Below are 115343 nucleotides of genomic sequence, written 5' to 3'. Positions count from 1 at the left end.
GACACCACTCCAGTGGCAGTCAAGATCAAGCTCAAGCGCCTCGGCAAGATTCGCCAGCCGCACTACCGCATCGTCGTCGCCGACGCCCGCACCCGCCGGGACGGTCGCGCGATCGAAGAGATCGGTATCTACCACCCGACCTACAACCCGTCGCGCATCGAGGTCAACGCCGAGCGTGCGCAGTACTGGCTGTCCGTCGGCGCCCAGCCCACCGAGGCTGTGCTCGCCATCCTGAAGCTGACCGGTGACTGGCAGGCCCACAAGGGTCTCCCCGCCCCGGCGCCGCTCCTGCAGCCGGAGACGAAGGAGAGCAAGCGTCGCTCCTTCGACGAGTTCGCCAAGGCCCTCGAGGGCATCGGCGAGGGCAAGGGCGAGGCCATCACGCAGAAGGCGAAGAAGGCCGACAAGAAGGCGGACGAGGCTGAGGCCGCCGCCGAGTCGACCGAGGCCTGAGCATGCTCGAGGAGGCTCTTGAGCACCTCGTAAAGGGCATCGTGGACAACCCCGACGAAGTGCAGGTCGCCTCGCGCAACCTGCGCCGCGGGCAGGTGCTCGAGGTCCGGGTTCACCCCGATGACCTCGGCAAGGTGATCGGTCGCAACGGCCGCACCGCACGTGCTCTGCGTACCGTCGTGGGCGCCATCGGCGGCCGGGGGATCCGCGTCGACCTCGTCGACGTGGACCAGGTTCGCTGAGCAGTTGAATCACCGGCACGGGCCGGGGAGGGCGTAGGTCGCCCGCCCCGGCCCGAGTCGTTTCTGCCCCCGGGCAGGAGCGACCATTGATCTGAGCAACCACGCCGCAGTAAGGGAAGAGCACAGTGGAGTTGGTAGTCGCGCGGATCGGCCGCGCCCACGGCATCAAGGGTGAGGTCACCGTCGAGGTGCGCACGGACGAGCCGGAGCTGCGGCTCAGCCCCGGCGCCGTGCTCAAGACGGAGCCCGCGACCGTGGGACCGCTGACGATCGAGACCGGACGCGTGCACAGCGGGCGGCTCCTGCTCCGCTTCGCGGGCGTCAAGGACCGCACCGGCGCCGAGTCGCTGCGCAACACCCTCCTGATCGCCGAGGTGGACCCCTCCGAGCTGCCGGAGGAGGACGACGAGTACTACGACCACCAGCTGATGGACCTGGACGTGGTGCTGGCGGACGGCACCGAGATCGGCCGGATCACCGAGATCTCCCACCTGCCCTCGCAGGACCTCTTCATCGTCGAGCGGCCCGACGGCTCCGAAGTGATGATCCCCTTCGTGGAGGAGATCGTCGCCGAGATCGACCTGGAGGAGCAGCGCTGTGTCATCACCCCGCCGCCCGGGCTGATCGACGAGCGCGAGGCGATCGTCGTCTCGACCCGTGACGAGGAAGCGGCGGACGCCGGGGAGGCCGTGGACGCGGCCGACTCCACCGAGTCCACCGACGCCGCGGACTCCGGGGACAGGGCCTGATGCGACTCGACGTCGTCACGATCTTCCCCGAGTACCTGGAGCCGCTGAACGTCTCCCTCGTCGGCAAGGCCCGGGCCCGCGGGCAGCTCGACGTGCACGTCCACGACCTGCGGGACTGGACGTACGACCGGCACAACACGGTGGACGACACCCCGTACGGCGGCGGTCCCGGCATGGTGATGAAGACCGAGCCGTGGGGCGAGGCCCTGGACTCCGCGCTGGCCGACGGCTACGAGGCCGGCGCGCACGGACCGGTCGTCGTCGTACCCACCCCCAGCGGCCGGCCCTTCACCCAGGAGCTGGCCGTCGAGCTGTCCGAGCGGCCCTGGCTGATCTTCACGCCGGCCCGGTACGAGGGCATCGACCGCCGGGTCATGGACGAGTACGCCACGCGCATGCCGGTGTACGAGGTCTCCATCGGCGACTACGTGCTGGCGGGCGGCGAGGCCGCCGTACTGGTGGTCACCGAGGCCGTGGCGCGGCTGCTGCCCGGGGTGCTCGGCAACGCCGAATCGCACCGGGACGACTCCTTCGCGCCGGGCGAGATGGCGAACCTGCTGGAGGGGCCCGTCTACACCAAGCCCCCCGTGTGGCGCGGCCGGGACATCCCCGAGGTGCTGCTCAGCGGCCACCACGGGAAGATCGCCCGGTGGCGCCGGGACGAGGCCTTCCGCCGGACCGCGCAGAACCGCCCGGACCTGATCGAGCGCTGCGAGGCGGCCGGCTTCGACAAGAAGGACCGGGAGATCCTCTCCGTCCTGGGCTGGCAGCCGTCCGCCGACGGCCGATTTTGGCGCAGGGCGCAGGCCGTGGAAGAATAGGCGGCTGTTGTGTGCTCGCGGCCGCCCCTGCCACAGGGGGACCGTCGTCCGCCGAGTCCCACAGCTCCCGAATTCTCTACGGAAACCCGCACTGGCGACCTGTGGCGTCATGCGAAGAAAGCAGACGAAGAACATGTCTCACCTGCTCGATGGCGTCAACGCCGCCGCGCTCCGCTCGGACGTCCCGGCCTTCCGCCCGGGTGACACGATCAACGTGCACGTCCGCGTGATCGAGGGCAACCGCTCCCGTATCCAGCAGTTCAAGGGCGTAGTCATCCGCCGCCAGGGCGCCGGTGTCTCCGAGACCTTCACCGTGCGCAAGGTCTCCTTCAGCGTCGGTGTGGAGCGTACCTTCCCGGTCCACTCCCCGATCTTCGAGAAGATCGAGCTCGTCACCCGCGGTGACGTTCGCCGTGCCAAGCTGTACTACCTCCGTGAGCTCCGCGGCAAGGCCGCGAAGATCAAGGAGAAGCGCGACCGCTGAGGCCGACTCCGGAGTCCGGGGGCGGCCGGATAGGCTCGCCCCCGATGGACACCGAAGCACCTCACACGCAGCGCGGCCACTCTTCCCCCGTCGAGGGGGAGGAGCGGCCGCGTTTTGCGTTCTCCCGGACCGGTCGGACCGCCGGCGGGCGAACCCTGACGTGGCGCCGAGCGGGACTGCTCGGTGTGGTCTGCACCGTGTTCCTGCTGCTGCTGAGCAATTTCGTCGTCCAGCCCTTCCTGATCCCGAGCCGCTCGATGGAGCCGACGCTCCGGGTCGGGGACCGGGTGCTGGTCAACAAGCTGGCGTACCGGTTCGGCGAGCAGCCCCGTCGCGGGGACCTGGTGGTCTTCGACGGCACGGGCTCCTTCGTACGGGAACGCCCCGCGGGCAATCCGGTCGGCACCCTGCTGCACGGGGCGGCCTCGGCGCTCGGGCTGGCGGAGCCGTCCGACACCGACTTCGTGAAGCGGGTCGTGGGTGTCGGCGGGGACGACGTGGTGTGCTGCGACGCGGGCGGTCGGGTGGCGGTCAACGGCGTGGCGCTGGACGAGCCGTACCTGTACCCCGGTGACGCCCCCTCGGTGGTGCCCTTCCGGATCGTCGTACCGCTTGGGACCCTGTGGGTCATGGGCGATCATCGTTCCCAGTCCCGCGACTCGCGGGACCACCTGGGGGAGCCGGGCGGGGGGATGGTGCCGGTGGAGAAGGTGATCGGGCGGGCCGACTGGATCGGCTGGCCGTTCTCGCGCTGGGATTCCGTAGGCGGTGGTCATGGGTAGCCGCGGTCGGCCGAAGGGCGGACGGGACTGGGACTTCGAACCGGAGCCCGAGCCGGAGCCCGAACCCGCCCCGGCCCCGCTGGTGGCGGGCGGCCGGGTGGAGGGCGGCCGGGCCGAACGGCGCCGGACGGCCCGCAAGGTGCGGCGGCGCCGCCGCACGCGGCGGGCCGGTGAACTGCCGCTGCTGGTGGTCGTGGCCCTGTGCATCGCGCTGCTCCTCAAGACCTTCCTGGTGCAGGCCTTCTTCATCCCGTCGGGCTCGATGGAGCAGACCATCCGGATCGGCGACCGCGTCCTCGTGGACAAGCTGACCCCGTGGTTCGGCTCCACGATCGAGCGCGGGGACATCGTCGTGTTCAAGGACCCCGGAGGCTGGCTGCGGGGCGAGGCGGCCCGCCCGGCCAAGGACCCGGTCGTGGTCAAGCAGGTCAAGCAGGCGCTGACCTTCATCGGCCTGCTCCCCTCGGCCGACGAGCAGGACCTGATCAAGCGGGTCATCGGCGTCGGCGGGGACACCGTCAAGTGCTGTGACAGCAGGGGCCGCGTCACCGTCAACGGCTCGCCGCTCGATGAGCCGTACGTGAATCCGGGCAACACCCCCTCGGACATCCCGTTCGAGGTACAGGTTCCGGAGGGCCGGCTCTTCGTGATGGGCGACCACCGCGCGAACTCGGCCGATTCCCGATTCCACCTCGACGAGGGGTTTCAGGGCACCATCGCCGAGAGCGGGGTCGTGGGAGAGGCCGTAGTGATCGCCTGGCCGTTCGGGCACTGGACGAAGCTGGAACAGCCGGCGACCTTCCGGATGGTGCCCGATCAGGCCCGGCGCGAAGGACGCGGCCGTCGGCGGCGCCGTCGGGGCACGCCGTTCGCATAGTGTGTCCTCGGTCTCCCGCGCCTTAGGGAACTCCCGCTCGTTAAGGGAGGGGAGGGCCCGTGCCGGCTTCGGCGCGGGCGGCAATCGCGAGTGAGGAGTGGATGTGGGGGACGTGGCGGTAGGCGCACGATCCGGACGCGACGAGGGCGAGGAGCGTCCTGACGACGCCGCCCCGCGCGAGGCCGGGGCCGAGGAGGACGGCGCTGCCAAGGAGCACTCGCACCGTTCCTTCTGGAAGGAGCTTCCGCTCCTCATCGGCATCGCGCTGCTGCTGGCCCTGCTGATCAAGACCTTCCTGGTCCAGGCGTTCTCGATCCCGTCCGACTCGATGCAGAACACGCTGCAGCGGGGGGACCGGGTGCTGGTGGACAAGCTGACCCCGTGGTTCGGTTCCGAGCCGGAGCGCGGCGAGGTCGTCGTCTTCCACGACCCCGCGAACTGGCTGTCCGGGGAGCCCACCCCCGAGCCGAACATCTTCCAGCAGGTGCTGAGCAAGATCGGCCTGATGCCGGACGCCGCCGAGAAGGACCTGATCAAGCGGACCATCGCGATCGGCGGGGACACGGTCGAGTGCAAGAAGGGGGGACCGGTCGTCGTCAACGGCAAGGAGCTGGACGAGCCGTACATCTACCCCGGCAACACTCCGTGCGACGACGCCCCGTTCGGCCCGATCACCGTGCCCAAGGGCAAGATCTGGGTCATGGGCGACCACCGGCAGAACTCCCAGGACTCCCGCTACCACATGCAGGACTCCACCGGGGGCTTCGTACCGGTCGACAAGGTCGTCGGGCGGGCCGTCGTGGTCGCGTGGCCGCTGACCCGCTGGTCCACCCTGCCCGTCCCGGAGACCTTCGACCAGCCGGGCATCGGCAACCAGGCCGCGGCGACCGCGCTCGGCCTCGGGGCCTCCGGGCTGGCGCCGGTCGGGCTCGGCCCGGCCGCGCTGGGGCTCGTCGGAGCCGTCCCGCTCGTCATGTGGCGCCGACGGAAGCTGACCAGCGGCCGTACCGACGGGTAGGGTGCCGCCCAGGTCGACGATCCCGAAGTGTGTGGGGGCGCTGGAATGGGCGGAACACAAGCAATACGCAGTGGCAGCGATGGCCGCGGCGGTCTCGGCAACGTGTTGTCGGGCATCGCCGTGGCCATCGGCTTTGCGCTCTTCCTCGGTGGCTTCGTGTGGGGGGCGGTCGTCTACCGGCCCTACACGGTGCCCACCGACTCGATGATGCCCACGGTGCGGCCCGGGGACCGGCTGCTGGCGCAGCGCATCGACGGCGATGAGGTGCGCCGCGGTGACGTCGTCATCTTCACCGATTCGCTGTGGAGCGATTCGCCCATGGTCAAGCGGGTCGTCGGCATCGGCGGCGACACCGTGAAGTGCTGCGGAGCGGGCGGCGGGCTGACGGTCAACGGCACGGCGCTGGACGAGCCGTACGCGGACACCACCCGGCCCGATACGGGCCTGGCCATGCCGCCCGGACAGACGGCGCCCACCGGGACCCCCTTCGAGGTGACGGTCCCCGAGGGCAACCTCTTCCTGATGGGCGACCGGCGGGCCGCCTCCCTGGATTCCCGGGCCCACCTGCAGGAGGCCGGGCAGGGCACCGTGCCCCGGTCCGCGGTCAGCGCCCGCGTCGACGCCCTGGCCTGGCCCTCCATGACGATGGTGGAGCGGCCGGCGACGTACGCGGCCCTGCCCGGCGGGATCTCGCGGCCCGGCCCGCTGCGCCTCCAGGTGGTGGCGGTACTGGCCGGGGCCGCCCTGGTGGTGCTGGGAGCCGCGTACGGGCCCGTCGCACGGGTCCTGGGGCGCGGGCGGCGGAAGGAGCCCGCCGGTGCCCGCTGACCCGCCCGGGGAGCACGGCGGCCGCAAGGTGTCACGGGTCATCCTGCTGGACCCGGCCGACCGGATCCTGCTGCTGCACGGCTTCGAGCCGGCCGACCCCTCGGACGACTGGTGGTTCACCCCCGGCGGCGGGCTGGAGGGGACGGAGAGCCGGGAGCAGGCCGCACTGCGCGAGCTGGCCGAGGAGACCGGGATCACGGACGTGGAGCTGGGCCCGGTGCTGTGGCACCGCTACTGCTCCTTCCCCTTCGACGGCCGGCGCTGGGAGCAGGACGAGTGGTACTTCCTGGCCCGTACCACCCAGACGGCCACCGAGATGGGCGGCCTCACCGAGCTGGAGCGGCGCAGCGTCACCGGAGCGCGGTGGTGGACCTCCGAGGAACTTCTCGCAGCACATGAGACGGTGTACCCGACCAGACTCGCCGAGCTGCTCCGTACGCTGCTCGACGACGGTCCTCCGGGTGAGCCGGTGGTCCTGGCCCCGGAAATCGTTTAGGGGCACATGGGCCTGGCGCACAATAGGGGGACGCACGGCTGAAGGGGAACATGCCATGAGTGCCGAGGACCTCGAAAAGTACGAGACCGAGATGGAGCTGAAGCTCTATCGGGAGTACCGCGACGTCGTCGGGCTGTTCAAGTATGTGATCGAGACGGAACGCCGTTTCTACCTCACGAACGACTACGAGATGCAGGTGCACTCCGTTCAGGGGGAGGTGTTCTTCGAGGTCTCGATGGCCGACGCGTGGGTGTGGGACATGTACCGCCCGGCCCGCTTCGTGAAGCAGGTACGGGTGCTGACCTTCAAGGACGTGAACATCGAGGAGCTCAACAAGAGCGATCTCGAACTGCCCGGCAGCTGAGCGGCCTCACCCGCAGGGGTGAGGCCGTTCTCCACAACGGCCGGGTTGTCCACCAAGATCCACAAGGTGGGCGGGGGCGCGGGACATTCGGTGCCGGAGGTGGTGCCGGATGAACGCGAAGGGCGTGGCACAGCAGGCATTGGGGCGGTACGGCGAGGACCTCGCGGCGCGACGGCTGACCGAAACCGGGATGACCGTGATCGCGCGCAACTGGCGGTGCCCCGGCGGGGAGATCGACATCGTCGCCCGGGACGGGGACGCCCTCGTCGTGTGCGAGGTCAAGACCCGCCGGGCGAGTGGGTTCGAGCATCCGATGGCCGCCGTGCGGCCCGGCAAGGCCGAGCGGCTGCGCGGGCTCGCCGGGCGCTGGCTCGCCGACCACGGCGGGCCACCCCCGGGCGGGGTGCGCATCGACCTCGTCGGGGTGCTGCTCCCGCGGCGCGGCGCTCCCCTGGTGGAACACGTCAGGGGGGTGGCCTGATGGGCTTCGCGCGCGCCTGCTCGGTGGCCCTGATCGGCGTCGACGGCGTGGTGGTCGAGGTCCAGGCCGACCTGGAACCGGGGGTGGCCGCCTTCACCCTGGTGGGGCTGCCGGACAAGACCCTGGTCGAGAGCCGGGACCGGGTCCGGGCAGCGGTGGTCAACTCAGGTGCTGCCTGGCCGCAGAAGAAGCTCACGGTCGGGCTGAGCCCGGCCTCGGTCCCGAAGTCCGGTGCGGGTTTCGACCTGGCCGTCGCGGCGGCCGTGCTCGGGGCCGCCGAGGTGGTGGACCCGGGCGCGATCGCCGACCTCGTCCTGATCGGGGAGCTGGGGCTGGACGGCCGGGTGCGCCCGGTCCGGGGGATCCTGCCCGCCGTACTCGCCGCCGCGGAGGCCGGCTACCGGCAGGTGGTGGTCCCGCAGCAGTGCGCGGCCGAGGCCGCCCTCGTCCCGGACGTCTCGGTGCTCGGGGTACGCAGCCTGCGCCAACTGATCGCGGTCCTCACCGGCGGCGAGATCCCCGAGGAGGAGCCCGGCGACCCGCCGGGCCGGCCCGACCCGATGCTCGCCGGGCTGCTCGTCCCGGGGGCGGGACTGGGCACGGGGCTGGCCCGCGCCCGTCCCGGGCGGGAGGACGGCGGCTTCCCCGACCTCGCCGACGTGGCCGGACAGCACACGGCGCGCCGCGCCCTGGAGGTCGCGGCCGCCGGAGGACACCACCTCTTCCTCAGCGGACCGCCCGGAGCGGGCAAGACCATGCTGGCCGAGCGGCTGCCCTGGCTGCTGCCGCCGCTCACCCGTCAGGACTCCGTGGAGGTCACGGCCGTCCACTCGGTCGCGGGAATCCTGCCGCCCGGCGAACCACTGGTCGCCAGGCCTCCGTACTGCGCGCCGCACCATTCGGCGACCATGCAGTCCCTGGTGGGAGGCGGCACCGGAATCCCGAGGCCCGGGGCGGTCTCGCTGGCACACCGGGGGGTGCTCTTCCTCGACGAGGCCGCCGAGTTCCACAGCCGGGCTCTGGACGCGCTGCGCCAGCCCCTCGAATCGGGGCACGTGGTCATCGCCCGCGCCGCCGGGGTGGTAAGGCTGCCCGCCAGGTTCCTGATGGTGCTCGCCGCGAACCCGTGCCCGTGCGGGCGGCACACCCTGCACGGAGCCGGCTGCGAGTGCCCGCCCTCGGTGATCCGGCGTTACCAGGCGCGCTTGTCCGGGCCGTTGCTCGACCGGGTGGACCTGAGGGTGGAGGTCGAGCCCGTGACCCGCGGCGACCTGCTGGGGCAGGGCGGCCGCGGAGAATCCACCGCCGTGGTCGCCGGCCGGGTGCGCGAGGCCCGGGAGCGCGCCGCAACCAGGCTCGCCGACACGCCCTGGCGGCTCAACTCCGAAGTGCCCGGGCAGCAACTGCGCACGCGGTGGCAGGCGGGACCGGGAGCGCTGGCCCCCGCCGAGCGAGATCTGGAACGGGGGCTGCTCACGGCGCGCGGGCTGGACCGGGTGCTGCGGGTCGCCTGGACCGTGGCCGACCTGCGCGGGCGGGACCGGCCCGAGGCGCTGGACGTGGCCGTGGCCCTGGAGCTGCGGACCGGTATCGCCCGTGGGGCGATGCCGCTACCGGGGGCCGGGACATGACCGGAACCGGAGACGCAGAGCTGCTGGCGCGGGCCGCGCTCACCCGGGTGCTGGAGCCCGGCGACGCGCACGGCGGGCGGTGGCTTCGGGAGTTCGGCGCGGTGGGGCTGATACGGCTGCTCACCGACCCCGGGGCGGAGCCGGGCACACCGTCGGGCGTGGGCCCGGAGCGGCTCGCCGGGTACCGCAGACGGGCGGCGCTGGCCGACCCCGAGCGGGACCTCCGGCTGGCCGCCGGGGCGGGGGGCCGGTTCGTGTTCCCGGGATCGGCCGAGTGGCCGACCCAGCTCGACGACCTCGGCGACGAACGGCCCGTCGGACTGTGGCTCCGGGGCCGGCCGAACCTCCGTACCTGGGCCCTGCGTTCGGTTTCCGTGGTCGGGGCCCGGGCCTGCACCCCGTACGGCGCGCACATGGCGCAGACCCTGGCCGCGGGGCTCGCCGAACGGGGCTGGGTCGTCGTCTCCGGCGCCGCCTTCGGGATCGACGGAGCCGCCCACCGCGGCGCCCTCGCCACGGGCGGCGCGACCGCGGCGGTGCTCGCCTGCGGGGTGGACGTCGCCTACCCGCGCGGACACGCCCGGCTGCTCGGCCGGATCGCCGGGCAGGGTCTGATCCTGGGGGAGTTGCCACCGGGCAGCCACCCGACCCCCAGCCGGTTCGTCCTGCGCAACCGGGTCATCGCCGCCCTCACCCGGGGCACGGTCGTCGTCGAGGCCGCGCACCGCAGCGGTTCCCTGGTCACGGCCCGGCGGGCGCAGCGGCTCGGGCGGTTCACCATGGGCGTCCCCGGGTCCGCCACCAGCGGACTCTCCGCCGGGGTGCACGAGCTGCTGCGGGGCGAGGCCGTGCTGGTCACCGACGCGGCCGAGGTGGTCGAGCTGGTCGGGGCCATGGGCGAGCTGGCTCCCGAGCGGCGCGGCCCGGTGTTCACCCGGGACCTGCTGGACCGGGAGACCGCCCGCGTGCTGGAAGCGCTGCCGGCCGGCCGCCCGGCGTGCGTGGACGAGTTGGCACTTGCCTCCGGCACCGGCGCCGATGAAGTCATCGGCAGACTGTACGAACTTCACTCTCTGGGGTTCGTCGAACGGCAGGGCGACGGCTGGCAGTTGAGCAGACAAACGGCTGGAGGAGGCACACAAACCGGAGGTGCCCGGCGAGGCGGTCGTTGACCTGGGGTGTTCCGGTGAAAGAGTGAAAGCGATGAGTGACGCGGACCTTCCGGTGGCGGTCACCGGGACCGAGCGCCAGGCGCCGGTCCCGGGTCGTCCGTGCGAGTCGGGACGCCCCTCGGCCCCCGCGCCATCCCGTACTCTTCGCGCACCGCGACACTCTCGTCACGCTACGCTCCCAAGGAATCCGGCTCCGGCAAAGGCGAAGCATGCCCCAGCACACCTCAGGGTCCGACCGCGCTGCGGTGCCCCCCGCTGCCCGCGGCGGCGTGCGGTCCACCGCGCCCTCGTCCCTGGAGGTGCTGTGGCGCTCGTACAAGGAATCGGGTGACGAGCGGCTGCGGGAGCAGCTGATCCTGCACTACTCGCCCCTGGTCAAGTACGTCGCCGGCCGTGTCAGCGTCGGCCTTCCGCCCAACGTGGAGCAGGCGGACTTCGTCTCCTCCGGGGTCTTCGGGCTGATCGACGCCATCGAGAAGTTCGACATCGACCGGTCGATCAAGTTCGAGACGTACGCGATCACCCGGATCCGCGGCGCGATGATCGACGAGCTGCGGGCACTGGACTGGATCCCCCGCTCGGTCCGGCAGAAGGCGCGCGCCGTGGAGCGGGCCTACGCCACGCTGGAGGCCCAGCTGCGGCGCACCCCGACGGAGAGCGAGGTCGCCGGGGAGATGGGGATCGGGGTGGAGGACCTCCACACCGTCTTCAGCCAGCTGTCGCTGGCCAACGTGGTCGCCCTGGAGGAACTGCTGCACGTCGGCGGGGAGGGCGGCGACCGCCTCTCGCTGATGGACACCCTGGAGGACACCGCGGCCGACAACCCGGTCGCGGTGGCCGAGGACCGCGAACTGCGGCGGCTGCTGGCACGGGCCATCAACACGCTGCCCGAGCGGGAGAAGACCGTGGTGACCCTCTACTACTACGAGGGCCTCACGCTCGCCGAGATCGGCAATGTCCTGGGCGTCACCGAGAGCCGGGTCAGCCAGATCCACACCAAGTCCGTGCTGCAACTGCGCGCGAAGTTGGCGGATGTGGGGAGGTGAGCTTGCGGTACCTCCGTAGAGTGGATGCGTGCCCAGGATTCGAGCGGCCTCCGTGGCCGAGCACCGGTCGATGCAGCGCGGCGCCCTCTTGGACGCTGCGCGTTCTCTGTTGTCCGAAGGCGGGACGGAGGCGCTGACCTTCCCCGCCCTCGCGGAGCGGACCGGGCTGGCCCGGTCCTCCGTGTACGAGTACTTCCGCTCCCGCGCCGCCGTGGTCGAAGAGCTCTGCGCCGTGGACTTCCCCGTGTGGGCCGCCGAGATCGAGGCGGCGATGGAGCAGGCGCAGGCGCCGGAGGAGAAGATCGAGGCCTACGTGCGCAGCCAGTTGGGGCTGGTGGGGGACCGGCGCCACCGTGCGGTGGTGGCCATCTCGGCCAGCGAGCTGGATGCCGGCGCGCGGGAGAAGATCCGTGCGGCCCACGGCGGGCTGGTGGCGATGATCGTCGAGGCGCTGAGCGGCCTGGGGCAGGCGGAGCCGAGGCTGGCCGCGATGCTGCTGCAGGGGGTCGTGGACGCGGCTGTGCGGCGGATCGAGCTCGGCGCGGCGGAGGATCCCGCCGTCGTGACGGAGGCCGCGGTCGCCATGGCCCTGCGGGGCGTCCGGGGCTGAGCTCCGGCCGAGGTCCCCGGGGGCTCCGCGCCGGACCCCGTGCCTCACACGCCGGCGGGGCTGGATTCGGCCGGGTGCTCCGCCGGTAGGAGGCGGGGTGTCGGGCGGGGGAGGAGGGGCAGGGGGTTGAGGTAGGTCTCGCCCGCCAGCAGGCCCCAGTGCAGACACGGCGCCGGGCAGTGCGAGCCCTCTGTCAGGACCGCCACCACCTGGCCCGCCCTGACCTGCTCGCCCTCCGTGACCAGGGGCCGGACCGGCTCGTACGTCGTGCGCAGGCCGTTCGGCAGGGCCAGCGAGAGGACCCCGCGGCCGGCTACGGGGCCCGCGTGGTGGACCCGGCCGGCCGCGACCGCCCGGATCTCCGCGCCCACCGGGGCCGACAGGTCCACGCCGCGGTGGCCGGCCGCGTACGGGGTCGGCGGCGGGTCCCACCAGCGGGCCACCGACAGCGGCGCGGGCAGTGGGCGGACTCCCGGAACGGCCGACTGGGCCAGGGCCAGGAGCAGGCTGAGCAGCAAGGTCGTCATGGGCCACAGCGTCCCGCGCCCGACCCGGCCGTGCCCGGGCCTGTGGACGACCGGGCCGCTGTGGACAACGGCGTCACCCGGCATACCGCCGGGTCCCGTACACTTCTTGTGGCGATCCGGGTCACCGGGTCGACTTCGCACGCCCCAACACCAGCCCGAAACGGCCAGGTGGCAGCGTCTCTCGGTCCCCTCATGGGGGCAGGGCGCGGTGGGGCGTCAGGAACCAAACCGAGAAACCAAGGAGATGGCCATGGCCGTCGTCACGATGCGGGAGCTGCTGGAAAGCGGCGTCCACTTCGGTCACCAGACCCGTCGTTGGAACCCGAAGATGAAGCGCTTCATCTTCACGGAGCGCAACGGCATCTACATCATCGACCTGCTGCAGTCGCTGTCGTACATCGACCGCGCCTACGAGTTCGTGAAGGAGACCGTCGCGCACGGTGGCTCCATCATGTTCGTCGGTACCAAGAAGCAGGCCCAGGAGGCCATCGCCGAGCAGGCGACGCGCGTTGGTATGCCGTACGTCAACCAGCGGTGGCTGGGTGGCATGCTCACCAACTTCTCCACCGTCTACAAGCGCCTTCAGCGTCTGAAGGAGCTTGAGGCGATCGACTTCGAGGACGTCGCCGCCTCGGGTCTCACCAAGAAGGAGCTCCTGGTCCTCTCCCGCGAGAAGACCAAGCTGGAGAAGACCCTCGGTGGTATCCGCGAGATGTCGAAGGTTCCCAGCGCCGTCTGGATCGTCGACACCAAGAAGGAGCACATCGCCGTCGGTGAGGCGCGCAAGCTCCACATCCCGGTCGTCGCGATCCTCGACACCAACTGCGACCCCGACGAGGTCGACTACAAGATCCCGGGCAACGACGACGCGATCCGTTCCGTCACCCTGCTCACCCGCGTGATCGCCGACGCCGTCGCCGAGGGCCTCATCGCCCGCTCCGGCGCTGCGACCGGCGACTCGAAGCCGGGCGAGAAGGCCGCCGCCGAGCCGCTCGCCGAGTGGGAGCGCGACCTGCTCGAGGGTGACAAGAAGGCCGACGAGACCGAGGCCGCCCCGGCTGCCGAGGCTGTCGCCGAGGCCCCGGCCGCCGAGGCTGTCGAGGCTCCGGCCGCCGAGGCTCCGGCCGCTGAGGCTGTCGAGGCTCCGGCCGCCGACGCCGAGCAGGCCTGACCCACTGAGAGCGCCCGGCGTTCATCCGCCGGGCACTCGCAGCACGGACGATGACGGCGGGGGAGCCGCGCCAAAAGCGCGGCGCCTCCGCCGTTCACCCGTAGATCTACGACTTCGAGAGAGAATCCCAGACTCATGGCGAACTACACCGCCGCTGACGTCAAGAAGCTCCGCGAGCTCACCGGCGTCGGCATGATGGACTGCAAGAACGCGCTGGTCGAGTCCGACGGCGACGTCGACAAGGCCATCGAGGCCCTCCGCATCAAGGGTCAGAAGGGCGTCGCCAAGCGCGAGGGCCGTTCTGCCGAGAACGGTGCCGTTGCCTCCCTGATCGCCGACGACAACACCTCCGGTGTCCTCGTCGAGCTGAAGTGCGAGACGGACTTCGTCGCCAAGGGCGACAAGTTCCAGGCGGTCACCAACGAGATCGCCGCGCACATCGCCGCGACCTCCCCGGCCGACATCGAGGCGCTGCTCGCGTCCGAGATCGAGCCCGGCAAGACCGTCCAGGCGTTCGTGGACGAGGCCAACGCCAACCTCGGCGAGAAGATCGTCCTGGACCGCTTCGCGCAGTTCACCGGCGGCTACGTCTCGGCGTACATGCACCGCACCATGCCCGACCTGCCGTTCCAGATCGGCGTCCTGGTCGAGCTGGACAAGGAGAACGCCGAGGTCGCCCGCGGCATCGCGCAGCACATCGCCGCGTTCTCCCCGCAGTGGCTGTCCGCCGAGGACGTTCCGGCCGAGAAGGTCGAGTCCGAGCGTCGCGTGGCCGAAGAGGTCACCCGCGCCGAGGGCAAGCCCGAGGCTGCCATCGCGAAGATCGTCGAAGGCCGCGTCAACGGCTTCTTCAAGGAGAACACCCTCCTTGGCCAGGCGTACGCCCTGGACAACAAGAAGTCGGTCCAGAAGGTCCTGGACGAGGCCGGTGTCACCCTGGTGCGCTTCTCGCGCATCAAGGTCGGCATCTGAGTCCGTCCGTACGCGACGGACACCGGACCCCGGTAGGGTCTGAGGCAGTCGTCCGCGCTCGCGCGAGGCGACCGCAGATCTGACGAGGAGGCCATTGCCGTAGAGGGAACCGCAAGGACCCACCGGCAATGGCCTTCTTCGTATGTGCACGAGGAGATCTCCATGAATCAGGGCGTGGACCCCCACACCGCATCCGACGACAAGAGCGACCAGGACAAGAAGGGCCGCCGCTTCATGCTGAAGCTGTCGGGCGAGGCCTTCTCCGGTGGCGGAGGACTGGGCGTCGACCCCGACGTCGTCCACGCCATCGCGCGTGAGATCGCCGCGGTGGTCCGCGACGGCGCGGAGATCGCCGTCGTGATCGGCGGCGGCAACTTCTTCCGCGGCGCCGAACTCCAGCAGCGCGGCATGGACCGGGCCCGGTCCGACTACATGGGCATGCTCGGAACCGTCATGAACTGCCTCGCACTCCAGGACTTCCTGGAGAAGGAGGGCATCGACTCCCGCGTGCAGACCGCCATCACCATGGGCCAGGTCGCGGAGCCGTACATCCCACTGCGCGCCGTGCGGCACCTGGAGAAGGGCCGGGTCGTCATCTTCGGCGCCGGCATGGGCATGCCCTACTTCTCCACCGACACCACGGCCGCCCAGCGCGCCCTGGAGATCGACGCCGAGGCCCTGCTCATGGGCAAGAACGGTGTCGACGGGGTCTACGACTCCGACCCCAAGAAGAACCCGGACGCGGTGAAGTTCGACGCGCTGGAATACAGCGAGGTCCTCTCCCGCGACCTCAAGGTCGCCGACGCCACCGCCATCACGCTCTGCCGTGACAACAAGCTGCCGATCCTCGTGTTCGAGCTGCTTGCCGAGGGCAATATCGCCCGCGCCGTCAAGGGTGAGAAGATCGGGACGCTCGTGAGCGACCAGGAAACCCGGGCCTGAGCAGTCCGCTTCCGGACCGAGCGGGCCCGCACCGGCCCGCCAGACCCGCCCGCCCGCCTGAACCATCCATTTCTGACATGCAGGAGCACGTGGTGACCGAAGAGATCCTCCTCGAGGCCGAGGAGAAGATGGAAAAGGCCGTCGTCGTCGCCAAGGAAGACTTCGCCGCGATTCGCACCGGCCGTGCGCACCCGGCGATGTTCAACAAGATCGTGGCGGAGTACTACGGCGCCATCACGCCCATCAACCAGCTCGCCTCCTTCTCGGTGCCCGAGCCGCGCATGGCGATCGTGACCCCGTTCGACAAGAGCGCCCTGCGCAACATCGAGCAGGCCATCCGCGACTCCGACCTCGGTGTCAACCCGAGCAACGACGGCAGCATCATCCGGGTGACCTTCCCCGAGCTGACGCAGGACCGCCGCAAGGAGTACATCAAGGTCGCGCGCACCAAGGCCGAGGACTCGAAGATCTCGCTCCGCGCCGTCCGCCGCAAGGCGAAGGACGCCCTTGACAAGCTGGTCAAGGACAAGGAGGCCGGCGAGGACGAGGTGCGCCGCGCCGAGAAGGAGCTCGACGACACCACCGCGAAGTACGTCGCGCAGGTGGACGAGCTCCTGAAGCACAAGGAAGCCGAGCTCCTCGAAGTCTGATGAACGACTCTTCCTGGCAGCCGGAGCCGGTTCCGGCGGGTCCCGCATACGATGCGCAGGTGGGCCCGCACACTCGGCCCATGCCCATCGTGCCCGATGCCGCCGGCCGTGACTTCGACGACCGGGAAGCACGCGATCGGGGGGTCGCCGCCGACAGCGACCCCCTCTTCCGCGCCGATACGCCGCCGCAGGAGCCCATGCCCAGCCCCCCGCCTCCGCATGCCCAGCAGCCGCAGGACGCCTCGCCCCCGCCGCCGAAGAAGCGCGCGGGCCGGGATCTGCGTGCGGCCATAGGGGTCGGCGTGGGCCTCGGCGCGGTGATCTTCGCCTCGCTGTTGATCGTCAAGGCCGTCTTCGTCGGCGTCATCGTCGTCGCGGTCGTGGTCGGCCTGTGGGAGCTGACCTCCCGGCTGCAGGAGCAGAAGGGCATCAAGGCCCCGCTGGTCCCGCTGGCGGTCGGCGGCGCCGCCATGGTCATCGCCGGATACGTCCGGGGGGCCGAGGGTGCCTGGGTCGCCATGGCCCTGACCGTGCTGGCCGTCCTGGTGTGGCGGATGACCGAGCCGCCCGAGGACTACCTCAAGGACGTCACGGCGGGCGCCTTCGCGGCGTTCTACGTGCCCTTCCTGGCCACCTTCGTCGCGATGCTGCTCACCGCCGACGACGGCCCCCAGCGCGTGATCACCTTCCTGCTGCTGACCGTGGTCAGCGACACCGGGGCCTACGCGGTCGGCTGGCGCTTCGGCAAGACCAAGCTCGCTCCGCGCATCAGCCCCGGCAAGACCCGCGAGGGACTGTTCGGCGCGGTGGCCTTCGCGATGGCGGCAGGCGCGCTGTGCATGGAGTTCCTGATCGACGGCGGCTCCTGGTGGCAGGGTCTGCTGCTCGGCCTCGCGGTCGCGGTCAGCGCCACCCTGGGAGACCTGGGCGAGTCGATGATCAAGAGGGACCTCGGCATCAAGGACATGGGCACGCTGCTGCCGGGACACGGCGGCATCATGGACCGGCTGGACTCCCTGCTTCCGACGGCCCCGGTGGTGTGGCTGCTGCTCGCCGCCTTCGTAGGCACCGGCTGACCCGTCCGGGTTATCCTGGAAAGCGCGCCACTCATCAGTGGTGCGCTTTCCCGTTTCTACGGGATGGACCCGTGAGCTCTCCGGGCACCGGGCGTGCCATCACGTCGACTCCGCTTGAGTGCGGAGATCGCCCGCCCAGGGTTCGTCAGATTTGAGGAGTACCACTCATGGCCCCCCGTCCTGTCCCGGGTGAGCTCACTTTCGTCGCCCCTCGCGGGGCCAAGAAGCCGCCCCGGCACCTCGCCGACATGACCCCGGCCGAGCGCCGCGAGGCGGTCGCCGCGATCGGCGAGAAGCCGTTCCGGGCCAAGCAGCTCTCCCAGCACTACTTCGCGCGGTACGCGCACGACCCGGCCGAGTGGACCGACATCCCGGCAGGCTCGCGGGAGAAGCTCCAGCAGGAGCTGCTGCCGGACCTGATGAACGTCATCCGGCACATCTCGTGCGACGACGACACCACCCGCAAGACCCTGTGGAAGCTGCACGACGGCACGCTCGTCGAGTCCGTGCTGATGCGCTACCCCGACCGGGTCACCATGTGCATTTCCTCGCAGGCCGGCTGCGGCATGAACTGCCCGTTCTGCGCCACGGGCCAGGCGGGCCTCGACCGCAACCTCTCCACCGCCGAGATCGTGCACCAGATCGTCGACGGCATGCGGGCCCTGCGCGACGGCGAGGTCCCCGGCGGCCCGGCGCGGCTGTCGAACATCGTCTTCATGGGCATGGGCGAGCCGCTGGCCAACTACAACCGCGTGGTCGGCGCCATCCGCCGGCTCACCGACCCGGAGCCCGACGGCCTGGGCCTGTCGCAGCGCGGCATCACCGTCTCCACCGTCGGCCTGGTCCCGGCCATGCTGCGCTTCGCCGACGAGGGCTTCAAGTGCCGTCTGGCCGTCTCGCTGCACGCCCCCGACGACGAGCTGCGCGACACCCTGGTCCCGGTCAACACTCGCTGGAACGTCCGCGAGGTGCTCGGTGCGGCCTGGGAGTACGCCGAGAAGTCCGGCCGCCGGATCTCGATCGAGTACGCGCTGATCCGCGACATCAACGACCAGGCCTGGCGCGGCGACCTCCTGGGCAAGCTGCTCAAGGGCAAGCGCGTACACGTCAACCTGATCCCGCTGAACCCGACGCCGGGCTCCAAGTGGACCGCCTCGCGACCCGAGGACGAGAAGGCCTTCGTGGAGGCCATCGCCCGCCACGGTGTGCCCGTGACCGTCCGTGACACCAGGGGCCAGGAGATCGATGGCGCCTGCGGCCAGCTGGCCGCCTCGGAGCGCTAGATTCCGCTTCTGTTCGACGTGATTCGGCCACGGGGTACCCTGTGGCCGAACCAATTTCATATTCCGACAGGGGAGCGCCACAGCGCTGAGAGTGCGGTATCCGTCATCCGCAGACCCTCTGAACCTCGCCCCGGTCATTCGGGGTAGGAAGTTCGGTCACCACTCTTGCTGTTGCGCCCTGCCCGGCGTCCGCTCCTGCAGAGCGCCGGGCAGGGCCGCGTCTTCTCCTGGACATCCCAGGAGGAATTCACCAATGAGCACCACCAAGAAGATCGCGGGCGCCGCGCTCGCGGCCGCGCTGGGCGTCACCACGCTCAGCGCCTGTGGCGGCGGCGACGCACAGGACAAGACCGGCGCGAGCGACGCCCCGAAGTCCAAGACCGTCACGCTCGTCTCCCACGACTCCTTCAACGTGACCGACACGGTCCTCAAGGAGTTCGAGCAGCAGAGCGGCTACACCGTCAAGGTGCTGAAGTCCGGGGACGCGGGCGCGGCGCTGAACCAGGAGATCCTCACCAAGGGCTCCCCCCGCGGCGACGTCTTCTTCGGCGTGGACAACACGCTCCTCTCGCGCGCCCTCGACAACGGCATCTTCACGCCGTACGAGGCCAAGGGCCTCGGCGAGGTGAAGCCCGAGTACGTGCTCGACAAGGAACACCGGGTCACCCCGATCGACTCCGGTGACATCTGCGTCAACTACGACAAGGCCTACTTCACCGAGAAGAAGCTCGCCCCGCCGCAGACGCTGGACGACCTGATCAAGCCGGAGTACAAGAACCTGCTGGTCACCGAGAACGCCGCGACCTCCTCGCCCGGCCTCGGCTTCCTGCTCGCCTCCGTCGGCAAGTACGGCGACGAGGGCTGGAAGGACTACTGGAGCAAGCTGAAGGCCAACGGCGTCGAGGTCGTCGACGGCTGGGAGCAGGCCTACAACGAGCGCTTCTCCGGCTCCGCGGGCGGCAAGAAGGCCAAGGGCGACCGCCCGCTGGTCGTCTCCTACGCCTCCAGCCCGCCGGTCGAGGTCCTGTACGGCGAGCCGCAGCCGGCCGAGGCCCCCACGGGCGTGTCCACCGGCACCTGCTTCCGCCAGATCGAGTTCGCGGGTCTGCTGAAGGGCGCCAAGAACGAGGAGGGCGGCAAGGCCCTCGTGGACTTCCTGGTCAGCAAGAAGTTCCAGGAGGACATGCCGCTCCAGATGTTCGTGAACCCGGTGACGAAGGACGCCGTCCTGCCGGAGCTGTTCACCAAGCACGGCGTGGTCGTCGAGAAGCCGGAGAACGTGGCTCCGGAGACCATCGCCAAGAACCGTGAGCAGTGGGTCAAGGCATGGACCTCGCTCGTCGTGAAGTAGGCGGCACCAAGGAGCCGGGCGCGGCGTCGGGGGGCGCCGCGCCCGGCCCCGGCCCCCGCGAGGGGGCGCGGGCGACCGCCGTGCGGCTCGCCCTGATGGCCCTCCCCCTCGCCTTCTTCGGGCTGTTCTTCGCCTACCCCGTCGCCGCGATCGTGGGGCGCGGCCTCAAGACCGACGAGGGGTGGCAGTTCGGCCGGTTCGCGGAGGTGCTGACCCGGCCCGACATCGCCGACGTGCTGTGGTTCACCACCTGGCAGGCGCTCGCCTCCACCCTGCTCACGCTGGTGATCGCCCTCCCCGGCGCCTACGTCTTCGCCCGCTTCGAGTTCCCCGGCAAGCAACTGCTGCGGGCCTTGGTGACCGTTCCCTTCGTCCTGCCCACCGTGGTGGTCGGCACCGCCTTCCTCGCGCTGCTGGGGCGGGGCGGACTGACCGACGAGCTGCTGGGCGTCCGGCTCGACACCACCGTCTGGGCGATCCTGCTCGCGCACGTCTTCTTCAACTACGCCGTCGTCGTCCGCACGGTCGGCGGGCTGTGGGCCCAGCTGGATCCGCGCCAGGAGGAGGCCGCCCGGGTGCTGGGCGCCGGGCGGTTCACCGCCTGGCGGCGGGTGACGCTGCCCGCACTGGTCCCGGCGGTGGCCGCCGCCTCGCTGATGGTGTTCCTGTTCACCTTCAGCTCCTTCGGCGTCGTACTGATCCTGGGCGGGCCCGCGTACTCCACCCTGGAGGTGGAGGTCTACCGGCAGACCGCGCAACTCCTGGACCTGTCGACGGCCGCCGTACTGACGATGGTGCAGTTCGCCGCGATCGGCGGGATCCTCGCCGTGCACGCCTGGACCGTGCGCAGGCGCGAGACCGCGCTGCGGCTGGTGGACCCGGGCCGCACCACGCACCCGCCGCGCGGCTGGGCCCAGCGCACCCTGCTGTGCGGCGTGCTCCTGACCGTCGCGCTGCTGATCGTGCTGCCGCTGGGCGTCCTGGTCGAACGGTCCTTCGACACCCCCGGTGGCTACGGTCTCGGCTACTACCGGGCGCTGCAGGACGCGGGCGCCGGTGGCGGGACCTTCCTGGTGGCGCCCCTGGAGGCGATCTGGAACTCCCTGCAGTACGCGCTGGCCGCCACCGCGATCGCCCTGTTCGTCGGGGGACTCGCTGCCGCGGCACTCACCCGGCGCGGTGGCCGCTTCGTACGGGGCTTCGACGCGATGCTGATGCTCCCGCTCGGGGTGTCCGCGGTGACGGTGGGCTTCGGTTTCCTGATCACCCTCGACGAGCCGCCGCTGGACCTGCGGACCTCATGGATCCTCGTGCCGCTGGCCCAGGCGCTGGTGGGCGTGCCCTTCGTCGTACGGACCATGCTGCCGGTACTGCGCGCGGTGGACGGGCGGCTGCGGGAGGCCGCCGCGGTACTCGGCGCCTCGCCCTTGCGGGCCTGGCGGGAGGTGGACCTTCCACTGGTGCGGCGGGCGCTGCTGATCGCGGCCGGGTTCGCCTTCGCGGTGTCGCTGGGGGAGTTCGGCGCGACCGTGTTCATCGCGCGGGCGGACCGGCCGACGCTGCCGGTGGCCGTGGCGCGGCTGCTGGGGCGGGCCGGCGAGCTGAACTACGGGCAGGCGATGGCCCTGAGCACGATTCTGATGCTGGTGTGCGCGGCGTCCCTGCTGGTGCTGGAGCGGCTGCGCCCCGACAAGACCTCCGGAGAGTTCTGATGACGCTGCTTCAGCTGGAAGGGGTCTCGGTCCGCTTCGGTGAGCGCGCGGCCGTGGACGCCGTGGACCTCGCGGTCGCCGAGCACGAGGTCGTGTGCGTGCTGGGGCCGAGCGGGAGCGGCAAGTCGACTCTGCTGCGGGTCGTCGCCGGGCTCCAGCAGGTCTCCGGCGGCCGGGTCCTGCTGGGCGGAGCCGACCAGGCCGGCGTACCGGTGCACCGGCGCGGCGTGGGCCTGATGTTCCAGGACCACCAGCTCTTCCCGCACCGCGATGTCGGGTCGAACGTCTCCTTCGGGCTGCGGATGCGGCGGGCCGGGCGGTCCTCGTACGCGGCCGAGGTCGCTCAGCTGCTGGAACTGGTCGGGCTCCCCGGAGCCCAGGGCCGGGCGGTGGCCTCCCTGTCGGGCGGCGAGCAGCAGCGGGTGGCGCTGGCCCGGGCGCTGGCTCCGTCGCCGCGGCTGCTGATGCTGGACGAACCGCTGGGCCAGTTGGACCGGGGGCTTCGGGAGCGGCTCGTCGTGGAGCTGCGCGGGCTGTTCTCCCGGCTGGGCACGACCGTACTTGCCGTCACCCACGACCAGGGCGAGGCCTTCGCCCTGGCCGACCGGGTGGTGGTGATGCGGGACGGCCGGATCGCGCAGGCCGGCACCCCGCTGGAGGTGTGGCAGCGGCCCGCGTCGGAGTTCGTGGCGCGGTTCCTCGGCTTCGAGAACGTGGTCCCGGCCGTGGTCTCGGGTACCGGCGCCGCCACGGTGTGGGGCAGGGTGCCGGTGCCGGCCGGATCGCCCGAGGGGGAGCAGCGGCTGCTGATCCGCCCTGCGGGGGTCGCGCTCTGCGCGGCGGGGCTGCGGTGCGAGGTGGTGTCCCGCACCTTCCGCGGCACGCACGTCGCGCTGCTGCTGCGGCCGGAGGCGGGTCCGGTGCTGGAGGCGGAGTGCGGGCTGGCGGGGGCGCCGGCCGTGGGGGACCGGGTCGCGGTGACCTTCACCCCCGCCGAGGTGGTCGTCCTTCCGCCGCCGACTCCCTAGGCGACGGAGCGGGGACTGTCTAGGGGCGGATGCCGTCGCAGGCGATCGGCAGGTGGCGCGGGCCGCGCAGGACAGCGTTCTGGCGGTACTGCGGCGGGTCCTCCAGCAGCCGCGGGTTCTCCAGCCGGCGGGCCAGTTCGCTCAGCGCCAGCTGGGCCTCCTGCCGGGCCAGTGGGGCGCCGAAGCAGCTGTGGATGCCGCTGCCGAGGCCGAGGTGCTGGATGTCCTTGCGGTCCGGGTCGAAGCGGTCCGGATCCTCGAACCGCTTCGGGTCACGATTCCCGGAGGCCAGCATCAGCCAGACGGACGCGCCCTTGGGGATGGTGACACCGGCGACCTCGACGTCGGAGAGGGTGGTGCGCTGGGGCAGCAGCTGCACGGGCGGCTCGTAGCGCAGCAGTTCCTCGACGATCGGGACCGCCAGGTCCGGGTCGTCGCGCAGCCGTTGGAGGACGTCCGGGTGGCGCAGCAGGGTCAGCATGCCGTTGGTGATGAGGTTGACCGTGGTCTCGTGGCCGGCGATCAGCAGCAGGGCGGAGGTGCTGAGAGCCTCCATGGTGGTCATCGCGCCGTCCGGGCCGTCCGCCGTCGCCAGCTGGGACAGCATGTCGTCGCCGGGCTTCTTGCGGCGTTCCTCGATCAGCCCGGCCAGGTACATGCCCAGCTCCATCCGGGCGTCCATCGAACCCTTGCCGTGCTGCGTGGGATCGGCGTCCGGGTCGGGGTCCAGGCTGGCGGCCAGGGTCTCCGCCCACACGTGGAAGCGCGGCTCGTCCTCGCGGGGCACACCGAGGAGCCGGCAGATGACCGTGACCGGGAAGGGGTACGCGAACTGGTCGACCAGGTCGATCCGGTCCAGCTGCCCGGTCTCCACGATGCCGTCGATCAGCCCGGTGACGAGGCCGCCCAGTTCGTCGCGCATGTCGTGCACCCGGTGGGGGGCGTGCGGGGGGCCGAAAGGCCGGTTCGTCATCCGCCGCAGACGGTCGTGGTCGGGCGGGTCGAGCTTGAGGAACGACGGGGGCAGGGTCGTCCCCTCCTCGTCGGACTGACTCCCCAGCGGATCGTCGCCGGTCGCCTTCAGGTTCTTGGCGTCGGAGCTGATTCGCGGGTCGTGCAGGAGGCTGTGGATCTCGTAGTACGTGCTGACGACGTACGGGCCGTCCCCGTCCTGGGACACCGGCGTCTTGCGGAGCTCCTCGTACAGCGGGTACGGATTCGCGCGGTTCGCGTAGGCGATGATCTCCCGCAGGATGGCTTGTGTCATGACAGGTCCTCGTGATCCTCGGGGGAGGGCGCGGTGCGGTCGCGGCGCGGCCGGTGGTGCGCGGGGACGAAGGTCATCGGCCGGGGGTGAAGGTCATCTTCCGGTCGGCCGGCGAGTAGCCGCTCAGCGTGATGGTCGGCCCGTGGGTCGGGACCGAGGGGTCGGGGAAGTCGGCCGGCAGCGGCTTGATTCCGTCGGACCTGCGGTCCACCGTGGAGAACGGCGGCGGGAACGGCGCGGTGGACTCGATCTGCTGCTCGTAGAACGGCAGCCAGCGGCAGTTGTCGAAGGTGACGGCGGCGATCATGCGCCCCTGGTACCCGTACACGGCCGCGAACCGGCGCTCGGCGAGCGAGCCCTGCGTGATCATGATCTCGGTGCCCATCGGCGGTACCCCGACCGACTTGATGTTCACGCCGAACTGCGAGGACCAGAACGCCGGAACCCACAGGTGGGGACGCCGGTCGGTGCTCTCGCTCAGCATGTTGTGCGCGGCGGTGTCGGCCTGTGCGACGGCATTGCCCCAGTGCTCCAGCGACAGGAACTGGTAACCGAACAGGGCGTGCGGGGAACGTGCCACGTCACCCGCCACGTAGATGTCGTCGGTGACGATGCCGCGGACGTCGAAGGCTCGGCAGCCCGCGTCGCAGGCGATGCCCCGCGGACCGGCGCCCAGCCCGGAGCCGGCCAGCCACTCGGTGTTGCGCTGCGCCCCCAGCGAGACGACCACCACCTCCGCCTCCACGGTGGACCCGTCGGAGAGGTGAGCGGCGCGCACCCGCCCGGAGGGATCGCTTTCCAGCGAGGTCACCATGACCCCGGTGCGCAGGTCGACGCCGTTCTCCCGGTGCATCCCGGCCGCCACCTCGCCGATGACCCCGCCCAGCGCACCGACCAGCGGTGCCTCGCCCCGTTCGGCGACGGTGACGTCCAGGCCGCGCTCGCGGCAGGCGGAGGCGATCTCGGATCCGGTGAACCCGGCGCCGATGACCAGCACCCGGCGGGGGCCGGCGGCGAGGGCCCGTTGCAGCCCTTCGCCGTCGTCGCGGGTGCGCAGCACGAAGACGCCCTGCAGGGCGCCCTCCTCGGCGTTGGGCCAGGGCCTGGCGCGCACACCGGTGGCGATCAGCAGCCGGTCGTACTCGACCTCGTCGCCGTTGCCGAGCCGGACCCGGCGGGCGGCCATGTCCAGGCCCGTGGCCGGGACACCGAGGCGCCAGTCGGCATCGATCGCCCGGCGGCGGGGGAGCGCCGTGTGATCGGCGACCGCGTTGCCGAGCAGGACCTGCTTGGACAGTGGAGGCCGGTCGTACGGCTCGTACGGTTCGTCGCCGATCATCGTCAGCGAACCGGCGAAGCCCTTCTCGCGCATGGTCTCGGCGGCTCGCAGCCCGGCCAGTGAAGCGCCGACGACGACGATGCGGCCCTCGCGCTTGAGGTGCTCCAGGGATCCGTCGCGCATTCCTGCTCCGGTCACCGCGCGCCTCCGGAAGCGGATCCGGCTCCGGCCACGGCCTGCGGGGCAGCCATCTTCGCCATGTCCTCGTCCGTGATCTCCAGCAGGATGGCCTGGACCGGACAGGCCGCCACGGCGCGCAGGACGTCCTCGCGCTGCTCGGGGTCGGCGTTCGGGTTGTAGAGCAGCGACTCGTCCCCGTGCATGGCAAAGACATCGGGCGCGAGGAATGCGCACTGGGCGTATCCCTGGCAGCGGTTGAGGTCGACGACAAGCCTCATGACGGTTCTGCCTTTCCCTCGGCCGTTCCTCCCCGTCACCCCCCGGTTCCTCTCCATCACCCAGCATGCACGCGGCACCCGGAGGGCGCCTGCCGGAGCAGGAATCCGCAGGTCAGGGCGGATCGGTGGGGTTCGGGGCACCCGTTTTGGCGGTGCCCCGCCGGACGCGCAGGATGTACAGGCTGAGGACCAGCGCCCAGGCCGGGAACACCAGCTCGGCCCAGGGCACACCGGAGGCGACCACGAGCAGGACCAGACCGACGACGGTGCCCAGCATCGCCAGCGGCTTGGGGAAGACGCCGAGCATCCGCCCGATGGTCGAGGTCGCGAGCACGAAGACGGCCGCCATCCGCATGGCGTACGTCGCGAGCATTGTGTAGGCGTAGTGGCGGCCGAAGTCGGAGGGCGTGCCCTCGGAGAGCACCGTGCCCGCCGCCGCGGCGGAGCCGAACAGGGTGGCCACGAAGACGAATCCGCTGCCGAGGAACACGGTGGCGACGAACCGGTCCTCGGCCGCGCCCGTGTGCGCACGCAGGGCGCCCATGAACCAGAGGAAGAAGATGCCCGCGAAGGGCACGATCTCCAGCGCCACTTGGATCGCCCAGCGCTTGTCCGGGTCGATGGGCGCGTCGGCGACGTCGCCCGAAGGCACGGCGATCCGCATCAGGACGATGGCCGCCGCGAGCAGCAGGGCGAAGGCGATTCCCGCCATCCCGGCCGCGCGCGGCGTGTCGAGCCGATCGGTCGTGGCGTTCACGAGCCCTCACTCTCTCCCCCGCTCCAGCAAGCGGCAGCCACCGCTGCGCCACCACCGGGGGCGGCCGACCGGGTGAGGGGCCCGGTCGGCCGGGGGGTCAGCCGACCGGCTCCGGTACCGGCTCGGTGGCCGCTGCGTCGGCCCCCTCGTCGGAGCCCTCGTGCTTGCCGTACCAGGCGACCGCGACCGCGCCGGCGACGGCCATGACGAATCCGAGCACTGCCAGCCAGCCCAGACCCTGACGGGAGGCGTCGCCGAGCCACAGGACGCCGATCGCGCCAGGGAGGACCGTCTCGCCGACGACCAGGGCGGCCGTGGCGCCGTTGACCGAGCCGATCTGGAGGGCGACCGTGTGCAGGTACATGCCGCCGATGCCCGCCACCAGGATGGCGTAGAGGGCCGGGTCGGTGAGGAGGGCCGAGAGGTCGAACGGGTCGACACCGTTCAGGATCCGGACGCCGACGCCGAGCGCGCCGAAGCCCAGGCCCGACAGCAGGCCCGCCAGGATCGCTGCCCCGCCGCCGAGGAGGCGTACGGCCACCGTGCCGCCCACCATCAGCACCAGGGTGATCCCCAACAGCCACCAGTGCGTGGACATCGGCGCGTGGTGGCCGCCCTCATGGCCCGCGGCCGTCGCCAGCAGCACCAGCGCGGTGCAGACGACCCCGATCGAGGTCCACTCCTTCCGGCTCAGCCGGATGCCCAGCATCTTCACGCTCAGCACGGCCGTGATCACCAGGTTGGCGCTGATCACGGTCTGGGAGAGGAAGAGGGGAAGGAGGCGCGCTGCCAGTGCCCCGAGCCCGAAGCCCACGAAGTCGAGGATGGTGCCGACGATGAATTCCCAGGTCATCGCCGCTTTCGCGGTGGACGACAGGTTGGGGCCGCCGTGGGCGGTCGTCCCGGCGGCGGTCGGGGACATCCGTGCGGCGCGGCGCGAACCGACAGCTTGCAGCACGGATCCTGTGCCGTAGCAGATGGACGCCGCGATGGCGGTCAGCAGGCCTATGAGCACGAAGGGCTCCGTTCACGTCTGGCAGGGTTTGCGGTACCTCTCCTGAGACGTGAGAACCGACCGGTAAGTTGCTTCCGGAGGTCAGCTTATTGACGCGAGGACGTCCGGGACCTCGTCCACCGAGTCGACGAGCGCGATCCGGGACTCCATCGCACGGCCGCGGGCCAGCGCCCGGAGCAGGGGCCACGCCGGGAGGTGCTCGGTCCAGTGGGTGCGGCCGACCAGGACCATCGGCGCCGGTTCGCCCCGCGACCCGTAGTAGTTCGGTGTCGCGCTGTCGAATATCTCCTGGACCGTTCCCGCCGCGCCGGGCAGGAAGACCACGCCCGCGGTGGAACGGGCCAGCAGCCCGTCCTCACGGGTGGCGTTCGCGAAGTACTTCGCGATGTGTCCCGCGAAGGCGTTCGGCGGCTCGTGCCCGTAGAACCAGGTGGGGATGCCCACCGAGTCACCGCCGGCCGGGAAGCGCTCGCGTACGTCGAAGGCCGCGCGCGCCCAGTCGGAAACCGACGGAGTGAAGGAGGGGGCCTTGGCCAGCAGCTCCAGGGCCTCGGCGAGGGCCTCGTCCGGGGCCGGGGCCAGGTAGGCGCCCAGATTGGCGGCTTCCATCGCGCCCGGGCCGCCGCCGGTGGCGACCGTCAGCCCGGCCCGGGTCAGCGCCCGGCCCAGCTCCGCCGCACCGCGGTAGTCCGTACCGCCGCGCGCCATGGCGTGGCCGCCCATCACACCGACGACCCGGGCGCCGGCGAGGTGCTCGTCCAGGGCGTCGGAGATGGCGTCGTCGTGGACGGAGCGGAGCATCGAGGAGAAGACGTCGCCGTCGGCCTTCGTTTCCTGGAACCAGGCGTACGCCTCGGCGTCCGGGGTGGCCTCGTACCCGTCGGGCAGCCCGGTGAAGAGCTCCTCGGGCGTGTAGAGCAGGCCCCGGTACGGGTTGAACGGCAGGTCCGGCACGGGCGGGAAGACCAGCGCACCGTCGGCGCGGACCTTCACCGCCGCGTCGGGCTCCATCGGGCAGCCCAGGAACACCGCCGCCGAGGTGTCGGCCGAGAGCAGCGCGAAGGTCCGCTCCAGCAGGTTCACCGACTGGATCCGGTAGCCGCTGAGCGAGCCGCGTGCCACGACCTGGTCGAATTCGGCGAGCGTCTCGATCTCGATGTCTGGGGTGACCATTCGGCCCACCCTAAGGGCTGCTCGTCTCAGCGGGTCAATGCCAGCGACGTCAGTTGCGCCACACCCCAGCTGAGCGGTAGGCACACGGCCAGGAGTGCGGTGGCCCGCAGACTCGCGGCGCTGCGCAGGACGTTGGAGGGGGCGCCGAGGTCGAGCAGGGCGGTGCGTCCGGATTCCCGGCCCCGGCGGGCCTCCACCACCGAGGTGAGGAGGGTCGCGGCGGCGCACAGGGTCACCAGGAGAGCGGTCGGCCAGGTCAGCGGGCCCAGCGGCACGGGCAGTCCGCCCCGGTCGCGCAGGGCGAGGGCGGTCAGGGCGCCGGCGGCCACCGAGCACAGCACTCCCAGCGGCGGCCCGATGCGGGGGGCCTCCTGCTGGAGGACCCGGCCGGCCAGCAGCCGGAGCGCGCCCGGGCGTACGGCCTGCACCAGGCTGCCGCAGGCGTAGGCGAGACCCGGTCCGGCGAGGGCGAGCCCGACCGCGGTCAGCGACCAGCCGGCGAGTACCCCGCCGCCGGTCCGGCCCGCGTAGGCGAGGACGGCGAGCCCGCAGGCGGTCAGGGCGATGCCCCAGGGCAGTCCGGTCTGCGGGGCCAGCGGCGGGTGCGGGCGCAGCGCGAGGGCGGTGGCGGCCGAGGCGGTCACCGGGATCAGGCCCAGCAGGGTGAGGGCGCCCGCCACGGGCAGCGGCTGGTCGGCGTGGAGCAGCTCGGCCCCGGTCCCGTCGAAGGGCAGCCCGGCCACGTCCCCGCGTAGGTGGAGGAAGACGGCCAGGGCCAGGGCGGCGCCCAGGGCGCAGGCGACGGCGGTGGAGATCGCGGCGACCAGCGTGAGCCGGAGGGGGCCCAGTCCGGCGGCGTCCAGTCCCTCGCGGGGCTGGGTGGCGGGGTCGGCCCGGGCCACGACGATCGCGAGGTGGACGGTGACGGCCAGCGGGATCAGCGCCCACAGCAGGCGAGGGAACGATCCGGCGGGCTGGGCCACGGCCCCGGCGAGTACGTAGAGCAGCAGGAAGCCGGTCCCGGCCGAGGCGGCGGCGACGAGGAGCCGCCGCAGCTGGACGAGGGGCCGGGAACCGCGGGCTAGGCGGAGAGCGAGCACGCGGTCTGGTCCTCCGTGGTGTCGGCGACGGGGGAGGCGGCGATCGCGGCCCCCGCGAGGCGGCCGTCGAGCAGGTCGATCCGGCGGTCCGCGACGGCCGCGGTGGCCTCGTCGTGGGTGGCCAGCAGAACGGTGACGTCGTGGGAGCGGGCCGCGGTGGTCAGCGCGCGGAGCAGCAGGGCCCGCTCGGTGCGGTGCAGCGGGGCCGTGGGCTCGTCGGCGAAGATCACCGCGGGCTCGTTGACCAGGGCCCGGGCGAGGGCGACGCGCTGGCACTCGGCACGGCTCAGGGCGCCGGGGCGCTTGCGGGCGAAGCCGCCGATGTCGAGGCGGTCCAGCCATTCGCAGGCGGCGCTGCGGGCGCTGCGGTGGGAGGCGCCGGCGAGCAGCAGGGGCAGGGCCGCGTTCTCCCAGACCTTCAGCTCGGGCAACAGCTGGGGCTCGTGGCCGATCCAGCCGAACCGGTCGCGGCGCAGCCGTTCGCGGACGACCGCGCCCATGGTGTGCACGGGGACGCTGTTGAACCAGACCTCGCCCTGCTGGGGGCGCAGCTGTCCGGACAGACAGCGGAGCAGGGTGGTTTTTCCGCTGCCGCGGGGGCCGGTCAGGGCGAGGATCTCGCCCTGGCGGACTGCGACGGAGACCTCGACGAGGGCCGGGGAACCGTCGTGGGAGTAGTGAAGGGACCGAGCCCACAGGACGTCATTGTCAGGCGGGGCATTGTCCGGTGGAGCCACCATGGCGTACACCTCCGTTCGGGGGAACGAAGCGGAACCGGCTGAAGTCACTGGCGCCGCACTGAGATGTAAAGAGATGAACGTCTTGGATGGTGACAGCACACGGCCCGGACCCCCGCGTTCTCACTCGAACGGAGGATCCGGGCCGTGTGGTTGGGCTACTGCGGCTCGGACGGGCGGTGGCCCGGGGCTACAGCTTGGTCCACGCCTCGGTGAGCACGGAGCGCAGGATGGCCTCGATCTCGTCGAAGGTGCCCTGGTCCGCGATCAGCGGCGGCGCGAGCTGGATGACCGGGTCACCGCGGTCGTCGGCCCGGCAGTACAGGCCGTTCTCGAAGAGGGCCTTGGAGAGGAAGCCGTAGAGCACGCGCTCCGTCTCCTCGTCCGTGAAGGACTCCTTGGTGACCTTGTCCTTGACGAGCTCGATGCCGTAGAAGTAGCCGTTGCCGCGGACGTCGCCGACGATCGGCAGGTCGTGCAGCTTCTCCAGCGTGGCGCGGAAGGCGTCCTCGTGCTTCAGCACGTGCTGATTGAGGCCTTCCTTGTCGAAGATGTCGAGGTTGGCGATGGCAACCGCCGAGGACACGGGGTGTCCGCCGAAGGTGTAGCCGTGCAGGAAGGTGTTCTCGCCCTTGTAGAACGGCTCCGCGAGGCGGTCCGAGATGATGCAGGCACCGATCGGGGAGTAGCCCGAGGTCATGCCCTTGGCGCAGGTGATCATGTCCGGCACGTAGTCGAACTTGTCGCAGGCGAACATCGTGCCGAGGCGGCCGAACGCACAGATCGTCTCGTCGGAGACGAGCAGTACGTCGTACTCGTCGCAGATCTCGCGGACCCGCTGGAAGTATCCGGGCGGCGGCGGGAAGCAGCCGCCGGCGTTCTGCACCGGCTCCAGGAAGACGGCGGCGACCGTGTCGGCGCCCTCGAACAGGATCTCCTGCTCGATCTGGTCGGCGCACCAGCGGCCGAAGGCCTCCGGGTCGTCTCCGTAGATCGGGGCGCGGTAGATGTTGGTGTTCGGCACCTTGTGCGCGCCGGGGACCAGCGGCTCGAAGGGGGCCTTCAGGGCCGGCAGACCCGTGATGGACAGGGCGCCCTGCGGGGTGCCGTGGTAGGCGACCGCACGCGAGATGACCTTGTACTTCGTGTGCTTGCCCTGAAGCTTGAAGTACTGCTTGGCGAGCTTCCAGGCGGTCTCGACGGCCTCGCCGCCACCGGTGGTGAAGAAGACCTTGTTCAGGTCGCCGGGGGCGTAGTGGGCGAGGCGCTCGGCGAGCTCCACGGCCTTGGGGTGCGCGTACGACCAGATGGGGAAGAACGCGAGTTCCTGGGCCTGCTTGTAGGCGACCTCGGCCAGTTCCTTGCGGCCGTGACCGGCGTTGACCACGAACAGGCCGGCGAGGCCGTCCAGGTAGCGCTTGCCCTTGTCGTCCCAGATGTAGGTGCCCTCGCCCCGGACGATGGTGGGGACGGGGGAGTTCTCGTAGGACGACATGCGGGTGAAGTGCATCCACAGGTGGTCGTACGCGGTCTTGGAGAGGTCCTGGCTCACGGTTATCGGGTTCCCCACATGTAGGTCTGCTTCTTCAGCTTCAGGTAAACGAAGCTTTCGGTTGATCGCACGCCGGGGAGCGTGCGGATCTTCTTGTTGATCGTTTCGAGCAGGTGGTCGTCGTCCTCGCAGACGATTTCCACCATCAGGTCGAAGGACCCTGCGGTCATGACCACGTACTCGCACTCGGCCATGGCGGTCAGCGCATCGGCCACCGGGTCGAGGTCTCCCTCGACGTTGATGCCGACCATGGCCTGGCGTCGCAGGCCCACGGTGAGCGGGTCGGTGACGGCGACGATCTGCATGACGCCCTGGTCGAGCAGCTTCTGCACCCGCTGGCGCACCGCGGCTTCGGAAAGGCCCACGGCCTTGCCGATCGATGCATAGGGACGGCGACCGTCCTCCTGCAGTTGCTCGATGATCGCCAGGGACACAGCATCGACCGAAGGGGACGGTTGTCTGTTCCTGGAATCTGCGCTTCGACTGACCACGACCTCACTGTGCACGAGGGTCGTCTGTTCCGCAAGACGGAATCGATGAAATCCGTTGTTTGAAGACTTAGATCTCACTGATTTCGTAGTTGGTGGCCTCTGGGTCTGTCGAAAGCCTCCGCCGAGAGGCTAGGCTTGGCTTTTGTCTCAATCGTTGGACATGTGATCAGGAGTGTGGCTGTAGTGACCACCGAACTGCGTCGTCTGCGCAACTACATCGGCGGGGAGTTCAAGGACGCCGCCGACGGGCGGACCACCGAGGTGGTCAACCCGGCCACCGGCGAGGTGTACGCCACCGCCCCCCTCTCGGGCCAGGCCGATGTCGACGCCGCCATGGCCGCCGCCGCGGCGGCCTTCCCGGGCTGGCGCGACACCACGCCGGCGGAGCGCCAGAAGGCGCTGCTGAAGATCGCGGACGCCTTCGAGGCGCGCGCGGACGAGCTCGTCGCCGCCGAGTCGGAGAACACCGGCAAGCCGCTGGCCCTGACGGCCAGCGAGGAGCTGCCGCCGATGGTGGACCAGATCCGCTTCTTCGCCGGTGCCGCACGCCTGCTGGAGGGCCGCTCGGCCGGCGAGTACATGGAGGGGATGACCTCGATCATCCGCCGTGAGCCGGTCGGTGTCTGCGCCCAGGTCGCGCCGTGGAACTACCCGATGATGATGGCCGTGTGGAAGTTCGCCCCGGCCATCGCCGCGGGCAACACCGTGGTGCTCAAGCCCTCGGACACCACCCCGGCCTCCACCGTGCTGATGGCGGAGATCATCGACTCGGTGCTGCCCAAGGGCGTCTTCAACGTCATCTGCGGTGACCGTGAGACCGGCAAGGCCATGGTCGAGCACTCCACCCCGGCGATGGCCTCCATCACCGGCTCGGTGCGTGCGGGCATGCAGGTGGCCGAGAGTGCCTCCAAGGACGTCAAGCGCGTCCACCTGGAGCTCGGCGGCAAGGCCCCGGTCGTGGTCTTCGAGGACGCCGACATCCCCAAGGCCGTCGAGGACATCGCGGTCGCCGGTTACTTCAACGCCGGCCAGGACTGCACCGCCGCCACTCGCGTGCTCGTGCACGAGTCGATCCACGACGAGTTCGTGGCCGCGCTCGCCAAGGCCGCCGCCGACACCAAGACCGGCCAGCCGGACGACGAGGACGTGCTGTACGGCCCGCTGAACAACCCGAACCAGCTCAAGCAGGTCGCGGGCTTCATCGAGCGCCTCCCCGCCCACGCCAAGGTCGAGGCGGGCGGCCACCAGGTCGGCGAGAAGGGCTACTTCTACGCCCCGACCGTGGTCTCCGGCCTCAAGCAGGACGACGAGATCATCCAGAACGAGGTCTTCGGCCCCGTCATCACCGTCCAGTCCTTCACCGACGAGGGCCAGGCCCTGGAGTACGCGAACGGCGTCGAGTTCGCCCTCGCCTCCTCCGTGTGGACCAAGGACCACGGCCGCGCGATGCGGATGTCCAAGAACCTCGACTTCGGCTGCGTGTGGATCAACACCCACATCCCGCTCGTCGCCGAGATGCCGCACGGCGGCTTCAAGAAGTCCGGCTACGGCAAGGACCTCTCCGCCTACGGCTTCGAGGACTACACCCGCATCAAGCACGTGATGACCTCGCTCGACGGCTGATCGGCCGCATCGATCACAGCACAGCGTTGACGGGGCGGGCAGTAGACAACATGTCTATTGCCCGCCCTTCCGCGTTCCCCGAGGCTGTGCCCATGCCTGAACTCGCCTTCTCCCGCCGTTCTGCGCTGTACGGCCTCGGTGCCGCGGGCCTCGCCGCCGCCCTCGCCGGCTGCGGCGTGCCCGCCGCCTACGTTCCCGAGGAGGGGCGCGAGGGCCCGGACCGCTCGGAGCGGGACCGCAGTGTCGCCTTCTCCAACTGGCCCCTCTACATCGACACCGATGAGGAGGACGAGGAGCGCCGTCCCACCCTGGAGGCGTTCTCGGAGCAGACGGGCATCGAGGTCCGGTACGCCGAGGAGATCAACGACAACGACGAGTTCTTCGGCAAGGTCAGCCCGGCCCTGATGAACCGCCAGGAGACCGGTCACGACCTGATCGTGGTCAGCGACTGGATGGCCGCCCGCTTCGTCCACCTGGGCTGGGCCCAGAAGCTGGACCGGTCGGCCCAGCCCAACGTCGCCCGGCACCTCGACCCGCAGCTGCGGTCCCCCGCCTTCGACGACGGCAGGCTGCACACCGTCCCCTGGCAGTCCGGGATCACCGGCATCGCCTACAACCGCAAGGCCCTGGGCCGGGAGATCAAGTCGGTCAAGGACCTGTGGCAGCCGGACCTGGCGGGCAAGGTGACCCTCTTCTCCGGCCTCGACGAGTCCTTCGCCCTGCTGATGCAGGGCAACGGCGTGGACGTCACGCGCTGGACCGAGTCCGACTTCCACCGGATGTGCGACCAGGTCGAGAGCATGGTGAGGAAGAAGCACATCCGCCGCTTCACCGGCAACGACTACACCTCCGACCTGAGCAAGGGCGATGTCCTCGCCTGCCAGGCCTACTCCGGTGATGCCATCCAGCTCCAGGCCGACAACCCGGACATCGAGTTCGTCGTCCCCGAGGAGGGGGCCGAGCTCTGGGCGGAGAGCCTGCTCGTCCCCAACCTGGCCCGGCACAAGGCCAATGCCGAAGCCCTCATGGACTACTACTACTCCCCGGAGGTGGCCGCCGAGCTCGCCGCCTCCGTCAACTACGTCTGTCCCGTCCCGGCCGCCCGGGAGGTCCTGGCCGCCTCCGACGACAAGGAGATCGCCGAACTGGCCGAGAACCCACTGATCTTCCCGGACGAGGACATGCGCGAGAGGTTGGTCGTGGCGCGGGACATCTCCTCGGCCGAGCGCCGTTCCCTCGCCAGGCGCTGGAACGCGATCGTCGGCCTCTGACCGGCGGCGATCGGCTCCGAGTCGCTATTTCTGAACATGTTCATCATATTGGCTGAACGTGTTCAGAAATGGGCGTACGCTTCCTTCCATGAGCGAGAGAAGCGCCCTTCAGCGGCGGATCCGTGTCTGGTTGGCCCTGTTCGTCGTCTGCCTGGTGCTCAGTGGCCTCACGGCCTTCCCCCTGGTCAGTGAGCTCCGCTGGGCCAACGCCCTGATCGCCAACGAGTGGCTGCGACATGTGGGCGACGGCCTGGACCAGGCCGATGCCGACCACCCCTTCCTCCTCTACGGGACCGACTGGCTCGCCTTCGCCCACCTCGTCATCGCCGTCTTCTTCTACGGCGTGTACCGCGACCCCGTCCGCAACATCTGGATCGTCGAAGCCGGCGTGATCGCCTGCGCCGGAGTGATCCCCCTGGCCCTGATCTGCGGCCCGATCCGCGGCATCCCCTTCTGGTGGAGCGTCATCGACATGTCGTTCGGCGTCTTCGGGGTGATCCCCCTCCTGATCCTGCGCCGCATGATCAAACGCCTGGAGGCCGCGGCTACTTCGTGAAGGCCGCCATGATGACGCCGAGGGCCACCGGGTTCATGTCCTGGCCCTTGGCGTCCGTGGCGTTCACCGAGTAGACCAGCGTGCGGGAGAGGTCCCTGGTCGCGCCGATCGCGGTGTTGTAGCCGTGCCGCCCGCCCGACTTGCCCCAGGCCACGGTGCCGTCCGGCAGGACGATCCTGGACAGGCCGGCCGTCATGACCGCCGGCTTGCCGCTCGCGAAGTCCTTCACGTCCGGCACCGTGAACATCTCCTCCAGCCGGTTCTTCGGTACCACTCGCCCGCTGAACAGCGCCACGGTGAACCGCTCCAGGTCCGCCGTCGTCGAGATGATGTCGCCCGCCGCCCACCGGTCCGAGGAGTTCCACTCGGTCACGTCGCGCAGCTCGCGCGAGCCGTCCGCCTTCGGTATCGCCTGGTACCCCCGGTTGTGCGGGCCTTGGATCCTCGTCTCGGTCCGCCCCGGGAACGATGTCCGGTGCAGACCCAGCGGCTTCAGGATCCGGGCGCCGACGGCGTCCTCGTACCGCATGCCCGTCACCTTCTCGATCAGCACACCGAGCACCGTGTAGTTGATGTTCAGGTAGTGCTGTGCCGTGCCGGGCGCGAACTCCCGGTCCTTGGCCACCGCGTTGGCCACCTGCGTCCGCGGATCGGTCACGTCGAACCGGTGCTCCCACTGCGCCTCGAAGGAGTCGCCCGGCCCGTCGGCCGCCGGAATGCCGCTCGTGTGGTTGAGCAACTGCCTTACCGTGACGGCCCCGTAGCGGTCGGGGACGGTCCCGGGCAGGTGGTGCCGTACCGGCCCGTCGAGGTCCACCCGGCCCTCCGCCGCCAGCTGGAGGACGACCGCCGCCGTGAACGCCTTGGTCACCGACCCGGCCCGGAACCGGCCCTGCTCGACGGCATCGCGCCCCGTACGGATGTCCGCCACGCCCGAACTGCCCTGCCAGCGGCCGGCCGTGCCGCCCACCCGGACCAGTGCGGCCGTCGCGTCCTCGTGCTGCGGACCGAGCCCGGCGATCGCCGCCTCCAGCGCGGCCGCGTTCGGCGGTGCCGAAACCAGCGGCGCGATCCGCTCCGAGGGGGCCGACGCCGGCGCCGGAGCGGCGTGTGCGACGGCCGGACCGGACGCGATCCCCAGGACCAGAGCGGCAGCGATCAGCGTGCGCGTACGTGCGTTCATGGTGGTGTGCTCCCCCTGTGAGGTCATCGGGGCCGTCCGCCCCGATGACCTCAATGCTCCAGGCCACAGGGGTAAGTGCGGATCACCGACGAGAGGGATCTTCCCCGGTACGACAACTCACCGGCGCGGGGGAGGCGACACGCCGTCCCCTCACTCCCCGGAGGGAGTACCCGCCGCGATCAGGCCCGTCTCGTACGCGCAGATCACCGCCTGGATCCGGTCCCGCAGCCCCAGCTTCGCCAGCACGTTCCCCACATGCGACTTCACCGTGTGCTCGCTCACCACCAGGGACGCCGCGATCTCCGCATTGGACAGGCCCCGCCCCAGGTGCAGCAGCGTCTCCCGTTCCCGCGCCGTCAGCACCTCCAGCCGGTCCGCCGGAAGAGAAGGCCGCACTGTCGCCGTCGTGTACTCCTCGATCAGCCGCCGCGCCACCGACGGCGCCAGCAGTGACTCGCCCGCCGCCACCACCCGTACGGCGTGCACCAGGTCGTCCCGCCGCACGTCCTTCAGCAGGAACCCGCTCGCCCCCGCGTGCAGCGCCTCGTACACGTACTCGTCCGAGTCGAAGGTCGTGAGCATCACCGTGCGGCACGCGCTCCCGGCCGAAATCGTCCGGCACGCCTCTATCCCGTCCAGCACCGGCATTCGGATGTCCAGCAGCGCCACGTCCGGCGCGAGCCGGGCCACCGCCTCCACCGCCGCCGCGCCGTCCCCCACCTCCGCCACGACCTCGATGTCCTGCTGAACGTCCAGGATCATCGTGAAGCCGCTGCGCACCAGCTCCTGGTCGTCGGCCACCACCACACGGATCGTCAATTCCCCACCTCCAGCGGCGAGGTTACAAGCTCGACCCGCAGCGAAAACCCCTGCCCGCCCGGCCCCGGACCGGTCCACGCCGTGCCACCGTGCGCCGCCGCCCGCTCATGGACGCCGATCAGCCCGTGCCCGCCCGAGGCGTCCCCGGGTCCGCGGCCGTCGTCCGTGACCGTCACCGTGAGCGTCCCGGGTCCGTACGCGAGGGTCACGTCCGCCGCCGCAGCCCCGGCATGCTTGACCACGTTGGTCAGGGCTTCCTGCACCACCCGGTGCACGGTCGCCTCCAGCGCGGCCGGCAGCTCGCGCACCACGCCGGTCCGTTCGTACGTCACCCGCAGCCCGCTGGCCCGTACCCGGTCCACCAGCTCCGTCAACCCGGCGATCCCCGGTTGCGGGCTCCGGGGCGCGGCTTCGTCGGTGCGCAGCACGCCCAGCATCACGCGCAGCTGCGCCATCGCGTCCCGCCCCGTCTCCGCGATCGCCTCGAAGGCCGCCTCGGCCCGCTCCGGGGCCCTGCGAACGGCCACCGGTCCGGCCTCCGCCTGCACGATCATGATGCTGACGGCGTGCGAGAGGATGTCGTGCATCTCCCGGGCGATCCTGGCCCGTTCGCGTGCGGCAGCCTGCTCCGCCTCGATCCGGTTGGCGCGCTCCAGCTCGGCGGCGCGGGCCAGGGCGGCCTCGGTGTAGGCCTGCCGCGTGTGCTGGAGCCGTCCCAGCGCGTAGGCCGCCGCCGAGACGAAGAGCGTGAACAGCAGCTCCCGCGCCGTTCCCGTCTCCCAGCCCACCGACAGGGACACCAGCACCACGGTGGCCAGTCCCACGGCCGCGCGGACCCGCAGGGCGCACTGCAGGGCGACCGTGTAGAAGGCGATGAGGCCCGCGTACGGCAGTGGCTGGCCCGGCCCGTCGACCGCGACCTTGTAGATCCCCCCGAGAACCAGAACCGCCGTCAGTACGCCCACCGGTGCCCTGCGCCGCCAGATCAGGGGCAACACGGCGGCCGTGGTCATCGCGTACGAGGTCCAGGTCGTGGGCGGGAGCTCGGGCGATCGGGGCACGACGAACGGCATCGTGACGGCCACCTGCACCAGCAGGGTCAGGCCCAGGTCCTGCCACCGCGGATCGGCGCCGCGGACGGCCTCCGGGAAGGCCCGTATCACCGCCCGAGCCCGGCCCGTACGGACGCCAGCGCGTCCAGCCGGTTCGTGGTGATCGAGTCGACCCCTGCCGCGACGAGGGCCTTCATCGTCCGCTTGGTGTCCGCGGTCCAGGCCGACACCAGCAGGCCGTCCCCGTGGAGCGCGTCGACCAGCTCCCGGCTCACCAGCCCGAAACGGTAGTTGAGCCAGCGCGGCGCCACGGCGTCGACCAGGCTCCGCCGCGGCGGCGACAGCGAGGTCCAGGTCAGCGAGATCTCCGCGCCCGGATCCGCGGCGCGGACCGCCAGCATGGTGTTCGGGCCCGCGCAGTAGTACGTGCGCTCGCGCGCCCCGCACTCGCGGACCTCGCCCACGACGATCCGTACCGCTTCGGGAGTGGCGCCCGGGAGGTCGAGCATCAGCCGGCCCGGACCGGCGGCCAGCAGGGCATCGCGCAGTGTGGGTACGCCGCCCAGCGTCAGCTCCTTCAGCTGCGGGGCCGTGACGTCGTCGAGGCGTACGTCGTGGCCCCACAGCCGCTGGAGCGTCTCATCATGGAGCAGGACCGGCACTCCGTCCCGGGTCAGCCGTACGTCGATCTCGACGTCGTCCGCCCCGCGCGCGAAGGCGGAGCGGATCGAGGCCAGGGTGTTCTCACGGACACGGTAGGGATCGCCGCGGTGGCCGACGGCAGTCAGAGTGCTCATGTCCCCATTCTCGGGGGCGCGGTTGCCGGAAGGGCGTCAGCGCGCGAGCCATTGCGAGGTGTACGTGTCGATCTCCGCGTTGAGCTTCGCCTTGCCGGCCGGGTCCAGGAAGGAGGCCTCCACGGCGTTCTTCGCGAGCTGCGCGAGCCCGCGCTCGTCGAGTTCGAGGAGGCGCGCGGCCACCGCGTACTCGTTGTTGAGGTCGGAGCCGAACATCGGCGGGTCGTCGCTGTTGATGGTGACGAGCACGCCCGCTGCCACCATCTCCTTGACGGGGTGCAGGTCGAGGTCGGTCACCGCGCGCGTGGCGATGTTGGAGGTCGGGCAGACCTCCAGGGCGATCCGGTGCTCCGCGAGGTACGCGAGCAGCTCGGGGTCCTGGGTGGCGCTGGTGCCGTGCCCGATGCGCTCGGCGCCGAGCTCGCGGATGGCGTCCCAGATCGTCTCCGGGCCGGTGGTCTCACCGGCGTGCGGGACGCTGCGCAGGCCGACGGCGCGGGCCTGGTCGAAGTACGGCTTGAACTGCGGCCGCGGGACGCCGATCTCGGGGCCGCCGAGGCCGAACGAGACCAGGCCCTCGGGGCGGTGCTCGACGGCGAGCCGCGCGGTCTCGGCGGCGGCCTCCAGGCCGGCCTCGCCCGGAATGTCGAAGCACCAGCGCAGGATGACGCCGAGTTCGGTCTCGGCGGCCTTGCGGGCGTCCTCGATGGCCTCCATGAAGGCCTTCTCGTCGATGCCGCGGCGGGTGGAGGAGTACGGGGTGATGGTCAGCTCGGCGTAGCGGATGTTCTGCCGGGCCATGTCGCGGGCGACCTCGAAGGTGAGGGTCCGCACGTCGTCCGGGGTGCGGACCAGGTCGACCACCGACAGGTAGACCTCGATGAAGTGGGCGAAGTCGGTGAAGGTGAAGTAGTCGGCGAGGGCCTCGGGATCGGTGGGGACCTTCGAGTCGGGGTGCCGGGAGGCGAGCTCGGCCACGATGCGCGGGGATGCCGAGCCGACGTGGTGGACGTGGAGTTCGGCCTTGGGCAGCCCCGCGATGAAGGGGTGCAGGTCGGTCATGGGGTTGCCTCCGGGAGGACGCGGGTGCGGTCGGGTCGGGATTCATCGTAGGCACGCCGGTGACTGTCGGTGGCAGCGCTTAGCATGGCTGTACGAGAGGGGGGCGCCGTATGACCGACAGCAGTCCCGAGCCGCGAGACCCGTGGGCGCCGCCGGAGCGGCCGGCGGTCGAGCTGGGCAAGACGCAGGCCGCCCGGGCCGCGCAGGGTGAACCGGGCGTGTCGGGCCCGCCGTCCGTGCACGACCGGCCGACGCTCGCCGGGATGCCGGGCGACACCTTCCCCCCGTCCGGGCCGACCCAGCCCTATCCGGCGACACCGACACCGACACCGACACCGACACCGACTCCGGCCCCGATGCCGATGACCGGGCCGCCCGCGTCCGCGGCGTACGGGTACCCGGCCCAGCCCGGTTACGGGTTCCCCGGCGACGCCGGATACCCGGGGTCCGCCGGCTACCCGGGCTATCCGGGGTACCAGGGATACCCGGGCCAGGGTGCCTACCCGCCCTACGGGGCCCCGCGCAGCAATGGCTTCGGCATCGCCGGGCTCGTCCTCGGGATCCTCTCGGTCGTCGGCTGCATCACCAGCTTCTTCGCGATAGCCCTCGGCATAGCCGCAGTCGTCTTCGGCACCCTGGGCCGCGGCAAGGCGAGCCGCGGCGAGGCCGACAACGGCGGGATGGCACTCGCCGGCATCATCCTCGGCGCGATCGGCATCGTGCTCGGCGCCCTGATGATCGCGGTCATATTCGCCGGTTTCATGGACCGGGGGCCGGTCGACGACTCGCCCTACGACAGCCCGTACGACAACTCCCAGCTGCGCGAGAAGGTCTGACCGGAGGCCTCAGGAGGCCCACGGCCAGTCGGCGTCGCGGCCGGCCTCGATCAGGGACACCATCCGGAAGGCCCCGTCGGTGAGCCCGCCGAAGGCGTGCCGGTTCGCGGCGCCGGAGGGCGCGTGCCCGGCGCGGTAGCCGGCCAGGTTCCAGGTGTAGACGGGAACCGCGGACGGTACCTCGGCCGTCGGATCGCCCCCGTGCCCGTATACGGCGGCCTGCTCGTCGGTGACGATCAACACCCGGTCGTGGTCCCGGTAGTGCTGCTTCACCGCCTCGGCCGTGTAGGTCCCGCCGAGGTCCCCGAACCGCTCCAGCACCTTCAGTACGGACTCGCCCCGGCGGCAGGGAACCACCTGGCTGGTCGTGCCGAACTGCACCAGGTCGGCCTGCTCCGCCCGCAGCGCCAGCGCCGCACCGAACACGGCGGCGGCGTCCGCCCGGTTGAGCCGGGACCGGTCCGAGAGCGGGGACCACATCGACCCCGAGCGGTCGACGAGGACCAGCGTCCGCCCGGGCAGCGCCGGTACGTTGGCCAGCGAGTGACCGAGCGCCTGCTCCAGCGGGTACGCCCAGCGCAGCGAGGGCGCGTGCTGATGAGCGGCCAGGTAGCGGAAGGGGAACTGCCGGGACCGGGCGACGACCTCGGGGTCGGAGATCCTCGCCGCGACCTGCGCGGCCACCGCGTCCGAGACCCCGGCCTGGTCGAAGTTGCGCAGGTTGCGCAGCAGCGCCATCGGGCCCATCGACGGGATGACCGCCTCCCAGGCGGCCGCGTCCATCGGCCCCTGGAGCCAGCCGGCCAGCGCCTCCCAGGTCATGCCCGCCTCCGCGAGCCGCTCGGCGGCATCCGGGGCGGTGACCCGGGCCCGACGCTCCTCCACCGGAAGGTCCATCAGCGCCCGGTGGGCGGCGAGGGTGCGGTTGCCGGCCGGGACCTCCGCGCTCTCCGGGTGGTGCCTGCGGTCGAGGGCGTGCCGGAACAGCTCGCCCTGCCACGGCTTGGCCGGGTCGGGGGAGGCGTGCACCAGGTTGAGGACGTCACCGAAGCGGTAGGCCCTGGAGTCGGTGTCGTACTTCAGCAGCGAGTTGCCGGAGTAGAGCCGGCGGACGGCGTCGGCGATGCCGCGCTTGACCGGCTTGGGCACGCTCCGCCCGTACGTCGCCGTCCAGTAGGCCAGCAGCTCACCGGGCTCGTCCGCGCGCTGGAGTACGCGGTCCACGACCTGACGGTTCGAGGGCCCGTCGGTGGCGCCCGCGTCGAGCCGTGCCTTCACGTACTCGGCGGCGCCGACGAGGGAGGCGGTCCGCATGTTCGCGTCGCCCCGGAGCCAGCCCAGCAGGCCGGCGGTCCAGGCGGGGTCCTCGACGGCGAGGGTGCGCACGAGCGCCGCGAAGCGGTCGTCGCGCGCCTCGCCGCTCTCGTAGGCGGTCCGCTGCGTCACGAAGTTGGCGACGGCGAGCAGGAACAGCTCCGAGCGCGGGTCGCGCAGGTGGCCCGGGCCGCCCTGGTGGGTGCGGGCGGGTCCGGCGGAGCGGACGGGCGAGGTGGGCGGGGTGGGCGAGGTGGGCGAGGCGGGCGCAGACGTGCGCGCCCGCAGGTTGAAGCGGGCCATGTGAATTCCCCCGAATCCAGTGAGACATGGGGGAGGCGGGTCGTGCGGGATGCCCGAGATCAGAGGTCGGCGACGGACTGCGTCAGGTGCTCGATCCAGCTGAGCTACCGGCCCGGGGCCGGGCGGGATTCGAACCCGCCTCCTCCTGATCCCTGGAAGTAACCGTCGCCTGCGCACCGGGCATCCCGCACGCGTGCCTCCCGAGATCGAGGTGGCGGCGGCCTGATTCTCTGCAAGGAAGGAGCCGCAGCCCGCGCACCGGGAGATGCGTGACGTGAGTGAGGTGTCCAGAGAACAACAACGTCGGCGAAACCACACGGTGCTCTACCCGCTGAGCTACACCGGCCGGAGCCGATGACGGGATTCGAACCCGCGACACTCGAAGCAGGTCTCACCTGCGCACCTGGACGAGCACCACGTTAGGGCACCGCCCGCGCCGCCCGCCACGCAATAGTTACCGGTCGGAGCGGCGCCGGGGAGTCCCGTCGCGGATCGCCGCGCCTCGGATCTCCGCCCAGGATCTCCGCCCAGGATCTCCGCCTCAGACCTCGGCCGTGGACAGCAGGGTCGCCACCATGACCTCGCCCTCGGCGGCGCCCCGCGACAGCGGGACCCAGATGAGCCCGACCATCCGCGGGCAGTCGCACGTGAGGTCCGCGTCGACGCCGAGGACCGGCTCGCCGGGCTGGACCTCCACCCGGAAGCAGGAGGTCCAGCCCGAGGGGTAGGGCGCGTCATACGCGAACCGCACGTCCAGCGCGCGCAGGCCGACCTCCTCCGCCACCTCCCGCCGGACCGCGTCCTCGGGCTCCTCGCCCGCCTCCAGACCGCCGCCCGGCAGCGTCCAGTACTCCGGCCCGTCATGCCGCCCCGTCGGCCCCAGGCCCCGCTCGCGCACCATCAGTACGCAGCCGTCCCGGATGATCACGGCGGCGACGCGGCGCCGTTCCGTCACGCGTCGCCCTCGCGCAGCCGCTTCCGGGCCTCCATGAGGGCGAAGCCCAGCAGGTTCAGCCCGCGCCAGCGTGCCGGGTCCAGGGCGCGCTCGTCGTCCGCCGCGAGCCCGATGCCCCAGATCCGGTCCATCGGGCTCGCCTCCACCAGCACCCGGTCACCGGTGTTCAGCAGGTACCCGCGCAGCGCAGGGTCGGAGCCGAACTTGTGCACGCTGCCCTCCACCACCAGGGCGAAGCGCTCCCGCTCCCATATCGCGTTGTCGAAGCCGCGCACGAGCCGACCGACCTTCTTCGCCGCCGCCGGGCTCTTCGCCTCCAGCGCGGCACGCTCCGCCTCGGCGTCACCGAACAGCCGGGCCTTGCCGGCCATCATCCAGTGCTCCGCGGTCGCATAACGGACGTCACCGACAGTGAAGGCAGAGGGCCACCACTGGCTCATACAGCTCGGTCCGAGCCGGCCGTCCGGCTGTGGCCGGTGCCCCCAGAACGGCAGGTACTTCACCCGCTCACCACGGCTGACCTGCTTGATCAGTTCATCGATCATCTCCATGCACGCGAGTCTGGCAGTCGCCACTGACACTTCGTACGGGATTTTCGGTGTGCCTCGACACATGGTCGACTGATTCCGTCGCGTAATCAAAAGGCAACAACGGAATCACTTGGCCGAGGGCGTCACCTCTGCCAGGATCGGCACTCAATTCGAGCTGTAGCTCGAACTGTAGCTACGGAGAGCGTGAGAGCGTTATGGGCAACCGCTTCCAGGTCAAAGACCGCTTCGCAGACGGCGCGCAGTACATCGACGGGCAGCTGAGGTCCGGCACGTCCGGACAGTCACACACCGTGGTCGATCCTGCGACCGGCGACGAGGTCCTCACCTACGAGCTCGCGAGCACCACGGACGTCGACGAGGCCGTCGCCGCCGCCAAGAGGGCCTTCCCGGGCTGGTCCGGCGCGACCCCGGGCGAGCGGTCGGACGCCCTGCACCGGCTGGCCGCCGTACTGGCGGAGCAGGCCGAGGACTTCGCGTACGCCGAGTCCCTCCAGTGCGGCAAGCCGATCAAGCTGTCCACGGAGTTCGACGTACCGGGGACCATCGACAACACCGCCTTCTTCGCGGGCGCTGCCCGGCACCTCCAGGGACAGGCGGCCGCCGAGTACTCCGGAGACCACACCTCCTACGTACGCCGTGAGGCCATCGGGGTCGTCGGCTCGATCGCGCCCTGGAACTACCCGCTCCAGATGGCCGCCTGGAAGATCCTTCCGGCGATCGCCGCGGGCAACACCGTCGTCCTCAAGCCCGCCGAGCTCACCCCGCTGACCTCCCTGATGTTGGCGCAGGCGGCCAAGGACGCGGGCCTGCCCGACGGCGTGATCAACATCGTCACCGGCGCCGGCCGCGAAGCCGGAGAACACCTGGTGGGCCACCCCGACGTGGTCATGACCTCCTTCACCGGCTCCACCGCCGTCGGCAAGCGGGTCGCCGAGATCGCGACCGCCACCGTCAAGCGGCTCCACCTGGAGCTCGGCGGCAAGGCCCCCTTCCTCGTCTTCGACGACGCGGACCTGGAGGCCGCCGCGCACGGTGCCGTCGCCGCCTCCCTGATCAACACGGGCCAGGACTGCACGGCCGCCACCCGTGCCTACGTCCAGCGCCCCCTGCACGACGCCTTCGTCGCCCGGGTGGCCGAGCTGATGGAGGGCGTCCGCCTCGGCGACCCCTTCGCGCCCACCACCGACCTGGGCCCGCTGGTCTCGCACGCCCAGCGCGACCGGGTCGCGGGATTCGTCGATCGGGCCCGCGCCTACGCCACCGTCGTCACCGGCGGTGAGATCCCGGCGGGGGACCTGGCCGAGGGCGCGTACTACCGTCCCACCCTCATCGCCGGCGCCGCCCAGGACAGCGAGGTGGTCCAGTCCGAGATCTTCGGTCCCGTCCTGGTCGTCCTGCCCTTCGACAGCGACGACGAGGGCATCGCGCTGGCCAACGACACCCCGTACGGACTCGCGGCCTCCGCCTGGAGCCGCGACCTCTACCGGGCGAACCGGGCCACCCGCGAGATCAAGGCGGGCTGCGTCTGGGTCAACGACCACATTCCGATCATCAGCGAGATGCCCCACGGGGGCTACAAGGCCAGCGGCTTCGGAAAGGACATGTCGACCTACTCCTTCGAGGAGTACACGCAGGTCAAGCACGTGATGTACGACAACACCGCGGTGGCCGAGAAGGACTGGCACCGCACGATCTTCGGGGACCGTCCGTAACCATCTGCGGCTCATCGCCGCGTGGGCCCACCGCCTGACCAGCGGTACACCTCCCGAAAGGGCACAGCGCATGGAGCAGTTCGAGCCCGACCGCCTCTCGGCGGCGCAACTCGCCGCGATGCGGCGCAGCCTCACCAGCGGGCGCGGCGCCCTCACCCGCCGCTCGCTGCTGCGCGCCTCCGGAGTCGGAGCGCTCACCCTCGGCGGGCTGTCCACCCTCGCCGGGTGCGGGATCCCGCCCGCCAAACGCGAGGGCGACGCGGCCGTGGCCTCCGACGACCACTCGGCCGGGGAGAAGGAGATCAACTTCTCCAACTGGACCGAGTACATGGACACCAGCGAGGACGAGAAGTCCCGTCCCACGCTGGAGGAATTCACCAAGCGGACCGGGATCAAGGTCAAGTACACGGAGGACATCAACGACAACGTCGAGTTCTTCGGCAAGGTCCGCCCCCAGCTCGCGGCCGGCCAGGACACCGGCCGCGACCTGATCGTGGTGACCGACTGGCTGGCCGCCCGCATCATCCGCCTCGGCTGGGCGCAGAAGCTGGACCCCGCGCACCTCCCGCACGCGTACGCCAACCTGATCCCGCAGTTCCGCACCCCCGACTGGGACCCGGGGCGCTCGTACAGCTACCCCTGGACCGGCATCGACACGGTCATCGCCTACAACGAGAAGGCGACCGGCGGCAAGAAGGTCGACTCCGTCACCCAGATGCTCGACGACCCCTCCCTCAAGGGCCGCGTCGGTTTCCTCACCGAGATGCGCGACTCCGTCGGCATGACCCTGCTCGACCAGGGCAAGGACCCGGCGACCTTCACCACCGCCGACTTCGACGAGGCCGTCGGGCGGCTCCAGAAGGGCGTGGACAAGAACCAGATCCGCCGCTTCACCGGCAACGACTACACCTCCGATCTCGACAAGGGCGACCTCGCCGCCTGCCTCGCCTGGGCCGGCGACATCATCCAGCTCCAGGCCGGCAACCCGGACATCAAGTACGCCATCCCCGCCCCCGGATACATCACCTCCAGCGACAACCTCCTGGTTCCCGCCAAGGCCCGGCACAAGGCCAACGCGGAGAAGCTCATCGACTTCTACTACGAGCCTCAGATCGCCGCCCAGCTGGCCGCGTACATCAGCTACGTCTGCCCGGTCGAGGGAGTCAAGGACGAGCTGGCCAAGATCGATCCCGCGCTCGCGGACAACCCCCTGATCGTCCCGGACAAGGCGATGGCCGCCAAGGCCCACGCCTTCCGCTCCCTCACCAGCGAGGAAGAGACGGCGTACGAGGAGAAGTTCGCCAAGCTCATCGGCGCCTGACGCACGCCTTGCGGCGAGCCCCGCCGGGCGCGGCGCCGACCGCCGGAGGACTCCGGCGCCGGCGCGGCCCGGACGGCCCCGCCGAGCCTTCGACCCCTTGCCCCACCCAACCCCGGGACCATCCATGACTGACAAGACCGCGGGCGGCGACGTCCGCCTATCCGGGATCAGCAAGCACTACGGCACCTTCACCGCCGTGCACCCGCTGGATCTCACCATCCCCCAGGGCTCCTTCTTCGCCCTGCTCGGCGCCTCCGGCTGCGGGAAGACCACCACCCTGCGCATGATCGCCGGCCTGGAGGAGCCCTCCACCGGCACGGTCCACCTCGGCGACCGGGAGGTCACCGACCTGCAGCCGTACAAGCGCCCGGTCAACACGGTCTTCCAGAGCTACGCCCTCTTCCCGCACCTGAGCATCTTCGAGAACGTCGCCTTCGGACTGCGCCGCCGCGGTATCAAGTCCGTCAAGAAGCAGGTGGACGACATGCTGGAGCTGGTCCAGCTCGGCCAGTTCGCCCAGCGCAAGCCGCACCAGCTCTCGGGCGGCCAGCAGCAGCGCGTCGCCGTCGCCCGCGCCCTGATCAACCACCCGCAGGTGCTGCTCCTCGACGAGCCGCTCGGCGCCCTCGACCTCAAGCTGCGCCGCCAGATGCAGCTGGAGCTCAAGCGGATCCAGACCGAGGTCGGCATCACCTTCGTGCACGTCACGCACGACCAGGAGGAGGCCATGACCATGGCCGACACGGTCGCCGTGATGAACGGCGGCCGGGTCGAGCAGCTGGGCGCCCCCGCCGAGCTGTACGAGAACCCGGGCACCACCTTCGTCGCCAACTTCCTCGGCACCTCGAACCTCATCGAGGCCACCGTGGAGACCGCCGGCACCGGGGCGGCCGCCGGCTCGGGCTCCGAGATCGTCGTATCCGCCTCCGGCGCCGTGCTCCGGCTGCCCGCCTCCCGCTGCGCGACCACTCCCCGTACGGGCGGAAAGCTCCTGGTCGGGGTACGCCCCGAGAAGATCTCCCTGGTCCACGCGGACGAGGAGGACACCATCGCGACGGGCCGCAACAAGATCACCGGGCGGATAGCCGACTCCTCCTTCATCGGCGTCTCCACGCAGTACGTCATCGACAGCCAGGTCTGTCCGGAGCTGGAGGTGTACGCCCAGAACATCGAGCGGGACAGCCGCCTGGTGCCGGGCGCCGAGGTGATCCTGCACTGGAACCCGGAGCACACCTTCGGCCTCGACGCGGCCCAGTCCATGCTTGCAGGGACGATGGGCGACGCGGGCATCGAGACGGTGGAGGAGAGCGCATGACGACCACCGCGGCGCCGCCAGAGGCGCCCGCCTCCACCGAACCCCCGGTGCACAGGGCGTCCCTGCGCAAGCGGCTGATCCCGTACTGGCTGCTGCTCCCCGGCATCCTGTGGCTGCTGGTGTTCTTCGTGCTGCCGATGGTCTACCAGGCCTCGACCTCGGTGCAGACCGGCTCCCTCGAAGAGGGCTTCAAGGTCACCTGGCACTTCGGGACCTACTGGGACGCCTTCACCGAGTACTACCCGCAGTTCCTGCGCTCCCTGCTCTACGCGGGCACCGCGACCGCCCTGTGCCTGCTGCTCGGGTACCCGCTGGCCTACCTGATCGCCTTCAAGGCGGGCCGCTGGCGCAACCTGCTCCTCGTCCTGGTGATCGCCCCGTTCTTCACCAGCTTCCTGATCCGCACCCTGGCCTGGAAGACGATCCTGGCCGACGGCGGCCCCGTGGTCGCCGTCCTCAACAACATCGGCTTCCTCGACGTCACCAGCTGGCTCGGGATGACCGAGGGGGACCGGGTGCTGGCCACGCCGCTCGCGGTGGTCTGCGGTCTGACGTACAACTTCCTCCCCTTCATGATCCTGCCGCTGTACTCCTCGCTGGAGCGCATCGACACCCGCCTCCACGAGGCGGCCGGGGACCTGTACGCCCGCCCCGCCACGGTCTTCCGGAAGGTGACCTTCCCGCTCTCCATGCCGGGCGTGGTCTCCGGGACGCTGCTCACCTTCATCCCGGCGAGCGGCGACTACGTGAACGCCGAGCTGCTCGGGTCCACGGACACCCGGATGATCGGCAACGTCATCCAGTCGCAGTACCTGCGGATCCTCGACTACCCGACGGCGGCCGCGCTGTCCTTCATTCTCATGGCCATCGTGCTGATCATGGTCACCATCTACATCCGCCGAGCGGGGACGGAGGACCTGGTCTGATGCGCAATCCCCTCACCTGGCTCCGGCGCAACGTGGTCGTCATCGCGGGGCTCGGCACGCTCGCGTACATGATCCTGCCGAACGTCGTCGTCACCGTCTTCTCCTTCAACAACCCCACCGGGCGGTTCAACTACGCCTGGCAGGAGTTCTCCCTCGACGCGTGGAAGGACCCCTGCGGGGTCGCCGACATGTGCGGGTCGCTGTCCCTGTCGCTCCAGATCGCCCTCTGGTCCACGCTCGTCGCGACCGCGCTGGGCACCGCGATCGCCTTCGCGCTCGTGCGCTACCGCTTCCGGGCGCGCGGGGCGGTCAACTCGCTGATCTTCCTGCCCATGGCCATGCCCGAGATCGTGATGGCGGCCTCGCTGCTCGCGCTCTTCCTCAACATGGGCATCCAGCTGGGCTTCTGGACGATCCTGATCGCCCACATCATGTTCTGCCTCAGCTTCGTCGTCGCCGCCGTCAAGGCGCGCGTCCTGTCCATGGACCCGCGGCTGGAGGAGGCCGCCCGCGACCTCTACGCAGGCCCGGTGCAGACCTTCGTACGGGTCACGCTCCCGATCGCGGCACCCGGTATCGCGGCGGGCGCGCTGCTCTCCTTCGCGCTCTCCTTCGACGACTTCATCATCACCAACTTCAACTCGGGCAACACCGTCACCTTCCCCATGTTCGTGTGGGGATCGGCCCAGCGCGGTACGCCCGTGCAGATCAACGTCATCGGTACGGCGATGTTCGTCATCGCGGTGCTGGTGGTCCTCGCCGGCCAGATGGTCGGCAACCGCCGCAAGAAGGCACAACCGAAGTAATTCGGATAGCACGTCATCAGTTCCGTAGGGAGTTGGAAGCCATGGCCCCAGTCGCCATGCGTAGTGTTGCGAAATCCCTTTCCGAAGCGAAGCCGGTCTCGTACTGGCTGGACGACCCCGGCAAGCCCGCCCCCGAGCCGGCGCTGACCTCCGACGAGCGGTGCGACCTGCTGGTCGTCGGCGGCGGCTACAGCGGGCTGTGGACCGCGCTGATCGCAAAGGAGCGCGACCCCGACCGGGACGTCGTACTGATCGAGAGCAAGGAGGCGGGCTGGGCCGCCTCCGGCCGCAACGGCGGATTCTGCGCCGCCTCGCTCACCCACGGACTCAGCAACGGGCTGGCCCGCTGGCCCGGTGAGCTGGCCAGGCTGGAGGAGCTGGGCGCCCGCAACCTCGACGCCATCGAGGAGGCCGTCGCCCGCTACGGCATCGACTGCGACTTCGAGCGGACCGGCGAGATCGACGTCGCCACCGAACCGCACCAGGTCGAGGAACTGCGCGAACTGCACGAGGAGGCGCTGCGCCAGGGCCTCGCCGACGGCTCCGAATGGCTGGACGGCGAGGCGGTGCGCGCCGAGGTCGACTCGCCGACCTTCCTCGCGGGCCTCTGGGACCGCGACGGAGTCGCCATGCTCAACCCGGCGAAGCTGGCCTGGGGCCTCAAGCGGGCCTGCCTGGAGCTCGGGGTACGGATCTACGAGAACACCCGCGGCCTCAAGCTGGCCGCGGCCGGCTCCGGGATGACCGTGACCACCCCCTACGGCACGATCCTCGCCCGCCGGGTCGCCCTGGGCACCAACATCTTCCCCTCGCTGGTCCGCCGGGTCCGCCCGTTCACCGTCCCGGTCTACGACTACGCACTGATGAGCGAGCCGCTCGACGAGGCCCAGCTCGCGTCCATCGGCTGGAAGAGGCGGCAGGGGCTCGGCGACAGCGCCAACCAGTTCCACTACTTCCGGATCACCCGCGACAACCGGATCCTGTGGGGCGGCTACGACGCGATCTACCCCTACCGGGGGAAGCTCGACTCCGAGTACGACCACCGCCCCGAGACCTACCTCAAGCTCGCGGAGCACTTCTTCACCGCCTTCCCGCAGCTGGAGGGGCTGAAGTTCAGCCACGCCTGGGGCGGCGCGATCGACACCTGCTCGCGCTTCTCCGCCTTCTTCGGCACCGCCCACAGGGGGAAGGTGGCGTACGCGGCCGGCTACACCGGCCTCGGGGTGGGGGCCACCCGGTTCGGCGCGGACGTGATGCTGGACCTGCTCGACGGGCTCTCCACCGAGCGCACGCAGCTGGAGATGGTGAAGTCCAAGCCGATGCCGTTCCCGCCCGAGCCCTTCGCATGGACCGGGATCGCGCTCACCAAGTGGTCGCTGGCCCGCGCGGACGCCCGCGGCGGACACCGGAACCTGTGGCTCAAGACGCTGGACCGCTTCGGCCTCGGCTTCGACAGCTAGGCCCTTGCCGCCGCGGACCGCTCGGCGCGCGCTTCCCGCCCCACGCCTCCCGCCCCACGTGTTCCGCCGCGTGCCACCACCGTGCGCCCGGCGCGGACCGCCGGTCACCGTGTGACCCGATTCACTACCATGGAGTAACGAAACCCGCGTCATAATCACGCCCGGCCCCGCTCTCTCCCGGTGAGAACCCCTCACCTACAGGGAACGGAGGCCGGGCGATGACGATTCCGGGGGCCAAGACGGCAGTGGACTGGCTGGTATCGGTGGCGCCGGATCCGGAGGGCTGTCGGTGGGAGTGGGAGCGCAACCCCCTCGGGGTCGCCCTGCTGCCCGCCGGCCGGCGCTGGGACGTGCTGATCCTGCCCGGGAAGCTGGGGCGGCCCACCCTCGACGTGCTCCGCCTGCTCCTCGGCCGGCCCGGCCCGGTGCTCGCCGACTTCGGCGACTCCCGGCTGGGCTTCTTCGTGCCCGCCGGCACGGCGTCCCGGTGGCTCGGCACGGGCGTACGGGGTGCCGGGCGCGGGACCTGGATCGTGGTCCCGTACCCGGGGCGGGCGACCGGCGGGGTGCGCTGGCTGGAACTTCCGGACGGCGAGGGGACGCTCACCGACCCGGCCGTGCTGGAGCTCGCGATGCACGAAGCGGCCGCGTGCGTGCTCGCGAAGGAGGGCCGAAAGCCTTGACAAGGGTATTGGTCTGGACCATCTTGGGCGCCGCTGACCCCCTCCATCCCCCCATGCACCGGAGGCAGTTGTGCGCAGAGCCCTACCCTTCCTCACGGCCGCCGCCCTCGCGGTGGCCGGCTTCCTCGCCGCGGGCCCGCCCGCCGCGGCGGCCGACGCCGACCTCGTACGCAACGGCGGCTTCGAGGCCGGACTCGACGGCTGGAGCTGCTCGGGCGGAAGCGGAGCCGCCGTCACCGCACCCGTCCACGGCGGAGGTTCCGCCCTGCGGGCCACCCCGGCCGGCCAGGACAACGCCCGCTGCGCCCAGGCCGTCACCGTCAAGCCCGACTCGACGTACACGCTCGCCGCCTGGGTGCAGGGGGCGTACGTCTACCTCGGCGCGACCGGCACCGGCACCACCGACGTGTCGACCTGGACGCAGACACCGGGTGCGTGGAAGCAGCTGGCTACCACCTTCCGCACCGGCCCGTCCACGACCTCGGTGACGGTCTACACCCACGGCTGGTACGGCCAGCCCGCCCACGTCACCGACGACCTCACCCTGGTCGGCCCGGACCCCGGCGGTCCCGGCCAGCCCCAGCTCCCGGCCGCCCCCACCGGCCTGACCGCTTCCGCCACCTCGTCGACCTCCGTCGCGCTGTCCTGGTCGGCGGTCCCGGGCGCCACCTCGTACACCGTCCACCGGGACGGCGCGGCGCCCGTGAGCGTCACCTCCGCCTCGGCATCCGTGACCGGCCTCGCCGCGGCCACCACGTACACCTTCCGGGTCAGCGCGGTGAACGCGGCGGGCGTCTCCCCGCAGAGCGCCCCCGCCTCCGCGACCACGCCCGGCGGCGGGGGCGGCGGCGGTGGCCTGCCCGCCCACGCGCTGGTCGGCTACCTGCACGCGAGCTTCGCCAACGGCTCCGGCCACGTCCGGATGGCCGACGTACCCGCCTCCTGGGACGTCATCAACCTCGCCTTCGGCGAACCCACTTCGGTGACTTCCGGCGACATCCGCTTCCGGCTCTGCCCGGTCGCGGAGTGCCCGAACGTCGAATCCGTGGCGGAGTTCAAGGCGGCCATCAAGGCCAAGCAGGCGGCCGGCAAGAAGGTGCTGATCTCGATCGGCGGCCAGAACGGCCAGGTCCAGCTCGCGAGCACGGCCACCCGGGACGCCTTCGTCTCCTCCGTCGGCGCCATCATCGACGAGTACGGCCTCGACGGCCTGGACATCGACTTCGAGGGCCACTCGCTCTCCCTGGCCACCGGGGACACCGACTTCCGGGCGCCCACCACCCCGGTCGTCGTCAACCTGATCGCGGCCGTGAAGACCCTGAAGGCCAAGTACGGCCCGGACTTCGTCCTGACCATGGCCCCGGAGACCTTCTTCGTCCAGCTGGGATACCAGTACTACGGATCCGGCCCCTGGGGCGGCCAGGACCCGCGCGCCGGAGCGTACCTCCCGGTGATCCACGCCCTGCGCGACGACCTCACGCTGCTCCACGTCCAGGACTACAACTCGGGTTCGATCATGGGCCTCGACAACCAGTACCACTCGATGGGCGGCGCCGACTTCCACATCGCCATGACCGACATGCTGCTCACCGGCTTCCCCGTCGCCGGGAACACCGCCCGGGTCTTTCCGGCCCTGCGCCCGGACCAGGTCGCCATCGGCCTGCCGGCCACCACCAACGCGGGCAACGGGCACACCTCGCCCGCGGAGGTGAACAAGGCACTGAACTGCCTGACGAAGAAGACCGACTGCGGGACCTACCGGACCCACGGCACCTGGCCGGGGCTGCGCGGCCTGATGACCTGGTCGATCAACTGGGACCGCTTCGGCGGCTGGGAGTTCAGCCGGAACTTCGACGCCTACTTCGGCGGCTGACCCACGCCACGCCGAGCAGCAGGGGAGTGCAGAGCAACAGGCTGGCCAGTACGTCCAGCGGCCAGTGCCACCCCCGCAGGATCAGCCCGACGGCCGTCGCCCCCGTGAGCACCAAGGCGACGGCCGTCGGCCATGCCCGGCGGGTGTACGGGCGCACGAGCAGGGCCGCGCCGAGGTAGGCGACGGCCGCGGTGGCCGTATGGCCCGAGGGGAAGTAGCCGGCGGCCCAGGGCTCCAGCGGGCCCGGCCGGCCGGTCCACTCCTTGAAGGGGATGACCAGGGCCGGCACCAGGGCCATGGCCAGGCCGGCGGCCCCGGCGGCGAGCGGCCGCCCGCGCCGGGCGGCGTACGCCATGGCCAGGACGAGTACGGGCACGGCGACCGGGATGTTGCCGAGGTCCGAGAGGCGCTCGGTGACGGAGTCCGGGAGCGTGCGCACCAGGGCGCGGCTCAGCGCGTGGTCCGGGGCCAGCAGCGGGCCGGAGACCAGCACCTGCCACGTGACCAGGAAGAAGAGGAGGCCGCAGACCGCGGCGATCAGGAGAGGAGTGGCCGGCCGTCCCGGAACAGGGGGGATGGTTCCGGGACGGCCGCCCGGATCGGGTTGCCGGGCGCCCCGGGGGGTTTGGGGCGAACGGCTGTCCGATCGGTGAGGAGTGTGCGCGAACGCATCCCCAGTACGGTGCTGGGGAAGCCCAGTACTGGTGTCGCCCCCGGTTTCCCCGGAGCGGGGTGTTTCACTCATCTGCAGAAACCGTACGGCAGCGAAAGGGGGACCGACAGCAGGATCGCGCTCCCGCCATCGGCCCCCCACAGCTTCTTCACAGCGTCCGCCCGTTACCGCCGGTAGGACCCGGTCGCAGCGCGCGCACGTTCTAGTCCTTCGATCAGATGGCCGTGCCGATGGCCGCGAACGCGGCCTCGATGAGGTCCATGCCCTCGTTCAGCAGGTCCTCACCGATGACGATCGGCGGGAGGAAGCGGAGCACGTTGCCGTAGGTGCCACAGGTCAGGACGAGCAGGCCCTCGGCGTGGCAGGCCTTGGCGAGCGCGCCGGCCGCCTCCGGGAACGGGGTCTTGGACACCGGGTCCTTGACGAGCTCGATCGCGATCATGGCGCCGCGGCCGCGGATGTCGCCGATGATGTCGTACTTCTCCTGCATGGCCGTCAGGCGGGCCTTCATGATGGACTCGATCTTCTTCGCCGCGGCGTTGAGGTCGAGCTCCTTCATGGTCTCGATGGAGCCGAGCGCACCGGCGCAGGCCACCGGGTTACCGCCGTAGGTGCCACCCAGGCCACCCGCGTGCGCGGCGTCCATGATCTCGGCGCGGCCGGTCACGGCGGCGAGCGGCAGACCGCCCGCGATGCCCTTGGCGGTGGTGATCAGGTCGGGGACGATGCCCTCGTCCTCGCACGCGAACCACTGGCCGGTGCGGCAGAAACCGGACTGGATCTCGTCGGCGACGAAGACGATGCCGTTGTCGTTGGCGAACTTCACGATCGCCGGCAGGAAGCCCTTGGCCGGCTCGATGAAGCCGCCCTCGCCGAGGACCGGCTCGATGATGATCGCGGCGACGTTGTCGGCGCCGATCTGCTTGGTGATCTCGTCGATCGCCTGGGCGGCGGCCTCGGGGCCGCAGTTCTCGGCGCCGGTGGGCCAGCGGTAGCCGTAGGCGACCGGGACGCGGTAGACCTCGGGGGCGAACGGACCGAAGCCCTGCTTGTACGGCATGTTCTTCGCGGTCAGCGCCATGGTGAGGTTCGTACGGCCGTGGTAGCCGTGGTCGAAGACGACGACGGCCTGGCGCTTGGTGTACGAACGGGCGATCTTGACGGCGTTCTCGACGGCCTCGGCGCCGGAGTTGAACAGGGCCGACTTCTTGGCGTGGGTGCCCGGGGTCAGCTCGGCGAGGGCCTCGCAGACCTCGACGTAGCCCTCGTACGGGGTGACCATGAAACAGGTGTGGGTGAAGTCGGCGAGCTGCGCGGAGGCGCGGCGCACGACGGCCTCGGCCGAGGCGCCGACCGAGGTCACGGCGATGCCGGAGCCGAAGTCGATCAGGCGGTTGCCGTCGACGTCCTCGATGATGCCGCCGCCCGCGCGGGCCGTGAAGACGGGCAGCACGGAGCCCACGCCACCGGCCACGGTCTGCAGGCGGCGGGCCTGCAGCTCCTGCGACTTGGGGCCGGGGATCGCGGTGACGATCTTGCGCTCCTGCGGAACAGCGGTCATAGGGGGCTCCTGGGGGGTGTTTTCGGACGCACTTGTCTCTTTGTCCGCAGGCTAGGCCCGGGAGCGGTGGTCCTGCATGCTCCGTTCGGTAGTGATCACCGCGTGTCCTTGTCCGTGACGGCCATAGGAAGGACCGGAGCGGGCGTCCTGCGGACGGCACGTCGAACCGGAGCGCGGGTACGGGCCCACGGCCGACGCCGGGCAACTACATTGAGCGACGCAGCGCAGGCACGGGCAGGGGGCAGGGGTTCATGGACACCGACGGCACGCACGACGGACGGGCGACCCGCTCGGATCGCGTACCGAGACCTGCCGCCGCCCCCCAGGCGCATCCCCCGAAGCCGCGGCACGCGCCGGACCGGGGGCCGACCATCGCCGACTGGCTGCGCACACCACGGCCGGTCGCCGAGCCGGGCGTATGGCGCTATGGCCACACCCCGCGCGCGGAGATGGAGCCGCCGACGACCCCTGACCGGGCTCTTGCCACCGGAGCCGTCATCTCCTTCCTGGCGTGCGTCCTCGTCTGGTCCCTCATGCGCAATACGTACATCCCCTTCTGGGACGCACCGCTCAACCTCTTCACTCCCGACAGCTGGTACGCCGCCAACGGGGAGCCCGTCATGGGGACGGGCGGGATGCGGGCCAAGCCGATCTACGAGCTGCTCTTCGTCTCGGCCCTCCTCTACGGATTCGGTCGGCTCGGCAGCTGGCGCACCGCCTGGAGCCGCCTGGTCGTCGCGCGTGGCCCCTGGGCTCCGGCCCTCGCGGTCGTCCCGTTGGCCTGGGTCACGCTCCTCCTCGTCGACAACCACCAGCTGCCACTCAGGCAGCTGGTCTTCGCGTTCCTGCCGTACGGCGCGGATCAAGAAGCCAACCTCGCGCTCGACAGCACGGCGAAGACTGCGATCGATGTGGCCGTAGTCCTGGCCTTCGCCTGGCTCGGTGGCGCGGTGCGCCTGCTGAGCCGGCTCAGGCCGGCCACGGCCGAGACCGGCCCGGACCGTCCCCGGACGACACCTGCGGAAGAGCAGGAGGACGACCCCGCGCGGTGGCCGCAGTTGCGGGGGGCCGGGTTGGGGGATGTTGCCGAGCGGTTGGAGGTGGAGGCCGGGAATGGGCGGATGAATGACGTCGACTACGCCCGGATCCGGCGGGCGTGGGACTCCGTGCGCGTCGACCCGTCCCGCATGCGCGCCTTCGCCGACGCCGTGCGCGACAAGGGCGCCGCCGCCTGCGTGCACCCCTCCGGGGCGCGGGACCTGCCCGTGCGGGCCGCCCGGCACGATCTGCTGGCCCGGCAGGTGCTGCTCGGCACCGTCGAGGACGGCGTGCGCAACCCGTACTCCCGCCGCGGCACCGCCCTCGCCCTCGACCCCGACGTGCTCGGCACCTCCCTGCTCGCCGTCGGGCCCTCCGGCACCGGCAAGACCCGGCAGCTCGTGCGGCCCGTCGTCGAGTCGCTCTCGCTCCAGGCGCTCGCCGGCCAGGCCGCCGTCGTCGCCGTCGGAGCGGCCGGCGCCCAACTCGGGCCGGACGCCGCCTTCGACGTGGTGGTCCGGGTCGGCGACCCCGCCTCCGTCTACGACCTCGACCTCTACGGCGGCGCCACCGACCCCGACGAGGCCGCCACCCTGCTCGCCGAGGCCTTCGTCGGGGACGTCCCCGGGATCGACGTACGCCGCGCCGCCACCGCCCTCGCCCAGCTCCTCGGGCCGTTCCGGGTGGCGTACGAACGCTTCCCGGCCGTGCCCGAACTGCGCGAGCTGCTCGACGGGGTCCCCACCGCATTCGACGCCCTGCGCCACGACCTCACCGGGCAGCACGCGATGCTGCGCGAGCTCGACGCCCGGGCCCGCCAGCACGGCGCCCCCGCGGACCCCGGCCCCGCCCTCGCCGATCGGGTGGCCCTGCTGGACCGGCCCGCCTTCGCGGGCTTCTTCGACACCACCGGCCAGGGTCGGCCGTTCTCGCTGCGCGCCCTGGAGCACCCGATCCGCGTCCGCGTCGACCTGCCCGAGCGCGGGCACGCCGACGCCTCCCGGATGCTGGCCCGGCTGCTGCTCGCCCAGTTCAACGCTGCCGCGGCCGCCCGTACCGACCGTTCCCTGTTCGCCTTCCTCGCGCTCGACGACGCCTCGCACACCCTGACCGCCGGGACCGTACGGGGCGTCCAGCGGCTGCGCTCGGCGCACGCGGGCGTCCTGCTCACTCTCCGCACGCTGGACGACGTACCGGAGGAGCTGCGCACGCCGCTGCTCGGGGCGGTCGGCTGCCGGATGGCCTTCTCCGGGGTCACCACCTGGGACGGCAAGCGGTTCGCCGAGGCCTGGGGCACCGAGTGGGTGGAGACGCGGGACGTCACCCACCGCACCGTCTTCGCCGACCAGCCGCTGACCCGCCTGATGCATTCCTTCCGCAAGCTCGTCACCGGCAAGGCGGTCACCACGGACGCGGTGACCGTGCGGCAGGTGGAGCGGGAGCGGTGGTCCGCGTCGGACCTGGCGCACGCCGTGCCGCCGGGGCACGCGGTGCTGTCGCTGACCTCGGTGCGCGGGGAGCGGGCGGCGCCGCTGCTGGTCCGCCTGGCCGGAACGTCCTGACCCGCACCCCGACCCGTACGAGGTGGCAGAATCGAGGGAAGTCGTTCGTACGACACGGCGAAAACCCTCGGCGGTCTGTCTCTTGACCCTCCCGCTCGCCCCCTCCCGCTAAGGCCACTGGTAACCGATGCCGCTCACCCTCGCCTCACTCGTCCAGCACTCGGTGCTCAAGCTCAGCGTCCGGGCGGGGGAGGGCCGCCTCGACACCCCGGTGCGCTGGGCCCACGTCAGCGAGCTCGCCGACCCGGTCCCGTACATGGAGGGCGGGGAGCTGCTCCTGATCACCGCGATGAAACTGGACGCGGGGGACCCGGACGAGATGCATGCCTACGTACGCCGCCTCGCCGCAGCCGGGGTCGTCGGCATCGGCTTCGCGATCGGCGTCAACTACGAGGAGATCCCCGAGGCGCTGGTCGAGGCCGCGCGGACCGAGGACATGCCGCTGCTGGAGGTACCGCGGCGGACCCCCTTCCTGGCGATCAGCAAGGCCGTCTCCGCCGCCCTCGCGGCGGACCAGTACCGGGCCGTCACCGCCGGCTTCGAGGCGCAGCGCGAGCTGACGCGCGCCGCGCTCTCCGTCGACGGCCCCGCCGAGCTGCTGGCCAAGCTGGCGGCGCACGTGCACGGCTGGGCCGCCCTGTACGACACCTCGGGCGCGGTCGTCGCGGCCGCCCCCGACTGGGCCGCGCGGCGCGCCGCCCGGCTCACCCCCGACGTGGAACGGCTGCGCGAGCGCCCCGCGCCCGCGAGCGCCGTGGTCGGCGGATCCGAGGACCGCGTGGAACTCCAGTCCCTGGGCACGGGCCGACGGGCGCGCGGCGCGCTCGCCGTCGGTACCGCGGCCCCGCTGGGCACGGCCGAGCGGTACGCCGTCCACTCCGCGGTCGCGCTGCTCACCCTCACCACCGAGCGCTCGCGCTCCCTGCACGACGCCGAGTCCCGGCTGGGGGCGGCCGTGCTGCGCATGCTGCTGGCGGGCGAGGCGGACCACGCGCGGTCCGTGGCCGGAGACCTGTACGGGGCCCTGCTGGAGGCACCGTTCCGGCTGATCGTGGCCGAGCCGGCACTGGCCGGGACCGCGCAGCCGGAAGGGCTGGCGCTGCTCTCCGACACGGTGGAGTCGGCGGCCGCCCGGACCGGGGAGACCCTGCTGGTCGTCCCGGAGCCGGGCCGGCTCGTGATCCTCGCCTCCGACGGGGGCTCTGCCGTCCAGGCGTGCGTGGACCACGCGGAGGCGCTGGAGGTGCGGCGCGGCCGGGACGCGGCCGGGCCCGAACCGGACGAGCTGGTGGTCGGCCTGTCCGCGCCCGCCGGACCGGGCGGCGTGGCGGCGGCCCTCAAGCAGGCCGACCAGGCCCTGGCCGTGGCCCGGCGCCGGGGGCGGCCGATGGTGGAGCACGAGGACATGGCGGCGGGCTCGGTCCTGCCGCTGCTCGCCGACGACGCCGTACGGGCCTTCGCGGACGGCACCCTGCGCGCCCTGCGGGAGCACGACGCGACCGGGCGCGGCGACCTGGTGGCCTCGCTCCAGGCCTGGCTCTCCCGCCACGGGCAGTGGGACGCGGCCGCCGCCGACCTCGGCGTGCACCGGCACACCCTGCGGTACCGGATGAAGCGCGTCGAGGAGATCCTCGGCCGCTCCCTGGAGGACCCGGACGTCCGCATGGAGCTCTGGCTCGCCCTCAAGGCCAGCCCGCCGGCTGCCTAGCCCGTCCCGTTCGGATCTTGCCGGGATCGCGACGCCCGGCACCGCGCCGCCCGCCGCACAGCCCGGCCCGCCCGTGAGCGGAGCCCCAGCAGACCGGCCGGACGTGTGACATTGACAAAGCGGCGCAGCCTCCGCGGCGGGTACTACACGCCGGACAAACGCCGAATCGCCCACGGAGTCCTACGGTGGAGGGGTCAGGACCCACCGCACACTTCCGAAGGGCCGGGATTCGCATGACTTCCACCCACGCCTTCTGGCTCGCCGGCCGCCAGGCCACCGGCGAGGACAGCTTCGACGTCCACTCCCCGTGGGACGGCCGACTGGTCGCCGCCGTCAGCGTGCCCACCGACGAGCAGGTCGAAGAGGCCGTGGCCGCGGCGTACGCCGTGACGGCGGAGTTCTCCGCGACCCCCGCCCACGTACGTGCCGCGGCGCTGGACCACGTGTCCAAGCGGCTCGTCGAGCGCACCGAGGAGATCGCCCAGCTGATCTCCGCCGAGAACGGCAAGCCCGTCAAGTGGGCCCGCGGTGAGGTCGGCCGTGCGGTCTCCGTGTTCCGCTTCGCCGCCGAAGAGGCCCGCCGCTTCAACGGCGGAGAGGCCCAGCGCCTGGACACCGACGCCGGCGGTGTCGGCCGTCTGGCGCTGACCCGCCGCTTCGTCAAGGGCCCGGTCCTCGGCATCGCGCCGTTCAACTTCCCGCTGAACCTGTGCGCCCACAAGGTGGCCCCGGCCATCGCCGTCGGCGCGCCGATCATCCTCAAGCCCGCACCGGCAACGCCGCTGTCCGGGCTGATCCTGGGCGAGCTGCTCGCCGAGACCGACCTCCCGGCCGGTTCCTGGTCGGTCCTGCCGGTCGCGAACGACAAGATGCCGGCCCTGGTCAAGGACGAGCGTCTGCCCGTCATCTCCTTCACCGGTTCCGACACCGTCGGCTACGCCATCCAGCAGTCGGTGCCCCACAAGCACTGCACCCTGGAGCTCGGCGGCAACGCCGCCGCCGTGGTCCTGGACGACTGGTCCTCCGAGGCCGACCTCGACTGGGCCGCGACCCGTATCGCGACCTTCTCGAACTACCAGGCCGGCCAGTCCTGCATCTCCGTGCAGCGCGTGATCGCCGACGCCGCCGTCTACGACCGCCTCGTGGAGAAGGTCGTGGAGAAGGTCCAGGCGCAGGTCACCGGCGACCCGTCCGACTCCGCCACCGACGTCGGTCCCCTCGTCTCCGAGGCCGCCGCCCAGCGCGTCGAGTCCTGGGTCGACGAGGCCGTCTCCGCCGGAGCCAAGCTGCTGACCGGTGGCAAGCGCGCGGGTGCCTCGTACGAGCCCACCGTCCTGGCCCACGTGCCGGACGGCGTCAAGCTCGCCACCGAGGAGGTCTTCGGGCCGGTCCTGACGCTGAAGAAGGTCGAGAACACCGACGAGGCCTTCGCCGCGGTCAACGACTCGAAGTTCGGTCTGCAGGCCGGCGTCTTCACCCGCAACGTGCAGACCGCGTTCCGCGCCCACCGCGAGCTCGAGGTCGGCGGTGTCATCATCGGCGACGCGCCGTCCTACCGCGCCGACCAGATGCCGTACGGCGGCGTCAAGCAGTCCGGTGTGGGCCGCGAGGGTGTCCGCTATGCGATGGACGACTACACGTACGAGCGAGTCCTGGTCCTGACCGGCCTCGACATCTGATCTCGTACGGCCAAAAAGCCGACGGCCGGAGCCTACTGTGCGGGGGCTCCGGCCGTCCCCCTTTTCCGAGGCGCCGACTTGGGGTACGACTCACAGGTAGCACCGGCCGGTAACGCCGGTGGACCCCCGACTCCGGCGGCGAGGTGAGTCCCCTCATGTCCGCAACACAGCCCAAGGTGACCGAGCGCGAGGCACGGCAGGTCGCGGAAGCGGCCCGGGAACAGGACTGGCGCAAACCCAGTTTCGCCAAGGAACTCTTCCTCGGGCGCTTCCGGCTCGACCTGATCCACCCCCACCCGCTCCCCGCCGACGAGGACGTCCGGCGCGGCGAGGCCTTCCTGGCCCGGCTGCGGGAGTTCTGCGAGACCGGCATCGACGGGGCCCGCATCGAACGCGAGGCGAAGATCCCCGACGAGACCGTGCGCGGGCTCAAGGAGCTCGGCGCCCTCGGCATGAAGATCGACCCCAAGTACGGCGGCCTCGGTCTCACCCAGGTCTACTACAACAAGGCGCTGGCCCTCGTCGGATCGGTGAGCCCCGCCATCGGGGCGCTGCTCTCAGCCCACCAGTCGATCGGCGTCCCCCAGCCGCTGAAGATGTTCGGCACGCAGGAGCAGAAGGACGCCTACCTGCCCCGCTGCGCCACCACCGCCATCAGCGCCTTCCTGCTCACCGAGCCCGACGTGGGCTCCGACCCGGCGCGCCTGGCCACCACGGCGGTCCCCGACGGGGACGACGCGTACGTGCTCGACGGCGTGAAGCTGTGGACGACCAACGGGGTCGTCGCGGACCTGCTCGTCGTGATGGCCCGTGTCCCGAAGTCCGAGAACCACCGCGGCGGGATCACCGCCTTCGTCGTGGAGGCGGACTCACCGGGCATCACCGTCGAGCACCGCAACGCCTTCATGGGCCTGCGCGGCCTGGAGAACGGCGTCACCCGCTTCCACCGCGTCCGGGTCCCCGCGGCCCAGCGCATCGGCGCCGAGGGCGCCGGGCTCAAGATCGCCCTGACCACCCTCAACACCGGCCGGCTGTCCCTGCCCGCCATGTGCGTCGGCGCCGGCAAGTGGTGCCTGAAGATCGCCCGCGAGTGGTCCGGCGTACGGGAGCAGTGGGGCCGGCCGGTCGCGAAGCACGAGGCGGTCGGCGCCAAGATCTCCTTCATCGCCGCCACCACCTTCGCCCTCGAAGCGGTGGTCGACCTCGCCTCCCAGATGGCCGACGAGGACCGCAACGACATCCGCATCGAGGCCGCCCTCGCCAAGCTCTACGGCTCCGAGATGGCCTGCCTGATGGCCGACGAACTGGTCCAGATCCGCGGCGGGCGCGGCTTCGAGACCGCCGACTCCCTGGCGGCCCGAGGCGAACGCGCCGTCCCCGCCGAACAGATGCTCCGCGACCTGCGCATCAACCGGATCTTCGAGGGCTCGACGGAGATCATGCACCTGCTGATCGCCCGTGAGGCCGTGGACGCGCACCTCGCGGTGGCGGGCGACCTCATCGACCCCGACAAGGCACTCGGCGACAAGGCGAAGGCCGGCGCCCGCGCCGCCGGCTTCTACGCCCGCTGGCTGCCCAAACTCGCCACCGGCCCCGGCCAGGTCCCCGGCACCTACCGCGCCTTCCACCCCGGCGGTCACCCCGACCTCTCCACCCACCTGCGCTATGTGGAGCGCAGCGCCCGCAAACTCGCCCGCTCGACCTTCTACGCCATGTCCCGCTGGCAGGGCCGCATGGAAACCAAGCAGGGTTTCCTCGGCCGCATCGTCGACATCGGCGCCGAGCTCTTCGCGATGAGTGCCGCCTGCGTCCGCGCCGAGCACCTGCGCGCCACCGGCGCCCACGGCCGCGAGGCGTACCAGCTGGCCGACGCCTTCTGCGAGCAGTCCCGGCTGCGCGTCGAGGAGCTCTTCGGCCGGCTCTGGTCCAACACCGACGACCTCGACCGCAAGGTGGTCGCGGGCGTCCTGTCCGGTACCTACACCTGGCTGGAGGAGGGCGTCCTCGACCCCTCCGGAGAGGGCCCCTGGATCGCGGACGCCGCCCCCGGACCGTCGACTCGGGAAAACGTGCACCGCCCCATCCGCTGACCTGCGATCATCGCCGCACGTCGGACAGACGTACGAGGATGAGTACGAGTACTGGTACGCGTACGAGCACAGCGCGAGGCGGACGAGAACGATGTCGACGGCCGAGGAAGACCGCACCAGCCGGCGGCTGGCCTGGTGCGTGGCGCACCTGCTGCGCCACGCACCGGACCACGTCGTCACCGACATGATCGGCAGGCTGGACCGGCCCACCCGCAAGTACCTGTGCCGGGACGAGTGGCTCTCGGCTTCGACCGTCACCCTGCTGCTGCGCCACGGCAGCGAGGAGGACCGGCACTACATAGCCCGCAACCCCCGGGTGGTCGGCCGACCGCTGCCCGGCCTGCCCGGCCCCACGCGGTACGCCCGCCGCCGGACCCCGCCCGAACTCCTCCCGGTGCTCCGCGCCGAGCTGGGCCGGGACCCCGACGACGGACCGCTCACCGCCGCCGAGCTGGTCGGCCTGCTGCGCCGGCACGGCCGCCGCGGGCCGCGCGTCCCGCTGGACATCCTGGCGCTCCCGTACGAGGCCGACCCGGACCTGCTGTGCGCCGAACACGCCCGGCAGCCGCTGCCCGTCGGCTCCGTCGAGGCCCTGCTGATGGTCGCGGACCTGCCCCCGGAGAGCGTCCACGCCCTGCTGGCCGCCGGGGCGCGGGCCGAGGCGGGGCGCTCCTGGCACCGGCCCGCCGTTCGGGCCGTCCGGATCGGCCGGGTCACCCACGAGGAACTGGTCACCCACGTCGTCCCCGCCCGCCACACCCTGCTGCTCGGCCACCTCCCCGTACGGGAATCCCTGCGCTGGACCCTGCCCGAACAGGCCGGCATGCAGACGGCCGTACAGCGCGCCCTGCGTCCGCTGGGCGACGACCCCCGCCTGTGGGCCGAGCTGCTGCGGCACGCCCCCGGCCACGCGGGCCCGCTGCCCGCTCTGGTGGCGGCCGTGGCCGACGACGCCCTGCCCGAGCCCGCCGGGGCGGGCCGGCCCGGTCCCGAGCTGATCCGGGCCGTACGCCGCCTGGCCCCGACGGCCGCCGAGCCGACCGGGGAGGTGGAGCGCGAACTGGCCCTGGCCAGCCTCGCCGTCCCGATGGACAGCGCCCTGGAGGACATCCGCTGGGTGCGCGACTGCCTGGACCGCGGCCTGCTGACCGGCATCGACGTGGTCCGGCACAAGCTGCCGGCCTGCTAGGCCCTGGACGAGGACCACTGGCTCGGCGACGTGGACCACCCCGACCGGCACGACCGCCCGGACGCCGTCCTCACCGCCCGCGCCGAGGCGGACCGGCTGTTCACCGCGGCCCTCGGCGAGGACCCGGAGGCCTGGTGGCGCGCCGCGCGCACGCTCCCGGAGTTCGCCGGAACGCTCCCGCACCTGCTCCTGCGGGTAACGGAAGGGGGCTCCGTGTCCGGCCGCTCCTGACTTGCGGCAACAATGGGGGGCATGAGCGACCGCCCAGCCCCCCTCGCCGATCCGCACCTCCTCTTCGACCCCGCGGCCGGCCTCCGGGACATCGTCATCCTCGGGTCCACCGGGTCCATCGGGACCCAGGCCATCGACCTCGCCCTGCGCAACCCGGACCGGTTCCGGGTCACCGCACTGTCCGCCGCGGGCGGGCGGGTGGCGCTGCTGGCCGAGCAGGCCCGGCTGCTGCGGGTCAAGACGGTGGCCGTTGCCCGCGAGGATGTCGTACCGGCCCTGAAAGAGGCGCTGAGCGCCCAGTACGGCCCGTCCGAGCCGCTGCCCGAGATCCTGGCCGGTCCGGACGCCGCGGCCGAACTCGCCGCCTCCGAGTGCCACACCGTCCTCAACGGCATCACCGGTTCCATCGGCCTCGCGCCGACCCTCGCCGCCCTGCGGGCGGGCCGGACCCTGGCCCTGGCCAACAAGGAGTCGCTGATCGTCGGCGGCCCCCTGGTCAAGGCCCTGGCGAAGCCCGGCCAGATCATCCCGGTGGACTCCGAGCACGCGGCGCTCTTCCAGGCGCTCGCCGCCGGCACCCGGGCCGACGTCCGCAAGCTCGTGGTGACCGCCTCCGGCGGCCCCTTCCGCGGACGCACCCGCGCCGAGCTGGGACACGTCACCGTGCAGGACGCCCTCGCGCACCCCACCTGGGCCATGGGCCCGGTGATCACCGTCAACTCCGCGACCCTGGTCAACAAGGGGCTGGAGGTCATCGAGGCGCACCTGCTCTACGACATCCCCTTCGACCGCATCGAGGTCGTGGTCCATCCGCAGTCCTACGTGCACTCGATGGTGGAGTTCACGGACGGCTCCACGCTCGCCCAGGCCACCCCGCCGGACATGCGCGGCCCCATCGCGATCGGCCTCGGCTGGCCCGAGCGGATCCCGGACGCGGCCCCCGCCTTCGACTGGACCAAGGCGTCCACCTGGGAGTTCTTCCCGCTGGACACCGAGGCCTTCCCGTCGGTGGGCCTCGCCCGCCACGTGGGCACCCTCGGCGGCACCGCCCCGGCGGTGTTCAATGCGGCCAACGAGGAGTGCGTCGAGGCATTCCTGGCAGGTCGGCTGCCGTTCACAGCAATCATGGATACGGTCTCTGCCGTGGTCGATGAGCACGGGACACCTGAGTCGGGAACCTCCCTGACGGTCCAGGACGTCCTAGAAGCTGAGGCCTGGGCCAGGGCCCGGGCGCGGGAGATGGCGGCTCGGGCCGCCGCGGAGGCGCGCGCATGACACTACTGATGACGGTGCTCGGGGTCGTGGTCTTCGCCGTCGGCCTGCTGGTCTCCATCGCCTGGCACGAGCTGGGGCACCTCTCCACGGCCAAGGTCTTCGGCATCCGCGTGCCGCAGTACATGGTGGGCTTCGGGCCGACCATCTGGTCGCGGCGGAAGGGCGAGACCGAGTACGGGATCAAGGCCATCCCGATGGGCGGCTACATCCGCATGATCGGGATGTTCCCGCCCGGCGAGGACGGCAAGGTCACCGCCCGCTCCACCTCGCCGTTCCGGTCGATGATCGAGGACGCGCGCTCGGCGGCGTACGAGGAGCTCCAGCCCGGGGACGAGAGCCGGCTCTTCTACACGCGCAAGCCGTGGAAGCGCGTGATCGTGATGTTCGCCGGGCCGTTCATGAACCTGATCCTGGCCGTAGCGATCTTCCTCACCACCCTGATGACCTTCGGGCTGAACACCCAGACCACCTCCGTCGCCACCGTCTCGGACTGCGTCATCCAGCAGAGCGAGAAGCGTGACAAGTGCGCCCCCGGCGACCCGGCCGCCCCCGCCAAGGCCGCCGGCCTGAAGGCGGGCGACAGGATCGTCGCCTTCAACGGGCGCACGGTCGCCGACTGGTCCGCCCTGCAGAAGGACATCCGCGCCACCGTCGGCCCCGCCACGATCACGGTGGAGCGGGCCGGTCAGCGCGTGGACCTCACGGCGAACCTGATCGAGAACAAGGTCGCCAAGACGGACGGCAGCGGCCGGTACGTCAAGGACGAGTACGTCACCGCGGGCTTCCTCGGCTTCGCCCCCGCCTCCGGCTACGTCCCGCAGTCCTTCGGCCAGTCCGTCGACCGCATGGGCGAGATGATGCAGGCCGGCGTGCAGTCCCTGGTCGAGCTTCCGTCCAAGGTCCCGGACCTGTGGAACGCGGCCTTCAACGGGGCCGAGCGCAAGCAGGACAGCCCCATGGGCGTCGTGGGCGCGGCCCGGGTCAGCGGTGAGATCTTCACCCTCGACATCCCCGCCCAGCACCAGCTGGTCTTCTTCCTCAACCTGCTGGCCGGCTTCAACCTCTCGCTGTTCCTGTTCAACATGCTGCCGCTGCTCCCGCTCGACGGCGGGCACATCGCCGGTGCCCTGTGGGAGTCGGTCCGGCGGGGCGTCGCGCGCATCTTCCGGCGCCCCGACCCCGGCCCGTTCGACGTGGCGAAGCTGATGCCCGTCGCGTACGTGGTCGCGGGCCTGTTCATCTGCTTCACCCTGCTGGTGATGGTGGCCGACGTGGTGAACCCGATCAAGATCACCTGATCTGCGGGGGCTCTACCCCAGTCGTACGGGAGCCGGGCACGGATCGTGCCCGGCTCCCTACGTTCGGGTGGCGCACCCCCTCGGATGCACGGGCCGCCCCTTGGTTGGCGTAATCTCGAAGCCTGGAGCCCGCCGATCTCGGGACCTTGATCCACACCTTGGGGTTGCACAGCAGATGACTGCCATCTCTCTCGGAATGCCGGCCGTGCCGACGAAGCTTGCCGACCGCAGGGTCAGCCGCAAGATCCAGGTCGGTTCCGTGGCCGTCGGTGGCGACGCACAGATCTCCGTGCAGTCGATGACCACCACCCGGACCTCCGACATCGGCGCCACGCTCCAGCAGATCGCCGAGCTGACCGCCTCCGGCTGCGACATCGTCCGTGTGGCCTGCCCCACGCAGGACGACGCCGACGCCCTCGCCGTGATCGCGAAGAAGTCGAACATCCCGGTCATCGCCGACATCCACTTCCAGCCGAAGTACGTGTTCGCCGCGATCGACGCCGGCTGCGCCGCGGTCCGTGTGAACCCGGGCAACATCAAGCAGTTCGACGACAAGGTCAAGGAGATCGCGCGGGCCGCCAACGACGCGGGCACCCCGATCCGCATCGGCGTCAACGCCGGCTCCCTCGACGCCCGGCTGCTGAAGAAGTACGGCAAGGCCACCCCCGAGGCGCTGGTCGAGTCCGCGCTCTGGGAGGCCGGCCTCTTCGAGGAGCACGGCTTCAGCGACATCAAGATCTCGGTCAAGCACAACGACCCGGTCGTCATGGTCAACGCCTACCGCCAGCTCGCCGCGGCCTGCGACTACCCGCTGCACCTGGGCGTCACCGAGGCCGGCCCCGCCTTCCAGGGCACCATCAAGTCCGCGGTCGCCTTCGGCGCGCTGCTCTCCGAGGGCATCGGCGACACCATCCGCGTCTCCCTCTCCGCCCCGCCGGCGGAGGAGGTCAAGGTCGGCATCCAGATCCTGGAGTCGCTGAACCTCAAGCCCCGCCGCCTGGAGATCGTCTCCTGCCCGTCCTGCGGCCGTGCCCAGGTCGACGTCTACAAGCTGGCCGAGGAGGTCACGGCGGGCCTGGAGGGCATGGAGGTCCCGCTGCGCGTCGCGGTCATGGGCTGCGTCGTCAACGGCCCCGGCGAGGCCCGAGAGGCCGACCTCGGCGTCGCCTCCGGCAACGGCAAGGGCCAGATCTTCGTGAAGGGCGAGGTCATCAAGACCGTCCCCGAGTCGAAGATCGTGGAGACCCTCATCGAAGAGGCGATGAAGATCGCCGAGCAGATGGAGAAGGACGGCGTGATGAGCGGCGAGCCCACCGTCGCCATCGGCGTCTGACCTTCAGCGCTCTGCTCCGCTCGTGGCCCCGGTGCCGTTCCCGCAGTTCGGGGGCGGTCCGGGGCTGTTTCGTGACCGCGGACACGGCATCCCCGGGCGCCGCCGGGTACAGTGCGGAGATCAGCAGACTTGCATGGTGAGGCCCCAGTGTTGACGCAGACCACCACCCGGGTCCTTGAGCCCAGTGATCTCGACGCCGCGATGGAAATCCTCGGACGCGAGCCGGTCGAGAACGCCTTCGTCACTTCCCGGGTCCAGGTCGCCGGACTCGACCCCTGGCGCCTGGGCGGCGAGATGTGGGGCTGGTACGCCGACGGCGAGCTCCGCTCGCTCTGCTACGCGGGCGCCAACCTGGTCCCCGTCTGCGCCGGCCCCGACGCCGTACGCGCCTTCGCCGACCGGGCCCGCCGCACCGGCCGCCGCTGCTCCTCCATCGTCGGCCCCGCCGAGGCCACCCGGCTGCTGTGGCAGCTCCTGGAACCGAGCTGGGGCCCCGCCCGCGAGGTCCGCTCCCACCAGCCGCTCATGGTCATCGAGCGCCCGTCCACCACGGTCGAGGCAGACCCGCAGGTCCGCCGGATCCGCAAGGACGAGGTGGAGCTGATCATGCCCGCCTGCGTGGCCATGTTCACCGAGGAGGTCGGCATCTCGCCGATGGCCGGTGACGGCGGGCTGCTCTACCAGGCCCGCGTCGCCGAACTCGTCGCCGGCGGCCGGTCCTTCGCCCGCGTCGAGGACGGCAAGGTCGTCTTCAAGGCCGAGATCGGCGCCGCCACCGCCCGTGCCTGCCAGATCCAGGGCGTGTGGGTGGACCCCGAATTCCGCGGCCTGGGGCACTCGGAGACCGGGATGGCCGCCGTCGTCGAGTACGCGCTGCGGGACGTGGCGCCCGTGGTCAGCCTCTACGTGAACGACTTCAACGCCGCCGCGCGGGCGGCCTACCGGCGCGTCGGCTTCCGCGAGGTCGGTGCCTTCATGAGCGTGCTGTTCTGAACCCCCCCCCCGCGACCTGATCCGAAAGGCGGGCCACCGACCTCGGCAGTGGCATTCCGGCGCCCCGGTACCGCCGAGTAAGGTCGCCGCATGCTGCCTTCCGGAGTCCGAATCGGTCCCCTCGACCTCGCCGCCCGCGTGGACGAGGCCCTGCGCGTGCAGGCCGTCGCCTTCGGCCTCAGCGAGGAGGAGGTCGGCATCCGGCGCTACATCGTCCAGCGCCACATGACCTGCCGCGGAGCCCGCGCCCTGGGGGCCTTCGCCGAGGACGGGGCGCTCACCGGATTCGTGTACGGGATGCCGAACGACCGCACCCACTGGTGGTCCACGATCGTCGAGCCCTACCTGCGGGCCGGCGGGCACGAGGACTGGCTCGACGGCTCCTTCGTGATCACCGAGCTCCATGTGCACCCCGGTTTCCAGGGCAACGGCATCGGCCGCGCGCTGATCACCGACATCACCGACGACGCCGACGAGTCCCGCTCGATCCTCTCCGCCATCGACACCGAGAGCCCCGCCCGCGGCCTCTACCGGGCCCTCGGCTACACCGACCTCGCCCGCCAGGTCCACTTCCCGAGCGCGAGCCTCCCGTACGCCGTCATGGGTGCCACCCTGCCGCTGACCAGGCGCTGACCAGGCGCTGACCAGGCGCTGACCAAGCCAGGCCGGCCACCGAAACGAGTACCGCGGGCGACGGCGCCCCCGGTAACCTCCCGGCATGTCTACGCAACACGTGCAGCGCATGTCCCGTCTGATGGCCAAGACCCTCCGCGAGGACCCGGCCGACGCCGAAACCCTCAGCCACCGGCTGCTGGTCCGCGCCGGCTACGTCCGGCGCAGCTCCGCCGGGGTGTGGACGTGGCTGCCGCTCGGCAAGCGGGTCCTGGACAACGTCTCGCGCATCGTCCGCGAGGAGATGGACGCCATCGGGGCCCAGGAGGTGCTGCTCCCGGCCCTGCTGCCGAAGGAGCCGTACGAGGTCAGCGGGCGCTGGTCGGAGTACGGGGACCTGCTGTTCCGGCTCAAGGACCGCAAGGGCGCGGACTACCTGCTCGGGCCGACCCACGAGGAGATCTTCACCCTGGTCGTGAAGGACCAGTGCACCTCGTACAAGGACCTGCCGGTCATGCTGTACCAGATCCAGACCAAGTACCGCGACGAGGCGCGGCCCCGGTCCGGGGTGCTGCGCGGGCGCGAGTTCCAGATGAAGGACTCGTACTCCTTCGACGTGTCCGACGAGGGGCTGGCGGAGTCCTACCGGCTCCACCGCGAGGCGTACGTCCGCATCTTCGAGCGGCTCGGCCTGGACCACCGCATCGTGTCGGCGGTCTCGGGAGCGATGGGCGGCTCGGCGTCGGAGGAGTTCCTGGCCCCGGCCGAAGCGGGCGAGGACACCTTCGTGGACTGCCCCTCCTGTGCCTACGCGGCGAACACGGAGGCCGTGACCTTCGCCCTCGCTCCCGTGTCGGGCGAACACCCGGCGCTGGAGGAGGTGGACACCCCGGACACCCCGACGATCGAGACCCTGGCCGCACACCTGGGCGTACCGGCCTCCGCGACGCTCAAGAACCTCCTGGTCAAGGTCGACGGCGAGATCGTGGCCGTCGGCGTGCCGGGCGACCGGGAGGTGGACCTCGGCAAGCTGGGCGAGCACCTGGCCCCGGCCGTCGTGGAGTTGGTGACGGCCGAGGACTTCGAGGGCCGCCCGGACCTCGTACGCGGCTACGTGGGCCCGCAGGGCCTGGAGAAGGTCCGCTACCTGGCCGACCCCCGGGTCGCGCCCGGCACTTCGTGGGTGACGGGGGCCAACCGGGCTGACACGCACGCCCGGAACGTGGTCTGCGGGCGGGACTTCGAAGTGGACCGGTACGTCGACGTGGTGGTCGTGGAGCCGGGCGACCCCTGCCCGTCCTGCGGGGCGGGGCTGCGGCTGGACCGGGCGATCGAGATCGGGCACATCTTCCAGCTGGGCCGCAAGTACGCGGACGCCTTCGGGCTGGACGTCCTCGGCCGTGAGGGCAAGCCGGTCCGGGTCACGATGGGTTCGTACGGCATCGGCGTCTCCCGCGCGGTGGCGGCGCTGGCCGAGCAGACGGCGGACGAGCGCGGCCTGTGCTGGCCCGCGGCGGTGGCACCGGCCGACGTCCATGTGGTGGCGGCGGGCAAGGCGGTGCCGCTCGCCCTCGCGGAGGAGGCGGCGACGGCGCTGGCCGCGTCGGGGCTGCGGGTCCTGCTGGACGACCGGCCCGGCCTGTCGCCCGGTGTGAAGCTGACGGACGCGGAACTGATCGGCGTCCCGTGGATCCTGGTGGCGGGCCGCCGCTCCGCCGACGGCGTGGTCGAACTCCAGCACCGCGCGACCGGCACCCGCGAGGAACTCCCCGTGTCCGAAGCCCTTGCCCGCCTGACGTGACCGGGGCTCCGCACCGCAAACGCCGGCGCGGCTGGATTCCGGCCCGCCGGCGTTTGGGGCGCGGGGTCCGGGCAGAGCCCGGGAAAGGGAGCAAGTGAGGGGCGGGGAGAAGGCTCCGCGCAGCGGCTAATCGCGCAGCCCGTCCCGTTCCTGCTCCGGCGCAGGCGCGTCCAGCATCAGGCCGTCCGCCGGCCCACCGAGTGCGTCCGGAACCGGAGCCCCTTCGAGCGCATCGGCGTCGGCGTCGGCGTCCGCGACCGCGGCCGGCCCGGGGCCTTCGGAAGCCGGGCCGGCCGGGGCCGGTTCCTTCCGCGCGGGGGCCGCCGCAGGCGGTGGCGCCGAGCGCTCCAGGAAGCGCAACAGCTCCACCGGGAACGGCAGTACCAGCGTGGAGTTCTTCTCGGCGGCGACCGCCACGATCGTGTGCAGCAGACGCAACTGGAGCGCCGCCGGCTGCTCCGACATGACCTCCGCCGCCTCCGCGAGCTTGTGCGAGGCCTGCAGCTCCGCGTCCGCGTTGATCACCCGGGCCCGGCGCTCCCGGTCCGCCTCCGCCTGCCGCGCCATCGACCGCTTCATGGTCTCCGGCAGGGACACGTCCTTGATCTCGACCCGGTCGATCTGAACGCCCCAGCCCACCGCGGGGCTGTCGATCATCAGCTCCAGGCCCTGGTTGAGCATCTCCCGGTTGGACAGCAGATCGTCGAGGTCGGACTTTCCGATGATCGACCTCAGCGAGGTCTGCGCCATCTGCGAGACGGCGAAGCGGTAGTCCTCCACCGCCACGATCGCGCTCGCCGGGTCGACGACCTTGAAGTACACGACCGCGTCCACCCGCACCGTGACGTTGTCCCGGGTGATGCCCTCCTGCGCGGGCACCGGAAGCGTCACGATCTGCATGTTCACCTTGCGGAGCCGATCGACGAAGGGAACGACCGTCGTGAAACCGGGCCCGCGGATCTCCTCGCGCAGCCTGCCGAGACGGAAGACCAGGCCCCGTTCGTACTGCTTCACCACCCGGGCCGCGGCACCCACGTAGACCACGACGCCCACACCCGTGGCGATCGCCGCTGTCAGCAGTTCTTCGACCATGACGGCCCCCTGCCGGACATACCTTCCTACCTACGGTATGCCCTACAGCCAGGCCGCGAACTCCAGGAGCAGCTCCGCGTCCCGGCGCCGCCCCGCGGCCAGCGCGCGGTTGCCGGACTCCACCGCCCGGAACAGCGTCCAGCCCCGCAGCCGCTCCCGGTCCACGTCCAGCGCGTCGGCCAGCTTGTTCACCCGGCGCCGGGCCCCCGCAGCCCCGGCCGAGGACGCCACCTGGTCCTCCAGCCGGTCCCGGACCAGCCGTGCCAGGTCGTAGGCCCGCTCACCGACCAGCGGATCGGGACCCACCGTCAGCCACGGCGCCCGCTCGCCCGCCAGCACCTTGCCCTGCCGGAAGTTCCCGTGCAGCAGCAGCTCCTCCGGCGGAGCCGCCACCAGCTCCGCCCGCATCGCCAGCGCCGTGTCGGCCAGGGCCCGGACCTCCGCCGGGGCCGCCCGCAGGGCCGCCGACTGCTGCTCGGTGCGATCCGCGACCGTCTCCCACCCGTGGCCGGCCGGCGGCGCCACCCACAGCCTGCGCAGTGTGCCGCTCGCCTCCAGCAGGGCCTTCGCCTCCGGCAGCGAGCGCAGCGAAACCTCCGGGTGCAGCCGCTCCAGCAGCAGCGCCCCGTCGTCGTCGTGGTGCCGCGTGTCGAGGACCCGTACGGCCCCGAAGCCGCCCCAGTGGGCCAGCGCGGCCAGCTCGCGGTCGGGCCGGGCGTGCGGGGGCGCCAGCTTCAGCGCGGCCGGCGTCCCGTCGGCGTAGGTGACGAGGACCACCAGGCTGCTGCGGCCGCCCGGGGCCTGCACCCGCCGGGCCTCCACCCCGCGCCGGGACAGCGCCGCCTCGGTGAGTCGGGGCAATTGCCCCAGCCAGTCCGCGTCCTGCGCCGTCTCCGGCATCTCGCCGAGCGCCCGTACGAGACGCTGCGGCGGTTCGAAAGCCATGCGTGCGTGGTCCCTTTCAGCTGTGCTGGGCCCGTTGCGCCTCGTCAGCGCGTTCCGCGAGCCCAGGGAAGGCTACGCCGACACCGCGCCAGCGTGCCGCGCGCACGGCCGCCGCGCTCAGCGCGTCGGCCGCCTCGCGGCGCAGCGGACCCTCCGCCGCGCGCACCAGATCGGAGTACGCGCCGGCCACCCGGTCCTCGATCTCGGCGGCCAGCCGCTCGGCGTCCGCCGGGGTGCGCACCTCGAACGGCAGGGCGTACGCGGCCTCGGCGGGCCGGGGGGCGCCGCCCAGCTGGCGCACGGTCCGGGCGAGCGCGTCCCGGCGCGCGAGGTGGCCGCCGTACGACTCCCGCGCCTGCGTCGCACGTGCGCCGGTGGACCGGGCGCCGATCACCCCGTAGCCGTACGCCGCCGCGTGCTCGGCGGCGAGCGCGGCCTGGGCGGCCTCCAGAGCTCCGCCGGCGGGGGAGGGTTCGGGCTTCACGAGGTCGCTCCGGGGTTCGAGGTCAGCAGGTACGCGTGTACGGCGCCGCAGGCGGCCACCGAGGCCAGCAGCCGGGCCAGCTCCGCAGGGGCCCCGGCCAGGTCGATCGTCCGGGACTCGGACAGGCTCCGCTCGGCGTCCGCGAGGGCGGTCAGGGCCTCCTCGGGCTTCGGCGGCACCGGCTCACCGCTCGCCGCGGGCGCGGCCGCCCCCGTGCCGCCGGACCGGGACGGGGCGGGCGAGGGGCGATCCGCAGGGGTGGGGGAGAGGGCAGCGGCGTGGGCGGCGACGGCGGCGCGCAGCGGAGCGAGACGGGTGGCCAGGGCCGGATGGGCGGCCGCGGTGGCGTCGTAACGTTCCAGCAGTCGCGTACTGTCACGGACGGACGTCTCACGCATCCGCCGTTCGAGTGGAATCGTGAGGGCCGCGTCGGTCGCACGGTCGATGGAGCACCCGGTCAGCAACGCGGCGCCGGCCGCTCCGGCGAGCAGGCTCCTGCGCGAGGGTCTCGAAGGCAGAGTCCAGGGCACGGCGACGTCCTCCGGGTGATGACGGGGCGATGGCGGGGCAGGGTGTGATCACGGTACCCGGGGCCCTGTCCACAGGGCGGACGGCAACACCCTCCGACACCGGATACCCTTTGACCTGACACACGACGGAAATCACAACAGCACACGCGGCCGAGGAGTCACCCGGATGAGCACCACCCAGAGCGACAGGCTGCGCGGACTGCTGGAGCCGCTCGTCGCCGCCAAGGGCCTGGACCTCGAAGAGATCGAGATGTCCCGGGCGGGCAAGCGCCGGATGCTGCGGATCATCGTGGACTCCGACGAGGGCGTGGAGCTGGACGCGTGTGCGGAGCTGAGTCGCGAGGTCTCCGACAAGCTCGACGAAACCGATGTGATGGGTGAGGACGAGTACGTCCTCGAAGTGAGCTCGCCGGGCGCCGACCGCCCGCTGACCGAGCACCGTCACTACGTACGGGCGATCGGCCGTCTCGTGAAGTTCCAGCTCGCCGAGGGCGGGGAACTGATCGCCCGCATTCTCGAAGTCGACGACGAGGGCCTGGACCTCGAAGTCCCGGGCGTGAAGGGCCGCAAGGCGACCGCCCGGCGTATCGCATTCACCGACATCGCCAAGGCGCGTGTCGAGATCGAGTTCAACCGCAAGGACAAGAAGGAAGAGGAGGCGTAGCCGTGGACATCGACATGAGTGCCCTGCGGGGTCTGGTCCGGGAGAAGGAGATCTCCTTCGACCTGCTCGTCGAGGCGATCGAGTCGGCCCTCCTCATCGCGTACCACCGGACCGAGGGGAGCTTCCGCCGCGCTCGCGTCGTGCTGGACCGCACCAACGGTCACGTGGTCGTATGGGCGACGGAAGACCCGAGGGATCTCGAAGAGGGCCAGGAGCCCAAGGAGTTCGACGACACGCCGTCGGACTTCGGCCGGATCGCCGCGACGACCGCCAAGCAGGTGATCCTCCAGCGTCTGCGTGACGCCGAGGACGACCTGACCTTCGGCGAGTTCGCCGGCCGTGAGGGCGACGTCATCACCGGCGTCGTCCAGCAGGGCAAGGACCCCAAGAACGTCCTCGTCGACATCGGCAAGCTGGAGGCCATCCTGCCGGTGCAGGAGCAGGTCCCCGGTGAGGAGTACACGCACGGTCTGCGCCTGAAGGCGTACGTCGTCCGCGTGGCGAAGGGTGTTCGCGGTCCGTCCGTGACCCTCTCGCGCACCCACCCCAACCTCGTGAAGAAGCTCTTCTCGCTGGAGGTCCCGGAGATCGCCGACGGCAGCGTCGAGATCTCGGCGATCGCCCGTGAGGCCGGTCACCGCACCAAGATCGCCGTTCGGTCCACCCGTTCGGGTCTCAACCCGAAGGGCGCCTGCATCGGCCCGATGGGCAGCCGCGTGCGCAACGTCATGGCCGAGCTGCACGGCGAGAAGATCGACATCGTCGACTGGTCGGACGACCCGGCGGAGATGGTCGCGAACGCGCTGTCACCCGCCCGGGTGAGCAAGGTCGAGGTCGTCGACTGGGACTCCCGGTCCGCCCGGGTGACCGTGCCGGACTACCAGCTGTCGCTGGCCATCGGCAAGGAGGGCCAGAACGCCCGCCTCGCCGCGCGGCTCACCGGCTGGCGCATCGACATCCGCCCCGACACCGAGACGGCGCCCGACGCCGACCGGGACCGGGACGGGGAATAAACCGGTACCGTCCGGGCTTGCCCGGACGGTAGACAGGGTGCACGGCCGCCGCTCCGGCGGCGGATACAGGACAACACGACAGCCGTTCGATCTTTCCCCCGCCACTTGTCGGGAGAGAGGTCGGTGCGGGGAGGTAGACTTAGGCGTGTCTGGCCGGACGCAAGCCCGCGCATGCCCCGAACGCACCTGTGTGGGGTGTCGGGAGCGAGCGGCCAAGAACGATCTGCTGCGCGTCGTGGCGGACGGGGACGCATGCGTCCCCGATCCACGCGGTACGCGGCCGGGACGGGGTGCCTACGTGCACCCTGCCGTGGTCTGCCTCGACCAGGCGATCCGGCGACGAGCGTTCCCCCGGGCCCTTCGGTCCGCCGGAGCGCTCGACACGGAGAACCTGCGCAATGCCGTGGCCGGCGAGGCCGGGCACACCGTAATGAAGTAGTACGGCACGGATACCCCGTGCGGTCAGGTACCTCGCGAGTTGGAAGTAGGTCGAGATTGCGATGAGCACTCGATGAGTACGCGATGAGTACGCCCATGAAGTAGCGACGGTCCGGCGTAACCCGGACCTAAAAGGAGCGAAGTGGCTAAGGTCCGGGTATACGAACTCGCCAAGGAGTTCGGGGTGGAGAGCAAGGTCGTCATGGCCAAGCTCCAAGAACTCGGTGAATTCGTCCGTTCGGCGTCCTCGACGATCGAGGCGCCGGTTGTACGCAAGTTGACTGACGCACTGCAGGGGCCCGGCGGCAACGCCGGCAAGTCCGCTGCAAAGCCCGGCGCGCCCCGCAAGGCCGCGCCCGCCAAGCCCGCAGCGCCCTCCCCGGCCGCTGCGGCACGTCCTGCTGCCCCGAAGCCCGGAGCGCCGGCCCCCAAGCCGGCCGCCGCCGAGGTTCCGGCCGCAGCGCCCGTGACGCCGGCCGCCTCCGGCCCGCGTCCCGGCCCGAAGGCTCCGGCCGCCCCGAAGCCCGCTCCGGCGGCGCCCGTGGCGACCGAGTTCTCCGCGCCTCCGGCGGCTCCGGCCGCCCCGGCGCGCACCGAGCGTCCCGCCGCCGCCGCTCCCGGCCCCCGTCCGGCGCAGCAGCGTCCGGCCCAGGGTCAGGGTGGCCAGGCCGGCGCCCGTCCCGGCGCCCCGCGCCCGGCCGGCGCCACTCCCGGTGCCCAGGGGCAGCGCCCCGCCGGTGCACCCGGCTCGGCCCCGCGTCCCCAGGGCGCTCGTCCGGCGGGTCCCCGTCCGGGCAACAACCCCTTCACCTCCGGCGGCTCCACCGGCATGGCGCGCCCGCAGGCGCCCCGTCCGGCCGGCGCGCCCCGTCCCGGTGCCCCCGGCGCCGGTGGCGGCCAGGGTGCTCCGCGCCCGCAGGGTGGTCCCGGCGGCGCTCCGCGTCCGCAGGGTGCCGGTGCAGGTCGTCCGACCCCGGGCGGCATGCCGCGTCCGCAGGGCGGCGCCCCGCGTCCCGGTGGTGCTCCCGGTGGTAACCGTCCCAACCCGGGCATGATGCCGCAGCGTCCCGCTGCCGGTGGTCCCGGTCCCCGTCCCGGTGGCGGCCCCGGTGGCCGTGGTCCCGGTGCGGGCGGTGCCCGTCCCGGTGGCGGTGCCGGTCGTCCCGCGGGCGGCGGCTTCGCCGGTCGTCCGGCCGGTCCGGGCTCGCGTCCCGGCGGCGGTGGCGGCTTCGGTGGCCCGCGTCCCGGTGGCGGCGGCTTCGGCGGCGGTCCGGCCGGTGCCGGTGGCGGCGGTCGTCCCGGCTTCGGTGGTCGTCCCGGTGGTCCCGGTGCCCGTGGTGGCACGCAGGGCGCCTTCGGTCGTCCCGGTGGTCCGGCCCGTCGTGGTCGCAAGTCCAAGCGTCAGAGGCGCCAGGAGTACGAGGCCATGCAGGCCCCGTCCGTCGGCGGCGTGATGCTGCCGCGCGGTGGTGGCGAGACCGTGCGCCTGTCGCGCGGTGCTTCCCTCACCGACTTCGCGGAGAAGATCAACGCCAACCCGGCGTCGCTCGTCGCCGTGATGATGAACCTCGGCGAGATGGTCACTGCCACGCAGTCCGTCTCCGACGAGACGCTCGAAATGCTGGCCGGCGAGATGAACTACGTCGTCCAGATCGTCAGCCCGGAGGAAGAGGACCGCGAGCTCCTCGAGGGCTTCGACATCGAGTTCGGCGAGGACGAGGGCGGCGAGGAATACCTCATGCCGCGTCCGCCGGTCGTGACCGTCATGGGTCACGTCGACCACGGTAAGACCCGACTGCTCGACGCCATCCGCAAGACGAACGTCGTTGCGGGCGAGGCCGGCGGCATCACGCAGCACATCGGTGCGTACCAGGTCTCCACCGAGGTCAACGACGAAGAGCGTCGCATCACCTTCATCGACACCCCGGGTCACGAGGCGTTCACCGCCATGCGTGCCCGTGGTGCGAAGTCGACCGACATCGCGATCCTCGTGGTCGCGGCCAACGACGGCGTCATGCCGCAGACGATCGAGGCGCTCAACCACGCCAAGGCCGCCGGCGTCCCGATCGTCGTCGCGGTCAACAAGATCGACGTCGAGGGTGCCGACCCGGTCAAGGTGCGCGGTCAGCTCACCGAGTTCGGTCTGGTCGCCGAGGAGTACGGCGGCGACACGATGTTCGTCGACATCTCCGCCAAGCAGGGTCTGCACATCGACTCCCTGCTCGAGGCCGTCGTCCTCACCGCCGACGCCTCGCTCGACCTGCGCGCCAACCCGGAGCAGGACGCTCAGGGTATTGCGATCGAGTCCCACCTCGACCGCGGCCGCGGTGCCGTCGCCACCGTCCTCGTCCAGCGCGGTACCCTCCGCGTCGGCGACACGATGGTCGTGGGCGACGCCTACGGCCGAGTGCGCGCCATGCTCGACGACAAGGGCAACAACGTCGAGGAAGCGGGTCCGTCGACCCCCGTCCTGGTCCTGGGTCTCACCAACGTCCCCGGCGCCGGCGACAACTTCCTCGTCGTCGACGAGGACCGCACCGCCCGTCAGATCGCCGAGAAGCGTGCTGCGCGTGAGCGCAACGCCAACTTCGCCAAGCGCGTCCGCCGGGTGTCCCTGGAAGACCTCGACTCGGTCCTCAAGGCCGGTCTGGTCCAGGAACTCAACCTCATCATCAAGGGCGACGCGTCCGGTGCGGTCGAGGCTCTCGAGTCCTCGCTGCTCCAGCTCGACGTCGGTGAAGAGGTCGACATCCGCGTCCTGCACCGCGGTGTGGGTGCGGTCACCGAGTCCGACATCTCGCTGGCGATGGGCTCCGACGCCATCGTCATCGGTTACAACGTCCGTGCGGCCGGCCGTGCCGCGCAGATGGCGGACCGCGAGGGCGTCGACGTTCGCTACTACTCGGTGATCTACCAGGCCATCGAGGAGATCGAGGCGGCCCTGAAGGGTCTCCTCAAGCCGGAGTACGAAGAGGTCGAGCTCGGTACGGCGGAGGTCCGCGAGATCTTCCGCTCGTCCAAGCTGGGCAACATCGCCGGTGTCCTCATCCGGTCCGGCGAGGTCAAGCGCAACACCAAGGCGCGGCTCCTGCGCGACGGCAAGGTCGTCGCCGAGAACCTCACCATCTCCGGTCTGCGCCGCTTCAAGGACGACGTCACCGAGATCCGCGAGGGCTTCGAGGGTGGTATCAACCTCGGTTCCTTCAACGACATCAAGATCGACGACGTCATCGCGACGTACGAGATGCGCGAGAAGCCCCGCGCGTAAGCGCGAGGCACATCGCACGTGTCGTAGCTCGTAGCACCGGGGCCGGTCGGCGGAATATCCGTCGATCGGCCCCGGCCGTTGCGTGTACGGTTCTGGTGACCCGGCCGCGCGAGCGCCGGGTGATCCTTCCGGGCGACGGCCCGGCAGGCCACCGAACCCGCACCGGCGGGATATCCGGAACTGCATGTACGTGGGGACTCTGTCCTTCGACCTGCTCCTCGGCGACGTCCACTCGCTGAAGGAGAAACGCTCTGTCGTCCGGCCCATCGTCGCCGAGCTCCAACGGAAGTTCTCGGTGAGCGCGGCCGAAGTGGGTGACCAGGACCTCCACCGCCGGGCCCGCATAGGGGTCGCGCTGGTGAGTGGGGACGCGGGGTTCCTCTCGGACGTACTGGACCGCTGCGAGCGGCTGGTCGCGGCGCGTCCGGAAGTGGAGCTGCTGTCCGTACGACGGCGCCTCCACGGTGATGAAGACTGATAGCAAGACATAAGAAGGAGACGGACCAGTGGCCGACAATGCGCGGGCGAAGAAGCTGGCGGACCTCATCCGGGAGGTGGTGGCCGAGAAGCTGCAGCGCGGTGTCAAGGACCCCCGCCTCGGTACGCACGTGACCATCACGGACACCAGGGTCACCGGCGACCTGCGGGAGGCCACGGTCTTCTACACGGTCTACGGCGACGACGAGGACCGCGCCAGCGCGGCAGCGGGCCTGGAGAGCGCCAAGGGCGTGCTGCGGTCCGCGGTCGGCCGGGCGGCGGGCACCAAGTTCACGCCCACCCTGACCTTCGTCGCGGACGCCCTCCCGGAGAACGCCAAGACCATCGAGGACCTCCTCGAGAAGGCGCGCACCTCCGACGCCCAGGTGCGCGAGGTCTCCTCCGGCGCCCAGTACGCCGGCGAGGCCGACCCGTACAAGAAGCCGGGCGAGGACGCCGACGACTCGGACGAGGACGCAGCCGCGGAATGAGCACCAACGCAGGGAAGACTCCGGACGGCCTTGTCATCGTCGACAAGCCGTCCGGCTTCACTTCGCACGACGTGGTCGCCAAGATGCGCGGGATCGCCAAGACCCGTCGCGTCGGCCACGCCGGCACGCTCGACCCGATGGCGACCGGTGTGCTGGTCCTGGGCGTGGAGAAGGCCACCAAGCTCCTCGGCCACCTCGCGCTCACGGAGAAGGAGTACCTCGGCACGATCCGCCTGGGCCAGGACACCCTGACGGACGACGCCGAGGGCGAGATCACCTCCTCCACGGACGCCGCCGGGGTCACCCGGGAGGCCGTGGACGAGGGCATCGCCAAGCTGTCCGGCGAGATCATGCAGGTCCCGTCCAAGGTCAGCGCCATCAAGATCAAGGGCGTGCGTTCCTACAAGCGCGCCCGTGACGGCGAGGACTTCGAGATCCCGGCCCGGCCGGTGACCATCTCGTCGTTCCAGGTGTACGACATGCGCGAGGCCGAGGCCGAGGACGGCACGAAGGTCGTCGACCTCGTCGTCTCCGTCGTCTGCTCCAGCGGTACGTACATCCGCGCCCTCGCCCGTGACCTGGGCGCCGACCTCGGCGTCGGGGGGCACCTGACCGCGCTGCGGCGCACCCGGGTGGGCCCGTACAAGCTCGACCGGGCGCGCACCCTGGACCAGCTCCAGGAGGAGCTGACCGTCATGCCCATCGGCGAGGCGGCCGCCGCGGCCTTCCCGCGCTGGGACCTGGACGCCCGACGGGCCTCGCTGCTCGCCAACGGCGTGCGGATCGACATGCCGGAGGAGTACGCGGCCGGTCGCACGGTCGCGGTCTTCGGGCCGCAGGGGCAGCTGCTCGGGCTCGTCGAGAACAAGAACGGAAAGGCGAAGTCCCTCGCGGTCTTCGCCTGATCCCGGTCGGCCGCCGATCCCGGCGGTCGACCGATCCGGTTCGTGCACCCGGTCACCGGGTGTTGACGTGGAGCGGTGAGCGCACAGGTACTGCTGCTCACCGCTCCACGACCCCCCTCGGGTAGGTCTCTATCCACCCCGACCCCTGTATTCACCCGTCCGAGCAGGCGCTCGGAGTGAATGGAGGGAGCGTAAGGGGGCGCTTTCGCCTCGCGTGCTTTTCGTGCTGATCTTCACCTGCCTACCGTCGGAGCACGGGGCGTTGCGGGGGAGCAGTGCGGGGAGTGGTGCGGCCATGGCGGAGCTCGTCAAGATCTGCGATCCCGGCGGGCGGGCGCGCGGCAGCGGATTCGTCGCCGACGACCGCGGGACGGTGGTCACCAGTCACGAGGCCGTCGACGGCCTGACCCGGGTGGTGCTGCACGCGCCGGGACCCGCCGGGCGGACCTGGCTGGCCGAGGCGGCGGACGTGACCGTCCTGCCGGGGCTCGCGCTGGCGCTCGTACGGACCGACGGGCTCGGGGTCCGGCCCCTGCCGGTGGCGCTGCGCGAGGTGATCGATCCCGGGACCTACGTACGGCTGCCCGCGCGGGGATGGCGGCAGGCGCGGGTGCTGGGGGGCGCGCAGGCCACGTACCCGGCGGCGGCGCGGACCCACGCGGTGCCCGCTGGCGTGGCCGTGGAACTGGCGATCGGTACGGACGGCCGGGACGCGCTGCGGCTCGGCGGGGAGGCCTGCGGGGGCCCGGTGCTCGACGCCGGGACCGGAGCGGTGCTCGCGGTACTGGGCACCGCTCTGCGGGCGGAGCACCGCTCCGGGGGCTTCGCGGTGGCGTTGCGGGCGGCGGCCGGAGCAGACCCGGACGGCCCGCTGGCCGCCCTCCTGGAGCGCAACGCCGCGACCGTGCCCGGTCACGGCGCCGACCTGAACCTCGCCGGGGCGCTGGAGCTGACCGCGACCACCCTCGGCGCCTGCCTCCGCTCGGACGGGCCGGAGCCCGTGGAGCGCCCGGCCGTGGCCGCCGAACTCGCCGCGTTCACCTCCGGGGACCGCCCGGTCCTCGGCCTCGTGGGGGACCCGGGCACGGGCCGCACCACGGAACTGGCCGCACTGGCCGTCCGCCGGGCCCACGGGGCCCGCCCCGCCCCGACCCTCTGGCTGCGCGGGGCGGACCTGCGCACCGGGGACACCTCCCTGGCCGAGGCCGCGACACGGGCCCTGACGACGGCGTCCCGAATCGTCTCCACGGCCGGTGAGCCGGTGGCTCCCGCCGTGGGGCCGGTCCCGTGCACCGACGAGCGCGCGGCGGGGGCCGCCCGTCGGGCGCCGGTGCCGAGCACCGACGGCCCCGCGGCGGTCGCAGGATCCCCGCCCGCGCACCGACCGCCCACGCCGGACCAGCCCGGCGACGACGAGACACCCCCCGACCCGGCCCCGGCCCCGGCCCCGGCCCCGGCCCCGGCCCCGGCCCCGGCCCCGGGCACTGGCTGGGGCGCCGGCGCGGCCATGGACACGGACAGGGCGGCGGGCACCGGGTGGGGCAGTGGCCGGGCGACGGACACCGGCGCCTGCATCGGCCCGGACACGGGCACCGGTACCGGCACTGGTTCGGGCATGGGTCCGGCGACAGGCATCAGCACCGGCTCGGGGACCGGCCCACCCACCGGTGCGGACCGGGGAACCGGCTCCGGCACGGGCGTCGGCACGGACCGGGGTGCAGGCGCGGCCACGGCCACGGCCACCGCCACGGGTCCCGGGACCGGCACCGGCAGCGGACCGGCCGGCGGCACGGGCCTGGGCGCATGCCCGGCTCAGGCGGCGGGCGAAGGCTCCGGCGCCGACCGGGGCACCGGCCCGACGGCGGGTACCGGCAGCGGCCCGGGCACCGGCACCGTGTCGGGCAGCGGCGGCGCGGTCGGCGGCATTGCCGAACAGGTCGCGCGGTTGGCCGGTGGGGCCGGGCGGGGGCTGCTCGTCGTGCTCGATGCCCCCGAGGAGATGCCGCCGGAACTCGCCCACCGGCTCGGCCCCTGGACCGCCGCCACCGCCGAGTGGCTGCGCGGCACCGGGGCCCGGCTGGTCGTCGCCGCCCGGCCCGAGTACTGGGAACGGGCCGGCGCCCTCTACCCGCCCGAGGCACTGCACACCCCGGCCCGCCCCGCCCGGCGGCTGCCGCCCGCCCTCCCGCTCGCGGAACTCGCCCCCGCCGAGGCCGAGACCGCCCGGGCCCGCCTCGGCATCCCCGCCGACGCCGTCCGGGAGGCCGACGCCCGGCATCCGCTCACCCTGCACCTGCTCGCCGGGATCCGCGCCGCCGAGGTCACCGCCGGCCGCCCCGGCCGCGACGAGGTATTCGCCGCACACCTGGACCTGCTGTGCCTGCGCGCCGCCGTCCGCATCGCCGCGGCCTGCGCCGACGCCGGGGGCGCCCGGGTGCACGGCCCCGGCGTCCGCCGGCTCGCGGCGCGCGTGGCCGGCCGGGTGCACGAGGCCGCGCGGCGCGCCCTGGGGCCCGGGCAGGGGCAGCTGGACCGGGCCGCCTTCGAGGAACTCTTCCCGTGGCGCACCGGATGGGCCTCCGCCGTGCTCACCGAGGGCCTGCTGGTGCCCGCCGGTCCCGGCTACCGCTTCGCCCACGAGGAGCTGTCCGACTGGATCCAGGCCGGCCACCTCGACGCCCCCACCGCCCTCGGCCTCCTCGTCCACGGACCCGCCGTCCCCGGCCTGCCCGTGCCCCGGCACCGGATCGGGCCGATCCTGGAGGCCCTGCGCCGGCTCGCCCCCGACCCGCTGCGCAGGGAGCTCACCGCGCTGGTCGACCGCCTCAACCGCATCGCCGAGGAACCCGATCGGGCCACCCCCGACCGCGCCTGGTGGGCCGCCCGGCTGCTGCGGGAGACCCTGCTCCGGGCCCCGGACGCCCGCCCGCACCTCCCCGTCCTGCACGCCCTCGCCGAGCACGTGGCCCGCGTCGGCCCGGGGGAGTTCGGCGGCTGGTTCTGGAACCGGCTGCGGCTGCCCGAGCCCGACCGCCTCGACCTGCTGCGCCGTCTGCTGCCCGCCGACCCCGCCGAAGCGGTCCCCGGCGACCGCTTCCTCGACGCCGCGGCCCGCCGCCTCGTCCGGGACCCGCAGCGCGCACAGCCCCTGCTCTGCGCCTGGTTCACCGACGGCCGCAGGCTGCGCGGCCGCCCCGGGGCCACCGTCGCCACCGCCGCCCAGGCCCTGCTCCACACCCACCGCGCCCTCGCCGTGGACGACCTCACCGAAGCGCTCGTCACCGCCGCGCACCCCCGCGCCGACGAGCTGCTGGCCGTACTCGCCGAGGAGGAGCCCTCCGCCCTGTGCCGGGCCGTCGACCGCTGGGCACACGACGAACGCCCCGAGCGCCGGGTCGCGGCGGCCGCCTACGGGCTCGCCACCTCCCCGCACCTCCGCACCCCCGCCGACCGCGAGCTGCTGCGCCGCGCCGCCCGGGCCCTGCTCGCCCGACCCGCCGACGCCACCCTGCACGGCAGCGCCCTCGCGATCCTGCTGCGCGACCCCCAGGTGCGCGGCCGCTACCTGCCCGATGCCCTCGCCTGCTTCCGGGATCCCGAGCCCGGCTCCCGGCTGCCCGCGGAGGCTCTGGTCGCCGCCCTGCCCGTCCTGCCCGATCCGGACGAGGTGTTCGCCGCCCTGCGGGCCCGCGCCGACGGGGAGGTGGTGCGCGCCCTGGCCGGGCTGACCACGCCGGGGCTGGCCCGGCGCGCGGGTGACCTCGTACGGGAGCATCTCGCGCGGAGCCCCGGGGACGCGCCGCACGCCGCCTTCTTCGTCGACCGGCGGCTCGACCAGGGCCCGGCCGCCGCCTCGGTGGTGCGGCCCCTGGTCCTGGACCTGCTCCTCGGCGCCCCGGCCGTGGTGCGCGCCGCGCTGGCGGTCGTACTGGCCGCGCCGGGCTCGGAGGCCTCGCACCCGCTGCGCGGGGAGCTGGCCGACACCCTGCTGCGCGAGGAGGCCGATCCGCAGGTGCTCGACGTGTTCCTCGAGGCCGTGGCGGCCGGGGCCTGCGCGCGCCAGGAGGACCGTACGCGGGAGCTGCTGCGGCGCACCGGACGGCAGCTGCTGCGCGTCCCGGGCGGGCCGGCGGTCTTCGAGCGGCGGACGGTGGAGCTGGCCCGGGCCGAACCGGCCTTCGGGGCGCTGGTGGCCCGCTGGCTGGCGAGGGCGGAGGCGGAGGCGGCGGCCCTGCTGGGGCCGAGCGCCCGTCGGACGGTGGAGACCCTCAGCAGGGCGGCCGCGGATGTGACGTGACGACAGACACGGCGGGCCGATCCAGTCAGATGCCGATGCGGGGCACCGGCCACGGGCATGGCAGTCTTAGACCTGCAATCGGCAATCAGTTCAAGGACCAACCGGGTTCGGGCGAGGAGCGGTCACAGTGCAGCGCTGGCGTGGCTTGGAGGACATCCCCCAGGACTGGGGACGCAGCGTCGTCACCATCGGCTCCTACGACGGCGTGCACCGGGGACATCAGCTGATCATCGGACGGGCGGTGGCCACTGCGGGTGAGCTCGGCGTGCCGTCCGTGGTGGTCACCTTCGCCCCGCACCCGAGCGAGGTGGTGCGCCCCGGCAGCCACCCGCCGATCCTGGCCCCGTACGACCGGCGTGCCGAGCTGATGGCCGGACTCGGCGTCGACGCGCTGCTGATCCTGCCGTTCACGGCGGAGTTCTCCCAGCTGTCCCCGGCCGACTTCATCGTGAAGGTCCTCGTCGACAAGCTGCACGCGCGTGCCGTCATCGAGGGTCCGAACTTCCGCTTCGGTCACCGGGCCGCAGGGAACGTCGACTTCCTGCGCGAGCTGGGCTCCACCTACGACTACGAGGTCGACGTCGTCGACCTGGTCGAGCGGGGCGAGGCGGGCGGCGGGGTGCCGTTCTCCTCGACGCTCGCGCGCAGGCTGGTCGCCGAGGGCGACATGGACGGCGCGGCCGAGATCCTGGGGCGTCCGCACCGGGTCGAGGGCGTCGTGGTGCGCGGTGCGCAGCGCGGGCGGGAACTCGGCTACCCGACGGCGAACGTGGAGACCCAGCCGCACACCGCGATCCCGGCGGACGGGGTCTACGCGGGCTGGCTGACGGCGGACGGCGAGCGGATGCCGGCGGCGATCTCGGTGGGGACGAACGTGCAGTTCGACGCCACCGAGCGGACCGTGGAGGCGTACGCGATCGACCGCGTGGGCCTCGACCTGTACGGGATGCACGTCGCCGTCGACTTCCTCGCCTACGTGCGGGGGATGGCGAAGTTCGAATCGCTGGACGGGCTGCTGGAAGCGATCGCGGACGATGTGAAGCGGGCGCGGGTACTGACGGACGCGTACGACGCGAAGCGCTGACGAAGACGCGGAAGGGCCCGTACCACCCTCGGGGTGGTACGGGCCCTTCTTGCTGTCGCCGGTCGGCGGCCCGGCGGTCGGCGTCAGCCGAGGCGCGGGTCCCGCGGGGGCTGCTGGGGATGCGGAGGCTGCTGCTGCTGCGGGGCCGGGGGCTGCTGCCACGGCTGGCCGGGCTGCGGGTACGGCTGGCCGTAGGGCTGCGGGGGCTGCTGGTACGGGGGCTGTCCCTGGGGCTGGCCGTACGGCTGCGGCTGCTGGGGCTGCTGCGGGGGCTGCGGGTACGCCTGATGGGGAGCCTGGGGCTGCTGCGGCGCGCCCCAGTGACCCTGCGGGGCCTGCTGCTGTGCCCGCAGGAAGTCCTCGGCCACCAGCGCGGAGAGATTGAAGTACGCCTCGCGCGTCTTGGGCCGCATCATGTCGAGGTCGACCTCGGCGCCGGCCGCGAGGTGTTCGTCGAAGGGCACCACGACCACTCCGCGGCAGCGGGTCTCGAAGTGCTGCACGATGTCCTCGATCTTGATCATCTTGCTGGTCTCGCGGACCCCGGAGATGACCGTGAGGGAGCGTGAGACGAGGTCGGCGTACCCGTGCGCGGAGAGCCAGTCGAGCGTGGTGCTGGCGCTGCTGGCACCGTCCACCGACGGGGTCGAGATGATGATCAGCTGATCGGCCAGGTCCAGGACGCCGCGCATGGCGGAGTAGAGCAGGCCGGTGCCCGAGTCGGTGAGGATGATCGGGTACTGGCGGCCCAGCGTCTCTATGACGCGGCGGTAGTCCTCGTCGTTGAAGGTCGTGGAGACGGCAGGGTCCACGTCGTTGGCGATGATCTCCAGACCGGAGGGAGCCTGCGAGGTGAACCGGCGGATGTCCATGTACGAGTGCAGGTACGGGATCGCCTGCACCAGGTCCCGGATCGTGGCGCCGGTCTCGCGGCGGACGCGGCGGCCGAGGGTACCGGCGTCGGGGTTCGCGTCGATGGCCAGGATCTTGTCCTGGCGCTCGGTGGCGAGGGTGGCACCGAGGGCGGTGGTGGTCGTGGTCTTGCCGACGCCGCCCTTGAGGCTGATGACGGCGATGCGGTAGCAGGACATGACCGGGGTGCGGATCAGCTCCAGCTTGCGCTGGCGTTCCGCCTCGGCCGCCTTGCCGCCGAAGCGGAACCGGCCGCCGACGCCGTTGTTGTTGTTCTTCGGCTTCTGCTTGTTGCGCAGCAGGCGGTCGGAGGACAGCTCGACGGCGGCGGTGTAGCCGAGGGGCGCCCCGCCGCCGGTCTGGCCGGCCGAGTAGCGCGGGTCGTGCGGCTGCGGCTGCGGCTGCTGTTGCGGCTGGTGCTGCGGGGCCTGCTGACCGGGCCCGGCGGACCACTGTCCGGCGGTGCGGGGGTCGTAGTGCTGCGGCTGGGGCGGTTGCGGCTGCTGGGGCTGCGGAGGTACGGGAGCCGGCGGCGGGAACGGGTACGCGTCGGGCGTCCCGAAGGCGGGGGGCGGCGACGACAGTTCGCCGGCGGGTCCGCCGAACGGGGTCTCCGCGGCGGGCACCGGCGGCGCGTCCGCAGGGCTGATCGCGGCAGGCGCCTGAGCGGCCGACTGCTCGGCGGGCGGCAGTACGGGCGTTCCCTCGGCGGGAGTGTCCTGCGGTCCGGCCCAGGGCGCCGGCGGTGCCTCGGTCACCGAGTCGGCGACCGGCACCGGCGCCAGCGCCGGGTACGGCGTGACCCCGTCGACGGGGGGCAGCGCGGGGAAGGGCGTCGCGGGCGGGGCGTCGGCAGGAGCAGGAGCAGGAGCAGGAGCAGGAGCAGGAGCCGGAGCGGCATCGGGCTGCGGAGCGATCTCCTCCACCGGAGCCGCGGGGACCGGTACGGGCACCTCGTCGATCGGGACCGGGACTTCGAGCGCGGGCGGCGCATCCTCGACCGGAGCGGGAGCGGGAGCGGGAGCGGGAGCCGGAGCCGCGAAGGGCAGGGCGGACTCCGGCGGGGCCGGAGGCGCCGCCTCGGCCTGTGCAGGAACCGGCGTCGGGGCCGGCACCGCGTACGGCAGTTCCGGAGCCGGAGCGGGAGCCTCGGACGGAGCCGGAGCGGGAGCCTCGGACGGAGCCGGAGTGGGAGCGGGAGCCTCGGCCGGAGCCGATGCCGGGGCCTCGATCGGAGCAGGGGCCGGAGCCGGGGGCGTCACGGGCGGGGCGGACTCCACAGGAGCCGGCGATGCGATGGGGGCCGGGGCCGGGGCGGGTGTCGCGTACGGCAGTTCCGGAGCCGGGGCCGGAGCCGGAGCCGGGTACACGGGCGCCGCGTCGACCGGCGCCGCGGGGGCGGGCGGGAACGGGGCCGGCAGACCCGCGCCGTCGGACGGGGTCCGCGGTGCGGGCGGAGCGATGCGCATCGTCGAGGGCGATTCCAGCTCCGACGGGCGGTGGGGCTCGAAGCCGCTGCCCTCGGGCAGTCCCGGCACCTGCGCCGCCGGGGCCCCGCCCTGCATGTACCAGGCCGGCGGGGTGTAGTCGATGGTGAACTCGCCCGTGACTTCGGGCTCCGCGTCGGACTGATCGTCCGTCGGGACGTCCCACGTCCCGCCGCGCCTCTCGTTCCGATCGCCGCTCACTGGTCCTCCTGGTCTGTCGCACACTGGTCCGGCGCCCACCTCGCCGCGCCCGGACCCAGCCTAATCGGGCCCCGACATCGCTGTCCGCCCCCCTCAGGGGGCCGCCGGCTCAGTCGATGCGCCGGGCCCCGCCGAGCAGGCCCGTCTCCGCGTCCGTCCCCTGTGTCATCACGAACTGCCGGTCCCGCGGGGTGCACCACAGGGTCACCCCGTCACCCAGCGTCGGCAGCGAATCCACCGCCTGCCGGGGGAGCCGCATCAGACGGCCGATCTGCTCCGCCTCGTCCGGGGACACCCGCTGCACGCCCACCAGGGACGACTGCTGCAGCAGCCGCGGCGCCGTCGGGCTCAGGTACGGCAGCAGGGTCAGCACCGCCTGCCACGGACCGGCCACCACCCGCCCGCGCGGCGGCCGCATCCCGCAGTCGCGGATCACCAGCACCGGGCTGCCCGCCGACGCACCCTGCGGCGGGATCCGGCCCACCTCGTGCAGGGTCACGCACTGCTGTCCGCCGCCCGCCGCCTGGGCCAGCCCGGACCACACCTGACCACGGCCGGTCTCCACCGCCACGCGCGCACCCGTGGCCGCCGCGCGCAGCGCCAGTACCTGCGCCGTCCAGAGCCCGCCGATCAGCGTCACTTCGTACGGCGTCGGCCGGTTGATGCCCAGCACCGCCGACCGGCCCTCGGCGTCCACCCCGATGACGACCCCGTCGTCCCCGACGGGCAGCGCCAGCAGGTCCAGGTCCGCGGCGGGCACCACGTGCCGCTCCCGGCGCGGACCGACCAGCCCGAAACCGCCCCTCATCGAGCCCCTCCCAGCGGCAGCGAAGCCAGCAGCCCCGGCACCTGTTCACGGTCGAGGCGCACCAGCCCGGTCTTCACGCCGCGCGCCGTCCTCTCCAACTCCCGCCGCGCAGCGACGAGTTCCTCGTCGCTGCGTCCTGTCACCCGTACGTGTCCGGTCAGGGTGACGCCCTGTCGCTCCGCCGGGGCCATCGTCAGGCTGAAGTTCGTCGCCAGCGCGGGCAGCGAGGTCAGCAGCGCCACGAACTGCGGCAGCGCGGCCGAGCCGGCGCCGCCCAGCTGGGGCCAGCGGCCTATCCAGTACGTCGTGTGCCGCCGGTCGTCGCAGCGCCAGGTCCGCGAGGTCTCCTCGGTCCGCCGCCCGGTGCTGCTCGACCGCCCGGCCTGGGTGATCGCCATCGGGTTGGCGCACGAGGACGTGGCGAGCGCCGCCGTCAGCTCCTGCTCGGTCAGCACGGTGGCCGTGAACCCGGCTCCGGCCAGCCGGCTCGCCAACTGGTCCGCAGCGCGCACCAGGCACCGCTGCGCCCCGGGCAGCCCTCCGCCGCGCGCGGTGACGGCCTCCGGGCACAGCTCCGGGTCGAGCTTGAGCGCGATCCACGTCAGGCGGACCGCGGGGGTTCCCGTTCGCGCCTGCAGCGGCGCGTAGTTGCGCGTCGCCATCGACTGGGCGGGCAGGTGCGGTGCGGGCGCGGGCTGGGTGTGCTGAACGAGTTGTGCGGACTCCAGCCGGATGCCGTCCACTTCGAGGATGTCCCGTACGACGGCGAGCGGCAGCGGTCGCGCCGCCCGGTCGGGCCGGAGCGCCGTGGCGTCCGTGTCCACCTGGACGACCGCGGTCAGGAAGGTCCCGTCACCGATCATCCCGACCGGCCGTCGGTCCCGGTCGCCGAAGGTGAGGGTGCGCAGCGCCGGATCGGCCTCGACCAGCGGGGCGAGGCCCGGTTCGGTGCCCGCGGGCACGGTGAAGGCCGCGGCCCGGCGTCGGCGTGAACGCAGCGCGAGCGCGCCGCCGATCCATTCGGGCAGGGAGCGCTGGTGGCGGCGTACGACCGCGAGCACCACCAGGACGAGCGCCAGCACGCCGGTGGGGACCAGCAGCAGCGGTTCGACGACCCAGGCCACCAGCAGGGCGGCTGCCGCGACTTGAAGCAGAACGAGCTGTTGCAGTCGGAACGGACCGAAGCGGCCGGGGCTCGACTTCGGATGCGGCGTCACCCCGCCGCGCGCCGGTGCGGGCGCGCCGGTCTGCTGCTCCGTCGCGGTGGCCATCACTCGCGCACTTCCCCTTTCCGGGGCCGGACCCCATGAGTTCCGGCGCTGCGCGACGACTGCCGCACGACCCCGGAATCTCCCCAATCCACCCCAACAAGCCCTGATTAACCCGGTGCGGAAGGGGCTGAGCGGCAGCCTCACCCTACCCGGCCCCTGCATACCGTCGGTCAAGAGGCATAGTAGGTGCCCGGTCGGACAATCGAGGCCCGGGGACCGTACTCACCGGCCGGGCCGTGCGGGGAGAAGCAGGCGGTCATGGCATCACGACGTGATGAGCTCAACGCGTACACCTTTGCGAAGCGGCGCACGGTGGCCGCGTTCCTCCAGCCATCCGCCACGGGCACCGAGGAGGGCGCGCCGCGCCCGCTGCGCGCGGTCCTGCCGGGGGTGATCGTGGGCGCGCTGGTGCTCGCCGGGTTCGGCGCCTGGGGCATGTTCAAGCCGACGGCCCCCAAGGGCTGGGCGGAACCGGGTACCCGGGTCATCGTCGGCAAGGACTCGACCACCCGGTACGTGGTCCTGACGACGAAGGTGGGCGGCAAGGACCAGACCCGGTTGCACCCGGTGCTGAACCTCGCGTCCGCCCGACTCCTCCTGGATCCCAAGAAGTTCAAGGTGATCCAGGTCGAGGACAAGGTCCTGGACGCGGGCAAACCGCCGCGCGGCCCCATCATCGGTATCCCGTACGCCCCGGACCGGCTGCCCTCCAAGGACGACGCGGGCAAGGCCAAGCGCTGGGCCGTCTGCCAGCAGCCGGGTGGCAACGGCCGTGGCGTGCAGACCGCCACCTTCGTCCTCGCCGACCGCGAGGCGGCCAAGACGGACGACGCCCGCAGGCTGACCGACACCCAGTCGCTGTACGTGCAGAGCACCGGCGCGGGTCAGGAGCGCTACCTGATCGACGCGGCCGGGACGAAGTACAAGTTCCCGGAGGGCACCCCTGCCGCCGGGACGATGACCAACGCGTTGGTCGGCACCGGCGCCACCCCGCAGCAGGTCACCCCGGAATGGCTGGGCACCCTCAACTCCGGCGACGAGCTGTCGTTCCCGCCGCTGCCCGGCAAGGCCGGTTCCGACGCCGGGGTCAAGGGCCTGGGCACCGCCGACAACAAGGTCGGTATGGTGCTCAAGGCGCAGACGGGCTCCGGCGCGCAGCACTACGTGGTGCTGCCCGGGAAGGTCGCGCCGGTCTCCGACTTCGTCGCCTGGCTGCTGATCTCGGCGCCCGCGACGGACGGCCTCAACATGCACGGCAAGGCCCGCGAGGTCGACCTCCAGTCCATCAACCCGGACGCCGCCCCGTTCGCGGGCGAGGTCAGGTGGCCGCAGAAGAAGACCGACCGGATCAACCAGACGGCACCGCCCGCGGGCACCCAGACCGGCGGGGCCAACAACCGCGACACCGTCTGCAGCGTCCTGCGCTCGGTCGACGGCCAGGGCAACCAGACCCTGAGCACCTGGGCCGGTACCGGCTTCCCCGTCGACATCACCGCCAGCGGCACCAGCGCGTACGTCACCCCCGGCTCGGGCCTGCTCTACACCCAGGTCCAGGGCAAGCAGACGACGGCCGGCGGCTCCCTGTTCCTGGTCACCGACACCGGGCTGCGGTACGCCGTCCAGGCCAACGGCGACAGCGACGCCGAGCAGTCGAAGATCGGCGCGCCCGACCAGTCGAAGACCGGTACGGACGCCCGCCCCGAGGCCAGCCAGGCGCAGGTCCGGCTCGGCTACGGCGGCGTCAGCCCGGCCATGGTGCCCATCGCGTGGTCGGAGTTCCTCTCCAAGGGGCCGCGGCTGGACACCAACTCGGCCCGCCAGCCCCAGGGTTCGTGAGGAAGCCGCTGATGACCCACACCCACACCCACGCGCCCCGGCGGGCGCTCCTGGCCGCCGCCTTCGCCCTCGCCCTGGCCTCCGGCGGCGCGGGGGCGGCCTCGGCCGCCGAGGCGGCTCCCGCGCCGCCGTCCCCGTACGCGCAGTCCCCGTACGCGCAGTCCCCGTACGCGCAGTCCCCGTACGCGCAGTCCCCGTACGTGCTGCGCCTCGACGGCGCGGGGGAGTGCACCTTCCCGATGAAGAAGCAGATCGCCGACCGCCCCTGGGCGCTCCAGCGGCTCCTGCTCGACGAGCTCTGGGCCCAGACCAAGGGCAAGGACAAGAACGGCGCCGGCGTCCGCGTCGCAGTCATCGACACCGGTGTGGACCGAGCGAACCCGCAGCTCAGCGCGGCCCTCGACACCGGCGCCGGCAAGGACTTCGTCGACCCCAAGGGCGGCGACGGCACGACCGACACCATCGGCCACGGCACCAAGGTCGCCGGGCTGATCGCGGCGCGCCCCCAGGAGGGCACCGGCTTCGTCGGGCTGGCCCCGGACGCCACGATCATCCCGATCCGGCAGAACGACGGGCAGGGCAAGGGCAACGCCCTGTCCCTGGCCCAGGCCATCGACCACGCGGTGGCCAAGGGCGCCCAGGTGATCAACATCTCACAGGACACCGACGCACAGCTCTCCGCCGACTCCGAGCTCGGCAAGGCGGTCCAGAAGGCCGTCGCCGCCAACATCGTGGTGGTGGCCTCGGCGGGCAACGACGGCACGAGCGGCGAGAAGCGCAAGACCTACCCGGCGGCCTTCCCCGGAGTGCTCGCCGTGGGTGCCTCGGACCGCAACAACGAGCGGGCCGTGTTCTCCCAGCCCGGTGACTTCATCGGGGTGGCGGCGCCCGGCGTCGACATGGTCTCCACCGTCCCCGGCTTCGGCCAGTGCATCGACAACGGCACCAGCTTCTCCGCGCCGTACGTCGCCGGCGTCGCCGCCCTGCTGCGTGCCAAGCACGCGGACTGGTCCGCGCAGCAGATCGTCTGGCAGATCCAGAACACCGCCGAGCGTGCCGTCAACGGCCGTGACGACTACGTCGGTTGGGGCGTCGTCGACCCGGTGCGCGCGCTCTCCCACGACCAGCAGGCCCCGAAGGCCCCGGTTCCGGACCCCGGTCCACCCCCGGCGACGGCCCCTGAGGCGGCGGCGCTCCGGCTCACCGAGACGGCCCAGGAGCGCGAGGAGAGGTTCGGCACGTACGCTCTCGGCATCGGCGCCGTCCTGATCGCCGTCATCGCGGGTACCGCGACGGTCGTCCGGGACTCCCGCAACCGCCGACGCCGTTTGCAGTGAACGGTCACAGTTCATCTACGGAAGCCCCCCACCGGTGTTGGGGCTGGGCGATGAACTGGCTAGAGTGACACCAGGCTTCACGAGTGTGATCGGGGGATCGCGTGAAGCGGAGGGGGACAACCCGGGGCGCGTGGCTCACAACCGCGCCAGGTACGTCCGCTCCGCTGCGCAATCCGCCGGTTCTGCCGGCGAATTGAGAAGTGAGGAGCTTCGATGAGCACGAACACCTTCGGACTTGCAGACGATCCGGTCGTCCAGGCGAAGAACAAGATCGAGGAGACGGGCACCGCCGTCACCAAGCAGGCCCGCGAGCTGGCCGACATCATCGCCACCGTGAGCGCCGGCTGGACCGGTGTGGGCGCCTCGGGCTTCATCACGGCCCAGTCGACGCTCAACGACAGCCACGACGAGATCCGTCGGCTGCTCGGCGTCCTGCACAACGCGGTGGCCCAGACGAAGAACCTCAGCAACGCCCAGGACGACGAGGTGCGTGCCGCGTTCAAGAACGCCGTCCAGCCGTCGCAGTCCGGCAACGGCCCCCGTTCGGGCCTCGACGGCATCTGACAGCGCCGCTTTTCAGTCGGTCACAGCGAGAAGGAGAAGAGCATGACGGCGAACGACGGTACCCGGGTCCGGTATGAGTCCGTCCAGCAGATGGCGGACCGCATCCGGATCGTCTCCGGGAACATCATCAAGGACCTGGAGCAGATGGAACAGGCCCTGAAGGTCGTCACCGACACCTGGGACGGTGAGGCGCACCGCGAGTACGTCACCCTCCAGGGCAAGTACAAGAGCAAGGCCAACACCATGCAGACGGAGCTGGAGAAGGTCGCCAAGCTCATCGAGCGCGGCAAGGACGACTACCGCGCCACCGACAAGCGGGCCTCGACCCTCTTCACCGAGGCCTACTGAGCCGGGCAGGGACCCCGGTCCCGCGAAGCCGAAGGGGCGCGCCCGTACCGGGCGCGCCCCTTCGGCGTATCCTGCCGCCCGCTCAGGGCTGGTGGCGGTCCAGGTCGAACTCGCCGTCCCTGGCACCGAGCACGAAGGCCTCCCACTCGGCCGCGGTGTAGCGCAGCACCGTCTCCCGGTCCAGCGACGACCGCATGGCGACCGCCCCCTCCGGGAGCCGGGCGATCTCGACCCGCTCCTCGTCCGGGCTGGTCCCCGGCGGCCCTTCCCACTCCACACCGCTGATGTCGAGCGCGTACAGCTCGTCCTTCTCCTGCTGGGTGCCCATGAGCGGCCTTTCCCTCGGTGGTGCGGTCTTCCCCGCCGATTATCGGGGCTGCGCCGCCGGCCGGGACGGTTTTCCGCCCGATGCCCGAGCTCAGGCCCGGTGGACCGGGCCCGGTGGCCGGCTCGGCGGCCGGCCACCGGGCGGGGACTCACACGGCGCCCGGCATCCGGCCGAGCTGGACCAGCGACGTCCCCCGCCTGCGCGAGGCGAAGTAGGCCCGGCCCGGCGGCATCGGCCGCGGCCGCACCGTACCGACCAGGTCGCCCTCGGCCGGATCGCCGGACAGGACGATGCCCTGCGCGCCCAGCTCCTTGATCCGCTGCATGAACGACTCGTACATCGAGCGGGAGGCGCCCGCCGAGCTGCGCGCGATGATGAAGCGGACACCCGTGTCCCGGGCGAACGGCAGGAACTCCACCAGCGGCGCCAGCGGATTGCCCTGGCTCGTCGCCACCAGATCGAAGTCGTCGATGATGATGAACACGTCCGGGCCCGTCCACCAGCTGCGGTCCCGCAGCTGCTGCGGAGTGACGTCGGGGGGCGGCTGCCGCCGCGAGAAGACCCCGCCCAGCGCCTCCATGTGCATCTGCAGGGAGTTCGCCATCGGCGCGTACTCCAGCAGGTGCTCCTCCGGCAGCGCCCCGAGCAGGGACCGCCGGTAGTCGCCCACGACCAGCCGTGCCTGGTCCGGGGTGTACCGCTCCGAGATCTGCTTGGCGATGAGCCGCAGCAGGTTCGTCTTGCCCGACTCGCTCTCACCGAAGACGAGGAGGAACGGGTCGGTGTCGAAGTCGATGAACACCGGCTCCAGAGCCGTCTCGTCGATGCCGATCGCGATCCCGCGCTCGGGGAATTCCCCGCCCTTGGGCAGCTGATCGGAATGGAGCAGCCGCGGCAGCAGACGTACGCCCGGAGCCGACTGCCCGGTCCAGTTCTGCTTCACGGCGTCCACGAACGCGGCCGTCGCCTCCGAGAGGTTCCCGGCGTCGTGGGAGCCGTCGACCCGGGGGAGCGCCCCCAGGAAGTGCAGCTTCTCGGGCACCTGACCGCGCCCCGGCATCCCCTGGGGGACGTTCGCCGCGACCTTCCGGTCGAACTCGGAGTCCATGGTGTCACCGAGCCGCAGCTCCAGCCGGCCCAGCATCTGGTCCTTGAGTGCGGCACGGACCTCCATGTACCGCGCGGCCGTGATCACCACGTGGATGCCGTAGCCCAGACCGCGGGCGGCGATGTCCGTGACGACCTCGTCCAGGCCCTCGTACTCGCCGCGGAAGTTGCCCCAGCCGTCGACGATCAGGAACACGTCGCCGAACGGCTCGTGCGGCAGGTCGCCCGCCGCCCGCCGGCGCCGGTACGTGCCGATCGAGTCGATGTTGTTCGAGCGGAAGAACTCCTCGCGGCGGTTGAGGATGCCCCCGACCTCCGCGACCGTACGCCGTACCCGCTCCGGGTCCAGGCGCGAGGCGATCCCGCCCACGTGCGGCAGCTCGGCGACCGCCGACAGGCTGCCACCGCCGAAGTCCAGCCCGTAGAACTGCACCTCGCGCGGGGTGTGCGTGAGCGCGAACGCCGAGATCAGCGTCCGCATCAGCGTCGACTTGCCCGACTGCGGACCGCCGACCACCATCATGTGGCCCGCCGCACCCGAGAAGTCCCGGTACAGCACCTCGCGCCGCTGCTCGAACGGCTTGTCGATGAGGCCGAGCGGTACGACGAGCCCACCGGGCCGTGTGTACCCCTCCGCGTGCAGGCCGCGCTCCGCGCTCGGCGCCAGCGTCGGCAGCAACTGGTCCAGCGGCGGAGCCTGGTCGAGCGGCGGCAGCCACACCTGGTGCGCCGGCACCCCCTGGCCCTCCAGCCGGCTCACGATCACGTCCAGCACGGTGTCCGCGAGCGCGTCGTCCCCGCGCGCCGACTGCGCCGTCAGGTACGCCGGGTCCGGGGCCGCGTACACCACCGGCACCGGGGCCGCCGTGAACAGCGCCGGGCGCCGCTCCACCGGGAACTGCCCCACCGACAGGTCCGGCCCGCCCGAGCGGTAGGTGCCCGAGACGTACGCCGCCTTGAAGCGGGTCATCTCGTCCGTACCGAACTTCAGGTACCCGGAACCGGGCACCGACGGCAGGTGGTAGGCGTCCGGCACGCCGATCGCGGTCCGCGACTCCGCGGCCGAGAAGGTCCGCAGACCGATCCGGTACGACAGGTACGTGTCCAGCCCGCGCAGCTTGCCCTCCTCCAGGCGCTGCGAGGCCAGCAGCAGGTGCACACCCAGCGAACGGCCGATGCGGCCGATCTGGATGAACATGTCGATGAAGTCCGGCTTCGCCGTCAGCAGCTCGCTGAACTCGTCGATGACCAGCACCAGCGAGGCCAGCGGCTCCAGCGGGGCACCGGCCGCGCGGGCCTTCTCGTAGTCGTGGATGTTCGCGTAGTTGCCCGCCGAACGCAGCAGCTCCTGACGCCGCTGCAGCTCACCGCGGATCGAGTCGCCCATGCGGTCCACGAGCGTGAGGTCGTCCGCCAGGTTGGTGATGACCGCCGCCACGTGCGGCATCTGCCCCATGCCCGTGAAGGTCGCACCGCCCTTGAAGTCGGCGAGCACGAAGTTCAGGGTCTCCGAGGTGTGCGTGACCGCCAGACCCAGCACCAGCGTGCGCAGCAGCTCCGACTTGCCGGAACCGGTCGCACCCACGCACAGACCGTGCGGGCCCATGCCCTCCTGCGCGGCCTCCTTCAGGTCCAGCATGACCGGGGCGCCGTCCTCGCCGACACCGATCGGCACGCGCAGCCGCTCACCGGCCGACCGCGGCCGCCAGGTCCGCGCGACATCGACCGCGGCCGCGTCGCCCAGGTTCAGCAGGTCGGTGAAGTCCAGGTTGGCGAGCAGCGGCTCGTCGTCGTCCCCGCCGCCCGTGCGCATCGGCGCCAGCTGCCGGGCGAGGGCTTCCGCCGCGGGCAGCGACAGGGTGTCCGGCACACCCTCGTACGCGACCCCGGCGCCGGACTCCAGCCGCAGCCGGCCCGGCCGCACCACCACGGAGAGCCCGCCGCGCGGCTCGTCCAGCTCACCCGCGACCACCTCGACGATGGTGACGCCCTGCAACCCCTCGGCCGCCGCGAACACCGAGTCCGGCGGCACCATCCCGCCGTCGAGCACGACCACCAGGTGCGGCTGGTCCAGTACCGGCGAGACGTCCCGGCTGAACCGCGGCCGGCCCTCCAGCCGGGGCGCCAGCAGCCCCTCCAGCTCGGCGAGGTCGTCCCCGAACAGCCGCTTCGTACCGGCCCCGTCGACCTGACCCGGTACCTGCGTGTGCGGCAGCCACTTCGTCCAGTCCCACGCGGGCACTGCACCGGGCGCGGCCACCACGGCCACCATCAGGTCCTCGGGGGAATGCAGCGTCGCCAGCTGAGCCACCATCGCCCGGGCGGTACTGCGCGCCGACTCCGGCTCCCCGGACACCGTCACGTGGTAGAAGGCGCGGATCGACAGCGCCATCGGCAGCCCGTCCAGCGAGGAGTGCACCTTCAGGAAGCGCTGCATCGCCCCCGCGGTCAGCGGCTCCAGCTCGTCCACCGGCGCGGTCTCCGGCGCCACCAGCGGGGTCGCCAGGCGCTGCGCACCCAGCCCGAGCCGGGCCTGCCCGAAGTCCTGGTCGCCGACCCGCCGCTCCCACAGCCGCGAGCCCTCCGCCACCACCGACCACAACTGTTCGGGGGCCGGGTGCAGATACAGCTGCGCGTCGCGCTGCGCCCGCGCGGTCCGGCGTACCTGACGACGCGTCTGCGCAAGATATTTGAGGTAGTCCCGGCGCACATCGGCCATTTGCCCCTGCGTACCGCGCCGGTACCGCACCAGCTGCGCGACGACCATGGCCACCGTCGACACCAGCATCAGCACACCCATGATGCGCATGAACGGAGCCGCGCCCGGCATGAAGAAGAAGACGACGGAGGAGCCCATGCCGAGCATCGGCAGGAGCTGCATCAGCATGCCCTCCTGCTGCCCGCGCGGGAGTTCGGGCGGAGCTTCCAGCCGCAGCTCCTCCGCCGGAACCTCGGGCGGCAGGGCCCGCGGCGGGCGTTTGACGACGATCTGGCTCACCGGAGCATCAATCCCTCGAAAACGGACGGGACGTCGCAACCGGCGCCCCCAAGTCCCGGGCGCGAAGGGGGTCTCCCCCACGCGACGGTGATCCTACTTGCCGACAGTCGGTCATAAGCCCGGTAGGGTGGCGCGCGCAGTATGCGCATCCGCGAATCGTCCGCCGGTGCGGGCACCAACCAGGGGGGTCACACAGGTGAGTACGGCCGCAACGACGGGTTTCTGCAGGGTCACCGTCGTGGCCCCCGACAGTCGCATCGACGTCGCCCTCCCCGAGGACATCGCCGTCGCCGACGTCTACCCCGAGCTGCTGCGCCTCACCGGCCAGACCCAGCCCGTGGGCGCCCCCACCGGCTTCCACCTCGTACGGCGTTCCGGCACCGTCCTCGACGGCGCCCGCACGCTCGCCGCCCAGCAGGTCCTCGACGGCGAGGTGCTGAGCCTTCGCCCCTTCGCCGAGTCCCTGCCGCCCGCTGTGTTCGACGACGTGTCCGACGCCGTCGCCTCCGCCGTGGTCCGCGACCGGCACCGCTGGAGCGACGACATGCTGCGCGGCGCGGGCCTGGCCGGCGCCGCCCTGCTCCTCGTCATGCTGGGCTTCGTCCTTTGGTACGCCGACCCGCTCAGCCACGACATGCACGGCCTGCCCGGGATCATCGCGGGCGCCGTCGGCGTCCTGCTCACCGCCGTCGCAGGGGTGCGCGCCCGGGTCTACCGCGACCGCCTCTCCGCCGTCGCGCTCGGCCTCAGCGCCCTCCCGCACCTGATGATCGCCGGCTCCGGGATCATCGCCCCGGCCGTCGGCCAGGGCCCCGGACGCCTCCAGTTCCTGCTCGGCTGCGTCTGCGCCCTGATCGCCTCCGTGGCCCTGGTCGCGCTCACCCCGAGCGGAGACGCCCCCTTCGTCGCGGCCACCTTCGTCGCGGCCACCGGAACCATCGCCACCTTCGCGGCCATCGCCACCGAGGCCTCCGCCACCGACACCGCCGCCGGCTGCGCCCCCGTGGCCATCGGCCTCGTCGCCTTCCTCCCCGGCCTCTCCGCCCGCTTCGCCCGCCTGCCCATCGGCTACGCGGCCCCGCAGAGCGCCACCGAGGATTACGAAACCCCGGACCGCTACGAGACCGAGCCGTACAGTGACCAGCCCGGCGCGGACCAGAACGAGCCGGGCACCCCGCTCGACGCCGAGGCCATCGCCGCCCAGGCCCGCCGCGGCCACGAGATGCTCCTCGGCCTGGTCGGCGGATGCGCCGCCGTCGCCGTCGGAGCCGCCGCCGTCCTCGGCTTCTCCGACAACACCTGGGGCCGCCTGCTGGCCCTGGCCACCGGCCTCGCCATGCTGCTGCGCGCCCGCCTCTTCCGCTACACCTCCCAGGTGGTCTGCGCCCTGGCCGCAGGCCTCGCCGCCACCGCGCTGCTGATCCTGGGCATGGCCCTGCACCCGCCGACCGACCTGCTCGAAGCCCTCGTACTGGAGCACGACCGCAGCGGCCTGGACCTCCGTACGATCTGGCTGACCGCCGCCGTCGCCGCCGGCGCGGCCCTCCTCGCGGGAATTGCGCTTGTCATCCCCCGCAAGGGCCTGTCACCCTTCTGGGGAAGGCTGCTCGACCTCACCGAGGCGGCGGTCCTGCTCAGCCTGGTGCCCCTTACCCTGGCCGTGCTGGACGTCTACTCCCGGGCCCGCGCTCTCACCAGCTGAGACGTCGCGTCCCGGCAGCCTGGTACGCTGTGTGACGGCCGTTTGTGTACGCGTCCCCCGGATCCTGTCCCAAGGGTCTGTGGACTGCGCTCAGCGGACCCCGCCTCCCGAGTAACGGAAGCTCCCCAGAGACTCAGACCTGGGGCACTCGGTGGCAACGAAGACCTAAAACGAGGAGTACGCGTGCCGCTCGACGCCGCTACGAAGAAGCAGATCATCACCGAGTTCGGTGCCAAGGAGGGCGACACCGGCTCCCCCGAGGTCCAGGTTGCGATGCTCTCCCGCCGCATCTCGGACCTGACCGAGCACCTCAAGACGCACAAGCACGACCACCACTCCCGTCGTGGTCTGCTGATCCTGGTCGGCCAGCGTCGCCGCCTGCTGCAGTACCTGGCCAAGAAGGACATCCAGCGCTTCCGTACGCTGGTCGAGCGCCTCGGCATCCGCCGCGGTGCGGCCGGCGCCAAGTAACACGCCGTGAAGGGAGCGGTTCCCACATCAGGGGGCCGCTCCCTTTGCTGTACGTGCGCACGGGACCGGACCCTTTGTAGTCTGGAACGGACGCACGTGCGCGTCTGAGGAAGACGCGCACAACTGAAGAGGAGGAGCGCCCTCCCACGCCGCCGGTCCTCGGTAGTGGCACCCGGAATGCCCCAGGGGGGCAACGAACCGGATGCTTCGATCGAAGACCGGCCCGCACGCCAGGAGCGCTTCTCCGCAACCGTCCACCGCCACACGGGCGGCGGACGGAGACGACGAAAATGGAGAAAACGCTAGTGGAGAACGAGACCCACTACGCCGAGGCCGTCATTGACAACGGTTCCTTCGGCACCCGCACCATCCGCTTCGAGACGGGCCGTCTGGCCCGCCAGGCCGCCGGCTCCGCCGTTGCCTACCTGGACGACGACACGATGGTGCTGTCCGCCACCACCGCGTCGAAGAAGCCCAAGGACCAGCTCGACTTCTTCCCCCTGACGGTGGACGTCGAGGAGCGGCAGTACGCGGCCGGCAAGATCCCCGGCTCCTTCTTCCGTCGTGAGGGCCGGCCCTCCGAGGACGCGATCCTCACCTGCCGCCTGATCGACCGTCCGCTGCGTCCGTCGTTCAAGAAGGGCCTGCGCAACGAGATCCAGGTCGTCGCGACGATCATGGCGCTCAACCCCGACCACCTGTACGACGTCGTGGCGATCAACGCCGCCTCCGCGTCCACCCAGCTGGCCGGCCTGCCCTTCTCCGGCCCGATCGGCGGCGTCCGCGTCGCGCTGATCCGCGGCCAGTGGGTGGCCTTCCCGACGCACACCGAGCTCGAGGACGCCGTCTTCGACATGGTCGTCGCGGGCCGCGTCCTGGAGGACGGCGACGTCGCGATCATGATGGTCGAGGCCGAGGCCACCGAGAAGACCATCGCCCTGGTCAAGGGCGGCGCCCAGGCGCCGACCGAGGAGATCGTGGCCTCCGGCCTCGACGCCGCGAAGCCCTTCATCAAGGTCCTCTGCAAGGCCCAGGCCGACCTGGCCGCCAAGGCCGCGAAGCCCGAGGGCGAGTTCCCGGTCTTCCTGGACTACCAGGACGACGTGTACGAGGCCCTCGCGGCCGCCGTCAAGGGTGACCTCTCCCAGGCGCTGACCATCGCGGGCAAGCAGGACCGCGAGGCCGAGCTGGACCGCGTCAAGGAGATCGCCGCCGAGAAGCTCCTCCCGGCCTTCGAGGGCCGCGAGAAGGAGATCTCCGCCGCCTACCGCAGCCTGACCAAGGCCCTGGTGCGCGAGCGCGTCATCAAGGACAAGGTCCGCATCGACGGCCGCGGGCTCACGGACATCCGTACCCTCGCCGCCGAGGTCGAGGCCATCCCGCGCGTGCACGGCTCGGCGCTGTTCGAGCGTGGCGAGACCCAGATCCTGGGCGTCACCACCCTCAACATGCTCCGCATGGAGCAGCAGCTGGACACCCTCTCCCCGGTGACCCGCAAGCGCTACATGCACAACTACAACTTCCCGCCGTACTCCGTCGGTGAGACCGGCCGCGTCGGTTCGCCGAAGCGCCGCGAGATCGGCCACGGCGCGCTCGCCGAGCGCGCGATCGTGCCGGTCCTCCCGACCCGCGAGGAGTTCCCCTACGCGATCCGTCAGGTGTCCGAGGCCCTCGGCTCCAACGGTTCGACGTCCATGGGCTCGGTCTGCGCCTCCACCATGTCGCTGCTGAACGCCGGTGTGCCCCTCAAGGCCCCCGTCGCCGGTATCGCCATGGGCCTGATCTCCCAGGAGATCGACGGCAAGACGCACTACGTCGCCCTCACCGACATCCTCGGTGCGGAGGACGCCTTCGGCGACATGGACTTCAAGGTCGCCGGCACCAAGGAGTTCGTTACCGCCCTCCAGCTCGACACCAAGCTGGACGGCATCCCGGCCTCCGTCCTGGCCGCGGCCCTCAAGCAGGCCCGCGACGCCCGCCTCCACATCCTCGACGTGATGATGGAAGCGATCGACACGCCGGACGCGATGTCCCCGTTCGCCCCGCGGATCATCACCGTCAAGATCCCGGTGGACAAGATCGGTGAGGTCATCGGGCCCAAGGGCAAGATGATCAACCAGATCCAGGAGGACACCGGCGCCGAGATCACGATCGAGGACGACGGCACCATCTACATCGGTGCCTCCGACGGCCCGGCCGCCGAGGCCGCCCGCGCCACGATCAACGCGATCGCCAACCCGACCATGCCGGAGGTCGGCGAGCGCTACCTGGGTACGGTCGTCAAGACCACCACCTTCGGTGCCTTCGTCTCCCTGATGCCCGGCAAGGACGGCCTGCTGCACATCTCGCAGATCCGCAAGCTCGCCGGTGGCAAGCGCGTGGAGAACGTCGAGGACGTGCTCGCGGTCGGCACCAAGGTCCAGGTGGAGATCGCCGAGATCGACCAGCGCGGCAAGCTCTCCCTGATCCCCGTGATCGACGGCGAGGCTGCCGGCGACGACGCTGACAAGGACGACTCCGACAAGTGATGTCGCGTAGTTCCCGTGTGACGGCCCGCCCCTCTTCGGAGGGGCGGGCCGTCGCCCGTACCCAAACCCTCCTCAAGGGCCAGAACGGCATCGGCACCGTCCGGCGCACCGTCCTGCCCGGCGGACTGCGCGTCGTCACCGAGACGCTGCCCTCCGTCCGCTCCGCCACGTTCGGCATCTGGGCGCACGTCGGCTCCCGTGACGAGACGCCCACGCTGAACGGCGCCACGCACTACCTGGAGCACCTCCTCTTCAAGGGCACGCACCAGCGCAGCGCCCTCGACATCTCCTCCGCGATCGACGCGGTCGGCGGCGAGATGAACGCCTTCACGGCGAAGGAGTACACCTGCTACTACGCCCGGGTGCTCGACACCGACCTGCCGCTGGCCATCGACGTGGTCTGCGACATGCTCACCGGCTCGCTGATCCGCGAGGAGGACGTCGTCGCCGAGCGCGGAGTCATCCTCGAAGAGATCGCGATGACCGAGGACGACCCGGGCGACGTGGTGCACGACCTGTTCGCGCAGACCATGTACGGGGACACCCCCCTCGGGCGCCCGGTCCTCGGCACCGTCGACACGATCAACGCCCTCGGCGCCGACCGGATCCGCCGCTTCTACAAGAAGCACTACGACCCGACGCACCTGGTCGTGGCCGCCGCCGGCAACGTCGACCACAACAAGGTCGTCCGCCAGGTCCGCGCCGCCTTCGAGAAGGCCGGCGCGCTGACCCGCACCGACGCCGAACCGATCGGCCCGCGCACCGGCACCAAGCGCATCCGCACCGCCGGCCGCGTCGACCTGGTGGGCCGCAAGACCGAGCAGGCCCACGTGGTCCTCGGCATGCCGGGTCTCGCCCGTACCGACGAGCGCCGCTGGGCGCTGGGCGTACTGAACACCGCCCTCGGCGGCGGCATGTCCTCCCGCCTCTTCCAGGAGGTCCGGGAGAAGCGCGGCCTCGCCTACAGCGTGTACTCGTACACCTCGGGCTTCGCCGACACCGGCCTCTTCGGCGTGTACGCGGGCTGCCGGCCCAATCAGGTGCACGACGTGCTGCGGATCTGCCGCGACGAGCTCGACAAGGTCGCGGCCGAAGGACTGGCCGACGACGAGATCAAGCGGGCCATCGGCCAGCTCTCCGGATCCACCGTCCTCGGCCTGGAGGACACCGGCGCGATCATGAACCGCATCGGCAAGAGCGAGCTGTGCTGGGGCGACCAGATGTCGGTCGACGACATGCTGGCCCGGATCGCCGCCGTCACCCCGGACGACGTCCGATCGGTCGCACAGGATGTACTGGCCCAGCGGCCCTCGCTCGCGGTGATCGGCCCGCTGAAGGAGAAGCAGGCCGCCCGTCTCGACGAAGCGGTCGCCTAGTTCCGTACGGCAAGTAAGGAAGCAACATGAGCAAGCTGCGCGTGGCGGTCCTCGGAGCCAAGGGCCGGATCGGCGCCGAGGCGGTCAAGGCCATCGAGGCCGCCGAGGACATGGAACTGGTCGCGGCGCTCGGCCGCGGCGACAAGCTGGAGACGCTGGCCGACGCCGGAGCCCAGGTCGCGGTCGAGCTGACCACCCCGGCATCGGTCATGGGGAACCTGGACTTCCTCATCCGCCACGGCATCCACGGTGTGGTCGGTACCACCGGCTGGACCGAGGACCGCCTCGCCCAGCTGAACACCTGGCTCGCCGGCTCGCCGGAGACCGGTGTGCTCATCGCCCCGAACTTCTCCATCGGCGCCGTCCTCACCATGAAGTTCGCCGCCCAGGCCGCCCGCTACTTCGAGTCCGTCGAGGTCATCGAGCTGCACCACCCGAACAAGGTCGACGCCCCCTCCGGTACGGCGACCCGAACGGCGCAGCTCATCGCGGCCGCCCGCGCCGAGGCCGGCCTCGGCGCCCAGCCCGACGCCACCGCCACCGCCCTCGACGGGGCGCGCGGCGCCGATGTCGACGGCGTCCCGGTGCACGCCGTCCGCCTGCGCGGCCTGCTGGCCCACCAGGAGGTGCTCCTCGGCGGCGAGGGCGAGACTCTGACCATCCGTCATGATTCCCTGCACCACAGCAGCTTCATGCCGGGCATCCTGCTCGGCACGCGCCGAGTGACGCAGACCCCGGGCCTCACCTTCGGCCTGGAACACTTCCTCGACCTGGGCTGACCGGACTGATTTCACGATGCGCGCGAAGATCACGTACTTCCTCACGGCCGCCGTCCTGGTGGTCTACTTCGTCCTGGCCGGCAGCCGGGGCCTGATGCTGATCCAGCACGGAACCCTGCTCACGGTCACCTTCGGGGTGGCCGTGCTGATCCTGCCGGTCATCGGTGTCTGGTTCCTCTGGCAGAACACCCGGTTCGTCACGCGGGCCAACCACCTCGCGACCGAGCTGGAGGCCGAGGGCGGACTGCCCGTCGACGAGCTGGAGCGGGACACGTACGGGCGGATCCTGCGGGACTCCGCCGACGAGGTCTTCGCGCGCCGCAGGGCCGAGACCGAGGACGCGCCGGGGGACTGGCGCAGCTGGTTCCGGCTCGCCGTCGCCTACCACGACGCCCGGGACACCCCCCGGGCGCGCAAGGCGATGCAGCGGGCGATCGCGCTGCACGACAAGAAGCCCGTACAGGTCTGATCCCTGTACGGGCTTCCGCGGGCGGTTCAGGCCGCTCAGGCGGCCACGGGCCGGTACTCGTCGGCCCAGGCCCCGACCGTGTCGACGGCCCGGTCGAAGGCCTCGGTCCGCGACAGGAAATCTGCGTTGTGGTCGGTCAGCAGCACCGGCTGCTCCGCCTCGCCCTGCGCCGACATCGTCAGCGCCTGGCCCTGTACGGTCCTCGGCAGTCCGAGCCAGCGCACCGGCTGCTGCACCGTACGGAGCTCACCGACCTCGCTCCACGGGAGGGTGCGGGTCACGAAGAAGCCCACCCGGCGCAGCCCCGCGGGGCTCACCCAGACGCCCACGCGCAGGGTCTGCACGGCCGAGCCGACGACCGCGAGGGCGGCGGCCAGGCAGACCACCCCTCCGCCCCAGCCGCCCGCGAAGGTGACGATCATCGTGGCCAGCAGCATGAAGGCGGACAGCAGGAGCAGCAGCGCACCGATCGCCACGCGCCAGGGCCCGGGCCGGTAGGGCCGACGCCAGCGGTCCTGGTCGGCATGGGCCAGGATCTCGTCGCCGTCGCCGTCGTCATCCACATCGGATACGCCGTCGGCCGTCAGGAAGGGCAGGGGCACGGCTGGACCTCACTCACATGCACGTTCGGTTGGGCTGTGCCCGTGAGGCTACCGCCCCTGGGATGCCTCCGACTGCTGCGACTTCTCTGGCACCTTGGTCGGCTGCAGCGCGGGCATACCGAAGAGCAGTGAGCCGGCGAGCCCCGCAACCACGGTCAGTCCGACCAGAGTACGGGCGGCCAACTGGGTCCGGCCCAGGCGCTCGCGCGGCGGCGGAGTGACGTTGCTTCGGAAACGGTCGGCCTCGGAGACGAAAGCGAACGGAACGGGTTCGCGCCGGAGGAACATCAGAGCGAATCTCCTGGGGGTCGATGCGTGCGGGTTCTCCTTGGTAGGACGTACGAGCCCCCCAATCGGTGCCGGATTTCCGGACATTAGGAAAAATTCATGGCTGTGCGTCAGCTGTGCGCGACCCCTCGCGGAGGCTGCGGGCCGCGTGCGTCGGCAAGGGCTGCACGAGGGGCGCCGTAGAGTGGGCGCGCCCCAGGACGCACGTTTGGAAGGACCCCCGGTGAGCGAAACCGCCGCTTCAGATCTGAAACCCAGCTTCCGCAGCGAGGTGACGGTGGAGCTGGTGAAGCACTCCGCCGCCGACTCCGACGTGCTGTGGGCCGCCCGTGTCTCCACGGCCGGCGAGCAGTCGCTGGAGGAGCTGCAGAAGGACCCGGAGCGTTCCAAGGGCCTCATCAACTATCTGATGCGCGACCGCCACGGCAGCCCCTTCGAGCACAATTCGATGACCTTCTTCATCAGTGCCCCGATCTTCGTCTTCCGCGAGTTCATGCGGCACCGCGTGGGCTGGTCGTACAACGAGGAGTCGGGCCGCTACAGGGAGCTCGAACCTGTCTTCTACGTCCCGGACGCCGAGCGCAAGCTGGTCCAGGAGGGCCGCCCGGGCAAGTACGTCTTCGTCGAGGGCACCCGGGCGCAGCAGGAGCTGACCGCGCGCGTCATGGAGGACTCCTATGTGCAAGCCTACGAGGCCTACCAGGAGATGCTCGCGGCGGGCGTGGCCCGGGAGGTTGCCCGTTCGGTCCTGCCGGTCGGTCTTTTCTCCTCGATGTATGCCACCTGCAACGCGCGCTCGCTGATGCACTTCCTCGGTCTGCGTACGCAGCACGAGCTCGCGGCCGTGCCGTCCTTCCCGCAGCGGGAGATCGAGATGGTCGGCGAGAAGATGGAGCAGCACTGGGCGAAGCTCATGCCGCTGACGTACGCGGCCTACAACGGCAACGGTCGCGTCGCCCCGTAAGGGCCGGTACACCCGCGGCGCACAGATGTCCGGCGTTAAGTCCTAAGTGTCCGTATTGCGACGTTTCGTAAAGTTCATCTAGGCTGATCAAACGGACCCGGCACTGCTTGAACCCCCGAGCAGGCAGTGCCGGCGTCCAACACCCCGTTGACGTCCCCCGAGGGGACACCGCGAGCATGGCAGCGAGTAGCGTGTTACCCATGGCTCCGATCTCGACTCCGCAGACCCCCTTCGGGCGGGTCCTCACCGCCATGATCACGCCGTTCACGGCGGATGGCGCACTCGACCTCGACGGCGCGCAGCAGCTCGCCGTCCACCTGGTGGACGCAGGCAACGACGGCCTGATCATCAACGGCACCACCGGTGAGTCGCCGACCACCACCGACGCGGAGAAAAACGACCTCGTACGAGCCGTGCTCGAAGCGGTCGGAGACCGCGCCCACGTGGTCGCCGGTATCGGCACCAACGACACCCGACACACCCTCGAGCTGGCCCGCCAGGCCGAGCGCACCGGCGCCCACGGCCTGCTCGCCGTCACCCCGTACTACAGCAAGCCGTCGCAGGAAGGCCTCTTCCGGCACTTCACGGCGATCGCCGACGCCACCGGGCTGCCGGTCATGCTCTACGACATCCCCGGCCGCAGTGGTGTCCCGATCGACACCGAAACCCTGGTCCGGCTGGCCGAGCACCCCCGTATCGTTGCCAACAAGGACGCCAAGGGCGACCTCGGTCGCGCCAGCTGGGCCATCGCGCAGAGCGGCCTGGCCTGGTATTCGGGCGACGACATGCTGAACCTGCCGCTCCTGTCGGTCGGCGCGGTCGGCTTCGTCTCGGTGGTCGGCCACGTGGTCACCCCCGAACTGCGCACCATGCTGGAAGCCCACCTGGGCGGCGACGTCCAGAAGGCGACCGAGATCCACCAGAAGCTGCTCCCGGTCTTCACCGGTATGTTCCGTACCCAGGGTGTGATGACCACCAAGGGCGCGCTGAACCTGCAGGGCCTGCCCGCGGGCCCGCTGCGGCTCCCGCTGGTCGAGCTGTCCGCCGAAGAGACCGCCCAGCTCAAGATCGACCTTGCCGCCGGCGGGGTACAGCTCTGACAACAGACTTCACAACTCAATAAGAACGAACAAACGAATACAGAACAGCCAACAGCAAGTGCACGAATGACATGCGCGCCACGTGCCTTCCGGGGTACGTGGCGTGCGTGGTGAGGAGACACTTTTGAGCCATCCGCATCCGGAACTCGGTCCGCCGCCGAAGCTGCCCAAGGGCGGCCTCAGAGTCACCCCACTGGGTGGTCTCGGCGAGATCGGCCGCAACATGACCGTCTTCGAGTACGACGGCCGTCTGCTGATCGTCGACTGCGGCGTCCTCTTCCCCGAGGAGGAGCAGCCGGGCATCGACCTGATCCTGCCGGACTTCTCGTCCATCCGGGACCGCCTCGACGACATCGACGGCATCGTGCTCACGCACGGCCACGAGGACCACATCGGCGCCGTCCCCTACCTCCTCCGGGAGAAGGCGGACATCCCGCTGATCGGCTCCAAGCTGACGCTGGCCCTCATCGAGGCGAAGCTCCAGGAGCACCGCATCCGCCCCTACACCCTCGAGGTGAAGGAGGGCGAGCGCGAGAGCCTCGGCCCGTTCGACTGCGAGTTCATCGCCGTCAACCACTCCATCCCGGACGCCCTGGCCGTGGCCATCCGTACCGGCGCCGGCATGGTCGTGGCCACCGGCGACTTCAAGATGGACCAGCTCCCGCTGGACAATCGCCTCACCGACCTGCACGCCTTCGCGCGTCTGAGTGAAGAGGGCATCGACCTCCTTCTCTCCGACTCCACGAACGCCGAGGTCCCGGGCTTCGTCCCGCCCGAGCGCGACATTTCCAACGCCATCCGCGGTGTCTTCGCGAGCGCCCAGAAGCGGATCATCGTGGCGTCCTTCGCCAGCCACGTGCACCGCATCCAGCAGATCCTCGACGCCGCCCACGAGTTCGACCGCAGGGTTGCCTTCGTCGGCCGCTCGATGGTCCGCAACATGGGCATCGCCCGTGACCTGGGCTACCTGAAGGTCCCGGCCGGACTCGTCGTCGACGTCAAGACCCTCGACGACCTGCCGGACGACGAGGTCGTGCTGGTCTGCACGGGCTCCCAGGGCGAGCCGATGGCGGCCCTGTCCCGCATGGCCAACCGCGACCACCAGATCCGGATCGTCCCCGGCGACACCGTGATCCTGGCGTCGTCCCTGATCCCGGGCAACGAGAACGCGGTCTACCGCGTGATCAACGGCCTGACCCGCTGGGGCGCCAACGTCGTGCACAAGGGCAACGCCAAGGTGCACGTCTCGGGTCACGCCTCGGCCGGCGAGCTGCTGTACTTCTACAACATCTGCAAGCCGCGGAACCTGATGCCGGTCCACGGCGAATGGCGTCACCTGCGCGCCAACGCCGAGCTCGGCGCCATGACGGGCGTTCCGAAGGACCGCATCGTCATCGCCGAGGACGGCGTGGTCGTCGACCTGATCGACGGCAAGGCCCGCATCTCCGGCAAGGTGCAGGCCGGCTACGTGTACGTGGACGGCCTGTCGGTCGGCGACGTCACGGAGGTTCACCTCAAGGACCGCAAGATCCTCGGTGACGAGGGCATCATCTCGGTCTACGTCGTCGTGGACAGCAGCACGGGCAAGATCGTCAGCGGCCCGAACATCCAGGCCCGCGGCTCCGGCATCGACGACTCGGCCTTCTCCTCGGTCATCCCGAAGATCGAGGAATCCATCGCCCGCGCCGCGGCCGACGGCGTCGCCGAGCCGCACCAGATCCAGCAGCTCATCCGCCGCACGATGGGCAAGTGGGTCTCGGACGGCTACCGCCGCCGCCCGATGATCCTCCCGGTCGTCGTCGAGGTCTGATCCTCGCCGTAGCGACCGCACGGGAGCGGGGCAACCGGATTTGCATCCGGGGGCCCCGCTCCAGTACGTTTACGTCTCCACCTCGCACGGCACCCCGGCACACACGTGTGTCCGGACGAGTCGCGCGGGCGGGTGGGAATCAAGACCCAGGGAGACCTGATAAAGTCTGATCCGCCCGAAAGGGAAAGGCCTCTCCAACGGCCACCAATTCAAATCCGAGTCGGAATCGACATGGAAATGGTCTGGTAAGGTTGGAACCGCCGGAAAGGGAAACGCGAAAGCGAAAACCTGGAAAGCGCCGAGGAAGTCGGAC

The 115343-nt window shown here is 71.6% G+C and carries 102 protein-coding genes and 1 pseudogene; 71 read left to right on the top strand and 32 right to left on the bottom strand.

Going from position 1 to position 115343, the window contains the following annotated elements:
- Window positions 1–12 precede the first annotated feature (12 nt).
- The 16 genes and pseudogenes from rpsP (at window position 13) to IE257_RS31605 (ending at window position 12054) form a co-directional block, all read left to right on the top strand.
- The gene (gene rpsP, locus IE257_RS31680; RefSeq protein WP_030386406.1) at window positions 13–453 is read left to right on the top strand and encodes a 30S ribosomal protein S16; all 441 of its coding nucleotides are present in this window, start codon (window positions 13–15) and stop codon (window positions 451–453) included.
- 2 nt (window positions 454–455) lie between these two features.
- Window positions 456–695, top strand: coding sequence for an RNA-binding protein (locus tag IE257_RS31675; RefSeq protein ID WP_030011889.1), 240 nt, complete (start codon window positions 456–458; stop codon window positions 693–695).
- Window positions 696–820: 125 nt separating this feature from the next.
- A complete protein-coding gene (rimM, locus tag IE257_RS31670; protein WP_189973293.1) occupies window positions 821–1444 on the top strand; it encodes a ribosome maturation factor RimM in 624 nt (207 codons plus the stop codon).
- A complete protein-coding gene (trmD, locus tag IE257_RS31665; RefSeq protein ID WP_189973292.1) occupies window positions 1444–2265 on the top strand; it encodes a tRNA (guanosine(37)-N1)-methyltransferase TrmD in 822 nt (273 codons plus the stop codon). The genes rimM and trmD overlap by 1 nt, the downstream gene beginning before the upstream one ends.
- 133 nt (window positions 2266–2398) lie before the next feature.
- Window positions 2399–2749: a 50S ribosomal protein L19 gene (gene rplS / locus IE257_RS31660; RefSeq protein ID WP_030386403.1), complete on the top strand. Its 351-nt coding sequence runs from the start codon at window positions 2399–2401 to the stop codon at window positions 2747–2749.
- A gap of 44 nt (window positions 2750–2793) precedes the next feature.
- Window positions 2794–3531, top strand: coding sequence for a signal peptidase I (lepB, locus tag IE257_RS31655; protein WP_189973291.1), 738 nt, complete (start codon window positions 2794–2796; stop codon window positions 3529–3531).
- A pseudogene (gene lepB / locus IE257_RS31650) lies at window positions 3524–4570 on the top strand (signal peptidase I). The gene lepB (IE257_RS31655) and the pseudogene lepB (IE257_RS31650) overlap by 8 nt, the downstream one beginning before the upstream one ends.
- The gene (gene lepB / locus IE257_RS31645; protein ID WP_189973289.1) at window positions 4521–5426 is read left to right on the top strand and encodes a signal peptidase I; all 906 of its coding nucleotides are present in this window, start codon (window positions 4521–4523) and stop codon (window positions 5424–5426) included. The pseudogene lepB (IE257_RS31650) and the gene lepB (IE257_RS31645) overlap by 50 nt, the downstream one beginning before the upstream one ends.
- A gap of 45 nt (window positions 5427–5471) precedes the next feature.
- Window positions 5472–6254 carry a signal peptidase I gene (gene lepB / locus IE257_RS31640; RefSeq protein WP_189973288.1) on the top strand — a complete coding sequence of 261 codons (783 nt, stop codon included), beginning with the start codon at window positions 5472–5474 and terminating at the stop codon, window positions 6252–6254.
- A complete protein-coding gene (locus IE257_RS31635; protein ID WP_189973287.1) occupies window positions 6244–6750 on the top strand; it encodes an NUDIX hydrolase in 507 nt (168 codons plus the stop codon). The genes lepB (IE257_RS31640) and IE257_RS31635 overlap by 11 nt, the downstream gene beginning before the upstream one ends.
- Window positions 6751–6805: 55 nt before the next feature.
- Window positions 6806–7114 carry a DUF2469 domain-containing protein gene (locus IE257_RS31630; RefSeq protein WP_005311352.1) on the top strand — a complete coding sequence of 103 codons (309 nt, stop codon included), beginning with the start codon at window positions 6806–6808 and terminating at the stop codon, window positions 7112–7114.
- Between the two features lie 109 nt (window positions 7115–7223).
- A complete protein-coding gene (locus tag IE257_RS31625) occupies window positions 7224–7595 on the top strand; it encodes a YraN family protein (RefSeq protein ID WP_189973286.1) in 372 nt (123 codons plus the stop codon).
- Window positions 7595–9226 (top strand): YifB family Mg chelatase-like AAA ATPase, encoded by a 1632-nt coding sequence (locus IE257_RS31620; RefSeq protein WP_189973285.1) that lies wholly within the window; start codon window positions 7595–7597, stop codon window positions 9224–9226. The genes IE257_RS31625 and IE257_RS31620 overlap by 1 nt, the downstream gene beginning before the upstream one ends.
- Window positions 9223–10398: a DNA-processing protein DprA gene (gene dprA / locus IE257_RS31615; RefSeq protein ID WP_189973284.1), complete on the top strand. Its 1176-nt coding sequence runs from the start codon at window positions 9223–9225 to the stop codon at window positions 10396–10398. Before IE257_RS31620 ends, dprA begins: the two co-directional genes overlap by 4 nt.
- 209 nt (window positions 10399–10607) lie before the next feature.
- Window positions 10608–11444, top strand: coding sequence for an RNA polymerase sigma factor WhiG (gene whiG / locus IE257_RS31610; RefSeq protein WP_030386395.1), 837 nt, complete (start codon window positions 10608–10610; stop codon window positions 11442–11444).
- 52 nt (window positions 11445–11496) lie between these two features.
- The gene (locus IE257_RS31605) at window positions 11497–12054 is read left to right on the top strand and encodes a TetR/AcrR family transcriptional regulator (protein ID WP_189973350.1); all 558 of its coding nucleotides are present in this window, start codon (window positions 11497–11499) and stop codon (window positions 12052–12054) included.
- A 44-nt stretch (window positions 12055–12098) separates the two neighbouring features.
- Here the strand turns inward: IE257_RS31605 and IE257_RS31600 are convergent, their stop codons facing one another.
- Window positions 12099–12581, bottom strand: coding sequence for a M23 family metallopeptidase (locus IE257_RS31600; protein WP_189973283.1), 483 nt, complete (start codon window positions 12579–12581; stop codon window positions 12099–12101).
- A 250-nt stretch (window positions 12582–12831) separates the two neighbouring features.
- Between IE257_RS31600 and rpsB the strand changes: the two genes are divergently transcribed.
- The 9 genes from rpsB to IE257_RS31555 all read left to right on the top strand — a co-directional run bounded on the left by rpsB (window position 12832) and on the right by IE257_RS31555 (window position 22766).
- Complete coding sequence (gene rpsB, locus IE257_RS31595) at window positions 12832–13752, top strand: 30S ribosomal protein S2 (RefSeq protein ID WP_189973282.1); 921 nt, start codon at window positions 12832–12834, stop codon at window positions 13750–13752.
- Between the two features lie 135 nt (window positions 13753–13887).
- On the top strand, window positions 13888–14724 hold the full coding sequence (gene tsf, locus IE257_RS31590; protein ID WP_189973281.1) for a translation elongation factor Ts: 837 nt from the start codon (window positions 13888–13890) through the stop codon (window positions 14722–14724).
- A 162-nt stretch (window positions 14725–14886) separates the two neighbouring features.
- Window positions 14887–15666 (top strand): UMP kinase, encoded by a 780-nt coding sequence (pyrH, locus tag IE257_RS31585; RefSeq protein WP_030016384.1) that lies wholly within the window; start codon window positions 14887–14889, stop codon window positions 15664–15666.
- 92 nt (window positions 15667–15758) lie between these two features.
- Window positions 15759–16316 carry a ribosome recycling factor gene (gene frr / locus IE257_RS31580; protein WP_030016386.1) on the top strand — a complete coding sequence of 186 codons (558 nt, stop codon included), beginning with the start codon at window positions 15759–15761 and terminating at the stop codon, window positions 16314–16316.
- The gene (locus IE257_RS31575; RefSeq protein WP_189973280.1) at window positions 16316–17392 is read left to right on the top strand and encodes a phosphatidate cytidylyltransferase; all 1077 of its coding nucleotides are present in this window, start codon (window positions 16316–16318) and stop codon (window positions 17390–17392) included. Before frr ends, IE257_RS31575 begins: the two co-directional genes overlap by 1 nt.
- 167 nt (window positions 17393–17559) lie before the next feature.
- Window positions 17560–18675, top strand: a complete 1116-nt coding sequence (gene rlmN / locus IE257_RS31570) for a dual-specificity RNA methyltransferase RlmN (protein WP_189973279.1) — start codon at window positions 17560–17562, stop codon at window positions 18673–18675.
- A 253-nt stretch (window positions 18676–18928) separates the two neighbouring features.
- Window positions 18929–20026, top strand: coding sequence for a thiamine ABC transporter substrate-binding protein (locus IE257_RS31565; RefSeq protein WP_189973278.1), 1098 nt, complete (start codon window positions 18929–18931; stop codon window positions 20024–20026).
- Window positions 20027–20121: 95 nt separating this feature from the next.
- Complete coding sequence (locus IE257_RS31560; RefSeq protein ID WP_189973349.1) at window positions 20122–21738, top strand: ABC transporter permease; 1617 nt, start codon at window positions 20122–20124, stop codon at window positions 21736–21738.
- Window positions 21738–22766, top strand: a complete 1029-nt coding sequence (locus tag IE257_RS31555) for an ABC transporter ATP-binding protein (RefSeq protein ID WP_189973277.1) — start codon at window positions 21738–21740, stop codon at window positions 22764–22766. Before IE257_RS31560 ends, IE257_RS31555 begins: the two co-directional genes overlap by 1 nt.
- 19 nt (window positions 22767–22785) lie before the next feature.
- Here IE257_RS31555 and IE257_RS31550 read toward each other — a convergent pair whose 3' ends face one another.
- The 10 genes from IE257_RS31550 to IE257_RS31505 all read right to left on the bottom strand — a co-directional run bounded on the left by IE257_RS31550 (window position 22786) and on the right by IE257_RS31505 (window position 32610).
- Window positions 22786–24033: a cytochrome P450 gene (locus IE257_RS31550; RefSeq protein WP_189973276.1), complete on the bottom strand. Its 1248-nt coding sequence runs from the start codon at window positions 24031–24033 to the stop codon at window positions 22786–22788.
- A gap of 73 nt (window positions 24034–24106) precedes the next feature.
- On the bottom strand, window positions 24107–25495 hold the full coding sequence (locus IE257_RS31545) for an NAD(P)/FAD-dependent oxidoreductase (RefSeq protein WP_189973275.1): 1389 nt from the start codon (window positions 25493–25495) through the stop codon (window positions 24107–24109).
- 11 nt (window positions 25496–25506) lie between these two features.
- On the bottom strand, window positions 25507–25770 hold the full coding sequence (locus tag IE257_RS31540; protein ID WP_189973274.1) for a ferredoxin: 264 nt from the start codon (window positions 25768–25770) through the stop codon (window positions 25507–25509).
- Window positions 25771–25882: 112 nt separating this feature from the next.
- Complete coding sequence (locus tag IE257_RS31535) at window positions 25883–26527, bottom strand: hypothetical protein (protein WP_229920768.1); 645 nt, start codon at window positions 26525–26527, stop codon at window positions 25883–25885.
- Between the two features lie 97 nt (window positions 26528–26624).
- A complete protein-coding gene (locus IE257_RS31530; protein ID WP_189973273.1) occupies window positions 26625–27542 on the bottom strand; it encodes a DMT family protein in 918 nt (305 codons plus the stop codon).
- 81 nt (window positions 27543–27623) lie between these two features.
- Complete coding sequence (locus tag IE257_RS31525; RefSeq protein WP_189973272.1) at window positions 27624–28715, bottom strand: LOG family protein; 1092 nt, start codon at window positions 28713–28715, stop codon at window positions 27624–27626.
- 26 nt (window positions 28716–28741) lie between these two features.
- Complete coding sequence (locus tag IE257_RS31520; RefSeq protein ID WP_189973271.1) at window positions 28742–29815, bottom strand: hypothetical protein; 1074 nt, start codon at window positions 29813–29815, stop codon at window positions 28742–28744.
- A complete protein-coding gene (locus IE257_RS31515; protein ID WP_189973270.1) occupies window positions 29797–30555 on the bottom strand; it encodes an ABC transporter ATP-binding protein in 759 nt (252 codons plus the stop codon). The genes IE257_RS31520 and IE257_RS31515 overlap by 19 nt, the downstream gene beginning before the upstream one ends.
- A gap of 187 nt (window positions 30556–30742) precedes the next feature.
- Complete coding sequence (locus tag IE257_RS31510; protein ID WP_189973269.1) at window positions 30743–32122, bottom strand: aspartate aminotransferase family protein; 1380 nt, start codon at window positions 32120–32122, stop codon at window positions 30743–30745.
- Window positions 32107–32610 carry an Lrp/AsnC family transcriptional regulator gene (locus tag IE257_RS31505; protein ID WP_007266859.1) on the bottom strand — a complete coding sequence of 168 codons (504 nt, stop codon included), beginning with the start codon at window positions 32608–32610 and terminating at the stop codon, window positions 32107–32109. Before IE257_RS31505 ends, IE257_RS31510 begins: the two co-directional genes overlap by 16 nt.
- A gap of 168 nt (window positions 32611–32778) precedes the next feature.
- Here IE257_RS31505 and IE257_RS31500 point away from each other — a divergent pair, with 168 nt between their 5' ends.
- The 3 genes from IE257_RS31500 (at window position 32779) to IE257_RS31490 (ending at window position 36045) form a co-directional block, all read left to right on the top strand.
- Entirely contained in the window at window positions 32779–34218 is a 1440-nt protein-coding gene (locus tag IE257_RS31500; protein WP_189973268.1) for a gamma-aminobutyraldehyde dehydrogenase, read from the top strand.
- Between the two features lie 92 nt (window positions 34219–34310).
- Window positions 34311–35489 (top strand): polyamine ABC transporter substrate-binding protein, encoded by a 1179-nt coding sequence (locus tag IE257_RS31495; RefSeq protein WP_189973267.1) that lies wholly within the window; start codon window positions 34311–34313, stop codon window positions 35487–35489.
- Window positions 35490–35577: 88 nt separating this feature from the next.
- Window positions 35578–36045, top strand: a complete 468-nt coding sequence (locus IE257_RS31490) for a hypothetical protein (protein ID WP_189973266.1) — start codon at window positions 35578–35580, stop codon at window positions 36043–36045.
- On the opposite strand, the gene IE257_RS31485 is transcribed toward IE257_RS31490, so the two are convergent.
- The 5 genes from IE257_RS31485 to IE257_RS31465 form a co-directional block, all read right to left on the bottom strand.
- A complete protein-coding gene (locus tag IE257_RS31485; RefSeq protein ID WP_189973265.1) occupies window positions 36035–37228 on the bottom strand; it encodes a serine hydrolase domain-containing protein in 1194 nt (397 codons plus the stop codon). The two genes, IE257_RS31490 and IE257_RS31485, sit on opposite strands and share 11 nt — an antisense overlap.
- Window positions 37229–37378: 150 nt before the next feature.
- Entirely contained in the window at window positions 37379–38047 is a 669-nt protein-coding gene (locus IE257_RS31480; protein WP_189973264.1) for a response regulator, read from the bottom strand.
- Window positions 38044–39210: a sensor histidine kinase gene (locus IE257_RS31475; RefSeq protein ID WP_443728824.1), complete on the bottom strand. Its 1167-nt coding sequence runs from the start codon at window positions 39208–39210 to the stop codon at window positions 38044–38046. The genes IE257_RS31480 and IE257_RS31475 overlap by 4 nt, the downstream gene beginning before the upstream one ends.
- Window positions 39207–39896, bottom strand: coding sequence for a glycerophosphodiester phosphodiesterase (locus IE257_RS31470; RefSeq protein WP_189973263.1), 690 nt, complete (start codon window positions 39894–39896; stop codon window positions 39207–39209). Before IE257_RS31470 ends, IE257_RS31475 begins: the two co-directional genes overlap by 4 nt.
- A 36-nt stretch (window positions 39897–39932) precedes the next feature.
- On the bottom strand, window positions 39933–40958 hold the full coding sequence (locus tag IE257_RS31465; protein ID WP_189973262.1) for an adenosine deaminase: 1026 nt from the start codon (window positions 40956–40958) through the stop codon (window positions 39933–39935).
- 110 nt (window positions 40959–41068) lie between these two features.
- Here IE257_RS31465 and IE257_RS31460 point away from each other — a divergent pair, with 110 nt between their 5' ends.
- On the top strand, window positions 41069–41794 hold the full coding sequence (locus IE257_RS31460) for a DUF4190 domain-containing protein (RefSeq protein WP_189973261.1): 726 nt from the start codon (window positions 41069–41071) through the stop codon (window positions 41792–41794).
- 9 nt (window positions 41795–41803) lie between these two features.
- Here the strand turns inward: IE257_RS31460 and IE257_RS31455 are convergent, their stop codons facing one another.
- The 3 genes from IE257_RS31455 to ybiA all read right to left on the bottom strand — a co-directional run bounded on the left by IE257_RS31455 (window position 41804) and on the right by ybiA (window position 44917).
- Window positions 41804–43411, bottom strand: a complete 1608-nt coding sequence (locus tag IE257_RS31455; protein ID WP_189973260.1) for a TROVE domain-containing protein — start codon at window positions 43409–43411, stop codon at window positions 41804–41806.
- 541 nt (window positions 43412–43952) lie between these two features.
- A complete protein-coding gene (locus IE257_RS31450) occupies window positions 43953–44366 on the bottom strand; it encodes an NUDIX hydrolase (RefSeq protein ID WP_189973259.1) in 414 nt (137 codons plus the stop codon).
- Window positions 44363–44917, bottom strand: coding sequence for a riboflavin biosynthesis intermediates N-glycosidase (gene ybiA, locus IE257_RS31445; RefSeq protein ID WP_189973258.1), 555 nt, complete (start codon window positions 44915–44917; stop codon window positions 44363–44365). The genes IE257_RS31450 and ybiA overlap by 4 nt, the downstream gene beginning before the upstream one ends.
- 194 nt (window positions 44918–45111) lie before the next feature.
- Here ybiA and IE257_RS31440 point away from each other — a divergent pair, with 194 nt between their 5' ends.
- The 8 genes from IE257_RS31440 to IE257_RS31405 all read left to right on the top strand — a co-directional run bounded on the left by IE257_RS31440 (window position 45112) and on the right by IE257_RS31405 (window position 55013).
- Window positions 45112–46629, top strand: coding sequence for a gamma-aminobutyraldehyde dehydrogenase (locus IE257_RS31440; protein WP_189973257.1), 1518 nt, complete (start codon window positions 45112–45114; stop codon window positions 46627–46629).
- Window positions 46630–46699: 70 nt separating this feature from the next.
- Window positions 46700–47950 (top strand): polyamine ABC transporter substrate-binding protein, encoded by a 1251-nt coding sequence (locus tag IE257_RS31435; RefSeq protein ID WP_189973256.1) that lies wholly within the window; start codon window positions 46700–46702, stop codon window positions 47948–47950.
- 124 nt (window positions 47951–48074) lie between these two features.
- Entirely contained in the window at window positions 48075–49265 is a 1191-nt protein-coding gene (locus tag IE257_RS31430; protein ID WP_189973255.1) for an ABC transporter ATP-binding protein, read from the top strand.
- Complete coding sequence (locus IE257_RS31425; protein WP_189973254.1) at window positions 49262–50191, top strand: ABC transporter permease; 930 nt, start codon at window positions 49262–49264, stop codon at window positions 50189–50191. The genes IE257_RS31430 and IE257_RS31425 overlap by 4 nt, the downstream gene beginning before the upstream one ends.
- On the top strand, window positions 50191–50997 hold the full coding sequence (locus tag IE257_RS31420) for an ABC transporter permease (RefSeq protein ID WP_189973253.1): 807 nt from the start codon (window positions 50191–50193) through the stop codon (window positions 50995–50997). The genes IE257_RS31425 and IE257_RS31420 overlap by 1 nt, the downstream gene beginning before the upstream one ends.
- Window positions 50998–51038: 41 nt before the next feature.
- Entirely contained in the window at window positions 51039–52457 is a 1419-nt protein-coding gene (locus tag IE257_RS31415; RefSeq protein WP_189973252.1) for an NAD(P)/FAD-dependent oxidoreductase, read from the top strand.
- Between the two features lie 224 nt (window positions 52458–52681).
- Window positions 52682–53140 (top strand): hypothetical protein, encoded by a 459-nt coding sequence (locus IE257_RS31410; protein WP_189973346.1) that lies wholly within the window; start codon window positions 52682–52684, stop codon window positions 53138–53140.
- 112 nt (window positions 53141–53252) lie between these two features.
- Window positions 53253–55013 (top strand): chitinase, encoded by a 1761-nt coding sequence (locus IE257_RS31405; RefSeq protein ID WP_372453070.1) that lies wholly within the window; start codon window positions 53253–53255, stop codon window positions 55011–55013.
- On the opposite strand, the gene IE257_RS31400 is transcribed toward IE257_RS31405, so the two are convergent.
- Window positions 54979–55506 (bottom strand): phosphatase PAP2 family protein, encoded by a 528-nt coding sequence (locus IE257_RS31400; RefSeq protein ID WP_308278462.1) that lies wholly within the window; start codon window positions 55504–55506, stop codon window positions 54979–54981. The genes IE257_RS31405 and IE257_RS31400 overlap by 35 nt on opposite strands.
- 394 nt (window positions 55507–55900) lie before the next feature.
- Complete coding sequence (gabT, locus tag IE257_RS31395) at window positions 55901–57247, bottom strand: 4-aminobutyrate--2-oxoglutarate transaminase (RefSeq protein ID WP_081522299.1); 1347 nt, start codon at window positions 57245–57247, stop codon at window positions 55901–55903.
- Window positions 57248–57498: 251 nt separating this feature from the next.
- On the opposite strand from gabT, the gene IE257_RS31390 reads away from it, so the two are divergent.
- The 12 genes from IE257_RS31390 (at window position 57499) to IE257_RS31335 (ending at window position 74056) form a co-directional block, all read left to right on the top strand.
- Window positions 57499–59847 carry an ATP/GTP-binding protein gene (locus IE257_RS31390; protein ID WP_189973249.1) on the top strand — a complete coding sequence of 783 codons (2349 nt, stop codon included), beginning with the start codon at window positions 57499–57501 and terminating at the stop codon, window positions 59845–59847.
- Between the two features lie 127 nt (window positions 59848–59974).
- Complete coding sequence (locus IE257_RS31385; RefSeq protein ID WP_189973248.1) at window positions 59975–61555, top strand: PucR family transcriptional regulator; 1581 nt, start codon at window positions 59975–59977, stop codon at window positions 61553–61555.
- Window positions 61556–61788: 233 nt separating this feature from the next.
- Window positions 61789–63234 carry an aldehyde dehydrogenase family protein gene (locus IE257_RS31380; protein ID WP_189973247.1) on the top strand — a complete coding sequence of 482 codons (1446 nt, stop codon included), beginning with the start codon at window positions 61789–61791 and terminating at the stop codon, window positions 63232–63234.
- Between the two features lie 155 nt (window positions 63235–63389).
- Window positions 63390–65324, top strand: coding sequence for an acyl-CoA dehydrogenase family protein (locus IE257_RS31375; RefSeq protein WP_189973246.1), 1935 nt, complete (start codon window positions 63390–63392; stop codon window positions 65322–65324).
- Between the two features lie 91 nt (window positions 65325–65415).
- A complete protein-coding gene (locus tag IE257_RS31370; protein ID WP_189973245.1) occupies window positions 65416–66513 on the top strand; it encodes a serine/threonine-protein kinase in 1098 nt (365 codons plus the stop codon).
- A gap of 30 nt (window positions 66514–66543) precedes the next feature.
- Window positions 66544–66744, top strand: a complete 201-nt coding sequence (locus IE257_RS31365; protein WP_189973244.1) for a hypothetical protein — start codon at window positions 66544–66546, stop codon at window positions 66742–66744.
- A gap of 21 nt (window positions 66745–66765) precedes the next feature.
- Window positions 66766–68019 carry a 1-deoxy-D-xylulose-5-phosphate reductoisomerase gene (gene dxr, locus IE257_RS31360; protein ID WP_189973243.1) on the top strand — a complete coding sequence of 418 codons (1254 nt, stop codon included), beginning with the start codon at window positions 66766–66768 and terminating at the stop codon, window positions 68017–68019.
- Window positions 68016–69317, top strand: coding sequence for a M50 family metallopeptidase (locus tag IE257_RS31355; protein WP_189973242.1), 1302 nt, complete (start codon window positions 68016–68018; stop codon window positions 69315–69317). The genes dxr and IE257_RS31355 overlap by 4 nt, the downstream gene beginning before the upstream one ends.
- 175 nt (window positions 69318–69492) lie before the next feature.
- Window positions 69493–70650 (top strand): flavodoxin-dependent (E)-4-hydroxy-3-methylbut-2-enyl-diphosphate synthase, encoded by a 1158-nt coding sequence (gene ispG / locus IE257_RS31350; protein ID WP_189973241.1) that lies wholly within the window; start codon window positions 69493–69495, stop codon window positions 70648–70650.
- Window positions 70651–70800: 150 nt separating this feature from the next.
- A complete protein-coding gene (locus IE257_RS31345) occupies window positions 70801–71643 on the top strand; it encodes a GNAT family N-acetyltransferase (protein ID WP_189973345.1) in 843 nt (280 codons plus the stop codon).
- Between the two features lie 90 nt (window positions 71644–71733).
- Complete coding sequence (locus IE257_RS31340; protein WP_189973240.1) at window positions 71734–72276, top strand: GNAT family N-acetyltransferase; 543 nt, start codon at window positions 71734–71736, stop codon at window positions 72274–72276.
- An 85-nt stretch (window positions 72277–72361) separates the two neighbouring features.
- Complete coding sequence (locus IE257_RS31335) at window positions 72362–74056, top strand: proline--tRNA ligase (protein ID WP_189973239.1); 1695 nt, start codon at window positions 72362–72364, stop codon at window positions 74054–74056.
- A 126-nt stretch (window positions 74057–74182) separates the two neighbouring features.
- On the opposite strand, the gene IE257_RS31330 is transcribed toward IE257_RS31335, so the two are convergent.
- The 4 genes from IE257_RS31330 to IE257_RS31315 are packed head-to-tail and all read right to left on the bottom strand — an operon-like array spanning window position 74183 to window position 77107.
- Complete coding sequence (locus IE257_RS31330) at window positions 74183–75148, bottom strand: slipin family protein (protein ID WP_189973238.1); 966 nt, start codon at window positions 75146–75148, stop codon at window positions 74183–74185.
- A 42-nt stretch (window positions 75149–75190) separates the two neighbouring features.
- On the bottom strand, window positions 75191–76093 hold the full coding sequence (locus IE257_RS31325) for an aminoglycoside phosphotransferase family protein (protein ID WP_189973237.1): 903 nt from the start codon (window positions 76091–76093) through the stop codon (window positions 75191–75193).
- A gap of 16 nt (window positions 76094–76109) precedes the next feature.
- Window positions 76110–76577 carry a ferritin-like domain-containing protein gene (locus IE257_RS31320; RefSeq protein ID WP_229920767.1) on the bottom strand — a complete coding sequence of 156 codons (468 nt, stop codon included), beginning with the start codon at window positions 76575–76577 and terminating at the stop codon, window positions 76110–76112.
- Window positions 76574–77107: a hypothetical protein gene (locus IE257_RS31315; RefSeq protein ID WP_189973236.1), complete on the bottom strand. Its 534-nt coding sequence runs from the start codon at window positions 77105–77107 to the stop codon at window positions 76574–76576. The genes IE257_RS31320 and IE257_RS31315 overlap by 4 nt, the downstream gene beginning before the upstream one ends.
- Window positions 77108–77273: 166 nt before the next feature.
- Here IE257_RS31315 and rimP point away from each other — a divergent pair, with 166 nt between their 5' ends.
- From rimP to IE257_RS31270, 9 genes are all read left to right on the top strand, one after another.
- Window positions 77274–77771 (top strand): ribosome maturation factor RimP, encoded by a 498-nt coding sequence (rimP, locus tag IE257_RS31310; RefSeq protein WP_030386337.1) that lies wholly within the window; start codon window positions 77274–77276, stop codon window positions 77769–77771.
- A gap of 2 nt (window positions 77772–77773) precedes the next feature.
- A complete protein-coding gene (gene nusA, locus IE257_RS31305; protein WP_189973235.1) occupies window positions 77774–78784 on the top strand; it encodes a transcription termination factor NusA in 1011 nt (336 codons plus the stop codon).
- A 145-nt stretch (window positions 78785–78929) separates the two neighbouring features.
- A complete protein-coding gene (locus IE257_RS31300; RefSeq protein WP_189973234.1) occupies window positions 78930–79223 on the top strand; it encodes a YlxR family protein in 294 nt (97 codons plus the stop codon).
- Window positions 79224–79364: 141 nt separating this feature from the next.
- Window positions 79365–82490 carry a translation initiation factor IF-2 gene (gene infB, locus IE257_RS31295; RefSeq protein ID WP_189973233.1) on the top strand — a complete coding sequence of 1042 codons (3126 nt, stop codon included), beginning with the start codon at window positions 79365–79367 and terminating at the stop codon, window positions 82488–82490.
- Window positions 82491–82674: 184 nt separating this feature from the next.
- On the top strand, window positions 82675–82968 hold the full coding sequence (locus tag IE257_RS31290; RefSeq protein ID WP_030651158.1) for a DUF503 domain-containing protein: 294 nt from the start codon (window positions 82675–82677) through the stop codon (window positions 82966–82968).
- A gap of 28 nt (window positions 82969–82996) precedes the next feature.
- The gene (gene rbfA / locus IE257_RS31285) at window positions 82997–83458 is read left to right on the top strand and encodes a 30S ribosome-binding factor RbfA (protein WP_189973232.1); all 462 of its coding nucleotides are present in this window, start codon (window positions 82997–82999) and stop codon (window positions 83456–83458) included.
- On the top strand, window positions 83455–84363 hold the full coding sequence (gene truB / locus IE257_RS31280; RefSeq protein WP_189973231.1) for a tRNA pseudouridine(55) synthase TruB: 909 nt from the start codon (window positions 83455–83457) through the stop codon (window positions 84361–84363). Before rbfA ends, truB begins: the two co-directional genes overlap by 4 nt.
- 295 nt (window positions 84364–84658) lie before the next feature.
- Entirely contained in the window at window positions 84659–88660 is a 4002-nt protein-coding gene (locus IE257_RS31275) for a trypsin-like peptidase domain-containing protein (protein WP_189973230.1), read from the top strand.
- Between the two features lie 127 nt (window positions 88661–88787).
- Window positions 88788–89744 (top strand): bifunctional riboflavin kinase/FAD synthetase, encoded by a 957-nt coding sequence (locus IE257_RS31270; RefSeq protein WP_189973229.1) that lies wholly within the window; start codon window positions 88788–88790, stop codon window positions 89742–89744.
- An 83-nt stretch (window positions 89745–89827) separates the two neighbouring features.
- Here IE257_RS31270 and IE257_RS31265 read toward each other — a convergent pair whose 3' ends face one another.
- The 3 genes from IE257_RS31265 to eccE all read right to left on the bottom strand — a co-directional run bounded on the left by IE257_RS31265 (window position 89828) and on the right by eccE (window position 94423).
- Window positions 89828–92344 carry an SCO5717 family growth-regulating ATPase gene (locus IE257_RS31265; RefSeq protein WP_189973228.1) on the bottom strand — a complete coding sequence of 839 codons (2517 nt, stop codon included), beginning with the start codon at window positions 92342–92344 and terminating at the stop codon, window positions 89828–89830.
- A 109-nt stretch (window positions 92345–92453) separates the two neighbouring features.
- Window positions 92454–93152, bottom strand: a complete 699-nt coding sequence (locus IE257_RS31260; RefSeq protein WP_189973227.1) for a hypothetical protein — start codon at window positions 93150–93152, stop codon at window positions 92454–92456.
- A complete protein-coding gene (eccE, locus tag IE257_RS31255) occupies window positions 93149–94423 on the bottom strand; it encodes a type VII secretion protein EccE (protein WP_189973226.1) in 1275 nt (424 codons plus the stop codon). Before eccE ends, IE257_RS31260 begins: the two co-directional genes overlap by 4 nt.
- Window positions 94424–94681: 258 nt before the next feature.
- Between eccE and eccB the strand changes: the two genes are divergently transcribed.
- The 4 genes from eccB to IE257_RS31235 all read left to right on the top strand — a co-directional run bounded on the left by eccB (window position 94682) and on the right by IE257_RS31235 (window position 98508).
- Window positions 94682–96259 (top strand): type VII secretion protein EccB, encoded by a 1578-nt coding sequence (eccB, locus tag IE257_RS31250; RefSeq protein WP_189973225.1) that lies wholly within the window; start codon window positions 94682–94684, stop codon window positions 96257–96259.
- Window positions 96260–96270: 11 nt separating this feature from the next.
- Window positions 96271–97596, top strand: coding sequence for a type VII secretion-associated serine protease mycosin (gene mycP, locus IE257_RS31245; RefSeq protein ID WP_229920766.1), 1326 nt, complete (start codon window positions 96271–96273; stop codon window positions 97594–97596).
- A gap of 213 nt (window positions 97597–97809) precedes the next feature.
- Window positions 97810–98160, top strand: a complete 351-nt coding sequence (locus IE257_RS31240) for a hypothetical protein (protein ID WP_189973224.1) — start codon at window positions 97810–97812, stop codon at window positions 98158–98160.
- A 42-nt stretch (window positions 98161–98202) separates the two neighbouring features.
- Window positions 98203–98508, top strand: coding sequence for a WXG100 family type VII secretion target (locus IE257_RS31235; protein WP_189973223.1), 306 nt, complete (start codon window positions 98203–98205; stop codon window positions 98506–98508).
- Between the two features lie 82 nt (window positions 98509–98590).
- Here IE257_RS31235 and IE257_RS31230 read toward each other — a convergent pair whose 3' ends face one another.
- Window positions 98591–98836: a DUF397 domain-containing protein gene (locus IE257_RS31230; protein WP_189973222.1), complete on the bottom strand. Its 246-nt coding sequence runs from the start codon at window positions 98834–98836 to the stop codon at window positions 98591–98593.
- 148 nt (window positions 98837–98984) lie between these two features.
- Window positions 98985–102941 (bottom strand): type VII secretion protein EccCa, encoded by a 3957-nt coding sequence (gene eccCa, locus IE257_RS31225; protein ID WP_189973221.1) that lies wholly within the window; start codon window positions 102939–102941, stop codon window positions 98985–98987.
- A 196-nt stretch (window positions 102942–103137) separates the two neighbouring features.
- Here eccCa and eccD point away from each other — a divergent pair, with 196 nt between their 5' ends.
- The 6 genes from eccD (at window position 103138) to IE257_RS31195 (ending at window position 110266) form a co-directional block, all read left to right on the top strand.
- Window positions 103138–104643 carry a type VII secretion integral membrane protein EccD gene (eccD, locus tag IE257_RS31220; protein ID WP_189973220.1) on the top strand — a complete coding sequence of 502 codons (1506 nt, stop codon included), beginning with the start codon at window positions 103138–103140 and terminating at the stop codon, window positions 104641–104643.
- Window positions 104644–104826: 183 nt separating this feature from the next.
- Window positions 104827–105114, top strand: coding sequence for a 30S ribosomal protein S15 (rpsO, locus tag IE257_RS31215; RefSeq protein ID WP_030011220.1), 288 nt, complete (start codon window positions 104827–104829; stop codon window positions 105112–105114).
- 305 nt (window positions 105115–105419) lie between these two features.
- The gene (locus IE257_RS31210) at window positions 105420–107642 is read left to right on the top strand and encodes a polyribonucleotide nucleotidyltransferase (RefSeq protein WP_189973342.1); all 2223 of its coding nucleotides are present in this window, start codon (window positions 105420–105422) and stop codon (window positions 107640–107642) included.
- A complete protein-coding gene (locus IE257_RS31205; protein WP_189973219.1) occupies window positions 107639–109018 on the top strand; it encodes a M16 family metallopeptidase in 1380 nt (459 codons plus the stop codon). Before IE257_RS31210 ends, IE257_RS31205 begins: the two co-directional genes overlap by 4 nt.
- 26 nt (window positions 109019–109044) lie before the next feature.
- Window positions 109045–109797 (top strand): 4-hydroxy-tetrahydrodipicolinate reductase, encoded by a 753-nt coding sequence (gene dapB / locus IE257_RS31200; protein WP_189973218.1) that lies wholly within the window; start codon window positions 109045–109047, stop codon window positions 109795–109797.
- A 16-nt stretch (window positions 109798–109813) separates the two neighbouring features.
- Window positions 109814–110266 (top strand): tetratricopeptide repeat protein, encoded by a 453-nt coding sequence (locus IE257_RS31195; RefSeq protein WP_189973217.1) that lies wholly within the window; start codon window positions 109814–109816, stop codon window positions 110264–110266.
- Window positions 110267–110301: 35 nt separating this feature from the next.
- On the opposite strand, the gene IE257_RS31190 is transcribed toward IE257_RS31195, so the two are convergent.
- Window positions 110302–110868, bottom strand: a complete 567-nt coding sequence (locus IE257_RS31190; RefSeq protein ID WP_189973216.1) for an SCO5741 family PH domain-containing membrane protein — start codon at window positions 110866–110868, stop codon at window positions 110302–110304.
- Between the two features lie 48 nt (window positions 110869–110916).
- Window positions 110917–111156: a hypothetical protein gene (locus tag IE257_RS31185; RefSeq protein WP_052872205.1), complete on the bottom strand. Its 240-nt coding sequence runs from the start codon at window positions 111154–111156 to the stop codon at window positions 110917–110919.
- 223 nt (window positions 111157–111379) lie between these two features.
- Here IE257_RS31185 and thyX point away from each other — a divergent pair, with 223 nt between their 5' ends.
- The 3 genes from thyX to IE257_RS31170 all read left to right on the top strand — a co-directional run bounded on the left by thyX (window position 111380) and on the right by IE257_RS31170 (window position 115030).
- A complete protein-coding gene (gene thyX / locus IE257_RS31180; RefSeq protein WP_189973215.1) occupies window positions 111380–112120 on the top strand; it encodes an FAD-dependent thymidylate synthase in 741 nt (246 codons plus the stop codon).
- 200 nt (window positions 112121–112320) lie between these two features.
- Window positions 112321–113220 carry a 4-hydroxy-tetrahydrodipicolinate synthase gene (dapA, locus tag IE257_RS31175; RefSeq protein WP_189973214.1) on the top strand — a complete coding sequence of 300 codons (900 nt, stop codon included), beginning with the start codon at window positions 112321–112323 and terminating at the stop codon, window positions 113218–113220.
- A 124-nt stretch (window positions 113221–113344) separates the two neighbouring features.
- The gene (locus IE257_RS31170; RefSeq protein ID WP_189973213.1) at window positions 113345–115030 is read left to right on the top strand and encodes a ribonuclease J; all 1686 of its coding nucleotides are present in this window, start codon (window positions 113345–113347) and stop codon (window positions 115028–115030) included.
- Window positions 115031–115343 lie beyond the last annotated feature (313 nt).

The organism is Streptomyces avidinii (assembly GCF_014650695.1).
Taxonomy (GTDB): Bacteria; Actinomycetota; Actinomycetes; order Streptomycetales; family Streptomycetaceae; genus Streptomyces; species Streptomyces avidinii.
The sequence above is the reverse complement of the archived record's forward strand: the minus strand, read 5'-3'. Positions and strand labels throughout refer to the sequence as shown.

Bases quoted from the DNA above. Each gene is read 5' to 3' on its own strand.
- lepB (WP_189973291.1), top strand. From the start codon at position 2,794: ATGGACACCGAAGCACCTCACACGCAGCGCGGCCACTCTTCCCCCGTC.
- IE257_RS31230 (WP_189973222.1), bottom strand. From the start codon at position 98,836: ATGGGCACCCAGCAGGAGAAGGACGAGCTGTACGCGCTCGACATCAGC.
- whiG (WP_030386395.1), top strand. From the start codon at position 10,608: ATGCCCCAGCACACCTCAGGGTCCGACCGCGCTGCGGTGCCCCCCGCT.
- IE257_RS31600 (WP_189973283.1), bottom strand. From the start codon at position 12,581: ATGACGACCTTGCTGCTCAGCCTGCTCCTGGCCCTGGCCCAGTCGGCC.
- IE257_RS31465 (WP_189973262.1), bottom strand. From the start codon at position 40,958: ATGACCGACCTGCACCCCTTCATCGCGGGGCTGCCCAAGGCCGAACTC.
- pyrH (WP_030016384.1), top strand. From the start codon at position 14,887: ATGAATCAGGGCGTGGACCCCCACACCGCATCCGACGACAAGAGCGAC.
- IE257_RS31240 (WP_189973224.1), top strand. From the start codon at position 97,810: ATGAGCACGAACACCTTCGGACTTGCAGACGATCCGGTCGTCCAGGCG.
- dprA (WP_189973284.1), top strand. From the start codon at position 9,223: ATGACCGGAACCGGAGACGCAGAGCTGCTGGCGCGGGCCGCGCTCACC.
- IE257_RS31440 (WP_189973257.1), top strand. From the start codon at position 45,112: ATGGGCAACCGCTTCCAGGTCAAAGACCGCTTCGCAGACGGCGCGCAG.
- IE257_RS31290 (WP_030651158.1), top strand. From the start codon at position 82,675: ATGTACGTGGGGACTCTGTCCTTCGACCTGCTCCTCGGCGACGTCCAC.
- dapA (WP_189973214.1), top strand. From the start codon at position 112,321: ATGGCTCCGATCTCGACTCCGCAGACCCCCTTCGGGCGGGTCCTCACC.
- IE257_RS31185 (WP_052872205.1), bottom strand. From the start codon at position 111,156: ATGTTCCTCCGGCGCGAACCCGTTCCGTTCGCTTTCGTCTCCGAGGCC.
- IE257_RS31235 (WP_189973223.1), top strand. From the start codon at position 98,203: ATGACGGCGAACGACGGTACCCGGGTCCGGTATGAGTCCGTCCAGCAG.
- IE257_RS31485 (WP_189973265.1), bottom strand. From the start codon at position 37,228: ATGAACGCACGTACGCGCACGCTGATCGCTGCCGCTCTGGTCCTGGGG.
- IE257_RS31555 (WP_189973277.1), top strand. From the start codon at position 21,738: ATGACGCTGCTTCAGCTGGAAGGGGTCTCGGTCCGCTTCGGTGAGCGC.
- IE257_RS31260 (WP_189973227.1), bottom strand. From the start codon at position 93,152: ATGAGGGGCGGTTTCGGGCTGGTCGGTCCGCGCCGGGAGCGGCACGTG.
- IE257_RS31455 (WP_189973260.1), bottom strand. From the start codon at position 43,411: ATGGCCCGCTTCAACCTGCGGGCGCGCACGTCTGCGCCCGCCTCGCCC.
- IE257_RS31325 (WP_189973237.1), bottom strand. From the start codon at position 76,093: ATGGCTTTCGAACCGCCGCAGCGTCTCGTACGGGCGCTCGGCGAGATG.
- IE257_RS31425 (WP_189973254.1), top strand. From the start codon at position 49,262: ATGACGACCACCGCGGCGCCGCCAGAGGCGCCCGCCTCCACCGAACCC.
- IE257_RS31515 (WP_189973270.1), bottom strand. From the start codon at position 30,555: ATGGTGGCTCCACCGGACAATGCCCCGCCTGACAATGACGTCCTGTGG.
- dapB (WP_189973218.1), top strand. From the start codon at position 109,045: ATGAGCAAGCTGCGCGTGGCGGTCCTCGGAGCCAAGGGCCGGATCGGC.
- ispG (WP_189973241.1), top strand. From the start codon at position 69,493: ATGACTGCCATCTCTCTCGGAATGCCGGCCGTGCCGACGAAGCTTGCC.
- truB (WP_189973231.1), top strand. From the start codon at position 83,455: ATGAGCACCAACGCAGGGAAGACTCCGGACGGCCTTGTCATCGTCGAC.
- IE257_RS31490 (WP_189973266.1), top strand. From the start codon at position 35,578: ATGAGCGAGAGAAGCGCCCTTCAGCGGCGGATCCGTGTCTGGTTGGCC.
- rplS (WP_030386403.1), top strand. From the start codon at position 2,399: ATGTCTCACCTGCTCGATGGCGTCAACGCCGCCGCGCTCCGCTCGGAC.
- ybiA (WP_189973258.1), bottom strand. From the start codon at position 44,917: ATGGAGATGATCGATGAACTGATCAAGCAGGTCAGCCGTGGTGAGCGG.
- dxr (WP_189973243.1), top strand. From the start codon at position 66,766: ATGAGCGACCGCCCAGCCCCCCTCGCCGATCCGCACCTCCTCTTCGAC.
- IE257_RS31335 (WP_189973239.1), top strand. From the start codon at position 72,362: ATGTCTACGCAACACGTGCAGCGCATGTCCCGTCTGATGGCCAAGACC.
- IE257_RS31340 (WP_189973240.1), top strand. From the start codon at position 71,734: ATGCTGCCTTCCGGAGTCCGAATCGGTCCCCTCGACCTCGCCGCCCGC.
- eccB (WP_189973225.1), top strand. From the start codon at position 94,682: ATGGCATCACGACGTGATGAGCTCAACGCGTACACCTTTGCGAAGCGG.
- trmD (WP_189973292.1), top strand. From the start codon at position 1,444: ATGCGACTCGACGTCGTCACGATCTTCCCCGAGTACCTGGAGCCGCTG.
- rimP (WP_030386337.1), top strand. From the start codon at position 77,274: ATGAGCACCACCCAGAGCGACAGGCTGCGCGGACTGCTGGAGCCGCTC.
- IE257_RS31525 (WP_189973272.1), bottom strand. From the start codon at position 28,715: ATGGTCACCCCAGACATCGAGATCGAGACGCTCGCCGAATTCGACCAG.
- IE257_RS31370 (WP_189973245.1), top strand. From the start codon at position 65,416: ATGTCGACGGCCGAGGAAGACCGCACCAGCCGGCGGCTGGCCTGGTGC.
- IE257_RS31550 (WP_189973276.1), bottom strand. From the start codon at position 24,033: ATGACACAAGCCATCCTGCGGGAGATCATCGCCTACGCGAACCGCGCG.
- IE257_RS31625 (WP_189973286.1), top strand. From the start codon at position 7,224: ATGAACGCGAAGGGCGTGGCACAGCAGGCATTGGGGCGGTACGGCGAG.
- IE257_RS31675 (WP_030011889.1), top strand. From the start codon at position 456: ATGCTCGAGGAGGCTCTTGAGCACCTCGTAAAGGGCATCGTGGACAAC.
- IE257_RS31470 (WP_189973263.1), bottom strand. From the start codon at position 39,896: ATGAGCACTCTGACTGCCGTCGGCCACCGCGGCGATCCCTACCGTGTC.
- tsf (WP_189973281.1), top strand. From the start codon at position 13,888: ATGGCGAACTACACCGCCGCTGACGTCAAGAAGCTCCGCGAGCTCACC.
- IE257_RS31385 (WP_189973248.1), top strand. From the start codon at position 59,975: ATGCCGCTCACCCTCGCCTCACTCGTCCAGCACTCGGTGCTCAAGCTC.
- IE257_RS31375 (WP_189973246.1), top strand. From the start codon at position 63,390: ATGTCCGCAACACAGCCCAAGGTGACCGAGCGCGAGGCACGGCAGGTC.
- IE257_RS31540 (WP_189973274.1), bottom strand. From the start codon at position 25,770: ATGAGGCTTGTCGTCGACCTCAACCGCTGCCAGGGATACGCCCAGTGC.
- IE257_RS31355 (WP_189973242.1), top strand. From the start codon at position 68,016: ATGACACTACTGATGACGGTGCTCGGGGTCGTGGTCTTCGCCGTCGGC.
- IE257_RS31460 (WP_189973261.1), top strand. From the start codon at position 41,069: ATGACCGACAGCAGTCCCGAGCCGCGAGACCCGTGGGCGCCGCCGGAG.
- IE257_RS31620 (WP_189973285.1), top strand. From the start codon at position 7,595: ATGGGCTTCGCGCGCGCCTGCTCGGTGGCCCTGATCGGCGTCGACGGC.
- mycP (WP_229920766.1), top strand. From the start codon at position 96,271: ATGACCCACACCCACACCCACGCGCCCCGGCGGGCGCTCCTGGCCGCC.
- IE257_RS31330 (WP_189973238.1), bottom strand. From the start codon at position 75,148: ATGGTCGAAGAACTGCTGACAGCGGCGATCGCCACGGGTGTGGGCGTC.
- IE257_RS31565 (WP_189973278.1), top strand. From the start codon at position 18,929: ATGAGCACCACCAAGAAGATCGCGGGCGCCGCGCTCGCGGCCGCGCTG.
- IE257_RS31545 (WP_189973275.1), bottom strand. From the start codon at position 25,495: ATGCGCGACGGATCCCTGGAGCACCTCAAGCGCGAGGGCCGCATCGTC.
- IE257_RS31560 (WP_189973349.1), top strand. From the start codon at position 20,122: ATGGCCCTCCCCCTCGCCTTCTTCGGGCTGTTCTTCGCCTACCCCGTC.
- IE257_RS31430 (WP_189973255.1), top strand. From the start codon at position 48,075: ATGACTGACAAGACCGCGGGCGGCGACGTCCGCCTATCCGGGATCAGC.
- IE257_RS31275 (WP_189973230.1), top strand. From the start codon at position 84,659: ATGGCGGAGCTCGTCAAGATCTGCGATCCCGGCGGGCGGGCGCGCGGC.
- eccE (WP_189973226.1), bottom strand. From the start codon at position 94,423: ATGGCCACCGCGACGGAGCAGCAGACCGGCGCGCCCGCACCGGCGCGC.
- IE257_RS31390 (WP_189973249.1), top strand. From the start codon at position 57,499: ATGGACACCGACGGCACGCACGACGGACGGGCGACCCGCTCGGATCGC.
- lepB (WP_189973288.1), top strand. From the start codon at position 5,472: ATGGGCGGAACACAAGCAATACGCAGTGGCAGCGATGGCCGCGGCGGT.
- gabT (WP_081522299.1), bottom strand. From the start codon at position 57,247: ATGACCGCTGTTCCGCAGGAGCGCAAGATCGTCACCGCGATCCCCGGC.
- IE257_RS31575 (WP_189973280.1), top strand. From the start codon at position 16,316: ATGAACGACTCTTCCTGGCAGCCGGAGCCGGTTCCGGCGGGTCCCGCA.
- rlmN (WP_189973279.1), top strand. From the start codon at position 17,560: ATGGCCCCCCGTCCTGTCCCGGGTGAGCTCACTTTCGTCGCCCCTCGC.
- IE257_RS31420 (WP_189973253.1), top strand. From the start codon at position 50,191: ATGCGCAATCCCCTCACCTGGCTCCGGCGCAACGTGGTCGTCATCGCG.
- rpsB (WP_189973282.1), top strand. From the start codon at position 12,832: ATGGCCGTCGTCACGATGCGGGAGCTGCTGGAAAGCGGCGTCCACTTC.
- IE257_RS31630 (WP_005311352.1), top strand. From the start codon at position 6,806: ATGAGTGCCGAGGACCTCGAAAAGTACGAGACCGAGATGGAGCTGAAG.
- IE257_RS31195 (WP_189973217.1), top strand. From the start codon at position 109,814: ATGCGCGCGAAGATCACGTACTTCCTCACGGCCGCCGTCCTGGTGGTC.
- IE257_RS31380 (WP_189973247.1), top strand. From the start codon at position 61,789: ATGACTTCCACCCACGCCTTCTGGCTCGCCGGCCGCCAGGCCACCGGC.
- IE257_RS31495 (WP_189973267.1), top strand. From the start codon at position 34,311: ATGCCTGAACTCGCCTTCTCCCGCCGTTCTGCGCTGTACGGCCTCGGT.
- IE257_RS31415 (WP_189973252.1), top strand. From the start codon at position 51,039: ATGGCCCCAGTCGCCATGCGTAGTGTTGCGAAATCCCTTTCCGAAGCG.
- IE257_RS31435 (WP_189973256.1), top strand. From the start codon at position 46,700: ATGGAGCAGTTCGAGCCCGACCGCCTCTCGGCGGCGCAACTCGCCGCG.